Genomic DNA, 81,493 nt, shown 5'->3' with positions numbered 1-81,493 from the left:
ATAATGGTGCCTCGAGGCGGAATCGAACCACCGACACGCGGATTTTCAATCCGCTGCTCTACCGACTGAGCTATCGAGGCAAAAGAATGGTGCCGACTACCGGAGTCGAACTGGTGACCTACTGATTACAAGTCAGTTGCTCTACCTACTGAGCTAAGTCGGCACACTAAATTCTTTATGCTTTTGTCCGTGCTGTTACTCCCTGTTAAAGAGTGTTGACACCAACAAATCAAATTGTGGTGCCCGGAGGCGGAATCGAACCACCGACACGAGGATTTTCAATCCTCTGCTCTACCGACTGAGCTATCCGGGCAACGGAGCGCTATTAAACGGATTTTCTGCATAACCGTCAACACCTTTTTTGAAAATAATTAAAAAAAACGTTCGTTAGTTGTTTTTTTATTCAAAAGTGAGGCTTACGTTTTACCTTGGTTAAAATCTTTCTTGAACTTTGTTACTTTTTCTAGGTATCGGCGCGACTCTTTGTTCGGGTGTTTTTTAGTAAGTGCCCAGTAAGCTTGACTCGGTTGCAGTGAGTTTAAGTCACGCATTGCTCGCTTTCTGTCCTTGCTAAAGGTATTGAGTACACCACCAGTGCCACCGTTGTACGCAGAAATCATGCTGTATTCCAATGTTGTGGGGTGTCGCACATCTTTCAAATAGCGATTTTTAAGGATGTAAAAGTACGCGGTGCCGGCATCAATGTTGTTTTCTGGGTTGAATAAGTACTCAGGAGTAGGCTCCCCAGGTTTGTTTTTTACCAGTTTAAATACATCTCGACCTGCTGTTTTCGGCACAACTTGCATCAAGCCGTATGCATTCGCCCAGCTAACCGCATATGGGTTAAAGCTACTTTCTGTCTTGATGATTGCGTAGATTAAGTCTTCTGGGATGTCATAGCGCTTAGATGCACGTCGAACGATATCGGCATATTGGTAACTACGTTGGCTTGCGTGATCGGCCACCATAGGGATTTCAACGTAATAGGCTTTTTTAAAGTCGACTTCTTTGGTTTTGAGGTTGTTGGCAATCAGGTAGTCAGCAAATTTGTTGGCGCGCCATGTCCATTGGATAGGCTTTTTCTCTTGGTCTACAACTTGGTTATAGAGAAAAGGTTTACCTTCTAATTTGATACTTTTTGAAGAGAATAGGTCGACATGTGCTGGATCATCCGGTGTCAACAGCGTTGTCATAATTGCATTTTTGAGGTGTTTTTTAGGCTCTGTTGAGGAAACTGTTTCTACCGTTATCAGGCCCTCGCTAAAGTTTACTTCTGATCGGCTCAAGTAATTATCTATGTATTTCACATAGTTACTCTTACCTGCCATCTTGATTTCGTTGCTACCCCAGCGCTTTTGGATATTGCCAGAAAAGCTATTGATCAAAGCGTCTAATGCGCCTGTATCTTTTTCAAATTGACCGGGTAACTCCGCTAAGTTATTTACGAATCGGTTGGTTGGCTCGTAATTCACATCATAAATGCTCTCAACGAACTCACGACTGCAACCAGTAAGTAGCATGGCGGTTAGGAAGTAACTGAGCTTTTTCATAGTTCCTCATACAAAAATGACATCGCAGCGCTAACCATGATGTCATTAAAATTTGCTTAAATAAATGTCTTATTCGCTTGGTGGAGTGTAGCCATCAATTACGACATCTTTACCTTCGAAAAGGAAGTTAACCATCTCAGTTTCAAGAAGTTTACGATGTTCAGGATCCATCATATTTAGCTTCTTTTCATTGATAAGCATGGTTTGTTTGCTTTGCCATTGTCCCCAAGCTTCTTTAGAGATGTTGTCAAAGATACGCTTACCTAAGTCACCTGGGTAAAGTTGAAATTCTAAGCCTTCAGCGTCTTTCTGGAGGCGAGCACAAAATACAGTGCGGCTCATAGTGGTTCCTCTTATCGCGTTCGTTGATTCAAACGTCGTCATTCAGTTCAAAGGGTAGGCTTTCAATAAGCTGCTTTACAGGAGCGGCTAGGCCAATTTCTTCTGGTTTTGATAAGTTATACCAGAGACCTTTAGTCCCTTCCATTATCAAATCTGGTTGTTTATCTAATTTTACTAATACTGGTGTGATATCTAAGTGGTAGTGGCTGAAAGTATGCCTAAACGCAATCATGGTCTTGATTGAATCTGTGTTTGTGATTGAACGAAGATCCAATTGGTGTTCGATTTCTGCGTTCTCATTTTGAGGGAAACAGAATAAGCCTCCCCAGATACCTGATTGAGGGCGCTGCTCAAGCCATACTTGGTTATCGTGATACAGGATTACAAACCATGTCTCTTTTACTGGTTTCTCTTTCTTTGGCTTTTTGCCAGGGAAGTCGAGTTGTCTATCGAGTTTTTTAGCTTCACACATGCTTTCAATTGGGCACAGAGTACATTTAGGCTTGCTACGAGTACAAACCATTGCTCCCATATCCATCATAGCTTGATTGTACTTATCGACATCTTGCTTTGGTGTGTGTGCCTCTGCGTGTTCCCAGAGTTGGTTTTCAACCTTCTTTTGTCCAGGCCAACCCTCGACAGCAAAGCTTCTCGCAAGCGTTCGTTTTACATTGCCATCAAGAATCGCATGAGGAAGCTTATGAACCGAAGACAGCACAGCCGCAGCAGTCGAGCGACCGATGCCCGGTAGCGCGTTCATCTCCTCGATAGAAAGCGGAAATTCACCACCATATTGCTCTGCGACGATCTTGGCAGCTTTGTGTAGGTTACGAGCTCGTGCGTAGTAACCAAGCCCTGTCCATAGATGGAGCACTTCATCTTGCTCGGCGTTTGCTAGATCGATAACTGTTGGAAAACGTTCCAGGAAGCGTTGGTAGTATGGAATCACCGTGGTGACCTGAGTCTGCTGAAGCATTATTTCAGATAGCCAAACGGTGTAGGCGGTTTTGTTTTGTTGCCAAGGTAATTCTTTACGCCCGTAGGCGTCATACCACTTTAATATGGCGGTTGCGAAAGGAGTCACGACATGCTCTATGCTTTGCTATTATTAGAAGCGAAATTGCACCACACTTAACGTTGGATGTAAAACAGACAAATTGTGTGGGAATTTATCCACGGAAAGACTTGCACCGAAGGCAATTCTTTGGATAATCCCCGCTTTGATTAATCAATGTGCAGGCAAAAATCAATGAGTGAAGTGACCACTAACGAATATACTGAAGACGGCAAACTGGTTCGTAAGATCCGTAGTTTTGTTCGCCGCGAAGGCCGCTTAACAAAAGGCCAAGAGAACGCGATGAATGAATGTTGGCCAACAATGGGTATCGACTACAACCCAGAGCTTCTTAACTGGAAAGAAGTATTTGGCAACGATAACCCAGTTGTACTAGAGATTGGCTTCGGTATGGGTGCATCACTGGTTGAAATGGCAAAGAACGCACCTGAGAAGAACTTCTTAGGTATTGAAGTTCACAGCCCAGGTGTTGGTGCTTGTTTGGGTACTGCGCGCGATGCTGGCGTAACTAACCTACGTGTAATGTGTCACGATGCTGTTGAAGTATTTGAACACATGATTCCAGATAGCAGCCTGCATACACTGCAACTGTTTTTCCCTGACCCATGGCACAAAGCCCGTCACCACAAGCGTCGTATCGTTAAAGCTGAATTCGCTGAAATGGTTCGTGCTAAGCTACACCTTGAAACTGGTATTTTCCACATGGCAACTGACTGGGAAAACTACGCAGAGCACATGATTGAAGTAATGAACGTTGCTCCAGGTTTTGAGAATATCGCTGAAGATGGTGATTACATTCCTCGCCCGGATGAGCGTCCACTGACTAAATTTGAAGCTCGTGGCCACCGTTTAGGTCACGGCGTTTGGGATATTAAGTACAAGCGTACTCAGTAATTCTGAACATCAACAAATATAAGGTGAGATTTGATTAGGATCTTAACCTTACACTTTGTGGGATTGATAAAAGCCAACATTATTGTAGTGTTGGCTTTTTTGTCCTTAGGCTTTTATTTCAGTAAAGGCTTAACGACAGAAAGTAGTATCAATCACAGTAAGTAAGTGAGCAGAAATAGCGTAGGAAAAAGGCTTGAGAACAAGGCAGCATTTTTCGATAAGTATTACTCTACAATCAAAAATTCTCACGCAGTTATCGAGCGCTTTAACAAGCTAGAGTGAGCCGTTATTTACTACGATTGGTATATGTTACATCCCTACAAAAATAACAATATAGAAGTAAGCACACATGAAACCAACTCAAGCTATTTTGGCCGAGATCTTAGAAGAAGTTCGCCCTTTAATTGGTCAGGGAAAGGTCGCTGATTATATTCCTGCATTAGCGCGTGTATCGAACCAGAAACTGGCGATTGCGGTGTACACCAATGAAGGAGAAGTGATTCAAGCTGGTGATGCAGAGGAAGCCTTCTCTGTACAATCTATCTCTAAGGCTTTGAGTTTGACGTTAGCAATGGTGCTCTATAAGCCGGAAGAGATTTGGCAGCGTGTAGGTAAAGAGCCTTCAGGGCAAGCCTTTAACTCGATGATTCAGCTTGAGATGGAACATGGGATTCCTCGTAACCCGTTCATCAATGCTGGTGCAATTGTTGTTGCAGACCTACTACAAAGCCGCTTGTCAGCGCCAAGACAGCGTTTATTAGAGTTTGTGCGTCAGTTATCGGGCGATACGCATATCGTGTACGACAAGGTTGTAGCTGCTTCAGAAATGATGCACAGCGACCGCAACGCGGCTATCGCGTACTTGATGCGCTCGTTTGGTAATTTCGAGAACGATGTTATCCCTGTACTCAATAATTACTTCCATGCTTGTGCACTTAAGATGACTTGTGTGGATTTGGCGAAAACCTTTAGCTATTTAGCGAACAAAGGTGTATCAGTTCAGACTAAGAAAGAGATCATCACGCCGGTACAGACTAAGCAGTTGAATGCTTTGCTTGCGACTTGTGGTTTGTACGATGGAGCCGGTGAGTTTGCTTATCGCGTTGGTATGCCGGGTAAATCGGGAGTAGGTGGCGGTATTATCGCTATCGTACCGGGTGAGATGACGATTGCAGTGTGGTCTCCAGAGCTGGATCCTTCTGGTAACTCACTGGCTGGCACTAAGGCTCTCGAGCTGCTTTCAGAACGTATTGGTCGTTCTATTTTCTAAGAGAAAGATACGAGATTCGAGCACGGACGTTGTCCTATAGAACGCTTCGCTCCGAGACAGGGCTATAAAACAAAAAGGGTTGACCCTAAAGCCAACCCTTACGCAATGCTTCTCGAATCTCGAACTATTCGTCTTCTTCAGCCATGAAGGCTTCTAGCAAATCGTTGAGGAACAGCTTTCCTTTTTCTGTGATCTGCCAATGAGTGTCGGTTTCGCTCAAGTAACCTAGCTCTTTTGCCCACTCAATTGTTGGCTGAACAGCGTCAAAACCAAGCCCTGTCGTATCAATGAAATCTTGCTTAGGGCATGCTTCCATCAGCCTGAAACGGTTCATGAAAAACTCGAAAGGGCGATCTTCGTTTGCTACTTCAAATTCATCCGAAATATAAGGCTTCACCATATTCTGGTAAGCCGCCAAATAGCCTCTAGGGTGTTTAACCTTAGTCGTTCGAATGATTCGTCCATCAGCAAAACTCAGCTTGCCATGAGAGCCGCAGCCAATACCCAAGTAGTCACCGAAACGCCAGTAGTTGAGGTTGTGTTGACACTGGTAGCCCGGCTTGCTGTAGCCTGATATTTCGTACTGCACATACCCTGCATCAGCGAGCTTTTTGTGGCCCAATTCGAAGATGTCCCAGAGATCATCGTCATCAGGTAGGGTGGGCGTTTTGTAATAGAACATGGTGTTAGGTTCTATTGTTAGCTGGTACCAAGATAAATGCGGGGGATCTAACTCGATCGCTTTATCTAGATCCGACAACGCTTGCTCGATGCTTTGATCCGGTAAGCCATGCATAAGATCGAGGTTAAAGCTGTTTAGACCGATTTTATGTGCAAGGTGAGCTGCGTTGACTGCTTCATCTTGACCATGGATACGCCCAAGCCTTTCTAGCTTCTCTTGCTCAAAGCTTTGTACACCAACCGAGATACGGGTAATCCCCGCTTTTTGGTAACCAGCAAAACGCTCCGCTTCAATGGTGCCGGGGTTGGCTTCCATGGTAATTTCAATTTCAGGTTTGAATGGGATGCGTTGCTCAATGCCTTGAAGCAGTCGACCGATACCTTCTGGAGAGAACAGGCTTGGAGTACCACCACCAATAAAGATCGAATGCAGCGGACGAGGCATGCCATTTAGCTGATATTTTTCGATATCAGTATCAAGATCTTCTAGCAGTGCATCGATGTACTCTTTTTCTGGGATCTCGGTTTTCAACGCGTGTGAGTTGAAATCACAATACGGACACTTTTGTACACACCACGGGATGTGTACATAAAGGCTAAGAGCTGGTGGAACGAGTGCTGCATTGTGCATTACTGATCTTGCTCTTTGAGTGCTTTGAATAGTGACGCAAGGGCTTTACCACGGTGTGATAGTTGCTTTTTGCGTGAAGGGTCAAGCTCGGCAGATGCACAGTTCTCTTCTGGAACAAAGAATACAGGATCGTAGCCAAAGCCATTTTCGCCGTGTTCTTCAGTCAGAATTTGTCCTTCCCACTTACCATGACATACCAATGGTGTTGGATCATTTTCGTGACGCATTAGCACCAATACACAGTGGAAACGAGCAGTACGCTTTGCTACCTCAACACCTTGCATGGCATCAAGCAGCTTTTCGATGTTCTGCTTATCGGTAGCACCTTCACCTGAGTAACGTGCAGAGTAGATACCTGGCGCGCCCTTAAGGAAGTCAACCTCTAAACCGGAGTCGTCAGCAATGGCTGGCAGCCCTGTCTCTTTGGCAGCATGGCGAGCTTTGATGATGGCATTTTCAATGAAAGTTGTTCCTGTCTCAGCGACTTCTGAAACGTTAAACTCACTTTGTGCGACAACGTCAAAACCAAACTCAGACAGAATACCTGCCATCTCGCGAACTTTACCTTGGTTGCCTGTGGCTAAAACAATCTTACTCATGGGGATGTTGCTCTAATAAGTTGGTGAACAGAAAAGTGAAGGCTGAACCTACTCTTCTATATAGAATTTTTGTGTGAATCGCAGTGGGCCTGTGCCTTTCAAACCTGCGTTAACATCAATATCAAAAGTGATGTTTTCTTCGTGTGTTACAGGGAACTCAGCTAGGTAATAAATCGCATCACCTTCCTTTATCTCGCGGAAGTTAAGTGTGCGAGTATTGCCCACAAGGTTCTTGGCTGTTCCCGTGACTTTAGCGGTTGTTGCTGGTTTGCCAAGGGAAGCTTTGTCTAGCACGCTGATGTTCAGAATCGCTGAGTAGCCATTTCGCTTAAGTTTATATTGCTTAGCGACTTGAGCCGTTAAAAATGTTGAGTTAAAAGCTGAGTAGTGAACCTCGACATCCTTAATGTTTTTAAATTGTCCTGCTGAGCTTGGTAGGGCAACAAGAGCTGTAAGTAGTGCTGTAATCCATAGACGCATAATGACTCCAATAAATAGCAAAAAGCCATCATAGGATGGCTTTGACTTCAGTGGGGATTTGGCTTGGCGAGCATATTCGAACTTGTTTGTGCCGGCCGAGCTCTCCCTTTTCTATCTTAATTTGCCCTTTAGCGACCTTAAACTGTTTCGCTAGGTATTTCGCTAAGTGGACATTGGCTTTGCCATCTACTGGTGGAGCAGTAATGGCAATTTTGAGTTCCTCACCATGCAAGCCAACAATCTTGTCTCGGCTTGCTTTGGGTTGGATATAGAGTCTAAGAAGAATATCGTCTCCCTCGACCCAAACCGCTTTTGGCATCGTCAAAGTACCTGATGTTCGTACTTGAATTATAGCTGATACCAAATAGGACCAATCATGTCACCCATTAGGAAGTTCGCAAACTGAAGAACAATGAACAGAACCAGAACGCTTAAGTCGAAGCCACCCATATCCGGTAGGATACGGCGGATAGGCATTAGCATTGGCTCAGTCAGTTGGTGGAACACATACTCGATTGGGCTGCGACCTTGACTAACCCAGCTTAGGATTGCACGGATTAGTAGTACCCAGAAAATCAAACCACCCGCCGCTTTAATCAGAGATAGTCCGCCAAAGATTAGGAAGCTGATGTCGAACACAGCCGCGCCGCTAGAGATAATTAAGTTGAGAGCGACGAACTTGAGTACACATAGCACATAAGCGAAAACAACCGTTGCCAGATCTAGGCTGCCGATTGATGGAATAACTCGGCGTAGTGGAGCAACCACTGGTTGTGTCGCTTTTACGATGAATTGTGAGAACGGATTGTAGAAATCTGCACGTGATGCTTGTAGCCAGATACGCAAGATCACAACCATGATGTAAAGATCAAAAACGGTCGAGATCAGAAAGCTCATCGAGTTCATATTGTTTCCTTTTTCGGATTTACTTGCCGCTTAGATATCACATGAGCGACGCAAGGCTTTTGTACCTTGATTGGTACTAAAACAGTTTTTCCATCTCTTCAGCTCGAGCAACTGCCGCTTGCATGGCTTTGGCTACGATGTCTGATAGTTGATGTTCATTAAACGTGCGCAGTGCTTCGGCGGTAGTACCACCTTTTGAAGTCACTTGCTCACGCAGTGTAGATAATTCTGTATCTGGATTCGCGACCACCATCTCTGCCGCGCCTAATGCCGATTGCTGCACTAGCTTGCGGGCCGTCTCTTGGTCGAAACCTTGATTGACTGCTTCCGCTTGCATCGCTTCCATAAATAGGAAGAAGTAAGCCGGAGCGCTGCCTGCCGCTGCAATAATGTTGTTGATACCAGATTCTTGCTCTACCCAGCTCACTTCACCTACAGCTTGCATTAGCTGTGATGCGAAATCTTTATCTGCTTGGCTAACGGTTGAATCTGCATAAAGCCCACTCATGCCTTTACCAAGCAATGATGGCGTGTTTGGCATTACACGAACCAGGTTCAGTTGGCAGTCTAACATCTCATTGAGTCGATTCGCATTAATACCTGCGGCAATTGAGATTACCAGTTTGTTGCTAAAGTCGATGCTTTGTAAGGGTTTACATACATCGGCCATCATTTGTGGTTTCACCGATAATACAACAACGTCTGCTTGCTCAGCTGCGGCAATATTATCGCTGGTGGTATTGATGCCATATTCTTGCTCTAACGGCACTCTTCTCGTGTCAGAAGGCGCTGTCGCTGTAATCTTATGCGCTGGGTAACCACTCGCTACTAAGCCCGCTACAATTGAGCGAACCATGTTTCCCGCCCCGATAAAGGCGATGTTCTTATGTTCCATATATCAAATCCTGAGCGTGTCGCTACGCGGTGAAAGCGGAGCGGTATCAATACTTAAACTTTTTTGGTTGTTAGGTGTCGTTACTTCGCGTAATCACGAGCACCAAAAATCGCGGTTCCAATGCGAACCATGGTGCTGCCAGCCTCGACTGCTGCGTCCATATCACCACTCATGCCCATCGAAAGGGTATCAATATCAGGATATTTTGCAGCTAGCTTATCTTTTAGCTCTGCCAGTTGAGAGAAAGCGTTAAGCTGTGATTGATAGTCAGAGACGTTTGCAGGAATCGACATCAACCCTCTTAAAGTGAGGTTGGGCAGTGAGGAAATCAACTCTGCCAGTGCAAAAACTGACTCTTCAGATGTGCCAGACTTGGACGCTTCACCACTGGTGTTTACTTGAATTAACACTTGCAAAGGTGGAAGCTCGCTTGGACGTTGGTCATTCAGTCTCTGAGCGATCTTATCGCGATCGATGGAGTGTACCCATGCGAAGCTTTCTGCGATAAGGCGAGTTTTATTAGACTGGATTGGACCAATAAAGTGCCATTCCAAATTTAGGTTAGAATGTTGTTCTGAAAAGTGTTTTACTTTATCGACACCTTCTTGAACATAGTTTTCACCAAAGGCAATTTGGCCTCCGAGTGCGGCTTCTAGAATCGCATCAATAGGTTTAGTTTTGCTGACGGCTAAAAGTTGCACGGACTCTGGAGCTCGTCCGCACTTTTGCTCAGCACTACGAATCTGTGAGGTGATTTGTTCGATATTTTGTTGAATACTACTCATAGCTGACTTTACTTAAGGGAAAATAAATGGATATCACTGAGTTACTAGATTTTAGTGTAAAGCATAACGCGTCAGATCTACATCTTTCTGCGGGTGTATCTCCAATGGTACGTATAGATGGTGAAGTAAGGAAGCTTGGAATACCAGCTTTGAGTCATGCTGATGTGCACCGTTTGGTTTTTGAGATCATGAGCGACTCGCAGCGCGGTGAATTTGAGGAAAAACTGGAAGTCGACTTCTCTTTTGAATTACCCAATATCGGTCGTTTTCGTGTTAACGCTTTTAACCAAGCCCGTGGCTGCTCAGCTGTCTTTCGAACTATCCCTGTCGAGATACCAACGTTAGAGCAGTTAGGTGCTCCTGATATCTTTGAAAAGATTGCTAATTTCGAAAAGGGTCTCGTGCTAGTTACAGGCCCAACAGGTTCTGGTAAATCGACCACTCTTGCGGCGATGGTGGATTACGTAAATCGTAACCATAATAAGCATATCCTGACGATTGAAGACCCGATTGAATTTGTTCACACCAACAATAAGTGTCTAGTGAACCAGCGTGAGGTTCATCGTGATACTCATAGCTTTAAAGCGGCGCTGCGCAGTGCGTTACGTGAAGACCCTGATGTTATCCTTGTTGGTGAGCTTCGTGACCAAGAAACCATTAGTTTAGCGCTCACGGCTGCAGAAACTGGTCACTTGGTTTTTGGTACCTTACATACCAGCTCGGCGGCAAAAACGATTGACCGTATCATCGATGTTTTCCCTGGTAGTGATAAAGATATGGTTCGTTCAATGTTATCTGAATCATTACGCTCGGTGATTGCCCAGAAGTTGTTAAAACGGGTTGGTGGTGGTCGTGTGGCTTGTCATGAAATAATGATGGCGACACCAGCGATCAGAAACTTGATTCGTGAAGATAAGGTCGCTCAGATGTATTCGATCATTCAAACGGGTGCAGCACATGGCATGCAAACCATGGAGCAAAATGCGAAGCAGCTGATGGCTCAAGGCTTAGTTGACTCGGAAGAGGTCGAGAAAAAGATCGAAATTGAAACCTCAATGTTTTAATCAAGGTGTACATAATGGAATTGAATCAAATCCTTGAGGGAATGCTTTCTCAAAAAGCGTCCGATCTTTACATCACGGTTGATGCGCCTGTTTTGTTCCGTGTCGATGGTGAGCTGCGACCGCAAGGTGAGAAGCTGAATTCGGCGCAGGTCGCTCAGCTACTTGATGCGATGATGGATCAAGAACGACGTGATGAATATCAGCAAACGCGTGAGGCTAACTTTGCCATTGTACGTGATTTTGGTCGCTTTCGTGTTAGTGCGTTCTTTCAGCGAGAGCTGCCTGGAGCAGTGATTCGACGCATCGAGACGAACATCCCAACCTTTGAGCAATTAAAGCTTCCTGATGTATTACAAGACCTCTCAATTGCCAAGCGTGGGCTTGTGCTGGTGGTTGGGGCTACGGGTTCTGGTAAATCGACCTCGATGGCGGCGATGACAGGCTACCGCAATACCAATCGCTCGGGGCATATCTTGACGGTTGAAGACCCGATTGAATTCGTCCACGAACATAAGAAATGCATAGTTACTCAGCGTGAGGTAGGGCTCGACACCGAGAGCTATGAAGTCGCCCTTAAAAACTCGTTGCGCCAAGCGCCAGATATGATTTTGATTGGCGAAATCCGTAGCCGCGAAACCATGGAATATGCGATGACCTTTGCTGAGACGGGTCACTTGTGTATGGCAACTTTGCACGCGAATAATGCCAACCAAGCGTTAGAGCGTATTCTTCATTTGGTGCCTAAAGAACAGAAAGAACAGTTCCTGTTTGATCTGTCGATGAATTTACGTGGTGTGATTGCTCAGCAGTTAATTCGAGATAAGAATGGCAGCGGGCGTCATGGTGTATTTGAAATTCTACTCAACAGCCCACGAGTGTCTGACTTGATTCGTCGCGGTGAATTGCACGAGCTAAAAGCAACAATGGCAAAATCAAAAGAAGTCGGCATGCAAACCTTTGACCAAGCTTTGTTTGATTTAGTTGTAGCGGGAAAGATTAGCGAAGAAGATGCGTTTCATAGTGCCGATTCGGCTAATGACTTACGTTTGATGCTAAAAACCAGACGAGGTGATGGTGACTATGGAACTGGAGCATTATCTGGCGTGAAAATTGATATGGGTTAGATTGAAAAATAAAAAGCCAGAGCTCTTTTGACGGAGAGATCTGGCTTACCATTGTTGTTCTAGTTGCTGTTCAACGAGCCATGACTTCTTCGACTGTCGTCGTAGTACATATTGCCACTATTGAATCCTGAATTGGTTTTGCCATCATTCATGTAACTAGCGCTACTAGACCCTGTTGAGCTGCACGCAGAAATGGTTAGAGCGGCGAAGATTGCTAGAAAAATTTTCATGTGAACTCCCACTTACCTATTGATGAATTGCATCGTCTTTACGGCGAGAAATTCGTGCGGGATCACAAATCGGGTTGCTTTTTGCTCACTTAATTTTCGTTAAGAATATTGTGCTTCAAACCAGCTTTCGAGAATGACAACTGCGGACTGGTTATCAACATTTCCTTTACTTAATGCTTTGTAGCCACCCATGTCAAAGAGGTCGGCTCTTGCTTCTGCGGTCGATAATCTTTCGTCATGCAGCTCAACATCAACACCAAAACGACCTTTTAAGCGGTTAGCAAATTTCTTTGCTCTTGGTGTGATGGTCTCTAGATCACGACCGTGAAGATCGGTAGGTAGCCCGACGACGATAAGATTTGGTTGCCACTCTTTAATCTGTTTTTCGATATCGTCCCAGTTCGGGATACCGTCTTTAGCTTTAAACGCTTTTAAAGGGCTCGCTGTGCCAGTGATTTCTTGTCCAATCGCGCTGCCGATACTTTTTGTACCGTAATCAAATGCCATAATTGTTCGTGACATGGGGTTTCCAAATTTATCTGTGTTTGAGAGTGTCTGTTTATTTTATTTAGCTGATTTGAGCTAGGCGTGACCAGCGTCTGCTGAAAGCTGAGCGGCATTAATACCTAACATTTGTACCGCAACTTTCCAGCGATCTGAAATTGGCGTATCGAAGATGACTTTAGGGTCGGCCTCAACGGTTAACCATGAGTTCTCGGTCAGTTCGGTTTCCAGTTGTCCCGGTTCCCACCCTGCATACCCAAGTGCGACTAAATAATTCATCGGCTCATCTTCTGTGCCTAACACCATCAAGATATCTTTTGAGGTTGTTACTGAGATTTGGTTAGTCATGTTGATGCTGGATTGATAGCTGCCTTTAGGTTTGTGCAAAATAAACCCGCGGTCTTCTGCTACAGGTCCACCATTTAATACCGGCTTATCAAGGCTAGCTTGATTCGCTTTTGGTTGTTCAGACTCAACCTCAACTTGTTTGAGCATACTACCGACAGTGACATCGATGGGAGCGTTAATCATTAACCCCATCGCACCTTCCTCGTTGTGTTCACAGAGGTAGATTACCGAGTTTTGAAAATACGGATCTTTCATCCCGGGCATAGCGACCAAAAAGTGGTTCGTTAGGTTCATAGAGCCTCCTGCCAGTGTGTTCCCAATAAAGGAAAAGAGCGGCGTAAAGCCGCTCATTCTATCCCTAAGACGTATGTGTGAAGCGCTAGGGCTTTCTTTTAGCTTAGGTTATTTTGCGTTAACGCGACGCTCAATTGCATCCATTAATTTGCCCGTTACCGAGATATCGAAAGCGGCTTCGATTTCGCGGATACATGTAGGGCTCGTTACGTTGATTTCAGTTAGCTTATCACCGATGACGTCTAGGCCAACGAAGATTAGACCTTTTTCTTTTAGTGCAGGAGCAACCGCTCTTGCGATCGCCCAATCTGTGTCACTTAGAGGACGTGCTTCACCAGTACCGCCAGCTGCAAGGTTACCTCGAGTTTCGCCTTTAGCAGGGATTCGAGCTAGGCAGTAAGGCATTGGCTCACCGTCAACTACAAGAATACGCTTATCACCGTTGCTGATGTCAGGAACGAAAGTCTGTGCCATCGCGTAGTTTTGACCGTGGTTAGTCAGTGTTTCTATGATCACTGATACGTTTGGATCGCCTTCTTTCACACGGAAGATCGATGCACCACCCATACCATCAAGTGGTTTAAGGATTACGTCGCCATGCTTCTCGCGGAATTCTTTGATTTTCTCCGCTTTGCGAGTCACGATGGTGGTTGGTGTTAGTTCAGGGAACCATGCTGTGAACAGCTTCTCGTTACAGTCACGTAGGCTTTGTGGTTTGTTTACGATCAGTGCGCCATTCTCTTCAGCACGCTCAAGAATGTAGGTTGCGTAGATGTACTCAGTATCAAACGGAGGATCTTTACGCATCAGTACAGCATCTAAATCAGATAGCGCGATAGTCTGTTCTGACTTGAATTCATACCAACCATTTGGATCTTCTTTGAGCTCAACGACCTTAGTGTCTGCAATCGCTACGCCTTGATCTAAGTGTAGATCATTCATTTCCATGTAATGGATTTCGTAACCACGACGCTGAGCTTCAAGCATCATGGCAAAGCTAGAGTCTTTTTTGATGTTAATGGATGAAATTGGATCCATTACGATGCCAAGTTTGATCATTTTTTTCTCCTAGCCTAGATCGCCAAAACGGACTTGTAAGGCAGTAATTGCGGTTAGAGCTGCTGTTTCGGTACGAAGTACACGTGGGCCGAGTAGCGTCTCTTCAAATTTGTATTGTTCTGTCATGCCGATTTCTTCAGCCGACAAGCCACCTTCAGGGCCGATCAATAGGCGTACCTTACTGATAGGTTCTGGAAGGGTATTAATTGAGTATTTTGCACGAGGATGTAAGTTCAGCTTTAATGCTTCACTCGGTTCACTACACCATTCTTCAAGTTGCATGATAGGGCGAATCACTGGAACTGTATTTCGACCGCACTGCTCACACGCTGCGATCGCAATTTTCTGCCACTGAGCGAGTTTTTTCTCGAAGCGTTTAGCATCTAGTTTAACGCCGCAGCGTTCTGAAATCAGAGGAGTAATGGTATTCACACCAAGCTCTACTGATTTTTGGATTGTGAACTCCATTTTGTCGCCACGTGAAATCACTTGTCCTAAGTGTAAGTCTAATGGAGATTCACTGCTGCGCTCGATTCGCTCAGTCACGTCAACAGTGACATTCTTCTTTGATACTTCAGTGATTGTCGCTGGAAATTCAGCACCGCTGCCATCAAAAAGAAGCACTTCTTGACCTTCTTTCATACGAAGGACACGACCAACATGACCCGCGGCATCTTCGCCTAAAGCGAGTGAACCTAACTGATGAATGCGTTCTGGGTGATGGATACGAGGGATTCTCATGCTGGTAAACCTATAAATATGATCATTTGGGTATTTTGTCTCTGCCTAACATGGATGCTTTTAGTTAAAAAAACAAGGGTAGAGCAAGAGTTTCAGGGGCAATTCTGAAACTCTTGTTTGAGACGGCTAGGAATGTGGGTTACGCGAGTGGCGTTATTTACAAGCTGGATAAACAAATGGGTTGTGATTGCCTTGGATGGCATAGATACGCTCATCACGAGTACATTCCCACGCATCGACAGGGAACTGCTTGTTCCACGCCATCATCAGATTGGTTTGCTGTTTAGATAGCTTGAAACCATACTCTTGGCTCATGTAAAGATAAGTTCGAGCGATAGAGCCTTTCGCTCTGTCTGGCGGCATCACCTTACGTTGCTTGAAGTTGACCTGCATTTCACACTGACCATAGCTTACTCCATCCATACCATTCCACTGACTGAAATTGTAGTTGGAGCGATCCCCGTTAACCTCACCAATTGCCGGCGTCAAGTTGTGAAGGTCGGCTTCCATGGATTTGAATATTTTGTCATTGCGGGTGCAGTTCTTGCGTCCACCGTCTTGCCAGCATTGTCGCTGGTGGCCAAATTGCCAAGCGGGAACCACGTGTTCCCACTCAATTCGACTGGCCCGTTTTTGTTGCTTTCGCACTTGATAACCACAGCCTGCAAGATCTGGAATGCCTTTCTTTTTGTCTTTCCAAGTAATGTCACAGCCACAATAGAATGAAGTCGGGTGATCAAGGTAAATCTTCACGGCTTCTTTTTTTGCTTTGGAGAATGAGCTTGGTGGAGCGGCGAAAACGCTTTGGGTTACCAGTAGGCCAAATACTATCGATAAGTAAAAAGACACCGATAGGCCAAATGCTTTTGGAGTGGTTTTATACATAGAAAAAGACTGATAAAAGTATGATAAACATCAGTCTAGCACTCAAAGGATGGATTTCTCCATTACATTTCTATCATGAATTCCATTGAGTGCAGTTTTCTAAATTGGCGAGGGGCGCGAGAAAATAAAGCTGGCGCCGAGTCGGGGGGAGTTAGCTGAGTTGCGTGCCTGTAAAGGCCAAGGTTTGATTACACTGCTGGCAGCGGTAGCTTGACTGGTTACGTAACACCTTGTTGTGACGTCTGATAGAAAGTGGATAAACTGTGCAGGCACAGCGATACTCAAAGGTCTTCCCTTGCACTGAGGATATCTCAAAGCTATGGGTCGTTTTAGCTGGCACGTTGAATACCTTTTCCATCACGTATTTCCATTCATTCCCGTGAGGTCTCACTCGCCCAAAGACTTGATGTGTAATCAGATGTGCCAGTTCATGAGGCACCACCTCGTTAATGAAGGCATCCTCATTCTCGGCGAAGAGTACATGGTTGAGCTTAATTTCATTAAGCTGAAGGTAGGCCTTTCCTGCCGCTTTACCTCTTAACTTGTAAGTAATGGTCGGGCATGGGAATTCACGAGAGAAATGTTGATTAGCGATAGCTAGGCACTCGGCCAATTTCTTATTTGCTCGATGTTGTTGCGGGGTGTAAGACAAGCGTTGTTAACTCCAAAAAAAGGCCTCAGCGTTTAAGCTAAGGCCTCATCATAACATTGCTCGTTATTCTGGCGATAATTTAAAGGTGGTGATTCTTCTTGATGATTTCGTGGTAGGCATGCCATGTACCATAACCAAGTAGCGGCATGGTGACGATCATACCAATGCCGTAGGTTGCAAAGCCCACCAGAATACCGGCACAAATAATACTTGCCCACACCACCATTGCAGGGATGTTGGATTTCACGGCATTGAAGCTGGTGAAGATTGCGCTCATCACATCCACGCGTCTCTCCATCATCAATGGAATAGAAAATGCCGAGATGCTGAAGATTAGGCTGGCGATAACAAATCCAATGACAGAACCCGTGATCAAGAAGGGCGCAAACTCTGCTAATGGTGCGCCTTGTACAGATGGATACAAAGCGTGCAATAGAGCGGCGATACGCATCCAGAATATCATCGCGACCATTAATACAATCGCAAAGGCCCACTGGTGAGTCGAGTTGCGAGTAATGGCTTTCATTGAATGGAATAGGCTGGCGTTGTGCCCTTTTTCTCTTTCCCAGGCTGCGTCATACAAGCCCAGAGCAAGAAAAGGTCCTATCAGCATGTACACAATCAAGCTTGGCATCACCACCAAGTGTGTTCCTTGCCATTGGACAAGTTGAACAATGGCGATTGCCGCTCCCATAAAGCACAAACCGTAAAATGCGCTGATTAATGGCATTCTTACTAAGTCATGCAGAGCAAGCGACAACCAATGAAAGGGTGCGGAAATACTGATTTGGTTGCAAGGAATGGTGCGAGCGTAATCCTTATCGCTGACCTTGTGTTTTTTATCGTTCAGTTCGGATGGGTGCGCGGTACGAGGCATAGATCCCCCTAGTTAAATAACGTCCTAGTTATAATTCCATAAGGCTCATCGATGTGGCTTGTGTGAGAGTTATGGTGTTGAGCTAAATTGCTCTTTGTCATCCCAGTTTTTGTTCTAGCGTGCATTTAACGAGCGTTATCAGACTGAATTAATTTAAGTTAAATGTGAGCTTGATCGCCTAGGAGTTACCTTAACTATTGTCAGTAGTGTTAGAAAACACAAATTATCAGCGGCTTTTTATACTTAGTGGTTAACGGTAAAGAAGGGCGTTAGAGAAAGAAGTAGCCAGTGAAGGTTCGGTAAGTACATAAAAATAAAGCCCTTACTAAGCAGTAAGGGCTTTAAAGAAACAAATCGCAGTGGCTAAATTATTTTAGGCCAGCGAAGTCAGCAAGGATTGCTGCTTTGTCAGTCGCTTCCCAAGGGAACTCTTCGCGACCGAAGTGACCGTATGCTGCAGTCTGCTTGTAGATAGGCTGAAGAAGGTTCAGCATCTCTTGAAGACCGTATGGACGTAGGTCGAAGTTTTGACGAACTGCTTCAATGATGATTTCGTGCGCTACTTTCTCAGTACCGAACGTTTCAACCATGATTGATGTTGGATCCGCAACACCGATAGCGTAAGACAGTTGAATCTCACAACGGTCAGCCATACCAGCTGCAACGATGTTTTTCGCAACGTAACGTGCTGCGTAAGCTGCAGAACGGTCAACCTTTGATGGATCTTTACCAGAGAATGCACCGCCACCGTGACGAGCTGCGCCGCCGTAGGTATCAACGATGATCTTACGACCAGTTAGACCACAGTCACCCATTGGGCCACCGATTACGAAACGGCCTGTTGGGTTGATGAAGAAGTTAGTGTCTTTGTTGATCCACTCTGAAGGAAGTACTGGCTTGATGATCTCTTCCATTACTGCTTCACGTAGGTCAGGTGTTGTTACTGAATCACAGTGTTGAGTAGAAAGAACAACAGCATCGATACCAACGATCTTACCTTGGTCGTACTGGAAAGTAACTTGAGATTTCGCATCTGGGCGAAGGAAGTCTAGCTTGCCGCTCTTACGTACTTCAGCTTGCTTTTTAACAAGAAGGTGAGAGTAAGTGATTGGAGCTGGCATTAGGATTTCAGTTTCGTTAGTCGCGTAACCAAACATGATGCCTTGGTCGCCTGCGCCTTGCTCTTTCGGGTCTGCTTTATCAACACCTTGGTTGATGTCTGGAGACTGCTTACCAATTGTGTTTAGAACGGCACAAGAGTCTGCGTCAAAGCCCATATCAGAGTGAACGTAACCAATTTCACGAACTGTTTCACGAGTGATCTCTTCGATATCAACCCATGCAGAAGTTGTTACTTCACCGCCAACCATAACCATGCCGGTTTTTACGTAAGTCTCACAAGCAACACGTGCTTTTGGATCTTGTTCTAAGATGGCATCAAGAACAGCATCAGAGATTTGGTCTGCAATTTTATCTGGATGACCTTCTGAAACAGATTCAGAAGTGAATAGGTGCTTAGCCATGAGAGCTCCACTTTTAGTTTTTGGTGTAAATAGTTCATGGCGTCGCAAGCTAGGAAGCGCCGCCATTAAATACAGTATATTTTGTAGGTGTTTCTACATCTAGACGTCTATTCTAAATTCCAGCGGTCGAATTACAAGCTCTTTTTTATGATATGCCATAACTAAACGTTTGCGTGTTGGTTGAGATAAGCGGCTGACAAGTGATGTAAATGTTCGAAAATTGCGAAAAATGACCGTTAAAATGCCAGTAAAACGTTTGCAGTCGCAATAGTCGTTTGAGAGAATACCCGCGCTAATTAAAATGAAAACATTAGCACTATCTCTTTTTTAAATCGCTTATGTATCCAGGAGCAGACATGCCTTCTCGTAAAGATCTAGCCAATGCAATCCGCGCACTTAGCATGGACGGTGTTCAACAAGCAAATTCAGGCCACCCAGGCGCACCTATGGGTATGGCTGACATCGCTGAAGTTCTTTGGCGTGGCCACTTGAACCACAACCCAGCAAACCCAGAGTGGGCTGACCGCGACCGTTTTATCCTGTCTAACGGCCATGGTTCAATGTTGATTTACTCTCTGCTTCACCTTGCAGGCTACGAGCTTTCAATTGAAGATCTGAAAAACTTCCGTCAACTGCACTCTAAGACTCCTGGTCACCCAGAGTACGGTTACGCTCCTGGTATCGAGACAACGACGGGTCCTCTAGGTCAAGGCATCACTAACGCTGTTGGTATGGCAATGGCAGAGAAAGCACTGGCTGCACAGTTCAACAAAGAAGGCCACGACATCGTAGACCACTACACTTATGCATTCATGGGTGATGGCTGTCTGATGGAAGGTATCTCTCACGAAGCATGTTCACTAGCTGGTACGCTAGGTCTTGGTAAGCTGGTTGCTTTTTGGGATGACAACGGTATCTCTATCGATGGTGAAGTGGAAGGTTGGTTCTCTGACGATACTCCTAAGCGTTTTGAAGCATACGGCTGGCACGTAATCCCAGCAGTAGACGGTCACGATCCTAAAGCAATCAATGCAGCTATCGAAGCAGCTAAAGCAGACCCTCGTCCAACGCTTATCTGTACTAAAACTATCATCGGTTTTGGTTCTCCAAACAAAGCAGGTACGCACGACTGTCACGGTGCTCCACTAGGTGCTGATGAAATCACAGCAACTAAAGCAGCATTGGGTTGGGAACACGGTCCTTTCGAAATCCCAGCTGATATCGCAGCTGAGTGGAATGCGAAAGAAGCAGGCGCAGCGAAAGAAGCAGCGTGGAATGCTAAGTTTGACGCATACGCAGCGGCTTACCCAGAGCTAGCAGCAGAATTCAAACGTCGTACTAACGGTGAACTTCCAGCACAATGGGAAGAGAAAGCAAACGCAATCATTGCTGATCTTCAAGCTAACCCTGCAAACATTGCTTCACGTAAAGCATCTCAAAATGCTCTAGAAGCGTTTGGTCAAATGCTTCCAGAATTCATGGGCGGCTCTGCTGACCTAGCGCCTTCGAACCTAACTATGTGGTCTGGTTCTAAGTCTCTAGAAGCAAATGACTTCTCTGGTAACTACATCCACTACGGTGTACGTGAATTCGGTATGACTGCAATCATGAACGGTATCGCTCTGCACGGTGGTTTCGTACCATACGGCGCGACATTCCTAATGTTCATGGAATACGCTCGCAACGCAATGCGTATGGCTGCTCTGATGAAAGTTCAGAACATCCAAGTTTACACGCACGACTCTATCGGTCTTGGCGAAGATGGCCCAACTCACCAACCAGTTGAGCAAATGGCTTCTCTACGTCTAACTCCAAACATGAGCACATGGCGTCCATGTGACCAAGTTGAGTCAGCAGTCGCTTGGAAACTGGCTATCGAACGTAAAGACGGCCCAACGTCTCTAATTTTCTCTCGTCAAAACCTTGCACAGCAAGAGCGTAGCGAAGAGCAAGTAGCGAACATCGCAAAGGGTGGTTACATCCTGAAAGATTGTGAAGGCAAGCCAGAGCTGATCCTTATCGCTACAGGTTCTGAAGTTGAGCTAGCGGTTAACGCTGCTGCTGAACTAACAGCTGAAGGTAAGAAGGTACGCGTAGTATCTATGCCTGCAACTGACGCATTCGATAAGCAAGACGCTGAGTACCGTGAATCTGTACTTCCATCTGACGTAACAGCTCGTATCGCTATCGAAGCTGGCATCGCTGACTTCTGGTACAAGTACGTTGGTTTCGGTGGCAAGATCATCGGTATGACAACGTTTGGTGAATCTGCACCTGCAGGTGAGCTATTCAAGATGTTCGGTTTCACAACTGAAAACGTAGTGAACACAGCGAAAGAGCTTCTTGCTTAATCATTACTTGTTAGCCTCGTGCTAACAAGCAATGAAAGAAAAACCGAGCTATCAGGCTCGGTTTTTTTAGTAATATACAAATTTTAGGCTATTCGAATTCATTACCCCAATTGTCCAGCTCTTTAGTGCCACATACTTTACATGTCACGTACCTATCCATGTTGTAGTAGTGGCCGCCATTGATAATTGAGTTAGCAAAAAGCTTAATTCTACCGAGTAAACTTTTGTCGGTATCATAACTGCTTGTCTGGCGAACAAGAATTTCACTATGTGGTGTGTCTTTATTGCATGTCTTGCAAAAATGAGTCGCTGGGTATCCAGACATAACCTTTTCCTTTGGTTGAGAAAACTGGGTTAGAAACAGCCGTAGAACTAGGTAAGACTCATCACTTAAATAACTACATTAATCAAGACTGATAATCAATGCTAATAGATTGCTTTTGTCTAGTTAGACAATTCAACTAATGCCTTTTGGGTAGGATTCAGTTATTATCTGTTGCACGAAATTTTGGTTAGATGTACGGAACTATGCTAAAAGTCGCGATAAACGGATTTGGACGAATAGGGCGTAACGTATTACGCGCTGTTTATGAAAGTGGCAAAAGCCAACAAATCAAAGTAGTAGCTGTCAATGAGCTTGCTCAGCCTGACGCTATGGCTCACCTATTACAGTACGATACCAGCCACGGTCGCTTCGGTAAGAAGATCTCCAACGACCAAGAGCACATCTATGTCCATCATGGCATCGGTGTGGAAGATAAAGGTGAGTTCGATACGATTCGTATTCTACACCTTGCTGATATCGAGTTGCTGCCTTGGCGTGACCTCGAAGTGGACATCGTTCTTGATTGTACTGGTGTTTACGGCTGCCGTGCAGACGGCCTAGCGCACATTGCGGCTGGCGCGAAAAAGGTACTGTTCTCACATCCGGGAGCTAATGACCTAGACAACACCATTATCTACGGTGTGAACCACGATACTATCGAAGCCGACCACAGAATCGTTTCTAACGGTTCATGCACCACCAACTGTATCGTTCCTATTATTAAGGTTCTTGATGAAGCCTTTGGCATCGAGTCAGGCACCATCACGACCATTCACTCTTCGATGAATGATCAGCAAGTAATTGATGCGTATCACAGCGACCTTCGTCGTACTCGAGCTGCAAGCCAATCCATTATTCCCGTCGATACCAAACTGCATAAAGGTATTGAAAGAATCTTCCCGAAATTTTCTAACAAGTTTGAAGCTATTTCTGTGCGAGTGCCGACGGTTAATGTTACGGCTATGGATTTAAGTGTCACAATTAATACGAATGTGAAAGTTAATGACGTAAATCAAACCATTGTTAACGCATCTCAGTGTACATTACACAACATCGTTGACTATACTGAAGCGCCGCTCGTATCCATTGACTTTAATCATGATCCCCATAGCGCGATTGTTGATGGTTCACAAACTCGAGTGAGCAATGGCCACTTAGTGAAAATGCTAGTGTGGTGTGATAATGAATGGGGCTTTGCGAACCGAATGCTGGATACGGTTCTTGCAATGCAAGCTTCAGAAGGCAAGAAGTAAGACCTAGAAGCAAATGTGCGGATTATTTATTTTTTAGCTTGAAATAAATGCGAAGTGTCCACATATTATGAGTAGCTAAAGTATTACCAGTTGAATAATTTATAGGCTTAGCAGGGTTGCTGAGTTTCCAAAACTTTATTTTTATTTAAATTTGAGAGGACAAATCATGTCTGTGATCAAGATGACTGACCTGGAACTTGCAGGTAAACGCGTATTTATCCGTGCTGACCTAAACGTACCAGTAAAAGACGGTAAAGTAACTTCAGATGCACGTATCCTAGCATCTCTACCAACTATCAAGCTTTGCCTAGAAGCTGGTGCAAAAGTAATGGTTACTTCTCACCTTGGTCGTCCTACTGAAGGCGAATACAACGAAGAGTTCTCTCTAGCTCCTGTAGTTAACTACCTAAACGACGCACTAGATTGCGAAGTTAAACTAGCTAAAGATTACCTAAACGGCCTAGAGCTAAACGCTGGTGAGCTTGTTGTTCTAGAAAACGTTCGCTTCAACAAAGGCGAGAAGAAAAACGAAGAAGAGCTATCTAAAGCATACGCATCTCTATGTGACATCTTCGTAATGGATGCATTCGGTACGGCTCACCGTGCACAAGCATCTACTCACGGTGTTGGTACTCACGCTCCTGTAGCATGTGCTGGTCCTCTTCTTGCTGCTGAGCTAGAAGCACTAGGTAAAGCAATGGATAACCCAGAGCGTCCACTAGTTGCTATCGTTGGTGGTTCTAAAGTTTCTACTAAACTAACAGTTCTTGAGTCTCTATCTAAAGTTGCAGACCAACTTGTTGTTGGTGGTGGTATCGCAAACACCTTCATCGCTGCTGAAGGCCACAACGTAGGTAAGTCTCTATACGAAGCAGACCTAGTTGACACTGCTAAGAAGCTGATGAAAGAGTGTGCTATCCCAGTAGCGACTGACGTTGCATGTGCTAAAGCATTCGACGAGAACGCAGAAGCTGAAATCAAACACGTATCTGAAGTTGCAGACGACGACATGATCTTCGACCTAGGTCCAGATTCAACTGCAGCTCTAGCTGAAATCATCGGCAACGCAAAAACTATCCTTTGGAACGGCCCTGTAGGCGTATTCGAATTCAAGAACTTCGAAGCGGGTACAGCAGGTATCTCTAAAGCAATCGCTGAGTCTGCAGGTTTCTCTGTAGCAGGTGGTGGTGACACGCTAGCAGCTATCGACAAGTTCGGTATCAAAGCTGACGTTTCTTACATCTCTACTGGCGGCGGCGCTTTCCTTGAGTTCGTTGAAGGTAAAGTACTTCCTGCAGTAGCAATGCTTGAAGAGCGTGCTAAAGCATAATTGATTTAGAAAGGCGAGATGCGAATCTCGCCTTTTAACGTTTGCTGCATATCACACTTTTTTGCTAGAATGGCATAAGTTGTGAGCAAACGATTGCAAGTTTTTAAACTTAAGTTTTTTAATCTTAAAACGATAGAATAAATAGGACTATTTCCATGTCTAAGATCTTCGATTTTGTAAAACCTGGTGTGATTTCTGGCGATGACGTACAGAAAGTATTTGAAGTAGCAAAAGAAAACAAATTTGCTCTTCCTGCTGTAAACGTTGTTGGTACTGACTCTGTAAACGCAGTACTAGAAGCAGCTGCTAAAGTTAAATCTCCAGTAGTTGTTCAGTTCTCTAACGGTGGCGCTGCATTCTTCGCAGGTAAAGGCGTTAAACTTGAAGGTCAAGGTGCACAAATCCTTGGTGCTGTAGCTGGTGCTAAATACGTACACGCTGTAGCTGAAGCTTACGGCGTTCCAGTTATTCTACATACTGACCACGCTGCTAAGAAACTACTTCCATGGATCGACGGTCTACTAGACGCTGGTGAAGAGTTCTTCGCACAAACTGGTAAGCCTCTATTCTCTTCTCACATGCTAGACCTTTCTGAAGAGTCTCTAGAAGAGAACATCGAAACATGTGCTAAGTACCTAGAGCGCATGGCTAAAATGAACATGACAATCGAAATCGAACTTGGTTGTACTGGTGGTGAAGAAGACGGCGTTGATAACTCTGATATGGACGCATCTGAGCTTTACACTTCTCCAGAAGACGTAGCATACGCATACGAGAAACTAATGGCTGTTAGCCCACGTTTCACTATCGCTGCTTCTTTCGGTAACGTACACGGTGTTTACCAAGCTGGTAACGTTGTACTTACTCCAACTATCCTACGTGATTCTCAAGCATACTGTGCAGAGAAGTTCGGTATCGCACCTAACGCTCTAAACTTCGTATTCCACGGTGGTTCTGGTTCTTCTGAAGAAGAAATCCAAGAGTCTATCGGCTACGGTGTTATCAAAATGAACATCGATACTGATACACAGTGGGCAACTTGGGATGGTATCCGTCAGTACTCTGCTGATAACTTCGATTTCCTACAAGGTCAAATCGGTAACCCAACTGGCGAAGCTGCGCCAAACAAGAAGTACTACGATCCACGCGTATGGCTACGTGCTGGTCAAGCTTCTATGGTTACTCGTCTTGAGAAAGCATTCGCTGACCTTAACGCTGTAGACGTACTATAATTCTTTGAATTAAGTACTCTTTAAGTTTTAAAAACCCGCTCATCGAGCGGGTTTTTTTGTGTCTGATAAAAAATTGTATTATTTATGTGAAAAACCTAGCGTACGGTGAATAAATTTCGTAGTCTTTTAATTATCGGTATTTGTGTTTATGCGTAAGCTTCCTTTATTCAAAGGCTTACATAAATATGACTTTGCAATCTGTCAAAGATAGGATATCGTGCCGAAAAACAGGGGATAGACACTCTGTTTCGTAAAAAGGACTTAGCAAGTTTTTATGTTAACGTTATGATTTAATTGTACAAATTAAAGGTGGCGGTTAAATAGTAAGGCTTGGTTTAAGGCAGTTTAGCTCATAGCATATTACATAGAGGATGCACATTATGGCTGAGAGTTCTACAACGATTGAGACCCCGCTTGTGGATGGTCTTTCAAACGCAGAACAGTGGTTAACGAATAACTCAGATTTGTTTATTCAGTACGGTGTAAACATTATATCTGCACTGGTTATTCTGTTTATTGGTAACCTAATCGTAAAGGCTGTAGCGAACAGCGTAGCTAAGGTTCTTCAGAAGAAGAAGATGGACCGAGCGGTTGTTGAGTTCATCCATGGTTTAGTTCGTTACTTGTTGTTTGTTATCGTTCTAATTGCAGCTCTTGGTCGCCTTGGTGTTCAAACTGCATCTGTTGTTGCGGTAATTGGTGCGGCTGGTCTAGCGGTTGGTCTTGCTCTGCAAGGCTCACTATCGAACTTCGCTGCAGGTGTACTGATTGTTGCATTCCGTCCATTTAAATCTGGTGATTACGTAGAAATTGGCGGTGTTGCAGGTTCAGTTGATTCGATTCAAATCTTCCAAACGGTTCTAACAACGCCTGATAACAAAATGGTTGTAGTACCAAACGGCAGCGTTATCGGTAGCCCAATCACTAACTACTCTCGTCATGCGACACGTCGTATCGACCTAATGATCGGTGTTTCTTACGGTGCAGATCTACAAAAGACCAAAGAGCTTTTGACTCAGATATGTGAATCTGACGAGCGTGTATTGAAAGAACCTGGTGTTCAAGTTGGTGTTCACACGCTAGCTGACTCTTCAGTTAACTTCGTGGTTCGCCCATGGGTTAGCACTGCTGAGTACTGGAATGTTTACTTCGACCTAATGCAAGCAATCAAAGAAGGCTTGGATAAAGAAGGTATCGAAATCCCATTCCCACAAATGGATGTTCACATGAACAAAGTTGAGGGCTAATAAAGCTTCGACACGTTGAACAAAAAAAGGCGGATAACCTAAGTTATCCGCCTTTTTTCTTGGAGCAATATTTTCAAACGACTTCTACCAATACTGCTCAATAAGTCCATTGGCGAGTACCGTTGCGATAGCAAACATCATGGTTGCAACGGCGATGTCGATGCCTTTCTTAACATTTGGTTTAGACAGTGTTGGACCAAGTTTTGCTGCTCCCAGTGATAGCGAGTAAAACCAAACGAACGAAGCCAAGATGGTTCCCATAGCAAAAGCAATTCTGTCGTTACCTTCAAACTGTCCGCCAATCGAACCAAGAATCACAACGGTATCCAAATAGAGGTGTGGGTTTAACACAGTTACAGCCAAGGCCCCAAGAATGACTGTGCGTTTACCACGAGCCAGTATCTCTCCTTTTGATTCCTTGTCTGAAGGCGCTTTAAAAGCACTACGCAGCGACAACAAACCATAGACAGTTAGGAAAGCGATACCACCTAGTGTCACTGAAGTGAGCAGGACTTCATTTTGCGACAAGATAGCGCCACCACCAAAGATGCCTAACGAGATAAATAGGGTGTCGAGTAAGCTACAAATCGTTGCTGTGGTTAAATGGTGATTGCGCTTTATCCCTTGATTTAGGACGTACGCATTTTGTGCGCCAATAGGGATAATCATGCTTGCCCCTAGACCAAAACCTTGTAATAAAACCCAAAAACTCATTTTAACCTCCCATTTAATTAACGACACATACTGGTGATAAGGGGAAGATACTCCGCTCCTTGTGATAAGTATAATTAATGATTTTAATATATTATTAGAGTTGCTAATGTGGTGTAAGTTCTGATTAAAAAGGAAGCAAAGCAATGCGTGGTTTGGATTATAAATGGATAGAAGCGCTGGATGCCGTGGTTAAACAACGCAGTTTTGAAAGGGCGGCAGAGCAGTTATATATCTCTCAATCTGCGGTGTCACAGCGCATTAAACAGCTAGAAAAGTGGCTCGCTCAACCTGCATTGGTAAGGGAAAACCCACCCAGACCAACCCCGGCCGGTAAAAAGTTACTAGGGTTATATCGTCGAGTCCGTTTGCTGGAGCATGAACTGGTTCCCGAACTCATGAATGAAGATGGTAATCAGCCCTTATCAATATCCATTGCGACCAACGCGGATAGCTTAGCCACTTGGTTACTGCCTGCTTTGTCGGGTGTGATGAAGTCGCGCCAAGTGGAATTGAATCTTGCTATTCATGGCGAATCGAGAACCATAGAGAAAATCAAAAGTGGTGAAGTGGCAGGTGCTATTAGTTTGGAGTCTCAAGCGATTCCTGGCTGTAGTGCCGACTACCTTGGTCGCATGGATTATGTGTGTGTGGCGAGCCCTGACTTTCATCAACGTTATTTTTCTGAAGGGGTTAATTACACCACATTGAGAAAAGCCCCTGCAGTGTCTTATGATCAATATGACGACCTACATAAGAAGTTTTTGCATGATCATTTTAATGTGCCTAGAGACAGTGTGATCAATCACACGGTCGGTAGCTCAGAAGCATTTGTACGTTTAGCATTGTCGGGCGTTGCCTACTGTTTGATTCCGAGGTTACAGATCATCGAGGAGCTAGAATCGGGTTCGTTGATTGATATTACCCCCGGTTTTTTATTGTCTTATCGGATTTATTGGCACCATTGGCAGCTTGAAAGTGGGGTACTTAAAGAGATCTCGCAAGCGATCTTGAGTTTTGCTCACGAACATCTACCACAGTAAGTTGGCGGTTTTTTCAGCGTCAAAGTTCTGTTAGAAGTGTTGCGTCTGGATTGGATAAGCGACAAATTACTCTATGATGAAAAGACATTTGTTTAGCATAGGTCTCCCCCCATGAAGTTTGTACCAAAGATGTTAGCAACCTCTCTTGCCCTTACTGCTGCCTTGAGCGCTGTGAGCTTTTCTGCATTGGCTAACTCGCCATCTTTTCCGCATATTTCTACCACCGGTTATGGCGAAGTAATCGCGACGCCCGATATGGCGACGTTTTCGGTCAGAGTTGTAGAGTCGACGATGACGGCAGAACAAGCAAAAATCACCGTTGATAAAGTGGTAACCGATTTTCTTAATAAGCTGCACCAAGCCGGTGTTGATGAGGCGAGTGTACACAGCTCTAACCTGTACCTAGCACCTCAATATCACTACCCGAAAGACGGCAAGCCAGAGTTGGTCGGTTACCGAGCTTCACGTAATGTGACGGTCGAAGTGAAGGAGCTATCGAATCTCAATGAGTATATGGATATTGCTATTGCTCAAGGGATTAACCAGATCGATAACATCCAATTGCAAGTGCGTGACCAGGCGAAATACCAAGAACAAGCGCGTTTAGAAGCCATCAAAGACGCAAGAGCGAAAGCGAAATCATTAGCGACGGGTTTTGAGCGTGAGCTTGGTGACGTTTGGCGTGTGGATTACAACGCACAGTCTTCTCAGCCGGTATTAATGCGTTCTATGGCAATGGATGCGAGAACAGAATCTAACTCTTATGAAGACTCAACGATCACTATTCGTGATCGTGTCAATGTGATCTATCAGCTTGAAGAGTAATTAGATCATCACGATCTAATTGCCTACCATAGGCCAAATACTAAAAAGGCTCTCGTAATGAGAGCCTTTTTGTTTTTCTAATATCGAGTTCGATGATTAGTGAAGTAGACGAGCACGGATGGTGCCTTCGATCTCTTTCAGTTTAAGCAATGCTTCTTCTGAACGGTCCGCTTCTACATCGATAACTACATAACCCATATCAGCCGCAGTCTGTAGGTACTGACCCGCGATGTTGATGCCTTCTTCAGCGAAGATGGTGTTGATCTGAGTTAGGATACCAGGGCGGTTTTCGTGAATGTGCAGTAAACGAGACGTGCCTGTATGTAGTGGCAATGATACCTCTGGGAAGTTAACACTTGATAGAGTAGAACCGTTATCAGAGTATTTCGCTAGCTTGCCAGCCACTTCAACACCGATGTTCTCTTGCGCTTCTTGAGTAGAACCACCTACGTGAGGTGTAAGAATCACGTTATCGAACTGCATCAATGGAGATTCAAATGGGTCAGCATTGGTTTTTGGTTCGGTTGGGAATACATCGATAGCTGCACCAGCAAGGTGACCAGAATCTAGAGCACCACACAGAGCAGGAATATCGACTACGGTGCCACGCGCTGCATTGATAAAGATAGAGCCTGGCTTCATACGCTCGAACTCTTCTTTACCCATCATGTTCTTGGTTTCGTTAGTTTCTGGAACGTGCAAAGAGATCACGTCACACTTGTTCAACAGTTCTGTCATGGTGTGAACTTGCGTTGCGTTACCCAAAGACAGCTTGTTTTCAATATCGTAGAAGTAAACACGCATACCAAGGTTTTCAGCAATAATACCAAGCTGAGTACCAATGTGACCGTAACCGATAATACCTAAACGCTTACCACGAGCTTCGTAAGAGTTGTCTGCACTCTTTTTCCAGATGCCACGGTGCGCAAGAGCGTTCTTTTCTGGGATGCCACGCAGTAGCAGTAGAACCTGACCAAGAACCAGTTCCGCAACGCTTCGCGTATTTGAGAATGGTGCGTTGAAGACAGGTACGCCACGCTTTGCAGCAGCTTCAAGGTTTACTTGGTTAGTACCGATACAGAAACAACCGATAGCCACCAATTTTTCAGCAGCATCAATCACTTCTTGGGAAAGGTTTGTGCGAGAACGAATACCGATGAAGTGAGCATCTTTAACTGCTTCAAGTAGTTCATCTTCAGGTAGTGAGCCTTTGTGGTACTCAATATTTGTGTAACCAGCGGCTTGAAGTACTTCTACTGAAGAAGGGTGAAGACCTTCTAGAAGTAGAATTTTTATTTTTTCTTTTTCCAGTGAAACTTTGGCCATTGTTCTCGTCCTTAAAATGGAAAGGTTGGGCAAATGCGGCGCACGTGCTACAAAATGGCTGAAAGGGGAACAAACTCACCACTTTGTTAGGAGACAAACGTTTTCCCTGTGCGTCTTCTGAACAATAAAGTAACAAAAAAAAAATGTTTTGGGTAAGAAAATTACGGAATAAGACATAATTTTACAGGTGCAAAGCAAAAAAAACGGCGCCCTTGGGCACCGTATGTAATGAAGTAACAGAAAAACTCAATCTTCTATTATTTATTCTTCGATTTTTGCACCTTCAGGTGTACCTGTAATAACCACATCTGCACCACGGTGTGCGAATAGGCCAACCGTTACAACACCAGCGATACCATTGATGATATCTTCTAGTTGTTTCGGATTTTCAATCGCCATGCCGTAAACATCTAGGATCACGTTGCCGTTATCCGTTGTACAACCTTCACGGTAAACCGGGTCACCACCAAGCTTAACTAGCTCACGCGCAACGTATGAACGCGCCATTGGGATAACTTCTACTGGTAGAGGGAATTTACCCAGTACATCAACAGCTTTCGTGCCATCAACAATACACACAAATTTATCAGAGATAGCCGCTACGATTTTTTCACGAGTTAGAGCTGCACCACCGCCCTTGATCATATCGCGAGTTGGGTTGATCTCATCTGCGCCATCAACATAGATGTCTAGCTTAACAACATCATTACACTCATACACTTTGATCTCTAGCTCTTCTAGGCGTTGCGTTGAAGCAACAGAGCTTGAAACTGCACCTTTGATTTTGTCTTTCATTGTGCCCAGTGCGTCGATGAAGTGATTTACTGTAGAGCCAGTACCAACACCTACAATGCTGCCTTCTTCAACATATTTAAGTGCTGCCCAACCAGCTGCTTTTTTCATTTCATCTTGAGTCATGCCATTCTCCTGAATAAGATCTTGCGCTTTGAATTAGTCGTTTGCGTATTGAAGTTAACGTTTGTATATCAAGGTTAACGTTTGCGGCGCGATTATAGCGCTTTAATGGTTACTTTCCCATTGCCAAGTTTTACTCGGAGTCACGATTTTAGGTAAGGGAATGTCCCATTCCTCAATCGGTAGAGTATCGACATGTTGGCAGTCGTGAGCCAAACCAATTGGAGTTGCACCTTCGCCGGTCGCAAACCACTTCGCTAGGGTGCGATCGTAATATCCGCCGCCCATACCTAAGCGGTGACCATGAGAGTCAAAGCCGACAAGGGGCGTCAGGATGAGGTCGAGTTGCTGACAAGGTTTCACCAACGTTTGATTAAGCTGGGGTTCTACAATGCCGTACTTATTTAAAATAGTGGGTGTGGTTGGAGAGTAGTGCAGAAACAACAGGTGTCCGTCAGAGAAAGGGTGTAATACAGGTAAATAAGTTTGCTTACCTTGCGACCATAACCACTCGATTAAAGGTTGGGTATCAAGTTCACCATCGATCGAGATATAAAGTGCGATATGTTGAGCAGACCGAATGTCATCGAGTTGAGTGCACTGCTTAACTAAGTCTAAACCGGATTGAGCTTGTTGTTCGTTAGATAGGGAGTTGCGTTTAATGCGGATCTGTTTGCGAAATTCGCTGCGTGTGAGCGTCTTCATAAGAAGGGATACCCCAAAGTGCCGTTGAGAATAGATGGCCCTTGAACCAGCGAGTTCAAGGCGGATCAGCAATGATTACCGTAGGCTTCTCGGTCGGGCCGAGCATGCTCAATAGCACTCAAGTACTAACCCTTAGGGATTGCTTATCGGCTCGGGGACGTGAATCCTCTGACAAACACTCCAGGGTAAATTTTGTGTACGCTATTGCTGTCCGTGCTTAACCTTACTGAGAACATCTGAAAGTGATGTTGTGAGCTGTTCCATTCGCTCGGTCAGTGCGTTTTGTTCGTCATTTGCTTCAAATTTCTTAGTTTGTAATTCATAGCAAATGTTCAGAGCTGCGATAGTCAGCAGCTTCACTTCATTGGTTACCTTAGTACGTTCAGCCATCTCTTTCAATCGATTATCAAGATCGGCCGCCGCTGCAATCAATGACTCTTCTTGCCCTGGTGGACAATTCACTCGAGTCAGTTTTCCTAATATTTCAACGTCTACCGCTTGATTACTCATGATGGATGAACTCTTTAACGCGCTATTTTAAGGCTGTTGCTCTTCGTTATTTTCTTGAAACAAAAAGTGCAAGTACCGATGAGGAAGCAATCTCCTCTGAGGGAGAAACTATAGGTAAACCGCTATTAAGATTCAAGCTTTTCAGAGTGACTGTGTGTAAATGAGAGCTTGAGCACACAGTAATTCAGCAAATTGAACAATTGGTAGTCAGTCATTCTTTAATTGCTAGGGATCGATGCTTACCAGAATTGGGGTGAAGTGGTACGATTATACTATCGATATAAAGAATAACTGAGCGAGCTATCTGATGAGCGAAACTACTTTACCTGATTACCTAACGGTTGCGACTGAACTTCAATCGGCAAGTCTAGCCGTAACCCCTGCTGAGATGCATGGTTTATTGACGGGTATGTTAAGCGGAGGCTTAAGCCTAGCAGATAAGAGCTGGCAGCCACTGATCTTTGATTACACCAACGAAGGTATGGGTTGGCCGGATCGCGCATTAACGTTAGCGGAAGCGACATTGAAAGTAACCACTAGTGAGATTACGGGTTCAGGCATGGAATTGTCTATGCTACTGCCTGATGAAGACGCAAGTGCGAGCCTGTTTGATTTAGCTGACGGTGTGTCTGATTGGATCAACCACTTCATCTCTGGTTTAGGACTAGTTGGCGCTCAGTTAAATAAGGCGTCGGAAGGCACTAAAGAAGCTCTGGCTGATCTTGAAGAGATGGCAAAGCTAGGTATTGATGAAGATGATGACCTAGAAGAGCAAGCGCAACTTCTAGAGCACGTTATTGAGCACGTAAAAGCCTGTGCATTAACCATTCATGCTGAGTTTGGTGCACGCCCATCTGAAGATGTAGCTCCAACCATTCACTAATCGTTTGCCAGTTTGAGGTTATGATGGCTCAGTATGATGTTGTAATTGCTGGTGGTGCGATGGCAGGGGCGACTTTAGCTCTGGCTTTGAATCACCTAAGCCAAGGTTCGCTGTCGATTGCGGTAGTGGAACCTTATCAGGTTGATCATCAAGCTCACCCTGGGTTTGATTCTCGTTCTATTGCTTTGTCTTACGGCACAGTACAGATCCTCGATTCATTGCAGTTGTGGCAATCGATCGCTCCTGTCGCTACCCCGATTAAAGATATTCATGTCTCGGATCGTGGGCATGCAGGGATGACCGATATTTACAGCGAAGATCTTGCGGTTGATGCGCTTGGTTATGTGGTCGAGTTGGCGGATGTCGGTCGAATCTATCAGCAAAAGCTGGAGTCAGAAGAGGCAATTACGATGCTGTGCCCTGACTCAGTAGCGAAAATTGAGCGCAGTGATTTACTGACGACCATTGACCTTAACAGCGGGCAAACTATTACTACTAGGTTGTTGGTTGCAGCTGACGGAGCGATCTCTACCTGCTGCCAACAACTGAATATTTCGTTGAGCGAGCATGACTTTGAGCAAGTGGCTGTCATTGCCAATATTGTGGCGAGCGAGCCGCATCAAGGTCGCGCTTTTGAGCGTTTTACTCATCATGGGCCAGTTGCTTTATTACCGATGACGGACAACCGCCTATCGCTAGTTTGGTGCTTACCGCCAGAACAAGCTGATAAAGTCATGACTTTAAACGACAGCCAGTTCCTTGAACAGTTGCAGATCGACTTTGGTTGGCGACTAGGCCGTTTAGAGAAGGTGGGCAAGCGTGCGAGCTATCCTCTGATTCTTCGTCACCGACAACAAAATATCTCTCATCGATTTGCGATTGTCGGCAATGCCGCTCAAACTCTTCACCCGATCGCGGGTCAGGGTTTTAACCTTGGTATTCGTGATGTGGCTTCTTTAGCCGAAGAGTTGTGTACTCAGTTGGATGATGTTGGCCGATACACTGGTCTTGTTAACTTTAGAAAACGTAGAGAACAGGACAGAGGGGCGACGATTACACTGACATCGAGCCTTGTACACCTATTCTCAAATGATTTTTTAACCGCTCGTCTCGGGCGCAACCTTGGGTTAGCTGTTATGGATAACCTTCCACCACTTAAAGGTCCACTTTTGCGTCATACGCTTGGCCTAGTAGAAAGATAAGGTAGATAAATAATGATGCAAAGTGTTGATATCGCGATTGTTGGTGGAGGCATGGTTGGGCTTGCACTTGCGGCTGCTTTAAAAGACAGCGACCTGAGAATCGCTGTGATTGAAGGCAGAGCGCCTAGTGAAGGGCTGAATGAACTGCCAGACGTACGAGTTTCTGCATTGAGCCGTTCTAGTGAAGTGATTTTGCGTAATCTAGGTGCGTGGCAGGGAATTGAGCAAAGACGTGCAGCCCCTTATCAAGCGATGGAAGTATGGGAACAAGATAGCTTCGCACGTATTGAATTTGATTCAACGCGTTTAGCGCAACCGAACCTCGGTCATATTGTTGAGAACCGTGTGATTCAATTAGCCTTGCTTGAGCAAGTGAAGAAGCAAGACAATGTGAGCCTGTACATGCCTGCAACGTGCAAAACAATGGCAATTGGTGAAAGTGAAGCATGGCTGACTTTAGATAACGGTCAAGCACTAACGGCTAAACTCGTTGTGGGTGCGGATGGAGCTAACTCTTGGGTTCGCAAGCAGCAAGATATTCCGCTCACGCATTGGGATTATGGACACAGTGCAATTGTTGCTAATGTTAAAACCGCAGAACCGCATCATAGTGTGGCTCGTCAAATATTTACGCCACAGGGTCCGTTGGCATTCTTACCAATGCAACCGAGCAACATGAGCTCGATTGTTTGGTCTACTGAGCCTAATCGTGCCGAGAACCTCGTATCAATGTCGGATGCTGAATTCAATAAGCAGTTAACAGCTGAGTTCGATGCAAAGCTTGGCTTATGTGAAGTGGTTGGTGAGCGTTTTGCTTTCCCATTACGCATGCGATATGCGCGTGACTTCGCAGTAGAACGCGTAGCTTTGGTGGGTGATGCAGCCCATACCATTCACCCGCTTGCAGGGCAGGGCGTTAACCTTGGTTTGTTAGATGCAGCCAGCCTAGCACAAGAGCTATTAAAGCTTTGGGCAGCAGGTGAAGACATTGGTACCAAGCGTAACTTACGTGGTTATGAGCGCTGGAGAAAAGCAGAAGCGGCGAAGATGATTGCTTCGATGCAGGGCTTTAAAGATCTGTTTGAAGGCGATAACCCAGCTAAGAAGCTGATTCGTGGCATAGGTATGAAGCTTGCGGGTCAGTTGCCTGGTGCAAAAGATGAAATTATGAAGCGAGCTCTGGGTCTTGCGGGTAATCTTCCTGATCTGGCAAAGCGCCCTGTGATTCATCGATAACGTCTGAATGTACCTATTATTCGTAGAGTCATTAATACGAAAAAAAGGTTGGCAATAAGCCAACCCTTTTTGTTTGGAATCTTCTAGATAATCAGATTATGCGTAAGCACAGCGCAGCTTCATAATTTCACTATTTATTTCTTTCACTGTTTGAAAGTGGCGTTGCTCTGCTCGATCTGGCAGGACTAACTTGCCGTTATCAAACTCAAATTTCCCTACGCCGTAAATGTAGATTCGTCCTTTGAAAAGTCGACTTACATGTTTAGCAATCATACTCGGTGTATAGCGCTTAAACAGTCTCATTCTTAATTATCCTTATATTTACCTAGCCTGCACATTATAGAAAAACTCCGGAAAAATAATTGTGATAAGCATGGAGTAATATGCAGTAGCGTTGACGTTAATTAGATATTTGTGCTGTTCTAAGCACTTTCTACAGTAAATATCTATTTTTACGTGAGCTCCTCCCCAAAATAATACTGAGTAGTGAACTGCCGTGAACTTTCCTGTTCGGTATTAAGCAGTGTTAATGTGACAAGTATAAGAATAGGCGGGATTTTTTTGTTTGTGTAATCAAATTGTAAAATTAAGACAAAAAAAAGCCCGTCTAAAACGGGCGAATAGTCACAGATGCATTACACAAAAGTGGATACTGATGTTACTCAGTGGATTCACTTGTACTGATTTGCCTAGGGGCTAGTCAGTAAATCCACAATAACGCAGTTTTTTACTTGTGACTACTTATGCTTTAATTTTGATTAAATATTTAACTTTAATCTATTTATCTTATGACGAACTTCACAATAAATATGTATCTAGTGAAAACTGGAATGTGACTTTGCGATCAGTTACTGCTTTGATCTGATCATCGGCTGATCTCTGTAATGATAGGCGCGCATAGGGCTATGAGATCATCGGGATCCAGAGCAATACCTGCCATTCGATCCCCAGAGCTGATGGTCACCGTCGAATTGTTTTGAATCGAAGGATCAAAGATGATCGGCATGTGCCTCTTTAATGCAAGAGGGCCAACACAACCTATCTTAAAACCAGTGATGGACTCTACATCGCTTAGCGGAACACAAGTCATTCGGCGGCAATTTAAAATTGAGCGCACTTTCTTTGGGTCGACCGAGCGATCACCAGCCGTACAGGCTAAGGCGTATTGATTGCCCATGTCTTTGAGTAGAATGCATTTCACCATTTGAGAGGGGGCGATGCCTCGCTCTTGTGCGGTTTCTTCGATGCTGGTGGTTGGCTTGCTTTGCAGCAGCAGGCGATAGTTTACCTGCTGCTGATCGAGCCATTGTGTAATCACTGTTTTCACGTAATTACTCGTCGTCAACACTGTAAGGCAGTGGCAGGATATTCCAGATTTGATCAGGTTGTGCTGTCAAACGCAGTTGAACATCGTCATCCAGGTTATTCGGCAGAACCATTAGACCAATCGCTTGGTTGTCAGCAAATTGATATACGTTGATCAGTCGACCTGCACCACGCCAGTTTTCACCCACGCTACGCTCTAGCTCAATAGGGTTCTCTAGTGTTAGCACTTCCGCAGTCGAACCAGAAACAATGCGCATTTCACGTTTGTTCATGCCACGGTACTTAGCGCGAGCTACTGTTTCTTGCCCCGTGTAACAGCCCTTGGTGAAGCTAATGCCACCAATCGCTTGCAGGTTAAGTGCCTGAGGGATGTGCTCATTTTGTTCTGCATTGGTTAGGTGAGGCTGAGCATCGATAATTTCATGATACTGCCATAGCGCCTCTGAGACTTTCTCCGCAGAACTGCTAGTGACCAAAGCTTCTGCAGCTTGTTCTGTTACAAGCAGAGCCCAGCGGTTTTCTGCGACTTGAACAGCTGTACCGCCTGAAATCGCACGAACTTTACCTTGGCTCTCTGAAATTGAGTCGATGTATTGATCCGCAGCTGCGCCCATCACACCGATAATCACATCGTTGGTTTGCTCAATATCGACTTTAGAGAAGACCGCGTATTTTTTGATTTCTACGAGCTCAACTTCAATCGCAGACTTAGGCTGCATAAGCGCATAACCACCGTTGTGGTGGAATAGGCGGAAGATACTCCATACCTTTCCTTTTGCATCACAGTGGGCGCCTAATGTGGATTCATCATTAGGAAGAGTCACGACGTCGCACGTTACTTGACCTTGTAGGTACGATTTTTTGTCATCGCCTACCATGGTAATTGCACTCCAGTCTGACACATGTGTCATCATCAGTTCTGGAAGCGAATCATTTTGCGTATGAGCGTGCGGCTGAAAGGTGTTTTTCCAATCCATTTTATCTTTCCTAAGAATTTTATTTGGCTCTATGTTAATCCTGTTCTGTTTCTTTGTCAGCCTAGGTTTTTTTGTGAGCTGAGATAGGGACTGTGACCCACATAGTAGTTGCAGAGCGTATGACTTGTTACACTCCAAGAAAGAAAAATTATAGGTGAGGATAGCCAATGTACACTGCAGAGCAGAAAGCACGAATTAAATGGGGTTGCCGTCGCGGCATGTTAGAACTTGATGTAGTCATCATGCCATTTTTCGAAGAGTGTTTTGATTCATTGCAAGAGCAGGAACAGCGCGAGTTTGTTTCTTTACTAGAGTGTGATGATCCAGACTTGTTTACTTGGGTGATGGGCCACGGCCGCAGTGAAAACCTAGGTCATGCATCAATGGTTGATAAAATTGTCGCACACAACCTCAGCAAGGTTCGTTAAGCTCCAGCTTAACCCTTCGCATTTCGCATTATTAACAAAAGGCACTGTTTTCGGGTGCCTTTTGTTTTTCATCGTTGTCTCTTCTATTCCATTGGCTGTCAGCCTTTATTGTCTTTATTTATCCTTCAATCTGTTTCGTGCCAATCATATGCTTATCACCAGCGCTCAAGGGCGTTTTGATTATAAGGGTGATGGTGAGGTGCGGCTTAATGATCAGCTTTACAAGTTAAAGTCCGTCGACCAGATTTGGGCGCAATTCTTTATAAAATTACGATTTGAATGTGGTCACTCGATACTGCTATGGCGAGACAGTTGCCAAGATCAAGAATATCGGCACTTTTTGGCGAACTTACAACGAATGCGTTCGCTCAGCTAAAGTAATCGATGAGCTGTGAGATAAAAGAAAAGGGAGCACTAGGCTCCCTTTCATTTGATTACTTTTCATTGTTGGCGAATGCGCCAGATTACGATTGACGTTTCTCTGGTGTCAGAATCGTTGGGCCACTGTCTTCAGCAAGCTCTGGGTAATCCAATGTATAGTGCAGGCCGCGACTCTCTTTACGTTGCATTGCACAGCGAACCATTAGCTCAGCGACTTGAAGTAGGTTACGCAGTTCTAGAAGGTTGTTCGACACCTTAAAGTTGCTGTAATACTCGTGAGTCTCTTGCTGCAACATCTGAATACGACGCATTGCGCGCTCAAGACGTTTGTCTGTACGTACGATACCCATGTAATCCCACATGAATAGACGAAGTTCATGCCAGTTGTGCTGGATAATAACTTCTTCATCACTGTTAGTGACTTGGCTTTCATCCCATGCTGGAAGTTCAGCACACAACTGAGACTGTTCAATATTCTCAACGATGTGTTTTGCTGCTGACCACGCGTAAACAACACATTCTAGTAGTGAGTTTGATGCCATACGGTTCGCACCGTGCAGTCCGGTATAGCTTACTTCACCAATTGCGTAGAGGTTTTGCAGGTCTGTTTGGCCATCTTTATTGACCATCACACCACCACAGGTGTAGTGCGCAGCCGGTACGATCGGGATCGGTTCTTTCGTCATATCGATACCCAAGTCCATCAAACGTGTGTGGATCATTGGGAAGTGTGCAGTAATGAACTCTTCAGGCTTATGGCTGATGTCGACGTACATGCAGTCTGCACCTAATCGCTTCATTTCGAAGTCGATTGCGCGAGCAACCACATCACGAGGTGCTAATTCACCACGCTCATCGAAGTCTTTCATGAAGCGTGTACCATCCGGGCGACGCAGGTAAGCGCCTTCGCCACGAAGTGCTTCCGTTAGTAGAAAGTTGCGCGCTTCTGGGTGGAACAAGCAAGTCGGATGGAATTGGTTGAACTCTAGGTTTGCGACACGACAACCGGCACGCCAAGCGATAGCAATGCCATCACCAGAAGAGACATCAGGGTTAGAGGTGTATTGGTACACTTTGGATGCGCCGCCAGTAGCAAGCACAACAAATTTAGCGCGTACGGTTTCTACGTGTTCTTGGTTACGGTTCCAGATGTAGGCACCGATAACCTTGTCTTTCGAACCACCAATTTTATCTTCAGTGATCAAGTCAAGCGCGTTGTGGCGCTCGAAGATCTCGATGTTCGGGTGATTCTTGACGTTATCTTGCAGTGAAGTTTGCATTGCCATGCCGGTTGCATCGGCAGCGTGCAGGATTCTGCGGTGGCTGTGTCCACCTTCACGAGTTAGGTGGTACTTAGGTTGACCATCAGTGCTGTTCTCATCTTTATCAAATGGAACACCGCCATCAATCAGCCATTGCACACACTCTTTAGCATTCTCAGCAATGAATTGAACTGTATCTTCTTCACATAACCCAGCCCCGGCAATTTGAGTATCTTCAACGTGAGACTCAATACTGTCGGACTCATCGAACACCGCAGCGATACCGCCTTGTGCGTAATACGTCGATCCTTCGCTGCGTGGTCCTTTGCTTAATACAATTACTTTTGCATGTTCTGCTACGCGTAAGGCTAATGACAAGCCTGCCGCACCACTTCCTACCACTAATACATCACACTGATGTTCACGGTTTGCGTTCATAAAACTTATTAAATCCCGGGCTATAGTCGAGTTGTCCACTCTCAATTGACTTTGTCTTGTTTTAGGAGTCACGGTAAGACTGTTATAATCTCTCCAGAGTCGCCCTAAAACGCTATGCAAAATCAAGATATAGACAGCTATCTAGAAATATTTAATTGCTCAATACCATTGCTTTTGCTCAAGTTTCCCCAAATTGATAGGGATAGCTATTTTTATTACATCACATTGTGAAACAATAATGGCAAATAATTTTAAGAAAGTTGGAACTTTCGGTATTTGGCTTAGTCACAATAGTGCTCTTGTAGACGGTGGTGTCAATACTACATTTCGCATAATTAGTACCCATATCTGTGAAGGTGAGGGTTATAACAATAGGAGTACCCGCTCGAATGAACGAGCAGCTAACCGATCAAGTGTTGATTGAGCGAGTTCAGAGTGGAGATAAGCAAGCATTTAACTTACTAGTGGTTAAGTATCAAAACAAAGTTTGTAATCTTATCTCTCGATACGTGAATAATTCCGGTGATGTACCTGATGTAGCACAAGAAGCTTTTATTAAAGCTTACCGCGCGATACCTAATTTTCGTGGCGAGAGTGCCTTCTATACATGGTTGTACCGAATTGCCGTGAACACCGCTAAGAATCATATCGTTGCCCAGAGCCGTAGGCCTCCCGCAACGGATGTAGATGCAGAAGATGCTGAATATTACGAAACAGGCAGCGCGTTAAAAGAAATATCGAACCCTGAGAACTTAACGCTGTCAAAAGAATTGAAACAAGTTGTTTTTGGTGCGATTGAAGCGCTACCAGAAGACTTAAAAACTGCAATGACGCTGCGTGAGCTTGAAGGTTTGAGCTACGAAGAGATTGCAGAAGTAATGGATTGCCCTGTAGGAACCGTACGTTCGCGTATTTTCCGAGCTCGTGAAGCGGTGGAAAAGAAAATTAAACCTCTTTTACAACGCTAGAACTTGTAATAATTATGGTGAAAATAATGGCTGATAAAGAAAAGCTTTCGGCACTCATGGATGGTGAAACGATCGATAAAGCTCTCATTGTAGACCTAGAATCTGATCAAGAAAGCATGAATACCTGGCAGAGTTACCACTTAATTGGTGACGTTATGCGTGGGGATGCGCCAGAAACTAAAAATTGGAACATTGCTGATAGTGTGGCAGCAGCGCTTGAAGATGAGCCTGCACACAGTGCAATGCCAAACCTGCACCAAGTGAATGTTGAACCTACTGTTGCTCCAATTGAAGAGCAACCAAAGCCTCAGCAAGCGAAGCGTCAGCTTCCTGCGTGGTTACAACAGTTTGGACAAGTTGCTGTGGCAGCGTGTGTTTCATTAGCAGTTGTATTAGGTGTTCAACAATATGGTGGCAGCGACCCAGCGGCACCAGAACAGTTACCTGTACTTCAGACGATTCCATTTGCAGGATCGGCTGAGCCAGTGAGCTTAACGCGTGACTCTGTAGAGAGACCGGCTTCTGAAGCAAACTTGCAAGAGCAGCGCAAACGCGTTCATGCAATGCTAGAAGATTATGAGCTACAACTAAGATTAAACAGTGATGCGTCGCCTATGGAAGATGCACATCTAGAATCGGACATTGAATGAAGAAAATCCTGGTCAGTGCACTGACACTGTTCAGCTTGATGTCTCCAACAGCCTTTGCAGAGGAAACAACTGCAAAGGCCTTGTTGCATCAAATGAACGAGGCCAGTCAGCATCTAAATTACGAACTCTCTTACATACTGATCAAGAAGAGCAGTATTGAACCTCTTGTTTATCGCCATGCGGTTAACGACGACCAACAACTCGCACACCTTGTTTACCTGAGTGGCCCTGTTCGTGAAGTGATTCGTCGCGGTAATGAAGTGAGCTACATCGAACCGGGTACAGAGCCGTTTACGATCCAGTCAGGCAGCATGGTTGCTCCTGTTATTCCGATGATCAATCGAGATATCGAATCCCTGAATCAGTACTACGACTTTGTAAAAGTTGGGCGTTCTCGTGAAGCGGGCAGCACTACTCAAGTGTTACGCGTAGTGCCAAAAGATGGCCTTCGTTACTCTTACGTGGTCTGGGTAGACGAGAAAACCAGTCTTCCTCTACGTGCCGACCTATTAGACCGTGATGGTGAAATACTGGAACAGTACCGAACTATCTCTTATGTCGTGAACGATAAAATCGCTGAAGCCATGGGTGGCTTAAACCAAGCGCAACTGCCGAAGGTTTTATCATTACCTGAAGGTTTGGTGAGTGAGACCGACTGGCAAGCTTCATGGGTGCCAGAAGGGTTTAAGTCAAAAGAATTGAGCCGTTACCAAATGGCTGCGACCGATAAAATGGTCGAGAGTCAGCTTTTCAGCGATGGATTATTTAGCTTTTCGGTATATATCGCCGACAAAGACGAACACTCATTGAAAGGCCAGTTGGTACGTCAAGGACGCAGAACCTTGCACAGCTTAGTGATTGGCGACAGAGAGGTATCTGTCGTGGGTGATATCCCGCCAGCGACAGCTAAGCGTATCGCTCAATCTGTGACTTTCAATAATCAGGTATCAGCGCAATGATGACCGCGCTGGCTACCGTTAGCTCAGTTGAACAAAAAGGTAAGCAATACTTTGTTCAACTGAGCTGCGAACAACAAACCAGTTGCAGCAGCTGCTCTTCACAAAAAAGCTGCGGCACTGGTATTGTCACCAAAGCGGTTGGCAACAAATCCTTGTTTTGGCAATTAAAAACCAAAAGCCTTGTGAAAGCGGGTCAGATTGTAGAAATCGGCTTTCCTGAAAAAAGCCTACTTCAGTCTGCAGCTATTGTTTATCTCATCCCACTTTTCATGTTGATGATTGGTGCTGGCATTGGACAACTCTTGTTACAACCCTTACTTCAAGGGGGCGAGGGGATTGTTATACTGAGCGCAGCCCTATTTACAGCTGGTGGCATTGCTTTAGCGAAGCGACTCGCTAAACCGATGGAAGACAAATCCAAGCAAGAAGTCGTATTGATTCGAATCCTAGGTGAGCCACTCGTCTAATTTATGATGCGTCTTGCTGCTAAATTGGGTAGAATCTGCCAACTTGATTGAAATGCCGCCACCGTTAGCTATTTTTAAATAGTTTTGCGGCTTTCTTACCGTCCTAATTTAAAGAGTTTGTCACACCAAATTATGAAGCACATTCGTAACTTTTCGATTATCGCCCACATCGACCATGGTAAGTCGACCCTATCTGACCGTCTAATCCAAGTTTGTGGAGGATTAAGCGATCGTGAAATGGCTGCACAAGTCCTTGATTCGATGGATCTTGAGCGTGAACGTGGCATCACCATCAAATCTCAGAGTGTGACACTAAACTACACCGCAAAAGATGGTGAAACTTACCAACTTAACTTCATCGATACTCCGGGACACGTTGACTTCGCATACGAAGTATCACGTTCTCTTGCGGCTTGTGAAGGCGCGCTATTGGTTGTCGATGCTGGTCAAGGTGTAGAAGCTCAGACTCTAGCAAACTGTTACACAGCGATCGAAATGGATCTGGAAGTAGTGCCAATCCTCAACAAGATTGACCTTCCAGCAGCTGATCCAGAGCGCGTATCTGAAGAGATCGAAGAGATCGTAGGTATCGACGCGATGGAAGCAACGCGCTGTTCTGCGAAAACAGGTATCGGTGTAGACGATGTTCTAGAAAACATTGTTTCAGCAATTCCTGCTCCAGAAGGCGATCCAGAAGCGCCACTGCAAGCGCTGATCATCGATTCTTGGTTCGATAACTACCTTGGTGTTGTTTCTCTTGTTCGTATCAAGAACGGTTCTCTGAAGAAGAACGACAAGATCAAAGTAATGAGCACAGGCCAAGTTTGGGGTGTAGACCGTCTAGGTATCTTCACACCGAAACAGGTAGATACTACTGAACTAAATACTGGTGAAGTAGGTTGGGTTGTTTGTGGTATCAAAGACATCCTAGGTGCACCGGTTGGTGATACGCTAACACTGGCTAAAAACGGCTGTGAAAAAGCGCTACCAGGCTTTAAAAAAGTAAAACCACAGGTATACGCGGGTCTGTTTCCAGTATCATCTGATGATTACGAAAACTTCCGTGATGCGTTAGGTAAACTAAGTCTGAACGATGCTTCTCTATTCTACGAACCAGAGAACTCAGCAGCACTTGGTTTCGGTTTCCGTTGTGGCTTCTTGGGTATGCTTCACATGGAGATCATCCAAGAGCGTCTAGAGCGTGAATACGACCTAGACCTAATCACAACAGCACCAACCGTAGTATACGAAGTTGAAAAAACAGACGGTACTCAGCTGTATGTTGATAGCCCAGCTAAGCTGCCAGCTATCAATGATATCAACGAGATTCGCGAGCCAATTGCACGCTGTAATATCTTAGTACCTTCTGACTACCTAGGTAACGTAATCACACTGTGTGTTGAGAAGCGTGGTGTTCAGGTTGATATGATTTATCACGGCAACCAAGTAGCGGTTGTATACGATATTCCAATGGCTGAGGTAGTACTGGACTTCTTCGACCGTCTGAAATCAACGTCTCGTGGTTACGCATCACTGGATTACAACTTCCAACGCTTTGAAGCATCAAGCATGGTTCGTGTAGACGTACTTCTAAACGGTGACACGGTTGATGCACTTGCGATGATTACACACAAAGATCAATCGCAAACTCGTGGTCGTCAGCTTGTAGAGAAGATGAAAGAGTTCATCCCTCGTCAAATGTTTGATATCGCGATTCAAGCGGCTATCGGTAACCACATCATCGCTCGTTCTACAGTTAAACAACTGCGTAAGAACGTAATCGCGAAATGTTACGGTGGTGACGTGAGTCGTAAGAAGAAACTTCTGAAGAAACAGAAAGAAGGTAAGAAGCGTATGAAGCAGATCGGTAACGTAGAGCTGCCTCAAGAAGCATTCTTAGCAATTCTTCACGTTGGCAAAGATTAACTTTATCCAGCGTTAAACGAATAATTGAAAGTGAAAGGGTAGCTCGCTATTCTTTCACTTTCGTTATTTTTAAAGAAATGAAATTTAAGGGATATCAATGGCTAATACATTTTCGCTTATCTTAGTGATCGTAACTCTAGTGACCGGCATTGTATGGGCATTGGAAAAGTTTGTGTGGGCGAAGAAGCGCCAGCAGAAGCTTGCTGATGTGGAAGCACAAACGAATGGCCTAGACGCTGAAACCAGCGCAAAAGTTACGGCTCAGCCTTGGTGGGTTGAGAACAGTGTGTCCATTTTCCCGGTAATTGCATTTGTTTTGATCTTGCGTTCGTTCATCTACGAACCGTTTCAAATCCCATCTGGCTCGATGATGCCAACGCTTTTGGTTGGTGATTTCATCTTGGTAGAGAAGTACGCGTATGGTTTAAAAGACCCAGTATGGCGCACTCAATTGGTAGAAACAGGCAAGCCAGAACGTGGCGATTCAATCGTATTTAAGTACCCGCCTCAGCCAAACATTGACTACATCAAGCGTGTTGTCGGTTTGCCAGGTGATACTATTCGTTACAGCAATCGTAAAGAGATCTGTATCCAGGCGAAAGGTACAAGTAGCTGTGAACCAGTGAAACTAAGTAACGTTGAAGAGAGCCAATTTATTCAAGATGGTGTGCCTCTGATTCAGCTGAATGAACAGCTTGGAGACGTAGAGCACCAAATCTTGGTTAACCCATTGCGTCGTGATCGTGTGCAAGCATATCAACCTCGCAACGGTGTTAACGAATGGGTCGTTCCAGAAGGCCAATACTTTGTGATGGGTGATAACCGTGACAACAGTGCTGATAGCCGTTACTGGGGCTTTGTCCCTGAAGCAAACCTTGTTGGTAAGGCTGTTGCTATTTGGATCAGTTTCGAATTCGAACGTGGTTCAGACAGTGTACTTCCAACATGGATTCCTACTGGTGTGCGTTTTAATCGCATCGGTGGGATTCATTAATCGATCAATTAACACATCGAGAGAGCATGAATTCTCCAATTGATAAACTAGAGAGAAAGATTGGCTATCAGTTCAATGATGCCGATCTTATCCACTTGGCGCTGACTCACCGCAGCGCCGCAGGTAAACATAACGAACGTCTTGAGTTTCTGGGCGATTCAATTTTAAGTTTTGTTATCGCTGATGATCTATACCACCGTTTTCCTAAGGTAAACGAAGGTGATATGAGCCGCATGCGCGCAACATTAGTACGTGGTCATACATTGGCAGAACTAGGTCGTGAATTCGAACTAGGAGATTACTTAAAATTAGGTCCAGGTGAGTTGAAGAGTGGCGGTTTCCGTCGTGATTCTATTCTAGCGGATGCTGTTGAAGCGATCATCGGTGCTATCTATTTGGATAGTGATACCGAGACGGTTCGCGGCATTATTTTAAGCTGGTACCAATCTCGCCTAGAAGCTATTCAGCCAGGAGTATCTCAAAAAGACCCGAAAACTCGTCTTCAAGAGTTCTTACAAGGTCGAAGAAATCCTCTACCTGTCTACACAGTGACTAATATTAAAGGTGAAGCACACAACCAAGAGTTTACGGTTGAGTGTGAAGTGGCAGGTGTGGATAAACCTGTTATCGGTAAAGGCACTAGCCGCCGCAAGGCAGAACAAGCGGCTGCTGAAACAGCATTAGAGCAACTAAGCAATGTCTGATAACAACCAAGAATTCGATATCGATGCATTCTTTTCATCTGATAGCAAACAACCTAGCCTACCGGAAAACCAACACTGTGGCTTCATCGCTATTGTAGGTCGCCCAAACGTAGGTAAGTCGACGCTTCTGAACCATATTCTGGGACAGAAGATTTCTATTACATCACGTAAACCACAGACCACACGTCACCGTATTATGGGCGTGGAAACTGAGGGGGATTACCAAGCGATTTTCGTGGATACTCCTGGACTTCATATTGAAGAAAAGCGTGCCATCAACCGCTTGATGAACCGTGCAGCAAACAGCTCACTGAGTGATGTGAACCTAGTATTCTTCCTTGTCGACGGTACTCACTGGACCGAAGACGATGAGATGGTTCTGAACAAGCTGAAGAAGACTGACTTCCCAGTTGTACTTTGCATCAACAAAGTAGATAACGTTCAAGACCGTACTAACGTGATGCAGCACATGATGGAAGTCTCTAAGAAGATGGACTTCATTGATGTTGTGCCAATCTCGGCGAAGCAAGGTAAGAACATTGATGTACTGCGTAAGCACGTACGTGAACACTTACCTAAAGCGACACACCACTTCCCAGAAGAGTACGTGACGGATCGCTCGCAACGCTTTATGGCATCTGAAATTATCCGTGAAAAGCTGATGCGCTTCACGGGTGACGAACTACCTTACTCGGTAACGGTTGAGATCGAACGTTTCGACTACAACCCAGATAACGATGGCTTCCACATCAACGCACTGATTCTTGTTGAACGTACTGGTCAGAAGAAAATGGTGATTGGTAAAGCGGGCGAGAAGATCAAAACGATTGGTCGCGAAGCACGTATCGATATGGAAGAGCTATTCGGTCGTAAGGTTTACCTAGAGACTTGGGTTAAGGTTAAATCTGGTTGGGCTGATGATGAACGTGCACTTCGTTCACTAGGCTACATCGACGATCTATAATCTAGTATGAACTTCACTTTCCTCTACTGGATGTGAAAGTCAAAATAGTGAGTTTAAGAGAGAGTGCGAACTCTCTCTTTTTGTATCTGTAAGAAGGATAAATCATTGAGCGAAGGGTTACAGCGATGCTTTGTATTGCACCGTAGGCCATATAGCGAGTCGAGCTTGATACTGGATATTTTCAGTGAAGAGTTTGGTCGTGTAACGTTGATGTCGAAAGGTGCTCGTAGCAAGCGTTCCAATTTAAAAGGAGCGTTGCAGCCTTTTACGCCTCTACTACTCAAGTGGTCGGGGAACAGCTCAATGAAAACACTGCGCCAAGCTGAGCCTATCAGTTTAGGTTTGCCTCTCACTGGCATTAACCTCTACTCCGCAATGTATGTGAATGAGTTGATTGGTCGAGTGCTGATGGCTGAAGTGCCAATGCCTGCTCTTTTTCACGACTATCTTCATGCTTTAACAGAGCTGGCACATAATGAAAATCCAGAGCCAGCACTGCGTCGCTTTGAGTTGGCACTGCTATCTGCCATGGGCTATGGCGTCGACTTTTTACACTGTGCGGGTACCGGCGAACCGATTGATCCAACAATGACTTATCGCTATCGAGAGCAGAAAGGTTTCATTGCTTCGGTGCGACGAGACAACCTGACTTTTATGGGCGATGAACTTATTGCGATCAGCGAACGTAGGTTTATCACTAAAGAGCAGTTAAAAGCGGCAAAACGCTTTACACGCATAGCCTTAAAGCCGTATCTTGGCGGCAAACCATTAAAAAGTAGAGAACTGTTTTTGCCAAGAGCAGGTCTTTCTAGAGCACGGAGTATTGGAAAATGAGCTCAATCCTTTTAGGCGTTAATATCGACCATATTGCAACACTACGTAATGCACGAGGTACTAAATACCCAGATCCAGTACACGCAGCTGAAATCGCTGAGCGCGCTGGCGCTGACGGCATCACTATTCACCTGCGTGAAGACCGCCGCCACATCGTAGATCGCGATGTACGTATTCTGGCTGAAACTATCCAAACTCGCATGAACTTAGAAATGGCAGTGACGGATGAGATGGTTCAGATTGCACTTGATACTAAGCCTGAATTTGTTTGTCTTGTTCCTGAAAAGCGTGAAGAGCTAACCACTGAAGGTGGCTTGGATGTGGTTGGTCAACTAGATAAGATCAAAGCAGCAACGCAAAAGCTGTCAGAAGCAGGCATCAAGGTATCTCTATTTATTGATGCTGACCGCGAGCAGATCGACGCAGCAAAAGCATGTGGTGCACCGTTCATTGAGCTTCATACTGGTCACTACGCTGACGCGAAAACAGAAGAAGACCAACAAGATGAGCTGAAAAAGATTGCGGCTGGTGCAAGCTACGCAGACGATCTTGGTATTACGGTAAATGCGGGTCACGGCCTGACTTACCACAACGTAGCACCAATTGCGGCGCTTCCAGAAATCTATGAGCTGAACATCGGTCACTCAATCATGGGACGTGCAGTCTTTGATGGCTTGAACAAAGCCGTAGCTGACATGAAAGCCGTAATGGAAACCGCTCGTAACAATATCTAGTGTGTTAAATATCTAGTTTGATAAGTAGCATCATCAATAAGTAGTTAAAGGGTAATCATGGCTGTTGTAGGGCTTGGAACAGATATCGCGGAAATTGAACGCGTTGAAAAAGCATTATCACGAAGTGGTGAGGCATTTGCTCTGCGTATTCTGACGGAATCTGAGTTTGAAGTGTTTCAGCAGCTCAAGCAAAAAGGTCGTTATCTCGCTAAACGTTTTGCTGCCAAAGAAGCAGCATCAAAAGCACTGGGCACGGGTATTGCTATGGGGGTCACCTTCCATGACTTTGAAATATCAAATGATGGGCATGGTAAGCCGGTGCTGAGCTTGCACAATAAAGCTTTAGAGATTGCACAAGCGAGTGGCACAACATCGATTCACCTGACTATTTCAGATGAGCGTCATTACGCCGTGGCGACGGTACTCTTTGAGTCGTAATCGTTACTCATCCTGATGTTCATTAACTACTGAGTAAATAGAACAAACAAAAAAGCAGAGCTTATTACGCTCTGCTTTTTTATTTCCTTGAAATTGAGGCTAAGCCGCTCTAATCACTGGTTGGTTTTAAGTAGTGAACAGCGGTCGCTTGTACTTTATCGAGCTCGTCTTGAAGCTCAAATAATTCTGGCTCGATATCTTCAATCGAAGTACCTGAGCGCAGCTCTTTCTCTATCGTGGCACAGACTGATTTAAGCCTTGGTACCCCACTGTATGAGCTGCTGCCATGCATTTTGTGGATGATGTGTATCAGCTGTTCAACAGGGTAGTCTGTGTCTTCGATCGCTTTCTCCGCCGCGTCATACACCTCAGGGATAAAGTCGACCAGCATTTGCAGCATATCGCGTGCGAGGTCTTCTTTATTGGCGGCTTGCTTCATTGCAGCTTGCCAATCAATGATGATGTTTTTGTGCTCGCTAGAGTTACTTTCAGATACTGGATTGTTATCGACCTCTGCAGACACTGCTGGATGGTCTGGATTGATTTTTTCGATGTGCTCAACCTCAGAGGTCGGGCTCCAATGAATCAATACTTGCTGTAACACATGCTCTTCAATTGGCTTGGTCAGGTAATCATCCATGCCAGCTTCTAGCAGCCTATCGCGCTCGCCTGTCATAGCGTGTGCGGTAACAGCAATCACTGGAGTGTTGGCGTTGTTGGCGAGCTTTTTGATGTTTTGACAAGCGGTAACACCATCCATCTGCGGCATCTGAATATCCATGAAGATGATATCAAACTGGGTCTCAGTAGCTTTGTCGATAGCCTGTTGACCACTGGTACAGCTGATAACGGTTTCCACGCGTTCTTTGAGTAGCGCGGTGATAAGTTTCAGGTTGGCTGGGTTATCATCAACAGCCATCACAGTCAGTGGTAGTTTCTCTTCTGAATGGGTTTCAATCGCTGGTGCAATCAAGGTTGGCGCTTGATTCGACACCAGAGTTTGCAGTAGCTTCTTACGTGAAAGAGGTTTAGTGATGCATTGAACATCGACTTCTTTCATCAATTGTTCGCCAAGTGCGAGCTCGGTACTCGGTGTACCAATGATCACGTTCTGAGCAATCTTCTTCGCGCCAATTGCCCAGCCGCTTACCGTATCAAACTGGTAATCTTGGTTGGCCGCGAGGTTCAGCAGTACGTAGTCGTACGAAGTTGACTCGTCAGGCATCACTGAACGGTAGGTAACGACTAAGCCTTCCTGAGTTAGGATTTGTTGAGTAATCGAAGCGGCTTGCATGTTTGGCTCGATAAGCAGTAGTTGCTTGTCTTGCAGACATTGCGTCTCAATCAGCTCAGTCATTGGCATATCCGTGGTTGATAGCCTTAGCGTAAACCAGAAAGTGGAACCTTGGTGTAGACGACTGGTTAGGCTGATCTCACCGCCCATTTGGCTCACAAGTTTCTGGGTGATAACCAGACCTAGGCCTGTACCACCATAGCGACGAGATATACTTGCATCTGCTTGGCTGAAGGCTTGGAATAGTTGGGCTTGCTGACGCTCAGAGATACCAATACCCGTATCACGAACCATGAACTGTAGTTCGATGTTGTCTTCGCTTTGTGAACGTAATTCAACGCTAATATCAATGTTACCACGCTCGGTAAACTTGATTGAGTTACCGACTAGGTTGGTCAGGATTTGTTGGATACGCAGTGGATCGCCAACAACGCCTGCCGGTACTTTAGGATCGATCTTAAGGGTAAGCTCTAGACCTTTCTCATGAGCGTTGGTCGCTTGAAGGTTCACTACTTCTTCTAAGCTTGCTTGGAACTCAAATGGGATGTTTTCTAGCGCCAGTTTACCGGCTTCAAGTTTCGAGAAGTCCAAGATATCGTTGATGATACTGAGGAGGTTGTTCGCAGAGCGTTCAATGGTCTGTAGATAATCTGTCTGACTGTTCGACAGGTGAGTTTTAAGCATCTGGCGAGTAAAGCCAATCACACCGTTAAGTGGTGTTCTTAGCTCGTGAGACATATTTGCCAAGAACTCTGACTTAACACGTGCCGCTTCTTGTGCACGTTTTTTCGCGATGTCTAACTCAACGTTTTGAATCTCTAGCTGCTCAAGAGTTTCACGCAGATCCGAAGTAGCTTGGTCGATACTGTGCTGCATCTCGACGTGATATTCCGACAGCGATACCGCCATCGCGTTGATACCGTTTTTCAGCGAGTCCAACTCACCGTGCATTTTGCCTTCGATACGGACATCCAAGTGACCACGACGAATTCGGTCAACCATGTTCTTCATGTGCGTGATCGGTTGAGTTACATCGTGCATCAAGCGGAAAGCGAATACACCAGAAAGACCCAACCCAAGAATCAGCACTAAGAAGGCTGAGAAGACTTCTTGATATTGCTGCAAACGAAGTGAAGAAAGGTCTAACTCAATAGCAATATAACCAATCGCTTGGTTGGCTTGAGACTGACCATTAGCCGAGTTGATGTACTGGCCTTCTGCAATAATCGGGGTGCGAAGAATCAGTGTGTTATCGAGTAAGTCAGAAGAGCTTAAATGAGGAATCGGTTTGTCTTTTGGATAAGTCAGGCTTTCGAAATCAGGGTGAAAGTTTGAGGTTACAAACAATTCATGACGATCATCGAACACCGCGATACTACGTACCAGCTTAGAGTTCTTTCGATGTGCATAGCTGATTAGCTGACGAACAGACTCTCGACTTTCGAGTTGCATGCCAGATTCACTCGCAATTGCCAGTGGCTCAATGATGCTAGTACCTGTGTTCACCACCTGACCTTCAAGGTCTTGATAGCGGTTAAATGAGAAAAATGCACTCAATAGCAGCCCAATAATCAGGGTTGGAGCTAGAGTTAAGGTAATTACACGGGCTCTTAAGCCATATCTGGTCATGTTCTTTAATTACATCGAGGTCTGGATATGGGAAAATAACGCACACAATGGCGGTTAAGTGAACGGTAAGCTTAATCAAAGCCGTGACGTTCGACAATGATTCCAAGACAGAATAGTGAGTCCTGGATACCAATTACTTATTAAAAGATACATTAGGCACAAGCAATGGCACGTTTTTTCCAACCAAAAAAGAAAACTCAACTCGAGACCAAGCATCAATCGGTTTTGGTTGAACGAATGGATCACAATGGCGCTGGCATCGCTTATCAGAAAAACAAACCGGTTTTCATTGACGGCGCATTGCCTGGTGAGCAGGTGGTTATTCAGCTTACTGAAAGTAAAAGTAAGTTTGCACGCGCGAAACTCATCAAATTACTGAAGCCAAGCGAGCAACGTTTAAAGCCTTTTTGTAAACACTTTAATCAGTGTGGCGGTTGTCATCTTCAGCACCTTGGTTACCAATCTCAGGTAGAACACAAGGCACAATCTCTTACGCATTTGATGAACCAATATAAGACAGATGAGACCGAGATGGCTCAACCGATTGTGGGTGATGAAACGGGTTATCGTCGTCGTGCGCGTATCAGCCTGTTTGTTGATAAGAAAACGCATAAGCTTCAGTTCGGTTTTCGTAAGAAGCAGAGTAAGCAGATAGAAAACATCACCGATTGCGCCGTGCTTGATCCTCGCCTAAATGTATTGCTGCCAAAGGTGAAAAATTTACTCAACACTTTCAGCAACCTTACGTCTTTAGGACACGTTGAATTGGTATTGGGTGATACTGGCCCGGTAATGGTGTTACGCCACCTTAAGCCTTTGATTGAAAAAGATGAGCAAGCATTGATTGCGTTGGCGAAAGAAGAAGGCGCGATATTGTACTCAATGCCAGAGACCGACAAGTTGGTCCGCCTGGTTGGTGATGCGCCTAGCTACAGCGAAACGGGCGTTACCTTACCTTTTGAGCCAAATCACTTCATTCAGGTGAACCAGAAGGTTAACCAGAAGATGGTGGCTCAAGCGATTGAATGGTTAGAACCTAAAGCGGATGAGCGAGTGCTGGATCTGTTTTGTGGCTTAGGTAACTTCAGTCTACCTATCGCTCAACAATCTGCGTTTGTGGTTGGTGTTGAAGGTGTCGATGAGATGGTTCAGCAGGCCACATCGAATGCCCAATTGAACCAGTTGAGTAACACCGAGTTTTACCAAGCGAACCTTGAAGAAGACTTATCTGCACAAGCTTGGGCAAAAGAGAAATTTGATAAAATCTTACTGGACCCAGCTCGTGCTGGAGCGAGTGGTGTTGTTGATCAAATTTCAGCGTTAGGAGCGAAGCGTGTGGTTTATGTTTCGTGTAATCCTGCTACTCTAGCTAGAGATTCAGAGAGCTTAGAAAAGCAAGGCTACCAATTAGCCAAACTTGGTATGTTGGATATGTTCCCACACACCAGCCATTTAGAATCGATGGCTCTCTTTATCAAGGCTTAAAGGCCCGTAAATAAGGCTTAAAAATGAATGACAAAGGCGCAGGGACACCTGCGCTGATATCAATATGGTCGAACTAACTTGGAACCAGTTAGTCATATTGAATTGGGTATAAAACAGAATAACTAGGAAGGCACGATGGTTGCGGTACGAAGCGCACATTTAAACCCAAGCGAACAGTTTGAGCTAGAAAGTTGGATTGCGTCATTAAAGCAAGACGCAAAAACCTCGAATAAACTGAACAAAGTTTATCGTCACTGTGAAGAGCTATTAAAAGATCACGAGCAAGCATCACTCTTGCTATGGCGTGGACGCGAGATGATTGAAATCTTGGTCACGCTGTCGATGGATCGTGCAACATTAGTCGCAGCACAACTCTTCCCAGTGGTATCAAGTGGCGTTTTTGAGCGCGAAGCCTTCGAAGAAAGCTACGGCAAAGAAATCGTTAAGCTGATTGACGGCGTTGAAGAAATGGCGGCCTTGGGCCAGCTAAACGTAACCCTTGAAGGCAGTGCCGCCTCGGGTCAAGTTGATAACGTTCGACGCATGCTATTGGCCATGGTTGATGATTTCCGCTGCGTAGTTATCAAACTTGCGGAGCGAATCTGTAACCTTATCGAGGTGAAAAAAGCGCCTGATGCTGTGCGCCGAGCGGCAGCAAAAGAGTGTTCTAACATCTATGCCCCACTGGCAAACCGTTTAGGTATCGGCCAACTTAAGTGGGAAATCGAAGATTACGCATTCCGCTACCAACAACCAGATACCTACAAGCAGATTGCAAAACAGTTATCTGAGCGTCGTATCGTTCGTGAACAATACATCACAGATTTCGTTGATGATTTAACCGCAGAAATGCAGCGTTCAAACATCAATGCTGAAGTGAGCGGCCGACCAAAACACATCTACAGCATCTGGCGCAAAATGCAGAAGAAAGGCTTAGCCTTCGATGAGCTTTTTGACGTGCGAGCGGTACGTATCATCGCTGATCAGCTGCAAGACTGTTACGCTGGCCTTGGGGTGGTACACACTAAATACAAGCACCTCCCGAGCGAATTTGATGACTATGTGGCGAACCCTAAGCCAAATGGTTACCAGTCGATTCATACCGTAGTACTTGGCCCTGAAGGCAAGACTATTGAGATTCAGATCCGTACTAAGCAAATGCACGAAGACTCTGAGCTTGGTGTGGCGGCGCACTGGAAGTACAAAGAAGGGGCTTCAAGCGGCCGTAGTGGCTACGATGAGAAAATCACTTGGTTGCGTAAACTTATCGACTGGCAAGAAGAGATGTCGGACTCTGGCGAGATGCTGGATGAAGTACGTAGCCAAGTCTTCGATGACCGTGTATACGCATTTACTCCACGTGGTGACGTGGTCGACTTACCAATGGGCGCAACCCCGTTGGATTTCGCTTACCACATCCACTCGATGGTCGGACACCGCTGTATCGGTGCCAAAGTAGCGGGACGTATCGTACCGTTCACTCATAAACTATCGATGGGCGACCAAGTTGAGATCATCACGCAGAAAGAGCCGAACCCATCTCGTGACTGGTTAAACCCAACCACAGGCTTCGTTCACTCTGGACGTGCTCGAGCTAAGATTAACGCTTGGTTCCGCGCACAAAGCCGTGAGAAAAACCTAGAAGCGGGCCGTGACATCCTGGAAGTAGAGTTAGCGAAAGTAGGCGCAACGCTAAAAGATGCTGATCAATATGCACTAAGACGTTTTAACGTGAATACGCCAGACGAACTCTATGCAGGTATTGGTAGTGGCGACTTGCGTATTAACCAAGTGGTTAATCACATCAATGCGTTAGTGAACAAGCCAACGGCGGAAGAAGAAGACAAGAAAGCGCTAGAGAAACTGCTTGAGTCGGAAAGCAAGCCAGCACAGCAGAGTCGTCCTAAGAAAGACGCGGTGGTAGTAGAAGGCGTTGATAACCTCATGACGCATCTTGCTCGCTGTTGTCAGCCGATTCCTGGTGATGTGATTAAAGGCTACATCACTCAAGGTCGTGGTATCTCGGTTCACCGTGCTGATTGTGAGCAATTGAGTGAGCTAAGCCTACACGCACCAGAGCGTATTATTGATACCGTTTGGGGCAATGGCTTTGTCGGTTCTTACATCCTAACGCTGCGTGTTGAAGCACTAGAGCGTAATGGCTTGTTGAAAGACATCACCTCACTGTTCTCTAACGAGAAGATCAGCGTGACGACAATGAAGAGCCGTATCGACTACAAACGTCAACTATCGGTAATGGATTTCGATTTAGAAGTGACCAATATTGAGATTCTGAGTCGAGTGACCAGTCGAGTAGAGCAGATCAAAGATGTTATGAGCGTCAAACGCCTCGGCTAAAATTCTCGTCATACTTGAAGCTGATGGCGTTGTTGCCTGCGCGCACTCGCTCAATCACATAGGCAAGCTATGCTCAGGAGTCTCGCTTGCTTGTCGCCTAGCCACAGCTTCAATTATTTAGAGAGTTAGACAGTATCAATAAAGGTGAGTGGTTTTGGCTGCTCACCTTTTTTAGTTTTAGAAGACGTTATAAATTTAAAAATCAAAGACAGTAATAGGAAGAAAATGATGAATCACCCGATTGAACAACTTGAACAGATCATGACTAAGCTGCGCGATCCAGAAGGTGGCTGTCCTTGGGATTTAAAACAAAATTTTGAAACAATTGTCCCTCATACTATCGAAGAGACTTATGAGGTGGTGGATGCGATTCACAACAAAGACTGGTCGAATCTGCAAGAAGAGCTTGGCGATCTACTGTTTCAGGTGATTTTTTACAGTCAGTTGGCGAAAGAGCAGGGGCTGTTTGAGTTTTCTGATGTGGTTGATGGCATCAATGAGAAGTTAACACGCCGTCACCCTCATGTGTTCTCGGATGCCGAGTTTGCTAGCGACGAAGAAATCAATGCGAATTGGGAAGCGGAAAAAGCCAAAGAAAAGGCACAAGCAGGCAAAACTCAAGAAAGTATTCTAGACTCAATACCAAACTCTCTACCTGCGCTTTCTCGTGCTACAAAGATTCAAAAGCAGGTAGCGAAATATGGCTTCGATTGGGACTCAATTGGCCCAGTTGCCAACAAGGTAATAGAGGAAGTGGACGAGGTGCTAGAAGAGGTGCTTCAAGTGACACCAAACGAAGATTTGGTTGAAGAAGAGTTGGGGGATTTGCTGTTTGCAACGGTGAATTTGGTGCGACATTTAGGTAAAAACCCTGAATCGGCGCTCAATAAGGCCAACTTGAAGTTTTCACGTCGCTTTAAAGGGGTGGAAGAAAAAGTGCGTCAACAAGATAAAAGTCTGACCGATTTTTCACTACAACAGCTTGATTCCATGTGGGATGAGGTAAAAGTAGCGGAGAAAAGATAACCAAAGCTTTTATCATGAATTGATTTGAAGCAAAAAATAAAAAATAGCAGTGTGATAGATTTCACGTTGTGGCGATAAGGGGCTTCTGGTATATTTTCATCCCGTCCAGAAGTAGTCCATTTCCCTCATTCAACCAATTTCAGGTTAAACATGACGACAAATTACATTTTTGTTACTGGCGGGGTTGTATCCTCTCTAGGTAAAGGTATTGCTGCAGCATCTCTTGCGGCTATTTTAGAAGCTCGTGGTCTTAAAGTGACTATGATGAAGCTTGACCCTTACATCAACGTTGATCCAGGCACTATGAGCCCGACTCAGCACGGTGAAGTGTTCGTTACGGAAGATGGCGCTGAAACAGACCTTGACCTTGGTCACTACGAGCGATTCATTCGCACCAAGATGACTAAGCGTAACAACTTCACTGCAGGTCGTGTTTACTCAGACGTACTAGCAAAAGAGCGTCGCGGTGATTACCTAGGTGCAACTATTCAGGTTATCCCACACATCACTAACTCTATCAAAGAGCGTGTTATTTCTGGCGCTGAAGGCCACGATATCGCGATCGTTGAAGTTGGTGGTACGGTTGGCGATATCGAATCTCTACCATTCATGGAAGCGATTCGTCAGCTAGCAGTAGAACTAGGCCGTGAACGCGCAATGTTCATGCACCTAACGCTAGTACCTTACCTAGCAGCTGCGGGCGAAGTGAAAACTAAGCCGACTCAGCACTCTGTAAAAGAGCTACTGTCTATTGGTATTCAGCCTGACATCCTAGTTTGTCGTTCTGACCGCAACATTCCTTCGAATGAGCGTAAGAAAATTGCTCTGTTCTGTAATGTGCAAGAAAATGCAGTTATTTCAATGCGCGATGTTGACTCTATCTACAAGATCCCTCAGCTTATTAAAGCTCAAGGCACTGATGATCTTGTATGTAAGCGTTTCGGCATTACAGCTCCAGAAGCAGATCTGTCTGAATGGGAACAAGTAATTTACGAAGAAGCTAACCCAACGGGTGAAGTGACGATTGGTATGGTTGGTAAGTACATTGAACTACCAGACGCATACAAATCAGTAAATGAAGCGCTAAAACACGCAGGCTTGAAAAACCGCCTAAGCGTTAATATTAAATACGTAGACTCACAAGACGTTGAGTCTCGTGGCGTAGAAATTTTAGAAGGCCTAGACGCAATTCTAGTGCCAGGTGGCTTCGGTGACCGTGGTGTTGAAGGTAAGATTCTTGCTGCTCAATACGCACGTGAAAACAAAGTACCATACCTAGGTATCTGTCTAGGCATGCAAGTAGCACTTATCGAGTACGCTCGTAATGTTGCGAAAATGGAAGGTGCACACTCTTCTGAGTTCTGTTCTGAAACTAAATACCCTGTTGTTGGCCTAATCACTGAGTGGGTAGACGGCGAAGGTAAAGTTGAAGAGCGTACAGAGACATCTGATCTAGGCGGCACAATGCGTCTAGGTTCACAGCTTTGTCACCTAGCGAAAGGTACGAAAGCTTACGAACTATACGGTAGCGCGACGATCCATGAACGTCACCGTCACCGTTACGAAGTGAACAACAATCTTCGTCCACAAATCGAAAAAGCGGGCCTAAAAGTATCGGGTCTATCTGCGGACAAGAAACTGGTTGAAGTTATTGAGAACCCGAACCACCCATGGTTCGTTGCAGCTCAATTCCACCCAGAGTTCACTTCAACACCTCGCGATGGTCACCCATTGTTTGCAGGTTTCGTTAAAGCGGCTGGTGAGTTCCAGCGCGGCGAGTTAGAGAAGTAAAAGGAATACAGGTAGCAGCGTAAGTTGTGCTGCTACCTTTAAATTTGACATTTATATATTCAACGAGAAGGAAACATTCAATGTCTAAGATCGTTAAAGTTCTAGGTCGTGAAATCATCGATTCACGTGGTAACCCAACTGTAGAAGCTGAAGTACACCTAGAAGGCGGTTTCGTAGGTATGGCTGCTGCTCCATCTGGCGCATCTACTGGTTCTCGCGAAGCTCTTGAGCTACGTGACGGCGACAAATCACGTTTCCTAGGTAAAGGTGTTCTTAAAGCAATTGAAGCTGTAAACGGCCCAATCGCAGAAGCTCTAGTTGGTAAAGACGCTAAAGCTCAAGCTGACGTTGACCAAGTTATGATCGACCTTGACGGTACTGAGAACAAATCTCAGTTCGGCGCGAACGCTATCCTAGCTGTTTCTCTAGCGAACGCTAAAGCTGCTGCTGCAGCTAAAGGCATGCCTCTATACGAGCACATCGCTGAGCTAAACGGTACTGCTGGTCAGTTCTCTATGCCTCTACCAATGATGAACATCATCAACGGTGGTGAGCACGCTGATAACAACGTTGACATCCAAGAGTTCATGATCCAACCAGTTGGTGCTAAGACTCTTAAAGAAGGTCTACGTATCGGTGCTGAAGTATTCCACAACCTAGCTAAAGTTCTTAAGTCTAAAGGCTACAGCACTGCAGTTGGTGACGAAGGTGGTTTCGCTCCTAACCTTAAGTCTAACGCTGAAGCTCTAGAAGTTATCGCAGAAGCTGTTGCAGCTGCTGGTTACGAACTAGGTAAAGACGTTACTCTAGCTATGGACTGTGCTGCATCTGAGTTCTTCGACAAAGAAGCTGGCATCTACAACATGAAAGGCGAAGGTAAGACTTTCTCTTCTGAAGAGTTCAACCACTACCTAGCTGAGCTAGCTAACCAATTCCCAATCGTTTCTATCGAAGACGGTCTAGACGAGTCTGATTGGGCTGGCTTCAAGCACCAAACTGAACTACTAGGTGACAAGCTTCAACTAGTAGGTGACGATCTATTCGTTACTAACACTAAGATCCTTGCTGAAGGTATCGAGAAAGGCGTAGCTAACTCTATCCTTATCAAGTTCAACCAAATCGGTTCTCTAACTGAGACTCTAGCTGCAATCAAGATGGCTAAAGACGCAGGTTACACAGCTGTAATCTCTCACCGTTCTGGCGAAACTGAAGACGCAACTATCGCTGACCTAGCGGTAGGTACTGCTGCAGGTCAAATCAAGACTGGTTCTATGAGCCGTTCTGACCGTGTTGCTAAGTACAACCAACTAATCCGTATCGAAGAAGCTCTAGGTTCTAAAGCGCCTTTCAACGGTCTTAAAGAAGTTAAAGGTCAATAATCTCTCTGGTTTTTAAACCAAAGGAATTGTTAATCTAAGCTTTGAATGCCTCGCTAATGCGGGGCATTTTTTTGTCTGTAGAAAGTGGCGGGGAGAAGCTCCAAGTTCTAAAGCTCCCCCTTTTACAACGAAAGCGGCCTTTAAGAAGTTAAAGGTCAATAATTCCTAGCGAATTGTTAGCTTAAAGCTTTTGAAACGCTCTACTTCGGTAGGGCGTTTTTTTTTGCCTAAAATTCGTCACTCCCTAGACTGACGAAGGAAGGAGCAGGGAGTTTCTTATTTTGCATTTGCATCAATAGATTCCCAACTCAGTCGTCCCTCACTCTTGGGAATGACGGGGCATGTGTCTTAGGAAAGTCGTTCTGTCTTTGGTTCTTTCGTTGCAGTGGCTTGCACCACTTAGCTCTCTTTCTTGAGGGGGACGAGAGCATATAGCACTGGGAAGGTAAACGTCTTTTGTCTTCGGCTTTTCGTACTATCCGTCATTCCAGAGACCGACGAAGGAGGGAGTAGGGAGTCTCATCACAGGTTCCTAACGACAATAATTCCCCGACTTATTGATTCCCTGACACCACATATCTCGCACCAATAAGCTCATTATGGTATATATGTGCCTTATTCTAGTTCCTTCTTTTTCAACCGGCGAAAGGTGTTATGCGAATTTTTGCTTTAGTACTGCTCATAGTGTTTGGCTGGCTACAACACACACTGTGGCTCGGTAAAAATGGTATCTCTGATTACTACGGTGTGAACAACGAAATCCAAGTTCAGCAGCAAGTAAATGAAAAATTAAAAATTCGAAATGATGAGATGTTTGCAGAAATCGACGATCTACGCCAAGGCTTAGACGCGATTGAAGAACGCGCGCGTCATGAGCTTGGAATGGTTAAAGAAGGCGAAACGTTTTATCGCATCATTGGTGAGGAATCCCATTAATGTTGACTCAACCTCAAAGCGTGATTGCCGTTGTCCCTGCTGCGGGCGTGGGTAGCCGAATGAAGGCTGACCGTCCGAAGCAATACCTTAAGATCAATGGCAAAACGATTTTAGAGCATACTGTTGAGAAGCTATTGGCTCACCCTCAAGTCTCTCAAATTGTCGTCGCAATCAGTGATGATGACCCATACTACCCAGAGCTACCCCTTACTCAGAATCCACAAGTGATTCGAGTCGCTGGTGGAAGTGAAAGAGCGGATTCAGTTCTTTCTGCTTTAGATTATATCGAGAAGCAACAGCTCGGTGATTGGGTGATGGTGCATGACGCCGCAAGACCTTGTGTTCAGCTAAGTGACATCGACAAGTTGATGTCTACAGCGATGAGCCATGATGTCGGGGCGATATTAGCCGCTCCAGTTCGAGACACGATGAAGCGAGGCGCTCAAGGGCAAATCGAGCATACTGTTGAACGAGCCGATTTATGGCATGCACTTACACCACAGATGTTCAGAGCGGAACCTCTGTGGAATGTATTGAGCGAAGCGCTTAAACAAGGCGTTTCGATTACCGACGAAGCCTCTGCTTTTGAATGGAAAGGCTTCTCGCCCGCTTTAGTCGCCGGGCGTTCAGATAATTTTAAGATTACTCAGCCAGAAGACTTAGCGCTTGCTGAGTTCTATTTAAGTCAGAATAAGGAATAATGATGATTCGTATTGGCCATGGCTTTGATGTACATAAGTTTGGTGGTGAAGGTCCGGTAATTATTGGTGGCGTGAGCATCCCTTACGAACAAGGTCTTATCGCACATTCAGATGGTGACGTTGCCCTTCACGCGTTGTGTGACGCTCTGTTAGGTGCGATCGCCGCGGGCGATATTGGTCGTCATTTCCCAGACACTGACGATGAATGGAAAGGCGCAGACAGCCGTGAGCTATTGAAAGATGTGTACCGTCGAGTAAAAGAACAGGGCTACGTGATTGGTAATGCCGATATTACTATCATGGCGCAAGCGCCAAAAATGGCACCTCATATAGACTCTATGTGCCAAGCTATTGCACAAGATTTAGAAACCAGCATCAGTAATGTGAACGTAAAAGCAACGACAACAGAGCGTTTAGGCTTTACGGGTCGCAAAGAGGGCATCGCATGTGAAGCGGTGGTCCTAATTACCAAAAGTGCGTAAGCACCAACACGAAAAGAACAGCATGTCAGATATTTTATCTTCATTGGCTTATCTAAACGGTAAACCAACTGCGAAAGCAAAACTAAAAGCGAAAGCTGAACACTTTGTCGTTAATGAAGACTTGGGGTTTGAATTTACCGGTGAAGGCGAACATCTCATGGTTCGTATCCGTAAAACGGGTGAGAACACCAGCTTCGTGGCAAATGAGTTGGCTAAAGCTTGTGGTGTTAAGTCGAAAGACGTGAGCTGGGCGGGTTTAAAAGACCGTCACGCAGTAACAGAGCAGTGGTTGAGCGTCCACCTACCGAAAGGTGAGCCTGACTTTTCAGCGTTCTTAGCACAGTACCCAAGCATCGAAATTCTAGCGACAGCACGACACAATAAAAAGTTACGCCCGGGTGATTTAGTTGGCAACCAATTTGAGTTGACCTTGTCTGAAGTAACGGATTGCGATGATGTCGTAAAGCGTTTAGAAAAAGTTGCTCAAGTGGGCGTGCCAAACTACTTTGGTGCTCAGCGTTTTGGTAACGAAGGTAACAACCTGTCGGAAGCTCGTCGTTGGGGCCGTGATAACGTTCGTACTCGTAATCAGAACAAACGTAGCTTGTACCTTTCTGCGGCTCGCTCGTGGATTTACAACCTAATCCTTTCTGATCGTATTGAGCAAGATGTATTTGCCTCGGCATTGGTTGGCGATATCGTGGTTAAAGACGGTGCTCAGCTAACGGTGACGGCTGACAACCTTGAAGCTGTAAGCCAAGATGTTGCGAATGGTACTGCATTGGTGACGGTTGCTTTGGCTGGTGATAACGCTTTACCAACGACTGATGAGTCTCAAGCTTTAGAGCAGAAACACCTTGATGCTGAACCGGATTTGATGGCTCTGATTCGTGGTAACCGTATGCGTCACGACCGCCGTGAAGCGTCGCTGAAACCTACTGATCTAACGTGGGAAGTGAGTGAAGATAATGTCACTTTGAAGTTCTCTCTTGATGCTGGCTGTTTTGCGACAGCTATCGTTCGTGAGTTAGTCGAAGAAGTACACGTAGAGAGAAGCTACGAGCAGTAATGATTCTGCTTGGCACTAAGTGACTTAATGTCGGTATTTAAGTCACTTAGCACTGGAATATGAAGAAAGGATACAGAATGAAGATTTTACTCAGCAACGATGATGGTGTGCATGCTCAAGGTATTCATGAGCTAGCAGATGAATTACGTGATCTTGCTGAAGTTATCATAGTGGCACCTGACCGTAATCGTTCAGGAGCTTCAAATTCATTAACTTTAGAACAGCCTTTACGCGTTCAAGAGATCGCAGAAAGCACCTATTCAGTACAAGGGACACCAACCGATTGTGTGCATTTCGCATTAAATGAACTGCTAAAGGATGATATGCCTGATCTGGTATTAACGGGCATTAACCACGGCGCGAACCTGGGTGATGACGTGTTGTACTCAGGTACAGTCGCAGCCGCAATGGAAGGGCACTTCTTAGGCGTTCAATCGGTGGCGTTTTCTCTGGTTGGTAAAAAACATTTTAAGACAGCGGCAGCGATTGCTCGTCGTATTGTCGAACAACATTTAGCAAAACCAATCCCAACCAACCGCTTGTTAAACGTCAATGTGCCGGATCTCCCTTTAGAACAGCTATCAGGGACTCAGGTTACTCGCCTTGGCGCACGTCATCATGCTGAAGATATGATTAAGCAAAAAGACCCGCGTGGTCATGATATCTATTGGCTTGGTCCTCCGGGTAAAGAGCAAGATGCAGGAGAAGGGACTGATTTCTATGCGATTGAGCATGGTTATGTATCAGTAACACCATTGCAGGTTGATCTGACGGCGCACGAATCTTTGGGCGCTATGACAACATGGTTAGGGGAGAAGTAAGTGAGTAACCCACAAGCAGAACGCTTAATTACTTTTCTGATTGAAAATGGCATCCGAGACCAAAAAGTACTGGATGCGATTTACCAACTGCCAAGAGAGAGTTTTTTGTCTCAGGCTATGTATCATCAGGCTTATGACAATAATGCGCTGCCTATAGGGCAAGGGCAGACCATCTCACAGCCGTATATTGTTGCTAAAATGACAGAGTTGCTTGAGCTGCAACAAGATAGCCGAGTTTTGGAAATCGGAACCGGTTCTGGCTACCAAACTGCTGTTTTAGCTCAACTTGTTGATCATGTTTATTCGGTTGAAAGAATAAAGTCGCTACAATGGGACGCTAAGCGTCGGCTAAAACAGCTCGATTTTTATAATATTTCAACTAAGCACGGTGATGGTTGGCAAGGGTGGTCTTCTAAAGGGCCTTTTGATGCGATCATCGTAACCGCTGCTGCAGAGTCTATTCCTCAAGCGCTTTTGCAACAGCTTAAAGATGGTGGTCGTCTATTGATTCCGGTTGGTGATAACGAGCAACAGTTATTGAAGATTGTGCGTCATGGTGATGAGTTTTTGTCGAGTGTCATCGAGATGGTGCGATTTGTACCTCTGGTGCCTGGTGAGCTAGCTTAATAAAAGACTGATGGTGTAGGTGGATAGAGAGTCGATGCGTTCGAAGTTGTTAAAAGGAAGTTCCTTGCTGCTTAGCTGTGCCCTTGTTGGGTGTGCAGCGAATTCGCCTGCGCCAGTTTCAAGCCTAAGTAAAAACTACTCATCGGTTGATCGCGGTAGCTACCGTGGCAGTTACTACGAAGTGAAAAAAGGCGATACGCTTTATTTCATCGCGTATGTCACCAATAAAGATGTACAAGACCTGATTAGCTATAACAAACTTGCGGCCCCTTATACCATCCACCCGGGGCAGAAGCTTAAGTTGTGGCGTCCTAGCTATAACGCGCCAGCCTATGGTAAATCAACGGTTGTAGCCGCAGCAGTCGCTGCTCCTGTTGCCGCGTCCACAGCATCATCGACGGCAAGTAAACCTAAAGCTACCCCGCAACAGAGTAAAAACTCTAAACCTGCGCCAGCTCAAACTACCACCAAAGTGGCGAAAAAAGATCCACCAAAGAAGGTTGAACAATCCAAATCAAAGGAGTATGTTGGGTCTAAAGGTAAACAGAATGTTACACCGTCCACCAAACCAACAAGTGATAAAGTATCCAAATGGTTATGGCCAACAAAGGGGAGAGTAATTAAGAATTTCTCTGTAGGCGAACAAGGAAATAAAGGCATAGACATAGCAGGACAGCGAGGTCAGCCAATAGTATCTACTGCAGGGGGAACGGTTGTTTATTCGGGTAATGCATTACGAGGCTACGGCAATCTAGTGATTGTGAAGCATAATGATAATTACTTAAGTGCATACGCGCATAACGACCGACTATTAGTATCTGAAGGGCAAAGTGTGAAACCAGGGCAGAAGATTGCAACAATGGGAAGCTCTGGAGCCAGCAGTGTTAGGCTGCACTTTGAGATTCGTTACCAAGGTAAATCCGTCAATCCAAAACGATATTTACCTTAAATACAATACCAACTAATCACGTATTGTATTAAGTGACATAGTCATTTAGCGACATATGAAGTTGTAATGTCATGCTAATTTCGCCAGGGGGAGGCGTTATGAGTATAAGCAATGCAGTAACCAAAGAAGAGTTCGATCTTGACCAAGTAACCACGGAATCGGAAATACTTGAGCAAGGGAAGCGAACAGCTACTAAGAAAGCCGAAGTTAAAGAAGAAACTGAAGTTACTTCTAAGAGTTTAGATGCGACGCAACTGTATCTAGGCGAAATCGGTTTCTCACCACTACTAACCGCTGAAGAAGAGGTGCTTTACGCACGTCGAGCTCTACGCGGTGATGAAGCAGCACGCAAACGCATGATCGAAAGTAACCTGCGTTTGGTAGTGAAAATTTCCCGTCGTTATAGCAACCGTGGCTTGGCACTTCTCGATCTAATCGAAGAAGGCAACCTAGGTTTGATTCGCGCCGTAGAGAAATTTGACCCAGAGCGTGGCTTCCGTTTTTCTACTTACGCGACATGGTGGATTCGTCAGACCATAGAGCGTGCCCTGATGAATCAGACTCGCACTATCCGTTTGCCTATTCATGTTGTGAAAGAGCTGAACATCTACCTACGTACTGCAAGAGAACTATCACAAAAGCTTGACCACGAACCAACAGCTGAAGAGATCGCTTCTAAGCTAGATAAGCCGGTTGGTGATGTGAGTAAGATGCTTCGTCTAAACGAAAGAGTGAGCTCTGTAGATACGCCAATTGGTGGTGATGGTGAGAAAGCACTGTTGGATATTATTCCAGACATCAACAATTCTGACCCTGAGGTTTCAACTCAAGACAGTGATATCAAGAACTCACTGATCTTCTGGCTTGATGAACTGAATCCTAAGCAGAAAGAAGTGCTTGCACGTCGATTTGGACTACTAGGTTATGAACCGTCAACGCTAGAAGAAGTTGGCCGTGAAATCAGCCTGACTCGTGAGCGAGTTCGTCAAATCCAAGTTGAAGGTCTGCGTCGTCTACGTGAGATCCTAATCAAGCAAGGTCTGAACATGGAAAACCTGTTCAACGTTGAAAACGACTAAACGATATTTATTGATATCAAAAAAAACGCTGACTTAATGTCAGCGTTTTTAGTTTCTGGTGTCTTAAGTTTCTTAATTTACTAGCCTATGATCTAGACCACTTTTGACTACAGTAGCTTCTTCAAGCGGTATAACTCTTCTAGTGCCTGGCGTGGCGTTAGATCATCAGGATCCACGTTCGCTAATGCTTGTTCTACTTCACTTGGCTCAGGGATAAGGCTCAGTTGGTTTGCTATATCGACGCCGCTTGGCTTCGATGTAGGAGACTCAATACTCAATGCTTCAAGTTGTGTCAGCTTCGCACGAGCGTTCTTGATCACGGCTTTTGGTACACCAGCTAATCCTGCAACTGCTAGGCCGTAAGATTTACTTGCCGCGCCTTCTTGAACTGCGTGCATAAAGGCGATGCTGTCACCGTGCTCTACTGCGTCTAAGTGAACGTTGGCTAGAGTTGGTATCTGGTTTGGTAGCTCGGTTAGCTCAAAGTAGTGCGTCGCAAAAAGTGTCATCGCATTGATTTGATTCGCTAGCCACTCTGCACTTGCCCAAGCGAGAGATAGACCATCGTAAGTACTGGTACCACGACCGATTTCATCCATCAGCACTAGGCTGTTTGGTGTTGCATTGTGCAGGATATTAGCCGTTTCCGTCATCTCAACCATGAAGGTTGAACGCCCAGACGCTAGATCATCCGATGCACCAATTCGAGTAAAGATACGGTCGATAGAGCCAATGGTTGCGCTTTCAGCTGGTACATAACAACCGATATGCGCCATTAGCGCGATAAGTGCTGTTTGACGCATGTAAGTCGATTTACCACCCATGTTTGGACCTGTGATGATCAGCATCTTACGCTTATCGTTAAGGTCAATTGGGTTAGCAATGAATGGTTCGTCCATCACTTGCTCAACCACTGGGTGACGGCCTGCTTGGATTTGGACGCCAGCGGATTCCGTCATAGTCGGGCGGCAGTAATCGAGAGTGTCTGCACGTTCGGCTAAGTTCTGTAAGACATCAAGCTGAGACACAGAAGAGGCGATGTTTTGTAGTCGCTCTAAATGTGGCAGTAGCAAATCAAACAGCTCTTCCCATAACTGCTTCTCGATAGCCAGAGCTTTCGACTTAGAGTTTAGAACTTTGTCTTCGTGCTCTTTTAGCTCGGGAATGATGTAGCGCTCAGCGTTCTTTAGTGTTTGACGACGTACATAGTGTGGCGGCACAAGGTGGCTTTGCCCGCGGCTTACCTGAATAAAGAAACCGTGTACGTTGTTGTAACCCACTTTTAGTGTGTCGATACCATGACGTTCACGCTCTTCTTGTTCGAGTTGGTCAAGGAATTCGGTTGCACCAGCGGCTAGGTTACGCCACTCGTCTAGTTCAGCATTGTAGCCTTCTGCGATTACACCGCCATCGCGGATAACCACGGGCGGGTTCTCTTTGATGGCGCGCTCTAATAGCTCTGAGACCTCATCTAAAGGAGAAGCATACTGAGCTAACTGAGTGAGGTATGGGTGCTTAAGCTGGGTTAGCGTTTCTGCAAGTTCTGGTAGGTATTCCATCGCTTGACGAAGTCGCGCCATATCACGAGGGCGAGCCGAGCGAAGTGCTAATCGAGCCAAAATACGCTCAATGTCACCGATCTGTTTCAGGGTTGGCTGTAGTTCAGTAAATAGCGCTAAATCTTTCATTTCACCAATCGCGTCTAGGCGCTGATCGAGTGCCGAGATATTACGCATTGGTTGATGTAACCAACGCTTAAGCATACGACTACCCATTGCGGTTGCAGTGTGGTCCAGCACTTCAGCAAGGGTGTTGTCTGTTCCACCGCTAAGGTTTTGTGTGATCTCTAGGTTGCGGCGAGTTGCAGCATCAAGGATCACCGAGTGATCTTGCTTGTCCATGGTCAGTGAACGGATATGTGGCAGCGCTGTGCGTTGGGTATCTTTCACATACTGAATAAGACAGCCGGCTGCACACAAGCCAAGCTTCGCGCCTTCAACCCCAAAACCAACAAGGTCACGAGTACCAAACTGTTGGTTCAACTGCTGCTTAGCGGTATCTAGTTCAAACTCCCATACTGGACGACGACGATTACCAGTGCGGCTTGCCATTAACTCAACAGGTTCGAAATCCTCAGGGAACAACAACTCACGCGGAGAAGTTCTCTGCAGTTCTGCTGCCATTGCTTCTTCGGTTTCTGGTTCACACAGTTGGAATCGGCCAGAGGTAATGTCTAGCGTCGCGTAACCAAACTTGCCATTGTGGTGGTAGATAGCGGCAATCAAATTGTCGACGCGCTCAGAAAGCAGTGCTTCGTCAGTTACGGTACCTGGTGTCACGATACGCACAACTGCACGCTCGACAGGGCCTTTTGAAAGTGCTGGATTACCAATCTGTTCACAAATTGCTACGGATTCTCCGAGTTGCACTAACTTAGCTAGATACCCCTCAACGGCATGGTATGGGACGCCGGCCATTGGGATTGGCTCACCATTTGAAGAGCCGCGTTTGGTCAGTGAAATATCGAGGAGTTGAGACGCTTTTTTTGCGTCATCGTAGAAAAGCTCGTAGAAATCGCCCATGCGGTAGAACAGCAGAATTTCTGGGTTTTCTGCTTTCAGTTTTAGGTACTGCTGCATCATGGGGGTATGTTTTTGATCGGCTTTCACAGTTAACTTCTTTCGTTTATTTCTATTGCGGCTTAGGATACGTGAAAGCGTTTCGTGCGAAAAGCGGCTGAAGCGAAAAGATGCGTATCCAAATGTTCTAATGATAAATAAAGGGAAGCTGATAATGCAGATGACTCAAGATCTTAGTGAAAAACTCGGACTGTTGCTTGCAGAGCACAATCAGGTGTTGGTCACCGCCGAGTCTTGTACTGGTGGCGGTGTAGCAAGTGCGGTAACGGATATCGCGGGCAGCTCTGCTTGGTTTGATCGCGCTTTTGTCACGTATAGCAATGAAGCAAAGCAAGAGATGATTGGCGTACAGCTAGAAACCTTAGTGGAATTTGGTGCGGTCAGTGAACCTGTCGTCATAGAAATGGCTAAAGGTGCGCTAGAGCATTCGAACGGAACCATCGCGGTGTCAATTAGTGGTATTGCAGGTCCTGGTGGCGGTACAAAAGAGAAGCCCGTTGGTACGGTATGCTTTGCTTGGAAGGCGCTAAGTGGTTGGAATAAAGTGGAAACGCATGTATTTGCCGGTGACAGATCACAAGTACGCCAACAAGCCACGCACCATGCCCTGCAAGTTATTTATGATTACCTATCAATGGAAGACAAGTAACATTTGTACAAATTATTTTCATACAGGTATAGACACTGTATGAATCAACAGTATAATAAAAGCCAATTAGTCACCCCTATGTGGGTTCGAAATAGATTCTAAATCGCTTGTTTCACGACAACCGATTATCTGGAGATAGTAATGGACGAGAATAAACAAAAAGCGTTAGCCGCAGCCCTTGGTCAGATTGAAAAACAATTTGGTAAAGGCTCTATCATGCGTCTTGGTGACAACCGCACAATGGATGTAGAAACAATTTCTACTGGTTCTCTATCTCTAGATATCGCACTAGGTGCTGGTGGTCTACCGATGGGTCGTATCGTTGAAATCTATGGTCCAGAATCTTCAGGTAAAACAACGCTAACCCTTGAGCTGATTGCTGCAGCACAAAAAGTAGGTAAAACTTGTGCTTTCGTTGATGCTGAGCACGCACTAGACCCAATCTACGCTCAAAAGCTTGGTGTTGATATCGATGCACTTCTTGTTTCTCAACCAGATACTGGTGAACAAGCTCTAGAAATCTGTGATGCGCTAGCGCGTTCTGGTGCTATCGACGTATTGGTTGTCGACTCAGTAGCAGCACTAACACCAAAAGCTGAAATCGAAGGCGAAATGGGCGACAGCCACATGGGTCTTCAAGCTCGTATGCTTTCTCAAGCAATGCGTAAGCTGACTGGTAACCTTAAGCAGTCTAACTGTATGTGTATCTTCATTAACCAAATCCGTATGAAGATTGGTGTAATGTTTGGTAACCCAGAAACAACAACGGGTGGTAACGCACTTAAGTTCTACGCATCTGTTCGTCTTGATATTCGCCGTACTGGCTCTATCAAAGAAGGTGACGAGATCGTTGGTAACGAAACGCGCATTAAGGTTGTTAAGAACAAGATTGCTGCACCGTTTAAACAAGCTGAAACTCAAATCCTATACGGCCAAGGCTTTAACCGCGAAGGTGAGCTGATTGACCTAGGTGTTAAGAACAAGCTAGTTGATAAAGCAGGCGCTTGGTACAGCTACAAAGGCGATAAGATCGGTCAGGGTAAATCGAACTCTTGTAAGTTCCTACGTGAAAACCCAGAGATCGCTCTAGAGCTAGATACTAAACTTCGTGACTTGCTACTGACTCCTGCTGTTTTAGAAGAGAAAGAAGCAGAAAAAGAAGAAGAGAACGAAGAGTTTTAATCTAAATCGTTACTCTTAGCTAAGAACTTGAAGCCTCGCATTGTATGCGGGGCTTTTTTATTGGCTGACACATTCACCGCACTTCTTCAGTTTCTCATTTCGGCGTTCGCTATCTGCAATCCCCTCAAAGCTAAGCCAGTGATTTTTTGAGCGACAAGATCATTTATTGCTGTGGTTTGCCTTTGCAGTAAAAGGACTCCAGTAAGGGGTTAATAATGGATGGGTAAATATTGAGGCCGTCTAGCTTCTGTTTGAAGATATTTTGACTCTTTCGATTGTTGGTAAAAACAAAAGCATACATTGAAATGATGTTGTCTCGGAAAGCTGAATTAGTGATACGAATGTAGATATTTTTTACATTGCACTGCGATAGCTCGAGGTGATTGATGTATGAGGTCATTTCGGGGGCAGTGATTGTATTTGATTGGTCATGAACATAAAGCGTGGCACTACCAAACGAATAGGACTGGTAGTTGTCTTTATCTAAAAATGGCGCTCGTTCTTTGTTGTAATGAATGGAGTAGTAGGCGACTAATATGATGCCAAGCCACAGGGCACATAAATTTAACGTAAATTGACGAGGAAACTTGGTTTTCGTTTTTTGATTACTGACTGGTTGCTGTAAATCTGGGCTTATCTTTGCGTCATCAATGTTAGTGTCTGCATTTGCCAATTCAAGTTGCAATTCAGCCTCAGCGAACGGCTTAATTTCTTCAACTTTCGGAGCTTGTTGCTTTGGTGAAATCACCAATAAGTAACCTTGCTTACTGATTGTTTTGAGCTCTAACTCATTAGTATCTAAATTTTTGAATACTTTACGAATATAACTAATGGTGTTGGTTAGAGATTGATCGGTAACCAATACACCTTGCCAACACTCTTCAAATAACTCCTCTCGCGAAACGCATCTATCTTGGTGCTTTAACAAGTACAACAGAACCTTGAATGGTCGAGGGCGCATGCTGACCGTGATATCCACTGGATGGTGAGTCAGCGTCCTTATCTCAGTATCAATAGTGACGGAATCGGTGATATTACGCGTTTGATTCATGGGCTCAGTAATTTAAATGGAGTTCATTTTGGCGGGCGGTACTTTAAGCATAGGAGGGCTGTCTGTAACTGTAAAATCTCATTGGTTATATAAAGATTACATTTAGCTATGTGGTTATGTTTTTGTTTGGCAATGGTTTGTGGTGGAAGCGATGGCTGGTTGCTAACGTAATGCCGCCTCGAGCTTTGGTGATAGCTTGACTTCTAATCGTTGCTTTAAAGGTAATTAGGATGCCAGAAATTAAACAGAAAAACTCTCAATCGGTGAATCAGCTGTTACAAGAGTACAAGGACGTCACTTCCATAGAGTCCTTTCAACTGGATGTCGTTCAGTCTCTTACTAAGATTTTTTCCGATAAAGATAAGAGTATTGAACACTGCGACAAGGTGACCTTACTAAAGGTTGCTCAGCAGCATATTGATCAAGAAATTGATTTCTCTCTTTCTGTTGGTTTCGACGATGCGGTTCCTATCCTCAATCAAATACGAAAAGTAATCGAAGCTGCCTAAGCGTTGAATTTGCGCCCGAGGGTTAATAAACGTTGTTACTGACTTCGCAGGTGCAAATTATGAATGACATATAGATAAGAGATGTTCGATTTGAATGTCTTTAGATAATAGCAACACAGTCAGCTACAACAGCCATTTTTAGAATTACATTGAAAGGAATAAACATGAACACAGTGACATTTATGGGCGATAAAATCGCACTAGCAGGTGACTTCCCACAAAAAGGTGAAGTACTTACTACACCAGCAATGACATCGGTATCGTTAGCACCACTAACGATTTCAGAAAAACAAGCTGATTTTAAACTGATCTATTTGTTCCCAAGCGTTGATACACCAGTATGTTCAAGCAGTACTAAGGTGATCTCTGAACTAGCAGAGCTAAAATCTGAGTCAGTAGATGTATATACGGTTTCAACCGATCTACCATTTGCGCTTGCTCGCTACCAAGAGAGCGAAGGTGTGAAAGGCATTGAGCAGCTATCGGTATTCAAAAATCCAGAGCTATTAAAAGCATTCGGTACTCAGTTTGAAGAGCATGCACTATCTGGCTTGTCAGCTCGTGCAGTTATTTTACTAGATGCGAACAACGTCGTTTTGCATAGCGAACTGGTTTCGGAAGTAACTGAAGAACCAAACTACAACGCTGTTGTGGAAGCTCTAAAAGCTTAATTATAGTGGGGAGCCTTGGTGAATTTTGGGCACCAAGGCTTCACTGTTAATTAGGCGAAACTTTATGGATTACAAGATTTTGCTGAACCTTAGTTGGTTTCGGTCTACGCTTATAATTCAGATGCTTGCCGTGAATGACAGGCAAGTAAGTAAAGAATAGAATCAGATACAAGGTGTCACGCATTGATAAAATCTAAGCCTGCAATTTTTGTCATGATTACAGCGCTAGGTGCATTTATTCTGGCAATCGTATTACTCATTCAACCGATCTCTTTAAGAGGGAGTCAATGGGCGTGTAACCTTAAACATGTGGGTTTTGTTACGCCATCGTATGCGCAGTACTCTGAGTTGAATGAATTTATGCTGTACTCATTTAGTTCTGACGAAGATTTTTTTGTCAGCGATAGGATTCAAACCGTGAATCAGCAGGGGGCAGTCGAAACGGCAGAGGTAGTGTTTGTCGGAAAATACACATTGCAAGATAATCATTTAGAGATGGTATTTAATGAAGTGAACTTCAGACATAAACACCCGAATGACATGATCAATCGTAATCAGGCGCTGTATAAGGGTTTTACGATTCAATATGATATTGAATTGGAAGATGATTTTCTTTATCTGTTCTCTGCCAATAATAGTGAAGAGTTCAATCATATCTGCACTAAGCGCTAGCCTTCCATAATTAGTAATACCCAGTGCGTTCTCTTACTTATCAGAGTTGATTGAAGCCTCCCCCATAAACATTCATCACACCGGTTTTCTTCATATCTACTTGGTACAACCTAGTGGAATATTCTTCATTTTCGCTAATTCCAACTAAAATCCTACCCAAGGGCGTCTTTTCTACAAGAAAACTAGTCGAAGCCTTAACCATGATCTACAATACGGCAAAATTCTAACTCGACTATTTTCAGGAAGAGCTGCATGTACATGAGCACTGATGAGGTTCGCAACGCGTTCCTTAAGTTCTTTGAGAGCAAAGGACACCAAATCGTAGACAGTTCATCGTTAGTTCCACATAACGATCCAACCCTGCTATTCACTAACGCAGGTATGAACCAATTCAAAGATTGTTTCTTAGGCGCCGAAAAGCGTGCCTACACTCGAGCGACTACGGCTCAACGTTGTGTACGTGCTGGCGGTAAACACAATGACCTTGAAAACGTAGGTTTCACGGCTCGTCACCACACATTCTTTGAAATGCTTGGTAACTTCAGCTTTGGTGACTACTTCAAAGAAGACGCGATTGCGTTTGCTTGGGAATTCCTAACAGAAACTCTTCAACTGCCAAAAGACCGTCTACTGGTAACAGTCTACGAGACAGATGACGAAGCATTCGATATCTGGAACAAAAAAGTAGGTGTACCTGCTGACCGTATCGTTCGTATCGGCGACAAAGAAGGCGGTAAACAGTTCGAGTCTGATAACTTCTGGACAATGGGTGACACAGGTCCTTGTGGTCCATGTACTGAAATTTTCTACGATCACGGTGAACACATTTGGGGCGGCCGTCCAGGTACACCTGAAGAAGATGGTGACCGTTTCATCGAGATCTGGAACAACGTATTCATGCAGTTCAACCGTCACGCAGACGGCACAATGGAACCGCTACCTAAGCCTGCTGTTGATACAGGTATGGGTATTGAGCGTATCTCTGCAATCATGCAAGGCGTACACTCTAACTACGAAATCGATGTATTCCAAAAGCTAATCAAAGCAACAGCTGAAACGATCGGTTACGAAGACCTATCGAACCAGTCACTACGCGTTATTGCTGACCACATCCGCTCTTGTTCATTCCTGATCGCTGATGGCGTTATGCCTTCAAACGAAGGTCGTGGTTACGTTCTACGTCGTATCATCCGTCGTGCAGTTCGTCACGGTAACAAGCTTGGTGCACAAGGTGTATTCTTCCACAAACTTGTGGGCGTACTGGCTGAAGTGATGGGTTCTGCAGCTGAAGAGCTTAAGAAGCAACAAGAGCTGGTTGAAAAAGTACTTCGTATCGAAGAAGAAAACTTTGGTCGTACGCTAGAGCGCGGCATGGTTATCCTGAACGAAGCACTAGACGCACTTGAAGGCAAAGAGCTAGACGGTGAAACAGTATTCAAACTTTACGATACCTACGGATTCCCAGCTGACTTAACTAACGATGTTGCTCGTGAGCGTGACTTCACTATTGATGAAGCAGGCTTCGAGAAGGCGATGGAAGTTCAGCGTCAGCGTGCACGTGAAGCAGGCCAATTCGGTACTGACTACAACGCGACGATCAAAGTTGAAACCAACACTGAGTTCTGTGGTTACACCGGTACAGAAGGTGCTGGTGAGATTTCTGCACTGTTCGTTGAAGGCGAAGAGGTTGCTTCTCTGTCTGCGGGCGATAAAGCAATCATCATCCTTGAAGAGACGCCATTCTATGCTGAATCAGGCGGTCAATGTGGTGATACAGGTACTCTGAAAACAGCTTCAGGTCTTTTCAAAGTAGAAGATACTCAAAAGCTAGGTAACGCATTTGCACACCATGGTGAGCTAGTTGAAGGTGTGTTCGCTAAAGGCGATAAAGTAGAAGCAACCGTAGACGCTGAGCGTCGTGCTGCTATCTCACTAAACCACTCTGCAACTCACTTACTTCATGCTGCACTGCGCGAAGTGCTTGGTGAGCACGTTGCTCAGAAAGGTTCTTTGGTTAAGCCAGACAACCTACGTTTTGATTTCTCTAACCTTGAAGCGGTAACACCGGCACAGATTAAAGAAGTAGAGCGTTTGGTTAACGCACAAGTTCGTAAGAACCATGCAATTGAAACCAACATCATGGACATCGAGTCAGCGAAAGAAAAAGGTGCAATGGCACTGTTTGGCGAGAAGTACGATGATGAAGTTCGCGTTCTGTCTATGGGCGATTTCTCTACTGAGCTTTGTGGTGGTATTCACGCTTCAAACACAGGTGATATTGGTCTATTCAAGATCACTTCTGAAGGTGGTATTGCTGCGGGTATTCGTCGTATTGAAGCGGTAACGGGTGAAGCTGCACTAGATGCAGTAGAAGCTCAAGCTAACGCTTACGAAGAGAAACTGGCTGAGTCAGCTAAGAAAGCAAAATCTTTAGAGAAAGAAATCCAACTGCTTAAAGAAAAGATGGCTGCAGCAGAAAGCGCAAACATCATGGGCAAAGTAGAAGAAATCTCTGGTACTAAGGTACTGGTTGCTGCCATTGAAGGTGCAGACAACAAGAACCTACGTACTATGGTTGATAACGCTAAAAACCAAGTGGGCAGCGGCATCATCCTGATCGCTAACGTAGCAGACGGTAAAGTTGGCTTGATTGCAGGTGTAACTAAAGACCTTATCGGCAAAGTAAAAGCTGGTGACCTAGTTAAGATGGTTGCTGAGCAAGTTGGCGGTAAAGGTGGCGGTCGTCCAGATATGGCTCAAGCGGGCGGTACTGACGTTGAAGCACTACCTGAAGCGCTTAAATCTGTACGTACTTGGCTAGAAGAGCGTCTTTAAGCTTAAGTAATTGACACAAAGATGCCCAATCAGTTGATTGGGCATCTTTTATTTTGCCTATCGGAAGAGTGTCTCAACCAGGTTTGATTGAGATTAACTAAGAAGTTTAATGTCAGCGTTACACTTCTTGGTTAATTTTTTATTGCTTCGCCATGACGCGGAGCGTGTGTTTTTTTGTCATATATAGACATTGGTCTTGGGAAGGTGAGGACGGGTGAAAATGCCTCTTATCGTGCAGAAGTTTGGCGGAACGTCGGTGGGTTCAATAGAACGAATCCAACATGTAGCAGAGAAAATCATTGAAGCGAAAAATGAAGGCAATCAGGTTGTGGTTGTGGTCTCTGCTATGTCAGGTGAAACGAATCGGTTGGTTAACTTAGCCACTCAAATCGATAGCGTACCAAATGCTAGAGAATTGGATGTGTTGTTAACTGCAGGAGAACAAGTTTCCATGGCACTGTTGGCGATGACGCTGCACAAGTTAGGTTATGAAGCGACATCGATGACGGGCTATCAAGCTGGGATTCACACCGATTCTAATCATAACAATGCGACGATCGAGCATATTGATACTACTCCTATTCAAACCTTGTTAGACGACAATCAGATTGTGATTGTGGCTGGCTTTCAAGGTATGAACGCTAAAGGCGACATTACGACATTAGGCCGTGGTGGTTCCGATACCACAGCGGTTGCGTTAGCTGGCGCCCTTCAAGCTAAAGAGTGCCAGATCTATACTGATGTCGATGGCGTTTACTCGTGTGATCCTCGCGTTGTTAAACATTCGAAGAAGTTAGATACCTTAGACTTTCCATCGATGGAAGAGATGGCTCGTCGTGGTGCTAAGGTATTGCACCTTCCGTGCGTGCAGTACGCGTGGCAACACAATGTGCCATTGCGAGTACTTTCAAGCTTTGAAGAAGGCGAGGGTACATTGATTGCTGGCGACCAGTGTTTGAATGATATTTCTGGCCTCGCTATACAAAGAGATATGGTGCGTATCGAGTGTTTGAATGAGGACCTAGATTCTTTCTTATCGCATTGCCAACTGTTAGGAATTGAAGTCTGTAGTGTGATCGAGGGAACAGAACGGGCAGCACTCATTATTAAACAAGACATAAGTGCCAAATTAAAACTAGTTTTTGATGAGAAAATCCGTAATAGTGAACAGGTTAGTTTGTTAACTGTGGTAGGAAGCCGAACACAAGAAATTGTGGTCAGTTCACATGGATTGTTGTCTGAAGGCGAAATTGATGTACAGCATCACTTATTGCAGCAGCAGTCTTTAACTTTGGTGATATCACCAACGCAAGTCGATACGGCTGCTAACATATTACATAATGCATACATCGTAGCGCGTGAAAAGCAGGGTTATCCCCAAAAAGAAGTGCATTTTGGTTAAATAAACTCAATCGATAGTTTACGAAAATATAACTTTTGTTGGATAATGCTCTCGTAGCTAGATAAATTTAGAGATTACTCAAGGAGCAAAGAATGCTAATTTTGACTCGCCGCGTTGGCGAAACACTGATGATTGGTGATGAAGTAACAGTTACTGTACTAGGTGTTAAAGGTAACCAAGTACGTATTGGTGTTAACGCACCTAAAGAAGTATCTGTTCACCGTGAAGAGATCTACATGCGCATTCAAGCTGAAAAAGGTAATGGTAACGTTGCATCTGGCAACTACTAATACTTTGCGTAGAGAAGAGGCTAGCATTACTGCTAGCCTTTTTTGATCTTGAGGAATGATAATTCGACGTCGAAACATTGGTTCATCGGATAACGTATTTGTTTTGATTTTGCAGAATGAATACTTCACCAAGTTAGGTGCTATTGGTAATTGCTGGGTGTGATAGCGGACGGTGAAATTTCTTTGCCACACTTCAAGATTTATTGGCTTCCCCTATAGCGCAAATACGCATCCCGTAGTATTGTTCATCCAGCGGTAGCACTTGCTGCTGGAGAAATCAGATAATTGTTTTTAGCGGTTTATTATTGCCAATCTTTCGCCTTAATTTTTAAGGGAAAAAGCGCGCTTTTGATGTTATAAGTTCAAATTGCAAGCGCTTTGATTAAATAGCAAACGGTTGAGTGTTTTTGTCCAATTTTTTTCAATAAAGTGTTTGACATATTTTCGGTAAAACGTAATATGTGCCTCCGCAAGACGGTGAGGTGGCCGAGAGGCCGAAGGCGCTCCCCTGCTAAGGGAGTATGTGGTTTGTAGCTGCATCGAGGGTTCGAATCCCTCCCTCACCGCCATTTCTTGCGAGTCTAAAGTTAGCAACTTAGACAATGTAAATGTGCGTCCTTAGCTCAGCTGGATAGAGTACCTGGCTACGAACCAGGCGGTCGGAGGTTCGAATCCTCCAGGACGCGCCATTCTCTCTTCTCTTACTTGTAAGTGATGTGAGAATAATGAATTAGGTGAGGTGGCCGAGTGGCCGAAGGCGCTCCCCTGCTAAGGGAGTATGTGGTTTGTAGCTGCATCGAGGGTTCGAATCCCTCCCTCACCGCCATTCATTACAGGCCGATGGCCTTTTTTTTTCTTCGTAGCAAGAAGAATGTGATATATTTCACAACTTCATTCTTAATGAATGAACACCGTGCGTCCTTAGCTCAGCTGGATAGAGTACCTGGCTACGAACCAGGCGGTCGGAGGTTCGAATCCTCCAGGACGCGCCACTCTTTAGGGTTTCCTTGTGAA

80 protein-coding genes, 7 tRNA genes and 1 other RNA gene are annotated in these 81,493 nt (G+C 45.0%); 52 read left to right on the top strand and 36 right to left on the bottom strand.

All coding sequences use genetic code 11. The features are described from left to right. Nucleotides 1-4: 4 nt before the first annotated feature. The 6 genes from F0251_RS17405 to mutY form a co-directional block, all read right to left on the bottom strand. A tRNA-Phe gene (locus F0251_RS17405) sits at nucleotides 5-80 on the bottom strand. Between the two features lie 7 nt (nucleotides 81-87). Continuing rightward, a tRNA-Thr gene (locus tag F0251_RS17400) sits at nucleotides 88-163 on the bottom strand. A gap of 74 nt (nucleotides 164-237) precedes the next feature. Next, nucleotides 238-313 (bottom strand) — tRNA-Phe (locus tag F0251_RS17395). Nucleotides 314-416: 103 nt separating this feature from the next. Continuing rightward, complete coding sequence (gene mltC / locus F0251_RS17390) at nucleotides 417-1,550, bottom strand: membrane-bound lytic murein transglycosylase MltC (RefSeq protein WP_061032406.1); 1,134 nt, start codon at nucleotides 1,548-1,550, stop codon at nucleotides 417-419. Between the two features lie 69 nt (nucleotides 1,551-1,619). Then, nucleotides 1,620-1,892, bottom strand: coding sequence for an oxidative damage protection protein (locus F0251_RS17385; protein WP_004738952.1), 273 nt, complete (start codon nucleotides 1,890-1,892; stop codon nucleotides 1,620-1,622). A 28-nt stretch (nucleotides 1,893-1,920) separates the two neighbouring features. Next, complete coding sequence (gene mutY / locus F0251_RS17380) at nucleotides 1,921-2,976, bottom strand: A/G-specific adenine glycosylase (RefSeq protein WP_171731465.1); 1,056 nt, start codon at nucleotides 2,974-2,976, stop codon at nucleotides 1,921-1,923. 165 nt (nucleotides 2,977-3,141) lie between these two features. On the opposite strand from mutY, the gene trmB reads away from it, so the two are divergent. Together trmB and glsB are read left to right on the top strand one after the other, a co-directional pair. Beyond that, the gene (trmB, locus tag F0251_RS17375) at nucleotides 3,142-3,861 is read left to right on the top strand and encodes a tRNA (guanosine(46)-N7)-methyltransferase TrmB (RefSeq protein WP_061032408.1); all 720 of its coding nucleotides are present in this window, start codon (nucleotides 3,142-3,144) and stop codon (nucleotides 3,859-3,861) included. 349 nt (nucleotides 3,862-4,210) lie between these two features. Continuing rightward, a complete protein-coding gene (glsB, locus tag F0251_RS17370) occupies nucleotides 4,211-5,131 on the top strand; it encodes a glutaminase B (RefSeq protein WP_008223607.1) in 921 nt (306 codons plus the stop codon). Between the two features lie 124 nt (nucleotides 5,132-5,255). Here glsB and hemW read toward each other — a convergent pair whose 3' ends face one another. The 7 genes from hemW to F0251_RS17335 form a co-directional block, all read right to left on the bottom strand. After that, complete coding sequence (gene hemW / locus F0251_RS17365; protein ID WP_171731464.1) at nucleotides 5,256-6,443, bottom strand: radical SAM family heme chaperone HemW; 1,188 nt, start codon at nucleotides 6,441-6,443, stop codon at nucleotides 5,256-5,258. Further along, nucleotides 6,443-7,042, bottom strand: coding sequence for an XTP/dITP diphosphatase (locus tag F0251_RS17360; RefSeq protein ID WP_061032410.1), 600 nt, complete (start codon nucleotides 7,040-7,042; stop codon nucleotides 6,443-6,445). Before F0251_RS17360 ends, hemW begins: the two co-directional genes overlap by 1 nt. A gap of 48 nt (nucleotides 7,043-7,090) precedes the next feature. Next, nucleotides 7,091-7,522 carry a DUF4426 domain-containing protein gene (locus tag F0251_RS17355; RefSeq protein WP_061032411.1) on the bottom strand — a complete coding sequence of 144 codons (432 nt, stop codon included), beginning with the start codon at nucleotides 7,520-7,522 and terminating at the stop codon, nucleotides 7,091-7,093. Between the two features lie 28 nt (nucleotides 7,523-7,550). Beyond that, on the bottom strand, nucleotides 7,551-7,841 hold the full coding sequence (yggU, locus tag F0251_RS17350) for a DUF167 family protein YggU (RefSeq protein ID WP_061032412.1): 291 nt from the start codon (nucleotides 7,839-7,841) through the stop codon (nucleotides 7,551-7,553). A gap of 29 nt (nucleotides 7,842-7,870) precedes the next feature. Continuing rightward, nucleotides 7,871-8,428 (bottom strand): YggT family protein, encoded by a 558-nt coding sequence (locus F0251_RS17345; protein ID WP_116871621.1) that lies wholly within the window; start codon nucleotides 8,426-8,428, stop codon nucleotides 7,871-7,873. Between the two features lie 76 nt (nucleotides 8,429-8,504). After that, nucleotides 8,505-9,323 (bottom strand): pyrroline-5-carboxylate reductase, encoded by an 819-nt coding sequence (gene proC / locus F0251_RS17340; protein WP_116871622.1) that lies wholly within the window; start codon nucleotides 9,321-9,323, stop codon nucleotides 8,505-8,507. An 80-nt stretch (nucleotides 9,324-9,403) separates the two neighbouring features. After that, nucleotides 9,404-10,108 carry a YggS family pyridoxal phosphate-dependent enzyme gene (locus tag F0251_RS17335; RefSeq protein ID WP_116871623.1) on the bottom strand — a complete coding sequence of 235 codons (705 nt, stop codon included), beginning with the start codon at nucleotides 10,106-10,108 and terminating at the stop codon, nucleotides 9,404-9,406. Between the two features lie 26 nt (nucleotides 10,109-10,134). Between F0251_RS17335 and F0251_RS17330 the strand changes: the two genes are divergently transcribed. Further along, a complete protein-coding gene (locus F0251_RS17330; protein ID WP_171731463.1) occupies nucleotides 10,135-11,172 on the top strand; it encodes a type IV pilus twitching motility protein PilT in 1,038 nt (345 codons plus the stop codon). A 14-nt stretch (nucleotides 11,173-11,186) separates the two neighbouring features. Next, a complete protein-coding gene (locus F0251_RS17325; protein WP_171731462.1) occupies nucleotides 11,187-12,296 on the top strand; it encodes a PilT/PilU family type 4a pilus ATPase in 1,110 nt (369 codons plus the stop codon). A gap of 59 nt (nucleotides 12,297-12,355) precedes the next feature. Here F0251_RS17325 and F0251_RS17320 read toward each other — a convergent pair whose 3' ends face one another. The 9 genes from F0251_RS17320 to metK form a co-directional block, all read right to left on the bottom strand. Next, the gene (locus F0251_RS17320) at nucleotides 12,356-12,526 is read right to left on the bottom strand and encodes a hypothetical protein (RefSeq protein WP_155647308.1); all 171 of its coding nucleotides are present in this window, start codon (nucleotides 12,524-12,526) and stop codon (nucleotides 12,356-12,358) included. A 99-nt stretch (nucleotides 12,527-12,625) separates the two neighbouring features. Next, nucleotides 12,626-13,048: a Holliday junction resolvase RuvX gene (ruvX, locus tag F0251_RS17315; RefSeq protein ID WP_004738973.1), complete on the bottom strand. Its 423-nt coding sequence runs from the start codon at nucleotides 13,046-13,048 to the stop codon at nucleotides 12,626-12,628. Nucleotides 13,049-13,108: 60 nt separating this feature from the next. Further along, complete coding sequence (locus F0251_RS17310) at nucleotides 13,109-13,672, bottom strand: YqgE/AlgH family protein (protein ID WP_171731461.1); 564 nt, start codon at nucleotides 13,670-13,672, stop codon at nucleotides 13,109-13,111. Nucleotides 13,673-13,780: 108 nt separating this feature from the next. Beyond that, nucleotides 13,781-14,731 carry a glutathione synthase gene (gshB, locus tag F0251_RS17305; RefSeq protein WP_102424750.1) on the bottom strand — a complete coding sequence of 317 codons (951 nt, stop codon included), beginning with the start codon at nucleotides 14,729-14,731 and terminating at the stop codon, nucleotides 13,781-13,783. Between the two features lie 9 nt (nucleotides 14,732-14,740). Beyond that, complete coding sequence (rsmE, locus tag F0251_RS17300) at nucleotides 14,741-15,472, bottom strand: 16S rRNA (uracil(1498)-N(3))-methyltransferase (protein WP_171369405.1); 732 nt, start codon at nucleotides 15,470-15,472, stop codon at nucleotides 14,741-14,743. 153 nt (nucleotides 15,473-15,625) lie between these two features. Then, complete coding sequence (locus F0251_RS17295) at nucleotides 15,626-16,357, bottom strand: endonuclease (protein WP_171731460.1); 732 nt, start codon at nucleotides 16,355-16,357, stop codon at nucleotides 15,626-15,628. Nucleotides 16,358-16,508: 151 nt separating this feature from the next. After that, on the bottom strand, nucleotides 16,509-17,009 hold the full coding sequence (locus F0251_RS17290; RefSeq protein ID WP_102424753.1) for a SprT family zinc-dependent metalloprotease: 501 nt from the start codon (nucleotides 17,007-17,009) through the stop codon (nucleotides 16,509-16,511). A gap of 79 nt (nucleotides 17,010-17,088) precedes the next feature. After that, the gene (locus F0251_RS17285; protein ID WP_008223581.1) at nucleotides 17,089-17,886 is read right to left on the bottom strand and encodes a DUF2189 domain-containing protein; all 798 of its coding nucleotides are present in this window, start codon (nucleotides 17,884-17,886) and stop codon (nucleotides 17,089-17,091) included. A gap of 368 nt (nucleotides 17,887-18,254) precedes the next feature. Further along, nucleotides 18,255-19,409 carry a methionine adenosyltransferase gene (gene metK / locus F0251_RS17280; protein ID WP_004738986.1) on the bottom strand — a complete coding sequence of 385 codons (1,155 nt, stop codon included), beginning with the start codon at nucleotides 19,407-19,409 and terminating at the stop codon, nucleotides 18,255-18,257. A 356-nt stretch (nucleotides 19,410-19,765) separates the two neighbouring features. Between metK and tkt the strand changes: the two genes are divergently transcribed. Next, on the top strand, nucleotides 19,766-21,760 hold the full coding sequence (gene tkt, locus F0251_RS17275; protein ID WP_171731459.1) for a transketolase: 1,995 nt from the start codon (nucleotides 19,766-19,768) through the stop codon (nucleotides 21,758-21,760). 88 nt (nucleotides 21,761-21,848) lie between these two features. Here the strand turns inward: tkt and F0251_RS17270 are convergent, their stop codons facing one another. After that, the gene (locus F0251_RS17270; protein WP_004738990.1) at nucleotides 21,849-22,085 is read right to left on the bottom strand and encodes a hypothetical protein; all 237 of its coding nucleotides are present in this window, start codon (nucleotides 22,083-22,085) and stop codon (nucleotides 21,849-21,851) included. A 203-nt stretch (nucleotides 22,086-22,288) separates the two neighbouring features. On the opposite strand from F0251_RS17270, the gene epd reads away from it, so the two are divergent. From epd to mscS, 4 genes are all read left to right on the top strand, one after another. Continuing rightward, nucleotides 22,289-23,338, top strand: a complete 1,050-nt coding sequence (epd, locus tag F0251_RS17265; protein ID WP_008223573.1) for an erythrose-4-phosphate dehydrogenase — start codon at nucleotides 22,289-22,291, stop codon at nucleotides 23,336-23,338. A gap of 166 nt (nucleotides 23,339-23,504) precedes the next feature. Next, nucleotides 23,505-24,668 carry a phosphoglycerate kinase gene (locus F0251_RS17260; protein WP_061032422.1) on the top strand — a complete coding sequence of 388 codons (1,164 nt, stop codon included), beginning with the start codon at nucleotides 23,505-23,507 and terminating at the stop codon, nucleotides 24,666-24,668. 155 nt (nucleotides 24,669-24,823) lie between these two features. Next, nucleotides 24,824-25,900 (top strand): class II fructose-bisphosphate aldolase, encoded by a 1,077-nt coding sequence (fbaA, locus tag F0251_RS17255; protein ID WP_061032423.1) that lies wholly within the window; start codon nucleotides 24,824-24,826, stop codon nucleotides 25,898-25,900. Nucleotides 25,901-26,280: 380 nt separating this feature from the next. After that, nucleotides 26,281-27,147 carry a small-conductance mechanosensitive channel MscS gene (gene mscS / locus F0251_RS17250; protein ID WP_061032424.1) on the top strand — a complete coding sequence of 289 codons (867 nt, stop codon included), beginning with the start codon at nucleotides 26,281-26,283 and terminating at the stop codon, nucleotides 27,145-27,147. 84 nt (nucleotides 27,148-27,231) lie between these two features. On the opposite strand, the gene F0251_RS17245 is transcribed toward mscS, so the two are convergent. After that, on the bottom strand, nucleotides 27,232-27,861 hold the full coding sequence (locus tag F0251_RS17245) for a LysE/ArgO family amino acid transporter (protein WP_171731458.1): 630 nt from the start codon (nucleotides 27,859-27,861) through the stop codon (nucleotides 27,232-27,234). Between the two features lie 143 nt (nucleotides 27,862-28,004). On the opposite strand from F0251_RS17245, the gene F0251_RS17240 reads away from it, so the two are divergent. Further along, nucleotides 28,005-28,901, top strand: coding sequence for a LysR family transcriptional regulator ArgP (locus F0251_RS17240; RefSeq protein WP_105057604.1), 897 nt, complete (start codon nucleotides 28,005-28,007; stop codon nucleotides 28,899-28,901). Between the two features lie 111 nt (nucleotides 28,902-29,012). Continuing rightward, nucleotides 29,013-29,726: an oxidative stress defense protein gene (locus F0251_RS17235; protein WP_171731457.1), complete on the top strand. Its 714-nt coding sequence runs from the start codon at nucleotides 29,013-29,015 to the stop codon at nucleotides 29,724-29,726. A gap of 96 nt (nucleotides 29,727-29,822) precedes the next feature. Here F0251_RS17235 and serA read toward each other — a convergent pair whose 3' ends face one another. From serA to zapA, 5 genes are all read right to left on the bottom strand, one after another. Further along, a complete protein-coding gene (gene serA / locus F0251_RS17230; RefSeq protein WP_061032428.1) occupies nucleotides 29,823-31,052 on the bottom strand; it encodes a phosphoglycerate dehydrogenase in 1,230 nt (409 codons plus the stop codon). Nucleotides 31,053-31,313: 261 nt separating this feature from the next. Then, nucleotides 31,314-31,970 carry a ribose-5-phosphate isomerase RpiA gene (rpiA, locus tag F0251_RS17225; protein WP_171731456.1) on the bottom strand — a complete coding sequence of 219 codons (657 nt, stop codon included), beginning with the start codon at nucleotides 31,968-31,970 and terminating at the stop codon, nucleotides 31,314-31,316. Nucleotides 31,971-32,072: 102 nt separating this feature from the next. After that, nucleotides 32,073-32,672: a 5-formyltetrahydrofolate cyclo-ligase gene (locus tag F0251_RS17220; protein WP_171731455.1), complete on the bottom strand. Its 600-nt coding sequence runs from the start codon at nucleotides 32,670-32,672 to the stop codon at nucleotides 32,073-32,075. A gap of 6 nt (nucleotides 32,673-32,678) precedes the next feature. Continuing rightward, a non-coding RNA gene (ssrS, locus tag F0251_RS17215) (6S RNA) lies at nucleotides 32,679-32,862 on the bottom strand. An 11-nt stretch (nucleotides 32,863-32,873) separates the two neighbouring features. Then, nucleotides 32,874-33,182 (bottom strand): cell division protein ZapA, encoded by a 309-nt coding sequence (gene zapA / locus F0251_RS17210; RefSeq protein ID WP_004735366.1) that lies wholly within the window; start codon nucleotides 33,180-33,182, stop codon nucleotides 32,874-32,876. Between the two features lie 307 nt (nucleotides 33,183-33,489). On the opposite strand from zapA, the gene F0251_RS17205 reads away from it, so the two are divergent. The 3 genes from F0251_RS17205 to F0251_RS17195 are packed head-to-tail and all read left to right on the top strand — an operon-like array spanning nucleotide 33,490 to nucleotide 36,503. Then, nucleotides 33,490-34,065, top strand: coding sequence for a YecA family protein (locus F0251_RS17205; RefSeq protein WP_004739012.1), 576 nt, complete (start codon nucleotides 33,490-33,492; stop codon nucleotides 34,063-34,065). A 23-nt stretch (nucleotides 34,066-34,088) separates the two neighbouring features. Continuing rightward, nucleotides 34,089-35,267, top strand: coding sequence for a 2-octaprenyl-6-methoxyphenyl hydroxylase (gene ubiH / locus F0251_RS17200; RefSeq protein WP_105057602.1), 1,179 nt, complete (start codon nucleotides 34,089-34,091; stop codon nucleotides 35,265-35,267). A 12-nt stretch (nucleotides 35,268-35,279) separates the two neighbouring features. Beyond that, nucleotides 35,280-36,503, top strand: a complete 1,224-nt coding sequence (locus F0251_RS17195; RefSeq protein ID WP_105057601.1) for an FAD-dependent 2-octaprenylphenol hydroxylase — start codon at nucleotides 35,280-35,282, stop codon at nucleotides 36,501-36,503. Between the two features lie 96 nt (nucleotides 36,504-36,599). On the opposite strand, the gene F0251_RS17190 is transcribed toward F0251_RS17195, so the two are convergent. The 3 genes from F0251_RS17190 to ygfZ all read right to left on the bottom strand — a co-directional run bounded on the left by F0251_RS17190 (nucleotide 36,600) and on the right by ygfZ (nucleotide 38,806). Then, nucleotides 36,600-36,806: a DUF1107 domain-containing protein gene (locus tag F0251_RS17190; protein ID WP_008223967.1), complete on the bottom strand. Its 207-nt coding sequence runs from the start codon at nucleotides 36,804-36,806 to the stop codon at nucleotides 36,600-36,602. Between the two features lie 562 nt (nucleotides 36,807-37,368). Next, on the bottom strand, nucleotides 37,369-37,830 hold the full coding sequence (locus F0251_RS17185) for an aminoacyl-tRNA deacylase (RefSeq protein ID WP_105057864.1): 462 nt from the start codon (nucleotides 37,828-37,830) through the stop codon (nucleotides 37,369-37,371). Nucleotides 37,831-37,834: 4 nt separating this feature from the next. Then, entirely contained in the window at nucleotides 37,835-38,806 is a 972-nt protein-coding gene (gene ygfZ, locus F0251_RS17180) for a tRNA-modifying protein YgfZ (protein WP_116871634.1), read from the bottom strand. A 167-nt stretch (nucleotides 38,807-38,973) separates the two neighbouring features. On the opposite strand from ygfZ, the gene F0251_RS17175 reads away from it, so the two are divergent. Further along, on the top strand, nucleotides 38,974-39,234 hold the full coding sequence (locus F0251_RS17175) for a succinate dehydrogenase assembly factor 2 (RefSeq protein WP_004735374.1): 261 nt from the start codon (nucleotides 38,974-38,976) through the stop codon (nucleotides 39,232-39,234). Next, nucleotides 39,182-39,610 carry a protein YgfX gene (locus F0251_RS24680; RefSeq protein ID WP_315973341.1) on the top strand — a complete coding sequence of 143 codons (429 nt, stop codon included), beginning with the start codon at nucleotides 39,182-39,184 and terminating at the stop codon, nucleotides 39,608-39,610. The genes F0251_RS17175 and F0251_RS24680 overlap by 53 nt, the downstream gene beginning before the upstream one ends. Nucleotides 39,611-39,698: 88 nt before the next feature. On the opposite strand, the gene nadB is transcribed toward F0251_RS24680, so the two are convergent. Then, the gene (gene nadB, locus F0251_RS17170; RefSeq protein ID WP_008223964.1) at nucleotides 39,699-41,315 is read right to left on the bottom strand and encodes an L-aspartate oxidase; all 1,617 of its coding nucleotides are present in this window, start codon (nucleotides 41,313-41,315) and stop codon (nucleotides 39,699-39,701) included. Between the two features lie 389 nt (nucleotides 41,316-41,704). On the opposite strand from nadB, the gene rpoE reads away from it, so the two are divergent. The 11 genes from rpoE to acpS all read left to right on the top strand — a co-directional run bounded on the left by rpoE (nucleotide 41,705) and on the right by acpS (nucleotide 50,953). After that, nucleotides 41,705-42,283 carry an RNA polymerase sigma factor RpoE gene (gene rpoE, locus F0251_RS17165; RefSeq protein WP_008223963.1) on the top strand — a complete coding sequence of 193 codons (579 nt, stop codon included), beginning with the start codon at nucleotides 41,705-41,707 and terminating at the stop codon, nucleotides 42,281-42,283. Between the two features lie 26 nt (nucleotides 42,284-42,309). Further along, a complete protein-coding gene (locus F0251_RS17160; protein ID WP_032498782.1) occupies nucleotides 42,310-42,933 on the top strand; it encodes an RseA family anti-sigma factor in 624 nt (207 codons plus the stop codon). Then, nucleotides 42,930-43,892: a sigma-E factor regulatory protein RseB gene (gene rseB, locus F0251_RS17155; protein ID WP_061032435.1), complete on the top strand. Its 963-nt coding sequence runs from the start codon at nucleotides 42,930-42,932 to the stop codon at nucleotides 43,890-43,892. Before F0251_RS17160 ends, rseB begins: the two co-directional genes overlap by 4 nt. Further along, nucleotides 43,889-44,359, top strand: coding sequence for a SoxR reducing system RseC family protein (locus tag F0251_RS17150; RefSeq protein ID WP_004739029.1), 471 nt, complete (start codon nucleotides 43,889-43,891; stop codon nucleotides 44,357-44,359). Before rseB ends, F0251_RS17150 begins: the two co-directional genes overlap by 4 nt. 132 nt (nucleotides 44,360-44,491) lie before the next feature. Then, a complete protein-coding gene (gene lepA, locus F0251_RS17145) occupies nucleotides 44,492-46,285 on the top strand; it encodes a translation elongation factor 4 (RefSeq protein ID WP_008223960.1) in 1,794 nt (597 codons plus the stop codon). A gap of 97 nt (nucleotides 46,286-46,382) precedes the next feature. After that, the gene (gene lepB, locus F0251_RS17140; RefSeq protein ID WP_171731454.1) at nucleotides 46,383-47,279 is read left to right on the top strand and encodes a signal peptidase I; all 897 of its coding nucleotides are present in this window, start codon (nucleotides 46,383-46,385) and stop codon (nucleotides 47,277-47,279) included. A gap of 26 nt (nucleotides 47,280-47,305) precedes the next feature. Beyond that, nucleotides 47,306-47,983 carry a ribonuclease III gene (gene rnc / locus F0251_RS17135; RefSeq protein ID WP_004739034.1) on the top strand — a complete coding sequence of 226 codons (678 nt, stop codon included), beginning with the start codon at nucleotides 47,306-47,308 and terminating at the stop codon, nucleotides 47,981-47,983. Continuing rightward, on the top strand, nucleotides 47,976-48,947 hold the full coding sequence (gene era / locus F0251_RS17130) for a GTPase Era (protein ID WP_008224485.1): 972 nt from the start codon (nucleotides 47,976-47,978) through the stop codon (nucleotides 48,945-48,947). Before rnc ends, era begins: the two co-directional genes overlap by 8 nt. Nucleotides 48,948-49,052: 105 nt before the next feature. Beyond that, a complete protein-coding gene (recO, locus tag F0251_RS17125) occupies nucleotides 49,053-49,781 on the top strand; it encodes a DNA repair protein RecO (protein ID WP_032498827.1) in 729 nt (242 codons plus the stop codon). After that, nucleotides 49,778-50,515, top strand: a complete 738-nt coding sequence (gene pdxJ, locus F0251_RS17120) for a pyridoxine 5'-phosphate synthase (protein WP_008224482.1) — start codon at nucleotides 49,778-49,780, stop codon at nucleotides 50,513-50,515. Before recO ends, pdxJ begins: the two co-directional genes overlap by 4 nt. Nucleotides 50,516-50,572: 57 nt before the next feature. Next, nucleotides 50,573-50,953, top strand: a complete 381-nt coding sequence (acpS, locus tag F0251_RS17115; RefSeq protein ID WP_171731453.1) for a holo-ACP synthase — start codon at nucleotides 50,573-50,575, stop codon at nucleotides 50,951-50,953. A gap of 109 nt (nucleotides 50,954-51,062) precedes the next feature. Here acpS and barA read toward each other — a convergent pair whose 3' ends face one another. Beyond that, nucleotides 51,063-53,876: a two-component sensor histidine kinase BarA gene (barA, locus tag F0251_RS17110; RefSeq protein WP_171731452.1), complete on the bottom strand. Its 2,814-nt coding sequence runs from the start codon at nucleotides 53,874-53,876 to the stop codon at nucleotides 51,063-51,065. A 165-nt stretch (nucleotides 53,877-54,041) separates the two neighbouring features. Here barA and rlmD point away from each other — a divergent pair, with 165 nt between their 5' ends. From rlmD to rpoS, 13 genes are all read left to right on the top strand, one after another. After that, complete coding sequence (gene rlmD, locus F0251_RS17105; RefSeq protein WP_171731451.1) at nucleotides 54,042-55,361, top strand: 23S rRNA (uracil(1939)-C(5))-methyltransferase RlmD; 1,320 nt, start codon at nucleotides 54,042-54,044, stop codon at nucleotides 55,359-55,361. 135 nt (nucleotides 55,362-55,496) lie between these two features. After that, a complete protein-coding gene (gene relA / locus F0251_RS17100; RefSeq protein ID WP_171731450.1) occupies nucleotides 55,497-57,719 on the top strand; it encodes a GTP diphosphokinase in 2,223 nt (740 codons plus the stop codon). Between the two features lie 228 nt (nucleotides 57,720-57,947). Continuing rightward, complete coding sequence (gene mazG / locus F0251_RS17095) at nucleotides 57,948-58,745, top strand: nucleoside triphosphate pyrophosphohydrolase (RefSeq protein WP_171731466.1); 798 nt, start codon at nucleotides 57,948-57,950, stop codon at nucleotides 58,743-58,745. A 150-nt stretch (nucleotides 58,746-58,895) separates the two neighbouring features. Beyond that, the gene (locus F0251_RS17090; RefSeq protein ID WP_063524391.1) at nucleotides 58,896-60,536 is read left to right on the top strand and encodes a CTP synthase; all 1,641 of its coding nucleotides are present in this window, start codon (nucleotides 58,896-58,898) and stop codon (nucleotides 60,534-60,536) included. 80 nt (nucleotides 60,537-60,616) lie between these two features. Then, on the top strand, nucleotides 60,617-61,915 hold the full coding sequence (gene eno / locus F0251_RS17085) for a phosphopyruvate hydratase (protein ID WP_061032445.1): 1,299 nt from the start codon (nucleotides 60,617-60,619) through the stop codon (nucleotides 61,913-61,915). A gap of 654 nt (nucleotides 61,916-62,569) precedes the next feature. Next, the gene (gene ftsB / locus F0251_RS17080; protein ID WP_008221147.1) at nucleotides 62,570-62,851 is read left to right on the top strand and encodes a cell division protein FtsB; all 282 of its coding nucleotides are present in this window, start codon (nucleotides 62,570-62,572) and stop codon (nucleotides 62,849-62,851) included. Continuing rightward, nucleotides 62,851-63,552: a 2-C-methyl-D-erythritol 4-phosphate cytidylyltransferase gene (ispD, locus tag F0251_RS17075; RefSeq protein ID WP_171731449.1), complete on the top strand. Its 702-nt coding sequence runs from the start codon at nucleotides 62,851-62,853 to the stop codon at nucleotides 63,550-63,552. The genes ftsB and ispD overlap by 1 nt, the downstream gene beginning before the upstream one ends. A 2-nt stretch (nucleotides 63,553-63,554) precedes the next feature. Next, complete coding sequence (gene ispF, locus F0251_RS17070) at nucleotides 63,555-64,034, top strand: 2-C-methyl-D-erythritol 2,4-cyclodiphosphate synthase (RefSeq protein ID WP_004739053.1); 480 nt, start codon at nucleotides 63,555-63,557, stop codon at nucleotides 64,032-64,034. Nucleotides 64,035-64,056: 22 nt separating this feature from the next. Next, nucleotides 64,057-65,103: a tRNA pseudouridine(13) synthase TruD gene (gene truD / locus F0251_RS17065; RefSeq protein ID WP_171731448.1), complete on the top strand. Its 1,047-nt coding sequence runs from the start codon at nucleotides 64,057-64,059 to the stop codon at nucleotides 65,101-65,103. Between the two features lie 77 nt (nucleotides 65,104-65,180). Next, nucleotides 65,181-65,924 carry a 5'/3'-nucleotidase SurE gene (gene surE / locus F0251_RS17060; protein WP_061032448.1) on the top strand — a complete coding sequence of 248 codons (744 nt, stop codon included), beginning with the start codon at nucleotides 65,181-65,183 and terminating at the stop codon, nucleotides 65,922-65,924. Then, on the top strand, nucleotides 65,925-66,551 hold the full coding sequence (locus F0251_RS17055; RefSeq protein WP_061032449.1) for a protein-L-isoaspartate(D-aspartate) O-methyltransferase: 627 nt from the start codon (nucleotides 65,925-65,927) through the stop codon (nucleotides 66,549-66,551). A 34-nt stretch (nucleotides 66,552-66,585) separates the two neighbouring features. After that, the gene (gene nlpD, locus F0251_RS17050; protein WP_008221136.1) at nucleotides 66,586-67,500 is read left to right on the top strand and encodes a murein hydrolase activator NlpD; all 915 of its coding nucleotides are present in this window, start codon (nucleotides 66,586-66,588) and stop codon (nucleotides 67,498-67,500) included. A 98-nt stretch (nucleotides 67,501-67,598) separates the two neighbouring features. Further along, entirely contained in the window at nucleotides 67,599-68,579 is a 981-nt protein-coding gene (gene rpoS, locus F0251_RS17045; RefSeq protein ID WP_008221135.1) for an RNA polymerase sigma factor RpoS, read from the top strand. Nucleotides 68,580-68,686: 107 nt separating this feature from the next. Here the strand turns inward: rpoS and mutS are convergent, their stop codons facing one another. Further along, a complete protein-coding gene (gene mutS, locus F0251_RS17040; RefSeq protein WP_105057593.1) occupies nucleotides 68,687-71,248 on the bottom strand; it encodes a DNA mismatch repair protein MutS in 2,562 nt (853 codons plus the stop codon). Nucleotides 71,249-71,372: 124 nt separating this feature from the next. Between mutS and pncC the strand changes: the two genes are divergently transcribed. Continuing rightward, entirely contained in the window at nucleotides 71,373-71,867 is a 495-nt protein-coding gene (pncC, locus tag F0251_RS17035) for a nicotinamide-nucleotide amidase (protein ID WP_105057592.1), read from the top strand. A gap of 141 nt (nucleotides 71,868-72,008) precedes the next feature. Then, a complete protein-coding gene (gene recA, locus F0251_RS17030; protein WP_061032452.1) occupies nucleotides 72,009-73,049 on the top strand; it encodes a recombinase RecA in 1,041 nt (346 codons plus the stop codon). Nucleotides 73,050-73,212: 163 nt separating this feature from the next. Here the strand turns inward: recA and F0251_RS17025 are convergent, their stop codons facing one another. Continuing rightward, complete coding sequence (locus F0251_RS17025; protein WP_171731447.1) at nucleotides 73,213-74,100, bottom strand: winged helix-turn-helix domain-containing protein; 888 nt, start codon at nucleotides 74,098-74,100, stop codon at nucleotides 73,213-73,215. A gap of 230 nt (nucleotides 74,101-74,330) precedes the next feature. Between F0251_RS17025 and F0251_RS17020 the strand changes: the two genes are divergently transcribed. From F0251_RS17020 to F0251_RS16975, 10 genes are all read left to right on the top strand, one after another. Continuing rightward, complete coding sequence (locus F0251_RS17020) at nucleotides 74,331-74,609, top strand: hypothetical protein (RefSeq protein WP_116871670.1); 279 nt, start codon at nucleotides 74,331-74,333, stop codon at nucleotides 74,607-74,609. 164 nt (nucleotides 74,610-74,773) lie between these two features. Continuing rightward, a complete protein-coding gene (gene tpx / locus F0251_RS17015; RefSeq protein WP_171731446.1) occupies nucleotides 74,774-75,280 on the top strand; it encodes a thiol peroxidase in 507 nt (168 codons plus the stop codon). A 183-nt stretch (nucleotides 75,281-75,463) separates the two neighbouring features. Continuing rightward, on the top strand, nucleotides 75,464-75,952 hold the full coding sequence (locus F0251_RS17010; RefSeq protein ID WP_061032456.1) for a hypothetical protein: 489 nt from the start codon (nucleotides 75,464-75,466) through the stop codon (nucleotides 75,950-75,952). A gap of 252 nt (nucleotides 75,953-76,204) precedes the next feature. After that, nucleotides 76,205-78,787, top strand: a complete 2,583-nt coding sequence (gene alaS / locus F0251_RS17005) for an alanine--tRNA ligase (RefSeq protein WP_102423637.1) — start codon at nucleotides 76,205-76,207, stop codon at nucleotides 78,785-78,787. A gap of 220 nt (nucleotides 78,788-79,007) precedes the next feature. Continuing rightward, on the top strand, nucleotides 79,008-80,189 hold the full coding sequence (locus tag F0251_RS17000) for an aspartate kinase (protein ID WP_081090329.1): 1,182 nt from the start codon (nucleotides 79,008-79,010) through the stop codon (nucleotides 80,187-80,189). A gap of 92 nt (nucleotides 80,190-80,281) precedes the next feature. Further along, complete coding sequence (csrA, locus tag F0251_RS16995; RefSeq protein ID WP_004415691.1) at nucleotides 80,282-80,479, top strand: carbon storage regulator CsrA; 198 nt, start codon at nucleotides 80,282-80,284, stop codon at nucleotides 80,477-80,479. Between the two features lie 476 nt (nucleotides 80,480-80,955). Beyond that, nucleotides 80,956-81,048: transfer RNA gene (locus F0251_RS16990), tRNA-Ser, on the top strand. Nucleotides 81,049-81,091: 43 nt separating this feature from the next. After that, nucleotides 81,092-81,168 (top strand) — tRNA-Arg (locus tag F0251_RS16985). 44 nt (nucleotides 81,169-81,212) lie between these two features. Then, a tRNA-Ser gene (locus tag F0251_RS16980) sits at nucleotides 81,213-81,305 on the top strand. A gap of 89 nt (nucleotides 81,306-81,394) precedes the next feature. Next, nucleotides 81,395-81,471 (top strand) — tRNA-Arg (locus F0251_RS16975). The last annotated feature ends 22 nt before the right edge of the window (nucleotides 81,472-81,493 follow it).

Origin of the sequence: Vibrio sp. 070316B, from assembly GCF_013114115.1 — a bacterium.
Taxonomy (GTDB): Bacteria; Pseudomonadota; Gammaproteobacteria; order Enterobacterales; family Vibrionaceae; genus Vibrio; species Vibrio chagasii_B.
The sequence above is the reverse complement of the archived record's forward strand: the minus strand, read 5'-3'. Positions and strand labels throughout refer to the sequence as shown.

Coding starts and splice junctions, on each gene's coding strand:
- mltC (WP_061032406.1), bottom strand. CDS start 1,550: ATGAAAAAGCTCAGTTACTTCCTAACCGCCATGCTACTTACTGGTTGC.
- F0251_RS17385 (WP_004738952.1), bottom strand. CDS start 1,892: ATGAGCCGCACTGTATTTTGTGCTCGCCTCCAGAAAGACGCTGAAGGC.
- trmB (WP_061032408.1), top strand. CDS start 3,142: ATGAGTGAAGTGACCACTAACGAATATACTGAAGACGGCAAACTGGTT.
- glsB (WP_008223607.1), top strand. CDS start 4,211: ATGAAACCAACTCAAGCTATTTTGGCCGAGATCTTAGAAGAAGTTCGC.
- hemW (WP_171731464.1), bottom strand. CDS start 6,443: ATGCACAATGCAGCACTCGTTCCACCAGCTCTTAGCCTTTATGTACAC.
- F0251_RS17360 (WP_061032410.1), bottom strand. CDS start 7,042: ATGAGTAAGATTGTTTTAGCCACAGGCAACCAAGGTAAAGTTCGCGAG.
- F0251_RS17355 (WP_061032411.1), bottom strand. CDS start 7,522: ATGCGTCTATGGATTACAGCACTACTTACAGCTCTTGTTGCCCTACCA.
- yggU (WP_061032412.1), bottom strand. CDS start 7,841: ATGCCAAAAGCGGTTTGGGTCGAGGGAGACGATATTCTTCTTAGACTC.
- F0251_RS17345 (WP_116871621.1), bottom strand. CDS start 8,428: ATGAACTCGATGAGCTTTCTGATCTCGACCGTTTTTGATCTTTACATC.
- proC (WP_116871622.1), bottom strand. CDS start 9,323: ATGGAACATAAGAACATCGCCTTTATCGGGGCGGGAAACATGGTTCGC.
- F0251_RS17335 (WP_116871623.1), bottom strand. CDS start 10,108: ATGAGTAGTATTCAACAAAATATCGAACAAATCACCTCACAGATTCGT.
- F0251_RS17330 (WP_171731463.1), top strand. CDS start 10,135: ATGGATATCACTGAGTTACTAGATTTTAGTGTAAAGCATAACGCGTCA.
- F0251_RS17325 (WP_171731462.1), top strand. CDS start 11,187: ATGGAATTGAATCAAATCCTTGAGGGAATGCTTTCTCAAAAAGCGTCC.
- F0251_RS17320 (WP_155647308.1), bottom strand. CDS start 12,526: ATGAAAATTTTTCTAGCAATCTTCGCCGCTCTAACCATTTCTGCGTGC.
- ruvX (WP_004738973.1), bottom strand. CDS start 13,048: ATGTCACGAACAATTATGGCATTTGATTACGGTACAAAAAGTATCGGC.
- F0251_RS17310 (WP_171731461.1), bottom strand. CDS start 13,672: ATGAACCTAACGAACCACTTTTTGGTCGCTATGCCCGGGATGAAAGAT.
- gshB (WP_102424750.1), bottom strand. CDS start 14,731: ATGATCAAACTTGGCATCGTAATGGATCCAATTTCATCCATTAACATC.
- rsmE (WP_171369405.1), bottom strand. CDS start 15,472: ATGAGAATCCCTCGTATCCATCACCCAGAACGCATTCATCAGTTAGGT.
- F0251_RS17295 (WP_171731460.1), bottom strand. CDS start 16,357: ATGTATAAAACCACTCCAAAAGCATTTGGCCTATCGGTGTCTTTTTAC.
- F0251_RS17285 (WP_008223581.1), bottom strand. CDS start 17,886: ATGCCTCGTACCGCGCACCCATCCGAACTGAACGATAAAAAACACAAG.
- metK (WP_004738986.1), bottom strand. CDS start 19,409: ATGGCTAAGCACCTATTCACTTCTGAATCTGTTTCAGAAGGTCATCCA.
- tkt (WP_171731459.1), top strand. CDS start 19,766: ATGCCTTCTCGTAAAGATCTAGCCAATGCAATCCGCGCACTTAGCATG.
- F0251_RS17270 (WP_004738990.1), bottom strand. CDS start 22,085: ATGTCTGGATACCCAGCGACTCATTTTTGCAAGACATGCAATAAAGAC.
- epd (WP_008223573.1), top strand. CDS start 22,289: ATGCTAAAAGTCGCGATAAACGGATTTGGACGAATAGGGCGTAACGTA.
- F0251_RS17260 (WP_061032422.1), top strand. CDS start 23,505: ATGTCTGTGATCAAGATGACTGACCTGGAACTTGCAGGTAAACGCGTA.
- fbaA (WP_061032423.1), top strand. CDS start 24,824: ATGTCTAAGATCTTCGATTTTGTAAAACCTGGTGTGATTTCTGGCGAT.
- mscS (WP_061032424.1), top strand. CDS start 26,281: ATGGCTGAGAGTTCTACAACGATTGAGACCCCGCTTGTGGATGGTCTT.
- F0251_RS17245 (WP_171731458.1), bottom strand. CDS start 27,861: ATGAGTTTTTGGGTTTTATTACAAGGTTTTGGTCTAGGGGCAAGCATG.
- F0251_RS17240 (WP_105057604.1), top strand. CDS start 28,005: ATGCGTGGTTTGGATTATAAATGGATAGAAGCGCTGGATGCCGTGGTT.
- F0251_RS17235 (WP_171731457.1), top strand. CDS start 29,013: ATGAAGTTTGTACCAAAGATGTTAGCAACCTCTCTTGCCCTTACTGCT.
- serA (WP_061032428.1), bottom strand. CDS start 31,052: ATGGCCAAAGTTTCACTGGAAAAAGAAAAAATAAAAATTCTACTTCTA.
- rpiA (WP_171731456.1), bottom strand. CDS start 31,970: ATGACTCAAGATGAAATGAAAAAAGCAGCTGGTTGGGCAGCACTTAAA.
- F0251_RS17220 (WP_171731455.1), bottom strand. CDS start 32,672: ATGAAGACGCTCACACGCAGCGAATTTCGCAAACAGATCCGCATTAAA.
- zapA (WP_004735366.1), bottom strand. CDS start 33,182: ATGAGTAATCAAGCGGTAGACGTTGAAATATTAGGAAAACTGACTCGA.
- F0251_RS17205 (WP_004739012.1), top strand. CDS start 33,490: ATGAGCGAAACTACTTTACCTGATTACCTAACGGTTGCGACTGAACTT.
- ubiH (WP_105057602.1), top strand. CDS start 34,089: ATGGCTCAGTATGATGTTGTAATTGCTGGTGGTGCGATGGCAGGGGCG.
- F0251_RS17195 (WP_105057601.1), top strand. CDS start 35,280: ATGATGCAAAGTGTTGATATCGCGATTGTTGGTGGAGGCATGGTTGGG.
- F0251_RS17190 (WP_008223967.1), bottom strand. CDS start 36,806: ATGAGACTGTTTAAGCGCTATACACCGAGTATGATTGCTAAACATGTA.
- ygfZ (WP_116871634.1), bottom strand. CDS start 38,806: ATGGATTGGAAAAACACCTTTCAGCCGCACGCTCATACGCAAAATGAT.
- F0251_RS17175 (WP_004735374.1), top strand. CDS start 38,974: ATGTACACTGCAGAGCAGAAAGCACGAATTAAATGGGGTTGCCGTCGC.
- F0251_RS24680 (WP_315973341.1), top strand. CDS start 39,182: ATGCATCAATGGTTGATAAAATTGTCGCACACAACCTCAGCAAGGTTC.
- nadB (WP_008223964.1), bottom strand. CDS start 41,315: ATGAACGCAAACCGTGAACATCAGTGTGATGTATTAGTGGTAGGAAGT.
- rpoE (WP_008223963.1), top strand. CDS start 41,705: ATGAACGAGCAGCTAACCGATCAAGTGTTGATTGAGCGAGTTCAGAGT.
- F0251_RS17160 (WP_032498782.1), top strand. CDS start 42,310: ATGGCTGATAAAGAAAAGCTTTCGGCACTCATGGATGGTGAAACGATC.
- rseB (WP_061032435.1), top strand. CDS start 42,930: ATGAAGAAAATCCTGGTCAGTGCACTGACACTGTTCAGCTTGATGTCT.
- F0251_RS17150 (WP_004739029.1), top strand. CDS start 43,889: ATGATGACCGCGCTGGCTACCGTTAGCTCAGTTGAACAAAAAGGTAAG.
- lepA (WP_008223960.1), top strand. CDS start 44,492: ATGAAGCACATTCGTAACTTTTCGATTATCGCCCACATCGACCATGGT.
- lepB (WP_171731454.1), top strand. CDS start 46,383: ATGGCTAATACATTTTCGCTTATCTTAGTGATCGTAACTCTAGTGACC.
- rnc (WP_004739034.1), top strand. CDS start 47,306: ATGAATTCTCCAATTGATAAACTAGAGAGAAAGATTGGCTATCAGTTC.
- era (WP_008224485.1), top strand. CDS start 47,976: ATGTCTGATAACAACCAAGAATTCGATATCGATGCATTCTTTTCATCT.
- pdxJ (WP_008224482.1), top strand. CDS start 49,778: ATGAGCTCAATCCTTTTAGGCGTTAATATCGACCATATTGCAACACTA.
- acpS (WP_171731453.1), top strand. CDS start 50,573: ATGGCTGTTGTAGGGCTTGGAACAGATATCGCGGAAATTGAACGCGTT.
- barA (WP_171731452.1), bottom strand. CDS start 53,876: ATGACCAGATATGGCTTAAGAGCCCGTGTAATTACCTTAACTCTAGCT.
- rlmD (WP_171731451.1), top strand. CDS start 54,042: ATGGCACGTTTTTTCCAACCAAAAAAGAAAACTCAACTCGAGACCAAG.
- relA (WP_171731450.1), top strand. CDS start 55,497: ATGGTTGCGGTACGAAGCGCACATTTAAACCCAAGCGAACAGTTTGAG.
- mazG (WP_171731466.1), top strand. CDS start 57,948: ATGAATCACCCGATTGAACAACTTGAACAGATCATGACTAAGCTGCGC.
- F0251_RS17090 (WP_063524391.1), top strand. CDS start 58,896: ATGACGACAAATTACATTTTTGTTACTGGCGGGGTTGTATCCTCTCTA.
- eno (WP_061032445.1), top strand. CDS start 60,617: ATGTCTAAGATCGTTAAAGTTCTAGGTCGTGAAATCATCGATTCACGT.
- ftsB (WP_008221147.1), top strand. CDS start 62,570: ATGCGAATTTTTGCTTTAGTACTGCTCATAGTGTTTGGCTGGCTACAA.
- ispD (WP_171731449.1), top strand. CDS start 62,851: ATGTTGACTCAACCTCAAAGCGTGATTGCCGTTGTCCCTGCTGCGGGC.
- ispF (WP_004739053.1), top strand. CDS start 63,555: ATGATTCGTATTGGCCATGGCTTTGATGTACATAAGTTTGGTGGTGAA.
- truD (WP_171731448.1), top strand. CDS start 64,057: ATGTCAGATATTTTATCTTCATTGGCTTATCTAAACGGTAAACCAACT.
- surE (WP_061032448.1), top strand. CDS start 65,181: ATGAAGATTTTACTCAGCAACGATGATGGTGTGCATGCTCAAGGTATT.
- nlpD (WP_008221136.1), top strand. CDS start 66,586: ATGCGTTCGAAGTTGTTAAAAGGAAGTTCCTTGCTGCTTAGCTGTGCC.
- rpoS (WP_008221135.1), top strand. CDS start 67,599: ATGAGTATAAGCAATGCAGTAACCAAAGAAGAGTTCGATCTTGACCAA.
- pncC (WP_105057592.1), top strand. CDS start 71,373: ATGCAGATGACTCAAGATCTTAGTGAAAAACTCGGACTGTTGCTTGCA.
- recA (WP_061032452.1), top strand. CDS start 72,009: ATGGACGAGAATAAACAAAAAGCGTTAGCCGCAGCCCTTGGTCAGATT.
- F0251_RS17025 (WP_171731447.1), bottom strand. CDS start 74,100: ATGAATCAAACGCGTAATATCACCGATTCCGTCACTATTGATACTGAG.
- F0251_RS17020 (WP_116871670.1), top strand. CDS start 74,331: ATGCCAGAAATTAAACAGAAAAACTCTCAATCGGTGAATCAGCTGTTA.
- tpx (WP_171731446.1), top strand. CDS start 74,774: ATGAACACAGTGACATTTATGGGCGATAAAATCGCACTAGCAGGTGAC.
- alaS (WP_102423637.1), top strand. CDS start 76,205: ATGTACATGAGCACTGATGAGGTTCGCAACGCGTTCCTTAAGTTCTTT.
- F0251_RS17000 (WP_081090329.1), top strand. CDS start 79,008: ATGCCTCTTATCGTGCAGAAGTTTGGCGGAACGTCGGTGGGTTCAATA.
- csrA (WP_004415691.1), top strand. CDS start 80,282: ATGCTAATTTTGACTCGCCGCGTTGGCGAAACACTGATGATTGGTGAT.